This is a genomic window from Microbacterium lacticum (genome assembly GCF_006716815.1).
Classification (GTDB): Bacteria; Actinomycetota; Actinomycetes; order Actinomycetales; family Microbacteriaceae; genus Microbacterium; species Microbacterium lacticum.
In genome coordinates this window covers 1-111,630 of sequence record NZ_VFPS01000006.1, presented here as the reverse complement: position 1 = coordinate 111,630, position 111,630 = coordinate 1, and the positions used below count along the sequence as shown (strand labels likewise).

The 111,630-nt window shown below is 70.6% G+C and carries 115 protein-coding genes, 1 tRNA gene and 4 pseudogenes; 57 read left to right on the top strand and 63 right to left on the bottom strand.

What is annotated here, in order from left to right:
• Positions 1-207: 207 nt before the first annotated feature.
• The 4 genes from FHX68_RS13675 to FHX68_RS13660 form a co-directional block, all read right to left on the bottom strand.
• Positions 208-762: a hypothetical protein gene (locus tag FHX68_RS13675; RefSeq protein WP_141380421.1), complete on the bottom strand. Its 555-nt coding sequence runs from the start codon at positions 760-762 to the stop codon at positions 208-210.
• Between the two features lie 857 nt (positions 763-1,619).
• Complete coding sequence (locus FHX68_RS13670) at positions 1,620-2,126, bottom strand: hypothetical protein (protein WP_141380422.1); 507 nt, start codon at positions 2,124-2,126, stop codon at positions 1,620-1,622.
• A gap of 150 nt (positions 2,127-2,276) precedes the next feature.
• Complete coding sequence (locus FHX68_RS13665) at positions 2,277-2,483, bottom strand: hypothetical protein (protein WP_141380423.1); 207 nt, start codon at positions 2,481-2,483, stop codon at positions 2,277-2,279.
• A 1-nt stretch (position 2,484) separates the two neighbouring features.
• Positions 2,485-3,339 carry a hypothetical protein gene (locus tag FHX68_RS13660; RefSeq protein ID WP_141380424.1) on the bottom strand — a complete coding sequence of 285 codons (855 nt, stop codon included), beginning with the start codon at positions 3,337-3,339 and terminating at the stop codon, positions 2,485-2,487.
• A 907-nt stretch (positions 3,340-4,246) separates the two neighbouring features.
• On the opposite strand from FHX68_RS13660, the gene FHX68_RS13655 reads away from it, so the two are divergent.
• Positions 4,247-4,759, top strand: coding sequence for a hypothetical protein (locus tag FHX68_RS13655; RefSeq protein WP_141380425.1), 513 nt, complete (start codon positions 4,247-4,249; stop codon positions 4,757-4,759).
• A gap of 15 nt (positions 4,760-4,774) precedes the next feature.
• Here the strand turns inward: FHX68_RS13655 and FHX68_RS13650 are convergent, their stop codons facing one another.
• Complete coding sequence (locus FHX68_RS13650; RefSeq protein WP_141380426.1) at positions 4,775-4,984, bottom strand: hypothetical protein; 210 nt, start codon at positions 4,982-4,984, stop codon at positions 4,775-4,777.
• Positions 4,985-5,033: 49 nt separating this feature from the next.
• Here FHX68_RS13650 and FHX68_RS15335 point away from each other — a divergent pair, with 49 nt between their 5' ends.
• The 11 genes from FHX68_RS15335 to FHX68_RS13600 all read left to right on the top strand — a co-directional run bounded on the left by FHX68_RS15335 (position 5,034) and on the right by FHX68_RS13600 (position 11,351).
• A complete protein-coding gene (locus FHX68_RS15335) occupies positions 5,034-5,399 on the top strand; it encodes a hypothetical protein (protein WP_170214230.1) in 366 nt (121 codons plus the stop codon).
• Positions 5,400-5,524: 125 nt separating this feature from the next.
• A complete protein-coding gene (locus tag FHX68_RS13645; protein WP_141380427.1) occupies positions 5,525-5,881 on the top strand; it encodes a hypothetical protein in 357 nt (118 codons plus the stop codon).
• 22 nt (positions 5,882-5,903) lie between these two features.
• Positions 5,904-6,260 (top strand): DUF2958 domain-containing protein, encoded by a 357-nt coding sequence (locus tag FHX68_RS13640; protein WP_141380428.1) that lies wholly within the window; start codon positions 5,904-5,906, stop codon positions 6,258-6,260.
• 191 nt (positions 6,261-6,451) lie between these two features.
• A complete protein-coding gene (locus FHX68_RS15615) occupies positions 6,452-6,691 on the top strand; it encodes a hypothetical protein (RefSeq protein WP_141920302.1) in 240 nt (79 codons plus the stop codon).
• A gap of 9 nt (positions 6,692-6,700) precedes the next feature.
• Positions 6,701-7,027 carry a hypothetical protein gene (locus tag FHX68_RS13630; RefSeq protein WP_141380429.1) on the top strand — a complete coding sequence of 109 codons (327 nt, stop codon included), beginning with the start codon at positions 6,701-6,703 and terminating at the stop codon, positions 7,025-7,027.
• A 168-nt stretch (positions 7,028-7,195) separates the two neighbouring features.
• Positions 7,196-7,987 carry a hypothetical protein gene (locus FHX68_RS13625; protein ID WP_141380430.1) on the top strand — a complete coding sequence of 264 codons (792 nt, stop codon included), beginning with the start codon at positions 7,196-7,198 and terminating at the stop codon, positions 7,985-7,987.
• Positions 7,988-8,113: 126 nt separating this feature from the next.
• Positions 8,114-8,431, top strand: a complete 318-nt coding sequence (locus FHX68_RS13620) for a hypothetical protein (protein ID WP_141380431.1) — start codon at positions 8,114-8,116, stop codon at positions 8,429-8,431.
• Positions 8,432-8,492: 61 nt separating this feature from the next.
• Positions 8,493-8,867, top strand: coding sequence for a hypothetical protein (locus FHX68_RS13615; protein WP_141920299.1), 375 nt, complete (start codon positions 8,493-8,495; stop codon positions 8,865-8,867).
• Position 8,868: 1 nt separating this feature from the next.
• Positions 8,869-9,672 carry a DUF2637 domain-containing protein gene (locus tag FHX68_RS13610; RefSeq protein WP_141380433.1) on the top strand — a complete coding sequence of 268 codons (804 nt, stop codon included), beginning with the start codon at positions 8,869-8,871 and terminating at the stop codon, positions 9,670-9,672.
• A gap of 23 nt (positions 9,673-9,695) precedes the next feature.
• Positions 9,696-10,097, top strand: a complete 402-nt coding sequence (locus tag FHX68_RS13605) for a hypothetical protein (protein ID WP_141380434.1) — start codon at positions 9,696-9,698, stop codon at positions 10,095-10,097.
• Between the two features lie 306 nt (positions 10,098-10,403).
• Positions 10,404-11,351, top strand: a complete 948-nt coding sequence (locus tag FHX68_RS13600; RefSeq protein WP_141380435.1) for a hypothetical protein — start codon at positions 10,404-10,406, stop codon at positions 11,349-11,351.
• Positions 11,352-11,595: 244 nt separating this feature from the next.
• Here the strand turns inward: FHX68_RS13600 and FHX68_RS13595 are convergent.
• Both FHX68_RS13595 and FHX68_RS13590 read right to left on the bottom strand, forming a co-directional pair.
• Positions 11,596-11,669: transfer RNA gene (locus FHX68_RS13595), tRNA-Gly, on the bottom strand.
• Positions 11,670-11,718: 49 nt separating this feature from the next.
• Positions 11,719-11,967: a hypothetical protein gene (locus FHX68_RS13590; RefSeq protein WP_141380436.1), complete on the bottom strand. Its 249-nt coding sequence runs from the start codon at positions 11,965-11,967 to the stop codon at positions 11,719-11,721.
• 109 nt (positions 11,968-12,076) lie between these two features.
• On the opposite strand from FHX68_RS13590, the gene FHX68_RS13585 reads away from it, so the two are divergent.
• Together FHX68_RS13585 and dcd are read left to right on the top strand one after the other, a co-directional pair.
• Positions 12,077-12,661 (top strand): NADPH-dependent FMN reductase, encoded by a 585-nt coding sequence (locus FHX68_RS13585; protein WP_170214231.1) that lies wholly within the window; start codon positions 12,077-12,079, stop codon positions 12,659-12,661.
• Positions 12,662-12,729: 68 nt separating this feature from the next.
• Positions 12,730-13,335, top strand: coding sequence for a dCTP deaminase (gene dcd / locus FHX68_RS13580; RefSeq protein WP_141380438.1), 606 nt, complete (start codon positions 12,730-12,732; stop codon positions 13,333-13,335).
• A 15-nt stretch (positions 13,336-13,350) separates the two neighbouring features.
• Here dcd and FHX68_RS13575 read toward each other — a convergent pair whose 3' ends face one another.
• Together FHX68_RS13575 and FHX68_RS15330 are read right to left on the bottom strand one after the other, a co-directional pair.
• Entirely contained in the window at positions 13,351-13,554 is a 204-nt protein-coding gene (locus tag FHX68_RS13575) for a YciI family protein (protein ID WP_141380439.1), read from the bottom strand.
• 93 nt (positions 13,555-13,647) lie between these two features.
• Complete coding sequence (locus FHX68_RS15330; protein ID WP_170214232.1) at positions 13,648-13,800, bottom strand: hypothetical protein; 153 nt, start codon at positions 13,798-13,800, stop codon at positions 13,648-13,650.
• 301 nt (positions 13,801-14,101) lie between these two features.
• Here FHX68_RS15330 and FHX68_RS13570 point away from each other — a divergent pair, with 301 nt between their 5' ends.
• On the top strand, positions 14,102-15,817 hold the full coding sequence (locus tag FHX68_RS13570) for a BCCT family transporter (RefSeq protein ID WP_141380440.1): 1,716 nt from the start codon (positions 14,102-14,104) through the stop codon (positions 15,815-15,817).
• 13 nt (positions 15,818-15,830) lie between these two features.
• Here the strand turns inward: FHX68_RS13570 and FHX68_RS13565 are convergent, their stop codons facing one another.
• Positions 15,831-17,291 (bottom strand): MFS transporter, encoded by a 1,461-nt coding sequence (locus FHX68_RS13565; RefSeq protein WP_141380441.1) that lies wholly within the window; start codon positions 17,289-17,291, stop codon positions 15,831-15,833.
• A gap of 100 nt (positions 17,292-17,391) precedes the next feature.
• Between FHX68_RS13565 and FHX68_RS13560 the strand changes: the two genes are divergently transcribed.
• Positions 17,392-19,155 carry a DEAD/DEAH box helicase gene (locus tag FHX68_RS13560; protein WP_141380442.1) on the top strand — a complete coding sequence of 588 codons (1,764 nt, stop codon included), beginning with the start codon at positions 17,392-17,394 and terminating at the stop codon, positions 19,153-19,155.
• A 187-nt stretch (positions 19,156-19,342) separates the two neighbouring features.
• Here FHX68_RS13560 and FHX68_RS13555 read toward each other — a convergent pair whose 3' ends face one another.
• Positions 19,343-22,153: an FAD-binding and (Fe-S)-binding domain-containing protein gene (locus FHX68_RS13555; protein WP_141380463.1), complete on the bottom strand. Its 2,811-nt coding sequence runs from the start codon at positions 22,151-22,153 to the stop codon at positions 19,343-19,345.
• Between the two features lie 59 nt (positions 22,154-22,212).
• Positions 22,213-23,916: an L-lactate permease gene (locus FHX68_RS13550; RefSeq protein WP_141380443.1), complete on the bottom strand. Its 1,704-nt coding sequence runs from the start codon at positions 23,914-23,916 to the stop codon at positions 22,213-22,215.
• Between the two features lie 167 nt (positions 23,917-24,083).
• Between FHX68_RS13550 and FHX68_RS13545 the strand changes: the two genes are divergently transcribed.
• Entirely contained in the window at positions 24,084-24,767 is a 684-nt protein-coding gene (locus FHX68_RS13545; protein ID WP_141380444.1) for a GntR family transcriptional regulator, read from the top strand.
• Positions 24,768-24,794: 27 nt separating this feature from the next.
• A pseudogene (locus tag FHX68_RS13540) lies at positions 24,795-25,130 on the top strand (trehalose synthase); the annotation flags it as partial.
• Positions 25,131-25,350: 220 nt separating this feature from the next.
• On the opposite strand, the gene FHX68_RS13535 reads toward FHX68_RS13540, so the two are convergent.
• The 12 genes from FHX68_RS13535 to FHX68_RS13480 all read right to left on the bottom strand — a co-directional run bounded on the left by FHX68_RS13535 (position 25,351) and on the right by FHX68_RS13480 (position 37,283).
• Positions 25,351-26,271, bottom strand: coding sequence for an NAD(P)/FAD-dependent oxidoreductase (locus FHX68_RS13535; protein ID WP_141380445.1), 921 nt, complete (start codon positions 26,269-26,271; stop codon positions 25,351-25,353).
• Positions 26,264-26,593: a ferredoxin gene (fdxA, locus tag FHX68_RS13530; protein ID WP_141380446.1), complete on the bottom strand. Its 330-nt coding sequence runs from the start codon at positions 26,591-26,593 to the stop codon at positions 26,264-26,266. Before fdxA ends, FHX68_RS13535 begins: the two co-directional genes overlap by 8 nt.
• Positions 26,590-27,990, bottom strand: coding sequence for an FAD-dependent oxidoreductase (locus FHX68_RS13525; protein WP_141380447.1), 1,401 nt, complete (start codon positions 27,988-27,990; stop codon positions 26,590-26,592). Before FHX68_RS13525 ends, fdxA begins: the two co-directional genes overlap by 4 nt.
• Positions 27,987-28,934 carry a uroporphyrinogen-III C-methyltransferase gene (gene cobA, locus FHX68_RS13520; protein ID WP_141380448.1) on the bottom strand — a complete coding sequence of 316 codons (948 nt, stop codon included), beginning with the start codon at positions 28,932-28,934 and terminating at the stop codon, positions 27,987-27,989. Before cobA ends, FHX68_RS13525 begins: the two co-directional genes overlap by 4 nt.
• On the bottom strand, positions 28,931-29,845 hold the full coding sequence (locus FHX68_RS13515; protein WP_141380449.1) for an ABC transporter permease: 915 nt from the start codon (positions 29,843-29,845) through the stop codon (positions 28,931-28,933). Before FHX68_RS13515 ends, cobA begins: the two co-directional genes overlap by 4 nt.
• Positions 29,835-30,668, bottom strand: coding sequence for an ABC transporter ATP-binding protein (locus FHX68_RS13510; RefSeq protein WP_141380450.1), 834 nt, complete (start codon positions 30,666-30,668; stop codon positions 29,835-29,837). The genes FHX68_RS13515 and FHX68_RS13510 overlap by 11 nt, the downstream gene beginning before the upstream one ends.
• Entirely contained in the window at positions 30,665-31,687 is a 1,023-nt protein-coding gene (locus FHX68_RS13505; RefSeq protein WP_141380451.1) for an ABC transporter substrate-binding protein, read from the bottom strand. Before FHX68_RS13505 ends, FHX68_RS13510 begins: the two co-directional genes overlap by 4 nt.
• 100 nt (positions 31,688-31,787) lie before the next feature.
• Positions 31,788-33,086 carry a sulfate adenylyltransferase subunit 1 gene (locus FHX68_RS13500; protein ID WP_141380452.1) on the bottom strand — a complete coding sequence of 433 codons (1,299 nt, stop codon included), beginning with the start codon at positions 33,084-33,086 and terminating at the stop codon, positions 31,788-31,790.
• Positions 33,086-34,003 (bottom strand): sulfate adenylyltransferase subunit CysD, encoded by a 918-nt coding sequence (gene cysD / locus FHX68_RS13495; protein WP_229661543.1) that lies wholly within the window; start codon positions 34,001-34,003, stop codon positions 33,086-33,088. The genes FHX68_RS13500 and cysD overlap by 1 nt, the downstream gene beginning before the upstream one ends.
• Positions 34,000-34,740, bottom strand: coding sequence for a phosphoadenylyl-sulfate reductase (locus FHX68_RS13490; protein ID WP_141380454.1), 741 nt, complete (start codon positions 34,738-34,740; stop codon positions 34,000-34,002). The genes cysD and FHX68_RS13490 overlap by 4 nt, the downstream gene beginning before the upstream one ends.
• Positions 34,737-36,458 (bottom strand): nitrite/sulfite reductase, encoded by a 1,722-nt coding sequence (locus FHX68_RS13485; protein ID WP_141380455.1) that lies wholly within the window; start codon positions 36,456-36,458, stop codon positions 34,737-34,739. The genes FHX68_RS13490 and FHX68_RS13485 overlap by 4 nt, the downstream gene beginning before the upstream one ends.
• A gap of 138 nt (positions 36,459-36,596) precedes the next feature.
• On the bottom strand, positions 36,597-37,283 hold the full coding sequence (locus FHX68_RS13480; protein ID WP_141380456.1) for a sirohydrochlorin chelatase: 687 nt from the start codon (positions 37,281-37,283) through the stop codon (positions 36,597-36,599).
• A gap of 188 nt (positions 37,284-37,471) precedes the next feature.
• Between FHX68_RS13480 and dnaK the strand changes: the two genes are divergently transcribed.
• Genes dnaK through FHX68_RS13455 form a run of 5 tightly spaced genes read left to right on the top strand, consistent with a single transcriptional unit; the run spans position 37,472 to position 42,273 of the window.
• On the top strand, positions 37,472-39,343 hold the full coding sequence (dnaK, locus tag FHX68_RS13475) for a molecular chaperone DnaK (RefSeq protein ID WP_141380457.1): 1,872 nt from the start codon (positions 37,472-37,474) through the stop codon (positions 39,341-39,343).
• 8 nt (positions 39,344-39,351) lie between these two features.
• Positions 39,352-39,924, top strand: a complete 573-nt coding sequence (locus FHX68_RS13470; RefSeq protein ID WP_141380458.1) for a nucleotide exchange factor GrpE — start codon at positions 39,352-39,354, stop codon at positions 39,922-39,924.
• Between the two features lie 8 nt (positions 39,925-39,932).
• Positions 39,933-40,925 carry a DnaJ C-terminal domain-containing protein gene (locus tag FHX68_RS13465; RefSeq protein WP_141380459.1) on the top strand — a complete coding sequence of 331 codons (993 nt, stop codon included), beginning with the start codon at positions 39,933-39,935 and terminating at the stop codon, positions 40,923-40,925.
• A 2-nt stretch (positions 40,926-40,927) separates the two neighbouring features.
• Positions 40,928-41,368: a heat shock protein transcriptional repressor HspR gene (locus FHX68_RS13460; RefSeq protein WP_255314022.1), complete on the top strand. Its 441-nt coding sequence runs from the start codon at positions 40,928-40,930 to the stop codon at positions 41,366-41,368.
• On the top strand, positions 41,365-42,273 hold the full coding sequence (locus tag FHX68_RS13455) for a ribokinase (protein ID WP_141380460.1): 909 nt from the start codon (positions 41,365-41,367) through the stop codon (positions 42,271-42,273). Before FHX68_RS13460 ends, FHX68_RS13455 begins: the two co-directional genes overlap by 4 nt.
• 592 nt (positions 42,274-42,865) lie before the next feature.
• Here the strand turns inward: FHX68_RS13455 and FHX68_RS15325 are convergent.
• A complete protein-coding gene (locus tag FHX68_RS15325) occupies positions 42,866-43,015 on the bottom strand; it encodes a hypothetical protein (protein WP_170219071.1) in 150 nt (49 codons plus the stop codon).
• Between FHX68_RS15325 and FHX68_RS15320 the strand changes: the two genes are divergently transcribed.
• Together FHX68_RS15320 and FHX68_RS13445 are read left to right on the top strand one after the other, a co-directional pair.
• Complete coding sequence (locus tag FHX68_RS15320; protein ID WP_170219070.1) at positions 43,014-43,337, top strand: hypothetical protein; 324 nt, start codon at positions 43,014-43,016, stop codon at positions 43,335-43,337. The two genes, FHX68_RS15325 and FHX68_RS15320, sit on opposite strands and share 2 nt — an antisense overlap.
• A gap of 150 nt (positions 43,338-43,487) precedes the next feature.
• Complete coding sequence (locus tag FHX68_RS13445) at positions 43,488-44,909, top strand: HNH endonuclease signature motif containing protein (protein WP_141920294.1); 1,422 nt, start codon at positions 43,488-43,490, stop codon at positions 44,907-44,909.
• Between the two features lie 78 nt (positions 44,910-44,987).
• Here the strand turns inward: FHX68_RS13445 and FHX68_RS13440 are convergent, their stop codons facing one another.
• On the bottom strand, positions 44,988-45,596 hold the full coding sequence (locus FHX68_RS13440) for a hypothetical protein (RefSeq protein ID WP_141380614.1): 609 nt from the start codon (positions 45,594-45,596) through the stop codon (positions 44,988-44,990).
• Positions 45,597-45,690: 94 nt separating this feature from the next.
• Between FHX68_RS13440 and FHX68_RS15610 the strand changes: the two genes are divergently transcribed.
• The 6 genes from FHX68_RS15610 (at position 45,691) to FHX68_RS13410 (ending at position 53,065) form a co-directional block, all read left to right on the top strand.
• Positions 45,691-45,972 (top strand): hypothetical protein, encoded by a 282-nt coding sequence (locus tag FHX68_RS15610; protein WP_211345093.1) that lies wholly within the window; start codon positions 45,691-45,693, stop codon positions 45,970-45,972.
• Positions 45,973-46,106: 134 nt separating this feature from the next.
• A complete protein-coding gene (locus FHX68_RS13430; protein WP_141380613.1) occupies positions 46,107-47,330 on the top strand; it encodes a glycosyltransferase in 1,224 nt (407 codons plus the stop codon).
• A gap of 4 nt (positions 47,331-47,334) precedes the next feature.
• The gene (locus tag FHX68_RS13425) at positions 47,335-48,423 is read left to right on the top strand and encodes a glycosyltransferase family 4 protein (protein WP_141380612.1); all 1,089 of its coding nucleotides are present in this window, start codon (positions 47,335-47,337) and stop codon (positions 48,421-48,423) included.
• A gap of 237 nt (positions 48,424-48,660) precedes the next feature.
• Complete coding sequence (locus tag FHX68_RS13420; protein ID WP_141380611.1) at positions 48,661-49,632, top strand: GlxA family transcriptional regulator; 972 nt, start codon at positions 48,661-48,663, stop codon at positions 49,630-49,632.
• A gap of 211 nt (positions 49,633-49,843) precedes the next feature.
• A complete protein-coding gene (locus FHX68_RS13415; RefSeq protein WP_141380610.1) occupies positions 49,844-52,072 on the top strand; it encodes an ATP-dependent Clp protease ATP-binding subunit in 2,229 nt (742 codons plus the stop codon).
• Positions 52,073-52,177: 105 nt separating this feature from the next.
• Positions 52,178-53,065, top strand: coding sequence for a UbiA family prenyltransferase (locus FHX68_RS13410; RefSeq protein ID WP_141380609.1), 888 nt, complete (start codon positions 52,178-52,180; stop codon positions 53,063-53,065).
• Between the two features lie 30 nt (positions 53,066-53,095).
• On the opposite strand, the gene FHX68_RS13405 is transcribed toward FHX68_RS13410, so the two are convergent.
• The 4 genes from FHX68_RS13405 to FHX68_RS13390 all read right to left on the bottom strand — a co-directional run bounded on the left by FHX68_RS13405 (position 53,096) and on the right by FHX68_RS13390 (position 57,222).
• On the bottom strand, positions 53,096-54,316 hold the full coding sequence (locus FHX68_RS13405; RefSeq protein ID WP_229661550.1) for an FAD-dependent oxidoreductase: 1,221 nt from the start codon (positions 54,314-54,316) through the stop codon (positions 53,096-53,098).
• Positions 54,313-55,074 (bottom strand): methyltransferase domain-containing protein, encoded by a 762-nt coding sequence (locus tag FHX68_RS13400; RefSeq protein ID WP_141380608.1) that lies wholly within the window; start codon positions 55,072-55,074, stop codon positions 54,313-54,315. Before FHX68_RS13400 ends, FHX68_RS13405 begins: the two co-directional genes overlap by 4 nt.
• 23 nt (positions 55,075-55,097) lie before the next feature.
• Positions 55,098-56,519, bottom strand: a complete 1,422-nt coding sequence (locus FHX68_RS13395; protein ID WP_176583099.1) for a type III polyketide synthase — start codon at positions 56,517-56,519, stop codon at positions 55,098-55,100.
• Between the two features lie 136 nt (positions 56,520-56,655).
• Complete coding sequence (locus FHX68_RS13390) at positions 56,656-57,222, bottom strand: nitroreductase family protein (RefSeq protein ID WP_141380607.1); 567 nt, start codon at positions 57,220-57,222, stop codon at positions 56,656-56,658.
• Positions 57,223-57,399: 177 nt separating this feature from the next.
• Between FHX68_RS13390 and rraA the strand changes: the two genes are divergently transcribed.
• Both rraA and FHX68_RS13380 read left to right on the top strand, forming a co-directional pair.
• Complete coding sequence (rraA, locus tag FHX68_RS13385) at positions 57,400-57,870, top strand: ribonuclease E activity regulator RraA (protein ID WP_141380606.1); 471 nt, start codon at positions 57,400-57,402, stop codon at positions 57,868-57,870.
• A 240-nt stretch (positions 57,871-58,110) separates the two neighbouring features.
• Positions 58,111-58,950: a cation:proton antiporter domain-containing protein gene (locus tag FHX68_RS13380; RefSeq protein ID WP_229661549.1), complete on the top strand. Its 840-nt coding sequence runs from the start codon at positions 58,111-58,113 to the stop codon at positions 58,948-58,950.
• A gap of 4 nt (positions 58,951-58,954) precedes the next feature.
• Here the strand turns inward: FHX68_RS13380 and FHX68_RS13375 are convergent, their stop codons facing one another.
• From FHX68_RS13375 to FHX68_RS13360, 4 genes are all read right to left on the bottom strand, one after another.
• Positions 58,955-60,097, bottom strand: a complete 1,143-nt coding sequence (locus FHX68_RS13375; RefSeq protein WP_141380605.1) for an ABC transporter permease — start codon at positions 60,095-60,097, stop codon at positions 58,955-58,957.
• A complete protein-coding gene (locus FHX68_RS13370; RefSeq protein WP_141380604.1) occupies positions 60,094-60,978 on the bottom strand; it encodes an ABC transporter ATP-binding protein in 885 nt (294 codons plus the stop codon). Before FHX68_RS13370 ends, FHX68_RS13375 begins: the two co-directional genes overlap by 4 nt.
• 171 nt (positions 60,979-61,149) lie before the next feature.
• Complete coding sequence (locus tag FHX68_RS13365) at positions 61,150-61,923, bottom strand: response regulator (RefSeq protein WP_141380603.1); 774 nt, start codon at positions 61,921-61,923, stop codon at positions 61,150-61,152.
• A complete protein-coding gene (locus FHX68_RS13360; RefSeq protein WP_211345092.1) occupies positions 61,920-63,314 on the bottom strand; it encodes a sensor histidine kinase in 1,395 nt (464 codons plus the stop codon). Before FHX68_RS13360 ends, FHX68_RS13365 begins: the two co-directional genes overlap by 4 nt.
• A 152-nt stretch (positions 63,315-63,466) precedes the next feature.
• Here FHX68_RS13360 and FHX68_RS13355 point away from each other — a divergent pair, with 152 nt between their 5' ends.
• On the top strand, positions 63,467-64,858 hold the full coding sequence (locus FHX68_RS13355) for a class-II aminoacyl-tRNA synthetase family protein (protein ID WP_229661548.1): 1,392 nt from the start codon (positions 63,467-63,469) through the stop codon (positions 64,856-64,858).
• Between the two features lie 4 nt (positions 64,859-64,862).
• Complete coding sequence (locus tag FHX68_RS13350) at positions 64,863-65,417, top strand: NADPH-dependent FMN reductase (protein ID WP_141380602.1); 555 nt, start codon at positions 64,863-64,865, stop codon at positions 65,415-65,417.
• Between the two features lie 351 nt (positions 65,418-65,768).
• Here FHX68_RS13350 and FHX68_RS16195 read toward each other — a convergent pair.
• Positions 65,769-66,017: pseudogene (locus FHX68_RS16195) on the bottom strand (DUF5937 family protein); the annotation flags it as partial.
• A 94-nt stretch (positions 66,018-66,111) separates the two neighbouring features.
• Here FHX68_RS16195 and FHX68_RS13345 point away from each other — a divergent pair.
• Positions 66,112-66,720 (top strand): MFS transporter, encoded by a 609-nt coding sequence (locus tag FHX68_RS13345; protein ID WP_141380601.1) that lies wholly within the window; start codon positions 66,112-66,114, stop codon positions 66,718-66,720.
• On the opposite strand, the gene FHX68_RS13340 is transcribed toward FHX68_RS13345, so the two are convergent.
• Genes FHX68_RS13340 through FHX68_RS13330 form a run of 3 tightly spaced genes read right to left on the bottom strand, consistent with a single transcriptional unit; the run spans position 66,662 to position 70,565 of the window.
• Entirely contained in the window at positions 66,662-67,501 is an 840-nt protein-coding gene (locus FHX68_RS13340; RefSeq protein WP_141380600.1) for an exodeoxyribonuclease III, read from the bottom strand. The two genes, FHX68_RS13345 and FHX68_RS13340, sit on opposite strands and share 59 nt — an antisense overlap.
• Positions 67,502-67,560: 59 nt before the next feature.
• Positions 67,561-69,009 carry a Re/Si-specific NAD(P)(+) transhydrogenase subunit beta gene (gene pntB, locus FHX68_RS13335; protein WP_229661547.1) on the bottom strand — a complete coding sequence of 483 codons (1,449 nt, stop codon included), beginning with the start codon at positions 69,007-69,009 and terminating at the stop codon, positions 67,561-67,563.
• Positions 69,006-70,565: a Re/Si-specific NAD(P)(+) transhydrogenase subunit alpha gene (locus FHX68_RS13330; protein WP_141380599.1), complete on the bottom strand. Its 1,560-nt coding sequence runs from the start codon at positions 70,563-70,565 to the stop codon at positions 69,006-69,008. Before FHX68_RS13330 ends, pntB begins: the two co-directional genes overlap by 4 nt.
• A gap of 134 nt (positions 70,566-70,699) precedes the next feature.
• Between FHX68_RS13330 and pyrE the strand changes: the two genes are divergently transcribed.
• Positions 70,700-71,287 (top strand): orotate phosphoribosyltransferase, encoded by a 588-nt coding sequence (gene pyrE, locus FHX68_RS13325; RefSeq protein ID WP_141380598.1) that lies wholly within the window; start codon positions 70,700-70,702, stop codon positions 71,285-71,287.
• A gap of 151 nt (positions 71,288-71,438) precedes the next feature.
• Complete coding sequence (locus tag FHX68_RS13315) at positions 71,439-71,765, top strand: ArsR/SmtB family transcription factor (protein ID WP_174799137.1); 327 nt, start codon at positions 71,439-71,441, stop codon at positions 71,763-71,765.
• A gap of 15 nt (positions 71,766-71,780) precedes the next feature.
• On the opposite strand, the gene FHX68_RS13310 is transcribed toward FHX68_RS13315, so the two are convergent.
• From FHX68_RS13310 to FHX68_RS13300, 4 genes are all read right to left on the bottom strand, one after another.
• Positions 71,781-72,629, bottom strand: coding sequence for a universal stress protein (locus tag FHX68_RS13310; RefSeq protein WP_141380596.1), 849 nt, complete (start codon positions 72,627-72,629; stop codon positions 71,781-71,783).
• Positions 72,630-72,784: 155 nt separating this feature from the next.
• Positions 72,785-72,964, bottom strand: a complete 180-nt coding sequence (locus FHX68_RS13305; RefSeq protein WP_229661546.1) for a hypothetical protein — start codon at positions 72,962-72,964, stop codon at positions 72,785-72,787.
• Entirely contained in the window at positions 72,964-73,125 is a 162-nt protein-coding gene (locus FHX68_RS15315) for a hypothetical protein (protein ID WP_170214238.1), read from the bottom strand. The genes FHX68_RS13305 and FHX68_RS15315 overlap by 1 nt, the downstream gene beginning before the upstream one ends.
• On the bottom strand, positions 73,122-73,931 hold the full coding sequence (locus tag FHX68_RS13300) for an HAD-IIA family hydrolase (protein ID WP_141380594.1): 810 nt from the start codon (positions 73,929-73,931) through the stop codon (positions 73,122-73,124). The genes FHX68_RS15315 and FHX68_RS13300 overlap by 4 nt, the downstream gene beginning before the upstream one ends.
• Positions 73,932-73,972: 41 nt before the next feature.
• On the opposite strand from FHX68_RS13300, the gene FHX68_RS13295 reads away from it, so the two are divergent.
• Positions 73,973-74,929 (top strand): SDR family NAD(P)-dependent oxidoreductase, encoded by a 957-nt coding sequence (locus FHX68_RS13295; RefSeq protein WP_141380593.1) that lies wholly within the window; start codon positions 73,973-73,975, stop codon positions 74,927-74,929.
• Positions 74,926-75,408, top strand: coding sequence for a VIT1/CCC1 transporter family protein (locus FHX68_RS16020; RefSeq protein WP_229661545.1), 483 nt, complete (start codon positions 74,926-74,928; stop codon positions 75,406-75,408). Before FHX68_RS13295 ends, FHX68_RS16020 begins: the two co-directional genes overlap by 4 nt.
• A 40-nt stretch (positions 75,409-75,448) precedes the next feature.
• Here the strand turns inward: FHX68_RS16020 and FHX68_RS13285 are convergent, their stop codons facing one another.
• The gene (locus FHX68_RS13285) at positions 75,449-76,093 is read right to left on the bottom strand and encodes a metal-dependent transcriptional regulator (protein WP_141380592.1); all 645 of its coding nucleotides are present in this window, start codon (positions 76,091-76,093) and stop codon (positions 75,449-75,451) included.
• Positions 76,094-76,103: 10 nt separating this feature from the next.
• Positions 76,104-77,423, bottom strand: coding sequence for an Nramp family divalent metal transporter (locus FHX68_RS13280; RefSeq protein ID WP_141380591.1), 1,320 nt, complete (start codon positions 77,421-77,423; stop codon positions 76,104-76,106).
• Positions 77,424-77,587: 164 nt separating this feature from the next.
• On the opposite strand from FHX68_RS13280, the gene FHX68_RS13275 reads away from it, so the two are divergent.
• A complete protein-coding gene (locus tag FHX68_RS13275) occupies positions 77,588-78,229 on the top strand; it encodes a TrmH family RNA methyltransferase (protein ID WP_141380590.1) in 642 nt (213 codons plus the stop codon).
• Positions 78,230-78,250: 21 nt separating this feature from the next.
• Here FHX68_RS13275 and FHX68_RS13270 read toward each other — a convergent pair whose 3' ends face one another.
• From FHX68_RS13270 to FHX68_RS13260, 3 genes are read right to left on the bottom strand one after another with little or no spacing between them, the layout of a single operon-like run.
• Entirely contained in the window at positions 78,251-79,687 is a 1,437-nt protein-coding gene (locus tag FHX68_RS13270) for an AAA family ATPase (RefSeq protein ID WP_141380589.1), read from the bottom strand.
• A 54-nt stretch (positions 79,688-79,741) separates the two neighbouring features.
• Positions 79,742-81,061 carry an MATE family efflux transporter gene (locus FHX68_RS13265; RefSeq protein WP_141380588.1) on the bottom strand — a complete coding sequence of 440 codons (1,320 nt, stop codon included), beginning with the start codon at positions 81,059-81,061 and terminating at the stop codon, positions 79,742-79,744.
• Between the two features lie 10 nt (positions 81,062-81,071).
• A complete protein-coding gene (locus FHX68_RS13260; RefSeq protein ID WP_244926866.1) occupies positions 81,072-82,046 on the bottom strand; it encodes an IS481 family transposase in 975 nt (324 codons plus the stop codon).
• A gap of 196 nt (positions 82,047-82,242) precedes the next feature.
• On the opposite strand from FHX68_RS13260, the gene FHX68_RS13255 reads away from it, so the two are divergent.
• From FHX68_RS13255 to FHX68_RS13245, 3 genes are read left to right on the top strand one after another with little or no spacing between them, the layout of a single operon-like run.
• Positions 82,243-84,060: a lipase family protein gene (locus tag FHX68_RS13255; RefSeq protein WP_141381055.1), complete on the top strand. Its 1,818-nt coding sequence runs from the start codon at positions 82,243-82,245 to the stop codon at positions 84,058-84,060.
• A gap of 60 nt (positions 84,061-84,120) precedes the next feature.
• Complete coding sequence (locus tag FHX68_RS13250; protein WP_141381054.1) at positions 84,121-86,121, top strand: M13 family metallopeptidase; 2,001 nt, start codon at positions 84,121-84,123, stop codon at positions 86,119-86,121.
• Positions 86,118-87,260 (top strand): serine hydrolase, encoded by a 1,143-nt coding sequence (locus tag FHX68_RS13245; protein WP_229661591.1) that lies wholly within the window; start codon positions 86,118-86,120, stop codon positions 87,258-87,260. Before FHX68_RS13250 ends, FHX68_RS13245 begins: the two co-directional genes overlap by 4 nt.
• Before the next feature lie 125 nt (positions 87,261-87,385).
• Here the strand turns inward: FHX68_RS13245 and purU are convergent, their stop codons facing one another.
• The 3 genes from purU to FHX68_RS13230 all read right to left on the bottom strand — a co-directional run bounded on the left by purU (position 87,386) and on the right by FHX68_RS13230 (position 91,373).
• The gene (purU, locus tag FHX68_RS13240) at positions 87,386-88,267 is read right to left on the bottom strand and encodes a formyltetrahydrofolate deformylase (protein ID WP_141381053.1); all 882 of its coding nucleotides are present in this window, start codon (positions 88,265-88,267) and stop codon (positions 87,386-87,388) included.
• A 110-nt stretch (positions 88,268-88,377) separates the two neighbouring features.
• Positions 88,378-89,568 (bottom strand): cobalamin-independent methionine synthase II family protein, encoded by a 1,191-nt coding sequence (locus FHX68_RS13235; protein ID WP_141381052.1) that lies wholly within the window; start codon positions 89,566-89,568, stop codon positions 88,378-88,380.
• A gap of 323 nt (positions 89,569-89,891) precedes the next feature.
• Entirely contained in the window at positions 89,892-91,373 is a 1,482-nt protein-coding gene (locus FHX68_RS13230) for a peptide MFS transporter (RefSeq protein ID WP_141381051.1), read from the bottom strand.
• A gap of 240 nt (positions 91,374-91,613) precedes the next feature.
• On the opposite strand from FHX68_RS13230, the gene FHX68_RS13225 reads away from it, so the two are divergent.
• The 3 genes from FHX68_RS13225 (at position 91,614) to FHX68_RS13215 (ending at position 93,049) form a co-directional block, all read left to right on the top strand.
• Complete coding sequence (locus FHX68_RS13225) at positions 91,614-92,027, top strand: hypothetical protein (protein WP_141381050.1); 414 nt, start codon at positions 91,614-91,616, stop codon at positions 92,025-92,027.
• Positions 92,028-92,120: 93 nt separating this feature from the next.
• Positions 92,121-92,570, top strand: a complete 450-nt coding sequence (locus FHX68_RS13220; protein ID WP_141381049.1) for a MarR family winged helix-turn-helix transcriptional regulator — start codon at positions 92,121-92,123, stop codon at positions 92,568-92,570.
• A gap of 56 nt (positions 92,571-92,626) precedes the next feature.
• A complete protein-coding gene (locus FHX68_RS13215) occupies positions 92,627-93,049 on the top strand; it encodes an organic hydroperoxide resistance protein (RefSeq protein ID WP_141381048.1) in 423 nt (140 codons plus the stop codon).
• Positions 93,050-93,101: 52 nt separating this feature from the next.
• Here FHX68_RS13215 and FHX68_RS13210 read toward each other — a convergent pair whose 3' ends face one another.
• Complete coding sequence (locus FHX68_RS13210) at positions 93,102-94,613, bottom strand: SPFH domain-containing protein (protein WP_268239152.1); 1,512 nt, start codon at positions 94,611-94,613, stop codon at positions 93,102-93,104.
• Between the two features lie 120 nt (positions 94,614-94,733).
• Between FHX68_RS13210 and FHX68_RS13205 the strand changes: the two genes are divergently transcribed.
• Positions 94,734-95,114 (top strand): DUF4870 domain-containing protein, encoded by a 381-nt coding sequence (locus FHX68_RS13205; RefSeq protein WP_229661592.1) that lies wholly within the window; start codon positions 94,734-94,736, stop codon positions 95,112-95,114.
• On the opposite strand, the pseudogene FHX68_RS13200 reads toward FHX68_RS13205, so the two are convergent.
• Positions 95,107-95,933, bottom strand: a pseudogene (locus FHX68_RS13200) (DUF5996 family protein). The gene FHX68_RS13205 and the pseudogene FHX68_RS13200 sit on opposite strands and share 8 nt — an antisense overlap.
• Positions 95,934-96,016: 83 nt before the next feature.
• Here FHX68_RS13200 and FHX68_RS13195 point away from each other — a divergent pair.
• Positions 96,017-96,952: an aldo/keto reductase gene (locus tag FHX68_RS13195; protein ID WP_229661593.1), complete on the top strand. Its 936-nt coding sequence runs from the start codon at positions 96,017-96,019 to the stop codon at positions 96,950-96,952.
• Between the two features lie 114 nt (positions 96,953-97,066).
• Positions 97,067-98,455, top strand: a complete 1,389-nt coding sequence (locus FHX68_RS13190) for a glycine--tRNA ligase (protein ID WP_141381047.1) — start codon at positions 97,067-97,069, stop codon at positions 98,453-98,455.
• Between the two features lie 82 nt (positions 98,456-98,537).
• Here FHX68_RS13190 and FHX68_RS13185 read toward each other — a convergent pair whose 3' ends face one another.
• The 11 genes and pseudogenes from FHX68_RS13185 to FHX68_RS13140 all read right to left on the bottom strand — a co-directional run bounded on the left by FHX68_RS13185 (position 98,538) and on the right by FHX68_RS13140 (position 106,485).
• The gene (locus FHX68_RS13185) at positions 98,538-99,086 is read right to left on the bottom strand and encodes a GNAT family N-acetyltransferase (protein WP_229661594.1); all 549 of its coding nucleotides are present in this window, start codon (positions 99,084-99,086) and stop codon (positions 98,538-98,540) included.
• Positions 99,087-99,280: 194 nt separating this feature from the next.
• Positions 99,281-100,123 carry a hypothetical protein gene (locus FHX68_RS13180; RefSeq protein ID WP_141381046.1) on the bottom strand — a complete coding sequence of 281 codons (843 nt, stop codon included), beginning with the start codon at positions 100,121-100,123 and terminating at the stop codon, positions 99,281-99,283.
• 161 nt (positions 100,124-100,284) lie between these two features.
• Positions 100,285-100,854, bottom strand: coding sequence for an HhH-GPD-type base excision DNA repair protein (locus FHX68_RS13175; protein WP_141381045.1), 570 nt, complete (start codon positions 100,852-100,854; stop codon positions 100,285-100,287).
• A 4-nt stretch (positions 100,855-100,858) separates the two neighbouring features.
• Positions 100,859-101,605: a phosphotransferase gene (locus tag FHX68_RS13170; RefSeq protein WP_141381044.1), complete on the bottom strand. Its 747-nt coding sequence runs from the start codon at positions 101,603-101,605 to the stop codon at positions 100,859-100,861.
• Positions 101,606-101,633: 28 nt separating this feature from the next.
• On the bottom strand, positions 101,634-101,891 hold the full coding sequence (locus FHX68_RS13165; RefSeq protein WP_141381056.1) for a type II toxin-antitoxin system RelE family toxin: 258 nt from the start codon (positions 101,889-101,891) through the stop codon (positions 101,634-101,636).
• A gap of 30 nt (positions 101,892-101,921) precedes the next feature.
• Positions 101,922-103,439, bottom strand: a complete 1,518-nt coding sequence (locus FHX68_RS13160) for an IS1634 family transposase (protein WP_141920091.1) — start codon at positions 103,437-103,439, stop codon at positions 101,922-101,924.
• A gap of 115 nt (positions 103,440-103,554) precedes the next feature.
• Entirely contained in the window at positions 103,555-103,803 is a 249-nt protein-coding gene (locus FHX68_RS13155; protein ID WP_141381621.1) for a type II toxin-antitoxin system prevent-host-death family antitoxin, read from the bottom strand.
• A 66-nt stretch (positions 103,804-103,869) separates the two neighbouring features.
• Positions 103,870-103,965, bottom strand: a pseudogene (locus FHX68_RS13150) (HhH-GPD-type base excision DNA repair protein); the annotation flags it as partial.
• Positions 103,966-104,028: 63 nt separating this feature from the next.
• Positions 104,029-105,093, bottom strand: coding sequence for a hypothetical protein (locus FHX68_RS13145; protein ID WP_141381620.1), 1,065 nt, complete (start codon positions 105,091-105,093; stop codon positions 104,029-104,031).
• Between the two features lie 213 nt (positions 105,094-105,306).
• Entirely contained in the window at positions 105,307-105,465 is a 159-nt protein-coding gene (locus FHX68_RS15310; RefSeq protein WP_170214316.1) for a hypothetical protein, read from the bottom strand.
• 18 nt (positions 105,466-105,483) lie between these two features.
• Entirely contained in the window at positions 105,484-106,485 is a 1,002-nt protein-coding gene (locus FHX68_RS13140) for an IS481 family transposase (RefSeq protein ID WP_141920291.1), read from the bottom strand.
• Positions 106,486-106,846: 361 nt separating this feature from the next.
• Here FHX68_RS13140 and FHX68_RS13135 point away from each other — a divergent pair, with 361 nt between their 5' ends.
• The 7 genes from FHX68_RS13135 to FHX68_RS13105 form a co-directional block, all read left to right on the top strand.
• Positions 106,847-107,254 (top strand): GNAT family N-acetyltransferase, encoded by a 408-nt coding sequence (locus tag FHX68_RS13135; RefSeq protein ID WP_141380048.1) that lies wholly within the window; start codon positions 106,847-106,849, stop codon positions 107,252-107,254.
• Positions 107,255-107,430: 176 nt separating this feature from the next.
• A complete protein-coding gene (locus FHX68_RS13130; protein ID WP_141380049.1) occupies positions 107,431-109,068 on the top strand; it encodes a protoporphyrinogen/coproporphyrinogen oxidase in 1,638 nt (545 codons plus the stop codon).
• Between the two features lie 96 nt (positions 109,069-109,164).
• Positions 109,165-109,560, top strand: a complete 396-nt coding sequence (locus FHX68_RS13125; RefSeq protein WP_141380051.1) for a hypothetical protein — start codon at positions 109,165-109,167, stop codon at positions 109,558-109,560.
• Position 109,561: 1 nt separating this feature from the next.
• Positions 109,562-109,972 (top strand): phage holin family protein, encoded by a 411-nt coding sequence (locus FHX68_RS13120; protein WP_141380052.1) that lies wholly within the window; start codon positions 109,562-109,564, stop codon positions 109,970-109,972.
• Complete coding sequence (locus FHX68_RS13115; RefSeq protein WP_141380054.1) at positions 109,962-110,234, top strand: hypothetical protein; 273 nt, start codon at positions 109,962-109,964, stop codon at positions 110,232-110,234. The genes FHX68_RS13120 and FHX68_RS13115 overlap by 11 nt, the downstream gene beginning before the upstream one ends.
• A gap of 189 nt (positions 110,235-110,423) precedes the next feature.
• Entirely contained in the window at positions 110,424-111,227 is an 804-nt protein-coding gene (locus tag FHX68_RS13110; protein ID WP_141380056.1) for a uroporphyrinogen-III synthase, read from the top strand.
• 85 nt (positions 111,228-111,312) lie between these two features.
• Positions 111,313-111,630, top strand: a 318-nt coding sequence (locus FHX68_RS13105) for a hypothetical protein (protein ID WP_141920289.1), incomplete at its 3' end; no start/stop codon positions are given.

Below are 111,630 nucleotides of genomic sequence, written 5' to 3'. Positions count from 1 at the left end.
CAGGTCATTTTCCCGCGGAATTACGCGGATCTCGTGCAGGTGATGTGCGGGTAGTAGTGCGGGTAGTGCAGGTAGTAGCCACCTGCACAAGCGTGTCCGCTCCAGCGGGCATCTGTACAGAAGTCGACACAGGCATCACCTGCATCACCCGCGTGCAGGCAGTCATCGCCTGCACTACCCGCACGTACTACCTGCATCACCGGTGGCTCACCGGACTATCGGCTTACCGTTCGCGTCAGTGGCGATGACCTTCCGTCCGTCGAGCACAACCTGATCGACCTTGCCCTTCTCGATCCACTGGTAGAGCGTGGCGCGGGAGATACCAAGCGCGGCTGCCGCAGCCGACATCGGGAGCCCTCCCCGCACGTTAACCCGCGGCAGCTTTCCGTTGATCGGCGCGCCTGCTCGACGGCGCAAAACATCCTCATCAGCATCCACAAGGCGGGCAACACCTGCCCAATCGAAGTCCGCGTCCTCCCGAGCCCGTTCGAGCCAACCATCGGCGGCAGCCGCCGCTCGACGCTCGCTACGCAGAGCCTGCACGACCATGCGCTCTGTGTCCGCCTCAGGAATGCTTACGCGTGTTGCCTCACGCTCTCGGACCGCTAGGTACTCGTCGTACGAGGCAGGGATCTCAGCGAGCCGGTCGGCAATCCAGGAGGTCGTTAACGTGCTGTCGCCACGCTCGGTGGCGAGCACCAGCATCTTCACCTGCTCGTACCGTACGCCGGTGGGGAGGTCGGCGAAGTCTTCGTGAGTCATGTGACCATCATGGTCGATAACTCGACAGAAATCGACACTAGGGATGGTAGGCTAGGCATGTCCGCTCTGAGTGTTGTTGTCCGCTTCGCTCAGGGAGAAGCCCCCGGTTACCTGCCGGGGGCTTCTCTTGTTCCGGCGGCGCGCTCCGTGTGGCATCAAACGCGGCGGCACCCGCCCCCGCGCCCGTCCAGGCGCTCACGGGCGCACAGGGCGAGTCGGCTAAAGGAAGTCCTCGGGGTCTGCCGAGACGTGCCCTCGACCATCGCAGAACGGACAGGTGCCCCACACCAGATCGCCTTCGGGACCAGTGCGCAGTTCAGCCTGCCCATCACCGTTGCAGTCGGGACATACCGCGAAGTATTCGTCAGGGTCGCCGGTGTCGTATCGAGTGAAGCTCATGTCGCTCACCGTACTCACACTGCGCGGCTGGCTACATCGATCGCGCTCATTGCGGTGGATACTGTGACGGGTAGATGGCAAGGAGTCGTCAGAAAACTGAGCGAGCGAGGTCATACTTGTGCGCGGCTTGGTGCCCGACGCGCGGGTGTCGGAGGAGGAGCGCGAGCGAGTCATCCGCGCGGTACATAGGTTGTCCGGGCGACCGCTCGCACATCCCTAGGCTGGCAACGTGATCGTCCTCTTCCCCGACACGAACTCGCTGCACGGCGATCTCCTGATGCGTGGGCGTTCGAGCGGCGAGCTTCTTGCGCTACTGACGTGAAGGTCGACTACTTCGAGGAGACGCGGGCGGCAGCCGTTGCGGAACTGGCGGTCGTCTGGTCCGATGACGACCTGCGGCTCTGGCTAGAGGCGCGAGGCGACCGACACCCCTCGTCCTGAGATGATGCACCTGCGCATCATGACTCCAACGACTCAGCGGTAAGGGTTGCATTCTCCTGAGTGACTGGCTCATTCTTCTTCGCGGTACCTCCCCGCACGTTCTCGATGAGGAGCGCCAGAACGAGGACGAGGACGGCGGCGGACACGCCCACCGCGCACTGCCACAGGGCGTGCTCGAATTCCTCGGGAGGTTCATAACTGCGCAGGACGAAGAGAATCGCGAGCGTGGCTGAGCTGCCGATAGCGCCAAGCGGAAGTGCGACCCGCGCAAATCGGCGGTCTAGTTCGGCGGCATTTCGATCCGCTCGCGACAGCGCGACACCGTCGATACCGAGCAGCAGCAACATGACGAGGTGGTAGTCGAACAAGAACCCCGCCGCTTGGGAGATGTCGTCGGCGAGCGGGAGGAATAGTGTCGCGGCACCAACGACGACGGCGATGACGAACAGAGTGACAATTCCGAGCGCCGTGTTCTCGATGAGTCGCTGCTCAGTGGTTATGGGATTCGTCGGCGTTGCCGTCACGCCGTAAGGCTAGCGGTCCGCAACGACGATGCGGAGACGCACCCGCTGTCCGCCTCATATCCAAGGGGCGCCGACGATCCGCCCGTGCGGCGCTCTCGTGGGCAGTGTCATGCGCGCACCGATGACTGCCCTGCGCTGCGCTCCGACACCTCAGCGCATCGCCCGCACGCGGGTGATGATGAGCGCCGAGATCACCAAGACCGCGGCTCCAACCGTCACCGGCAAGCCGTCCGTTGTCAGCCACACGAGGAACTGCCCGAGGCTGACGAAGACGAAGGCGGAGATCAGCGCGAGCACGTACAACGCGAATGCGACCGCGACGAGTCCGAAGAACCCGAGGGTGAAGAGCGTACGCATGTCATGCCGCCTTCGGGAGGATGATCGCGATTCCCCGGGTGACCTCGTCGGTCGACCACCCCGCGCGCAAAAGCTTCTGCCGCAACGCGCCCCGCAGCACCGCGACGACCTCGCGCTTGCTCTCGTCGGCGACGACCCCCGCGCACGCGTCGCGCATCGCGCCCACCCATTCCCGGGTCGGCGTCTTCGGGACCGCACCGACGTGCGCGAGGAGCCCCGGGAGGACTCGCTCGTGCACGAGCTTCTTCTGCGCGCGTGAGCGCTCCGCGGACGCAGCGCGCTCCGCAGCCTCGATCACACGCGCCGCTTCGCGTTCGTCCCGGAGACGAGCCGGCTCTCCCTCGCTGAGGGTGCGTGCGGCGTCCGCGAACGCTCGCACGTCGTCCGGGTCGAGCCCCGCATCCCGGAGCGTGCGGCGCGCGCGGGTGCGACGACCTTGGGGGAGCGCATCCTCCGATCCGAGTGCGCGGAGAAGCGCGTACTGCCATGCGGCATCGCCGATTGCGCCGTACCCCACGCTCGGCTCGGTGACCGCGCGCAGAACGCGAGCAGCATCGGCGGCGCTACCGTTCGACTCGGAGGGTGCTTCGCTCCCGCCCGCCAGTAGATCGACGAGACCCACGGCAACCCCGTTCGATTCGAGTGTGCTGCTCACGCTCGCAGGCAGCTTGGCGAACCGCACGCGCCCGGGCACACCGCGACCTCGGCTGAGCAGCGTGAGCGTCCCGCTCTCGACGAGCTTCCGCACGCGCGCACTCACCGCAGTGTGCGTGACGCCGAGAACCACGCCGAGCTTCTTGCTCACGAGCGCCGAGTCCCACGCTTCGGGATCGTCGATCATCCCGAGTGCGAGCACGGCAACGAGTGCGGCGTGACCCGCAGGGTGAGGCTGAAGCAACGCAGCGACAGCGCGGCGCGCGATCCGCCGCCGCCTCTCAAAAGGGGATTCCGCGCCATGACGCTTCGCGGCAGCGGTCAGCGTCCTCCACGCCGCCGTCTCGGTGACGATCTGCGTAACCCCAGTGTCCCGGCAGCGCGACCGGAGCCAGACGCGACACCGTCCGGCGGGCACGTTCTCGGAGCGAGCACGAGCGAGAACGGCGAGCACGACGGCGGTCGCGGGACGACCGGCGCGCAGCGCTGAGGTGAGCACCGGACCGAGCGTAGCGTCGAGCGCGGGGAGGTCGAGCGAGTTTCGTGGCGTCATCAGTTCCGTATACCTCTATTAGGGATTCCCTACGGGTAATCCCTATGTTAGCAGATGTGATCGGATAGTGCATTACCATTCACGGGAGCGCAGCGCAAACCGACACGCGGGGCGAGACGCGGGCAGCGCGAGACGCGGGGCTCAAGCCGCAGGCGGCAGCGCAAGCAGAGGTCGACTCAGCGGCAAGCCGGAGGGAGCCCGCAGGGCTCCGCATCGAGGTCGGCGCAGCGAGGGGACGAGACCGCAACGGCGGGGGAGCGGAGTGGCTCAGGGGGAGCAGTAGCCCGGAGCAGCACCGGGGGAGCAGCGCGGGGCGGAGCCGGTACGGAGGGCGTTTCGAGGACGGGGGTCGGTGCAGGGATGAGGGTCAGAGGGAGTGTGATGAGACCTACCTTCTTCTTTCTTCTCCCTCTTCCTCTCTGAGTGCTGTCCTTCTGTGTGAGTGTCTTCCTTCTGAGTGCTTGGGGAGCCGGGAGTCTGCGTGGAGAGTGCGCATGCTTCAGCGCCGCCGTAGGGTGTGCGAACGGAGGGCGGCGCGGATCGCTAGAGTGCGGGCATGGCGATATTCCCCGAGCGTGCTCCCGGACCGAACGATGCGGACCTCAGCGATGAGGAGTACAACAAAACCGGCACGTTCCTCTACCCGCCCTTTCCGAGGAGTGCGCAGCAACTCATCGCGTTCTACGAGGGTTCGCACCCCACTGAGGAGCAGTTGACGAAGTTCGCCGATGCCTACGGCGACGCGCGACTGCGGTGGGCTTCGCCGCTGGTGGAGGAGGCAGATGGAAGGTTCAGACGCCTCTACGGTGCCGGTACCGAGAAGGCTTCCGCCGCGCACTGGGAGTACGTCGCGAAGCTGGAACAGAAACACCCCACGCACATGAACCCGCTCTTCGCGCGGGACATCGCGCGGGCAGTGCAGATGCACCGCTTCGCGGGGGCTCTGCCCGAGAGCGAGGCGAGGAAGGTCTACAGCCACCAGATCGCGATGCCCAACGGGATGAAGGCGGTCGTGTCCGAACTTGCGGAGCGCTACCTCGTGGGGGAGTACGAGGGCGAACTCATCTGATCCCCGAGTCCTGATTTATGCGGCGGGGACGGGCTCGACGCCCTCGAACGCTCGGATCGCGCTCTCTCGCACGCCCTCGACGGTCGTCTGTGCGGAGAGCGCGATGTGCTCCCACGAGACGCCGTCCAAGCGCTCCCTGACGAACTGCACCCCGCGCGAGAGTTCCGCGAGTACGATCCGAGAGTGCGATTCGAGCACTTCGTAGATGGTGGGTGTGGCATCCATTGTGTGCCTCTCCGGGAAGCGTGCCAGCGCGTAGGCTGACGCAGGGGCGATGCCCCGAGACGCGACCTCCGCCGCCGCCATCAAGGCGGTCGTGGACACCGCGAACGCCGTCAAGGCGGCGAACGACGCCGCTGTCGCGGCGGCACAGCAGGCTCAGCAAGATGCCGAGAACGCGAACTCCGGCGGCGGCGGCGGCTCGGGCTACTCCGGGGGCGGTAACGGCGGAGGTTCGTCCTCGGGGGGGCGGCTCCTCGGGTGGCGGTTCGTACTCCGGCGGTGGCGACTCCTCTGGCGGCGGTTCGTCATCCGGCGGTGGCTCCTCCTCGTCCGGCGGTGGCTCGTCGTCTCCTTCCAGCCTGACGGTTACGGGTGGTGCATCGGAGGGCAAGAGCGGTCACTGCGCTCGTGTCGGTAGCGCATCGTCCACGGGAGGCTCCATCTTCGCTCCCGGCGGCGTGACGAACTACACGAAGTCGTGGGACGGCTCGCAGTGGGTCGTGACGTGGTACGTCTGCGAGTGAGTCCGACCATGATCTCGTCGTGACCACGGACCCCATGCCGCCCCTCACGCGCGATCAGCGGGAGGGGGAGAGTCCGTCCGTGCTCTACGTTGCCTACCGGCACCTCGACCGATGGTTCGACGCGTCCCGCCGGGACCGCCACACAGCGACGCTCTCCCGCATCGACGTTGCCGTGCTCTCCCCGCGCGTGCGGTTCCTCGCGTGGCATCTTCTCGTTCTGTCGCGGCAGGCACGCCCCGTTCTCGACGCGTTTCCGAACCTGCGCCCGCTCGCGGAGGAACGGTGTACACCGACGCCGATTGAGCCGCCGCTCGTGCTCTCCGAGCGCCCCCGGCACGCGTGGTCGTACCTGCGCAGTGTCGGCATTCACCTCTGACCGTGCCGACCATGATGCGTGCATGACGTTCCCCGAGATCAACCGCGCCCTCCGTGGACACGACTTCTACCCGCCGGCCCTCGATGCGATCCCGGGGCTTTACGCAACAGAGAGCACCCCGCTCGACGACAAGATCGTGTTCGCGAAATACCACGTCCGGCACGGTGTCGGGGAGTGGTTCGTCATGGAACTCGACCACCGCGAAGACGACGTGCAGGCGCTCGCGTTCGGGTGGGCGAACCTCGGACAAGAAGAACTCGGCTACTTCGATCTCATCGCGCTGGAGAGCGTGCTGGTCGAGCGCCCGGGAGGTGCACCCGCTCTCGTCGTTCGTGACCTGTCGTGGATTCCTCGCCGATGGGGCGAGGTGCGCCGATGATTCTCCGCGCGCGCATCGAGACGCACTTCCCGGGTGTCAGTGCACGGACGCTGCATCGTGCGATGGAGCGGGCGAGCGACCGCCTCGAAAGCCTCGGCGAGTAGCGCGCAGTCGAGGTTGTCGCCGCACGCCTTGCCGAGCTTCGAGCTGAGGCGCGTGCGCACCCACCCCTCGACCTGTCCGGCGTTCCCTTGATCCCACGCTGCGCGCTCGACGGTGAGCCCGTAGCGGCAGCGAAGTTCGTCTCGTTCATACCCCCGGCAGCGCATGGCATCCCCGCCGTTGCGGCGCACGACCCGGAGCGCGTTGCGATCCTCGCCATCGAGCGATGGAAGTACCCGGGTGGTGGGCGTGGGGATGCGGTCTGGCGCGAGTACGGGGTCGAAGAGTTCGTGTCCGAGAACGGGTGGGTGCGCGACCCGGAGCGGTAGCGTCGGGGGATGGACGAACAGCGCTACCGAGTCACCCTCGACGGGGACGACCGCATCAATTTGCGGCTTGCGTTGCGGGGTCTTCTCGATGCGCAGACCCGAGGCAACATGAACCGTCGCGGTAACGGCTCAGGCAAGCGCAACCGTTCACTGCTCCGGCTGGAGATCGCTCTCGCCGTGCAGGAGATGATCCGCGAAGAGGTGCACGAGAGCGTCGCCGCCGCGAGGGAAAACGGAGCGACGTGGGAGCAGATCGCAGCGCTGACCGGACATGCTTCCCGAGGGTCAGCGGCGCGGTACTTCAGCGGCATCCGTGTTTCGCAAAACGAAACGTAGATGTTTCGCTGAACGAAACGTCTTAACGCCGCTTCCAGAACCGAGATCCCTTGAAAACACGGGGGTCTCGGTTCTTTTTCGCGCTTTAGAGCCCTATGTCTGCTCGCACCGACCATGACAGGGGCAAGCCCGGGATCACCGGGAGTGCCTAACAGATCGGACCCAAGAATGGACATCAAATTTGCTCGCGTCGGGGAGGGCATTGCCGCGCTCGTGGAAAACCTCGTGGGGGAGGAGGCTGCGCGTCAGGGCGTGTCCGCGCGCTCGTGCGCGGAGGCGACTCGCATCGTGAGGGGGGTCGCGCTCAAGCGGCTGTCGCGCATCATGGAGGACACGTCCGACCATTACATACTCGACACCCGTACAGAGGATGATTTCGTCCGGGACGCGCTGGCGACGAGCAGGGTGGGTCGGGGTGATGTGCTCGCCCGTGTCGTCGCCGGGTGCGAGCGCAGGCAGCGGATTCCCCTCAGCACGTTCGCGGAGATGAGTCTCTGCCTCGACCGGTTCGGTGACGAGTGGTGCGCCAATCCGAGCCTGCTGTACGCGCAGGCGACGCGTCTCTCCGTGGACGCGCGCGCCATCGCACTTGCGACCGTGTGGTCACAGTCGCAGTTCCGACGCCTCCCCATGCCGAAATGGCACTCGCTGTTCGTCAGCGTGGGTTTCATGCACGACGGTGCTCGGGTGAACCGCCCCGCGTCGATGCCGACGCTGTATCGTGCCGCAATCCCCGGGTGCGAGCGCAACTGGTCGTGGACCGACTCGCGCGCGGTTGCGGAATGGTTCCGTGAACGCGTTCCCGGTTCGGAGCTGTATGTGCTGGAGGGCATCGACCCGGACAGCGCGCTGGCGCGGATCGACGCTATCGCAGAGAACGAATGGGTCGTCGATGTTCGCGCCTCGGGCGCGACGCCGGTCCTCGTTGATCATTCTGACTGCGCTGTTCGTGCTATCTAGCGTAACGGGATGTTACCTGAGTGCGACCTGAGAATCGCTCCCTCGCTGGCGCGCTCAACGTAACACTATGTTACGCTAGTGATATCAATCAGGCGGGCATGCCCCCCATGTTGCAAGGAGAGAACAATGACCGACACCAACCGCGAGGCACGCCTCGAACGCCTCGTCGAAATCGTCATCGACGGGGATTGGGAGGGCGACATCGCAGCCGCTCTGGAGGCGATGGACGGACCCTCTCCCGACGTGGATTCCTACTTCGGCGTCGAGGGCGGTTTTGACCTCGACGCGTCCGCCGAGAACATCGCCGACGCGATCCGCGAGGGCTTGGAGGACGCGCTCGGCGATGACGACGGCGGCGACCTGACCGACGACGAGGTGATCTCTTACGCGTCCCTGCCGAACAGCGACGACTCCGGGTTCAGCTTTTGGGTCGAGTCCGACTGACCTCGATGCGGCGGGCGTGATTCGCTCCGCCCGCCGCATCGCGCAACGGAAAGGAGTGCTCGTGCTCAACCTGACGCCCGTCGCCGCGTCCGACACCGTTCGCGCCGATCCCCACCTCCCGACACCTCACTCTCCGAAAGGGCACCCCATGAGCACTCCGACCACCGACCACATCGTCTCCGTATACGGAATCGTCGGCGACACTGCGACGCCTGTCGTGCTCCTGCGCCAAAACACCCCCATTCACGCGCACGTCGGTGACTACGAGGTCGTCAACTCGGGGTACGGGCTCGACCCCGATGGCGACCTCGTGGTGATCGGTGGCAAGCCGGTCGGCTACCCCGCGAAGCTCATCGGAATCGACGGGCGCAGGCAGGCGCGGTTTGATATCGACTGGAGCCGACCGCATCAGTTCGAGCGTGTGGAGGTGTTCTGACATGGCGCGCGCAGGCTATGTCGCCGACCGCCGCGGCATCGCGAATGTGTCGGTGGTCCTCGCGATGCTCGTGGCGGTCGCGCTGTTCTTCGTCTCGTTCGAGGGGTTGTCGTATGTGGGCAGCCTCATCGGTCTCGGTGGCTGGTCATGGCTTGTTCCTGTCGCGCTGGACGCAGCAGTCGTCGTCGCCACGCTCCTCGCGATTGTGCGTCGCGCTCAGAAGCGGAGGGCGATGCTCGAATGGAGCATCGTCTACGCGGCGACTGCTGCGTCCAGCGCGGCGAACTTCGCGTCCCATGCTGAGCGCGCACAGGGCTACCTCCCGGCGCTCGTTGCGGCTGCGGCTCCCATCCTTCTGCTCCTTCTCTCCCACGCGGTCATCCGCACTCTCGTGGAAGCAGGCGATCCCGCTCCGCGCCCCGTGCGCACAAAGCCCGCGTCCGCGCTGCCGGTCGCGGCAGCGGCTGAGATCGTGCCCGCCAAGACCGCTTCGGCGTCTAAGTCCAAGCCCAAGGCTGCTCCTGCGGCACCCGCAACCTCGACGTTCCCGTTCGAGGAGGTCGAGGGGCTCGACGAGGCGGCGCTCCTCGGGCGGCTCGACGCACTCGCGAACGACCCTGCCTCCACTCAGCGCGGCACTGCCCAGGGGGCATCGTTCACGGTGACCTTGTGGGCGCTCACCAAGGTGGACTCCGGAGAGTGGACGCCGACCACCCTCGCGCGCAGGCTTGGACATGCTGATCGCAACCGCGTCCTGGACCGCGTGCGGCGTGCGGAGCGCGCCCGAGCCGCGCTCGTTGCGTAACGGTGTGATACGCTATCGGCAATATGACCAGCCTTGAAACTCTCGCTGCGCTGCGCAGGAAGCGTGATGCCATCCGTCGCCGCCAGGACGAACTCGACGATGCCCTCGCGGTGGCGATCCGTAGTGCTAATGCCGCCGGTGAGTCGTGGGTTGCGATCTCCGACGCTGCGGGACTCGGCGCGACCGGGCAGGCGGCTCAGATGTGGCTCTCGCGGTACGAGAAGCGCGGCGAGGGATCGGCGCCCGCTCCCCGGGATGGCACGCTCTCGCGGAAGGACGCCGCCGCGGCATTTGGGGTTACCGAGGCGACCTTTGCGAAGCGGCTCTCCGACCCGACCTCAGAGGTCTCCCGCCGCACGACGGTGATTCCGCCGGGGGAGTCCGGTCGAAAGGTGCCCCGCTACCGGGTAGCCGCCGCCGAGTGAAACGAGAGCCGCCTCCGGGCGGTTCTCTTTTGCGATACACCTATCGTAACGCATCGTTATCAGTCCGTGATATGCAATCGTGCGGCTCGGCTTGTCAGTAACGTAACGTAGAGTTACGATGGTGGTATCAAGTTCCACCACACGATGAGAGAGGGGAGGTGGATCACCGACCATGCGAAACACCACGACAATCACGCAGGCGTTCAGCGCCGCGACTCATCGCCACGGCATCGCAATCGGCGCGGTGGTCTTCCTCCTTGCTCTGATCCGTACCGTCGTCCGCTGAGCCAAAGGAGCGGGAATCCCATGCTCGCCCACCGAATCGCCGCACTCGCAGTCTCCGTCGCCATCCCGCTCGCGGGGGTCGCCGGGGGCATCGTCGGCAACGACCTCGCCCGTGCCGAGCGGACCGCGGCGCTCGACGCGTGCAACTCGGTCGCGACGTGGAACGCCGAACAGGCTGTCCACCGGTCCTACGCGGATGGGCAGGCAGCGCGCGCTGCCGACGAGGCGTTCCAGCCCATGCTCGACGCCGCATCCGCACTCGCGGACTCCTCCGCGGGGAAGGCGTCCGACGAGGCGCGTGCCGCGCTCTCCGGGGCTGTCGCGGGCTACGTGGCTGCCTACCGCTCCGCCAACTTCCAGGACGGCACAGAGGCGCAGAGCGCGCAGGCAGCGGCGCAGGATGCTGCGCAAACCGCCATCGACGCCGCAACCGCGACCGTGAACGAGCAGGTCGCCGCGTGGCAGACCGCCGAGGACGCTCGCGCCGCAGCCGAACAGGCTGCGGCGCAGGAAGCCGAAGTTCGCGCCTCGACCTCGGACTCGAACGAGGACAGCGATAGTGCTCGCCAGTCCTCGGCATCGTCGAGCAGCGACGGAGGCGACCCCGCACCGTCGTCGGGGCGCGCCTGGGCGGAGGGCATCGTCGCCTCAATCGCCCCGGGGGTGCCGGTCGTGTGGGGGTATACCCCGGCGGGCGGCAAGTACGGCGGGAAGTACAGCCCGGGATCGGGCGCGATCTCGCTCAGCGACAACGTCGCCGACCGCAGCGGATACGCGTACTCGATCCTCGTCCACGAGGCGACCCACGCCGGTCCGCAGCGCGGAAGCTGCTACTCCGTGTGGAAGGCGCACTTCGGCGGCGACGCGGAGCGATTCGCGCAGGCGTATACAGCGGTTCACTTCGGAACGACAGTCGGTGCGTACGCCGCCCCGAGTGACGACGACCTCGCAGCGGCAGGCTCGTGCTGAGCCGCCCTTCAAACCCCGCGGTTTCGGTGCCGCGGTTCCCGCCGGGGCGGTGAGGTTCCTCTCTCCGCCTCACCGCCCCGGCTCCTCCTAAGCGAAGACCCCCACGAGTGATCTGCTGTGGGGGGTCTCTTGCACGTCAAAGCACGCAGAAAGCACGCAGCATCGTGCATTTCGACGCCGGACGGTGCTCGCTTGCTCTCCGTGAGAAACAGAAAACCCCCGGTCTGACCGGGGGTTTCTCGTGTGGAGGGGCTGACGGGAATCGAACCCGCGCTGTCTGCTTGGGAAGCAGAAGTTCTGCCATTGAACTACAGCCCCAGAGCATCCCGCAGGATGCCTGAGAAAGCCTATCAGGCGGCTCTCGCGATCACGGCGCCGGCGGGCCCGAGTAGGGCGGCTGTGCCGGCGGACCCTGGTACGGCGACGCGGGCGGAAGGTAGCCGCCCGGGGCGAACTGCTGACCGCTCTGCTGCATGGCGAGGAGCATCCCGTTCTTCACTGCGGTGCGCATGATCAGGTAGTTGATCCACAGCGCCAGGGCGAGGATGCCGAGGTAGATGACGATCATGATGAGGAAGAATCCGATGCCGATCCCGGCTCCGTAGTCAGGGTTCATGGCCGCCACAGTAGCGCGACACGGCCGCACGCACGAGGAAATATTCGCGCGAATAGATACGTTGACCACCGTGCGTCCCCAGACCGGGCGCGCTTCGGAAGGAACGTCCATGACCGGCATCCGCCCCCGCATCGCGATCATCGTCGGCAGTGCGCGTCCCGTGCGCATCGGCGACCAGCTCGGCGCCGAGATCGCGCGGGTCGTCGAGGCATCCAGCGATGCCGGTGTCCGCACGCTCGACCTGCGCGAGATCGGGCTGCCGATGCTCGACGAGCCGCTCATGGCGGCGCTCGGCCAGTACGCGCACGCGCACGCCCGGGCGTGGGCCGCGCAGGTCGCCGATGCCGACGCGGTGATCTTTCTCACCCCGCAGTACAACGGCGGCTATCCCGCGTCGCTGAAGAACGCGATCGACTATCTGGGCGCCGAGTGGCGGGGGCTCCCCGGCGCGATCGTCAGCTACGGCGGTCGCGGCGGTCCGCTCGCCGCGGATCAGCTCGCCGGCGTGCTCCAGTTCATCGGCGTCGACCTCACCGAGACGCAGACGCAGCTCGTCATCGAGCGCACCGACTACACGCCGGAGTGGCGGCTCGGCGACGCGGAGGCCGTCGTGCAGCGCAACACCGCGCCGATCGAGGCGCTCGCGGCCGAACTCGTCGCGAAGGTCGAGGCCGCGGGGCGCCGCGCGGCCTGAGGGGCCCCCGCCGGAACCGAACCCCGGCCGCCGCGGCGCGGCTGCGCTCGCGCCGCTAGGCTGGCCGCGTGCTGCTCAGTGACCGCGACATCCGCGCCGAGATCGACAAGGGCCGGGTGGCCCTCGACCCGTGGGACCCGGCGATGGTGCAGCCGTCGAGCGTCGACGTGCGCCTCGACCGCTACTTCCGGCTGTTCGACAACCACAAGTATCCGTTCATCGATCCGGCGGAGGATCAGCCCGATCTCACGCACCTGATCGAGGTGCGGCCCGACGAGCCGTTCATCCTGCATCCGGGCGAGTTCGTGCTCGGCTCGACGTTCGAGCAGGTGACGCTGCCCGACGACATCGCCGCGAGGCTCGAGGGCAAGTCATCCCTCGGGCGCCTCGGCCTGCTGACGCACTCGACCGCGGGTTTCATCGACCCCGGGTTCTCCGGCCATGTGACGCTCGAGCTCTCGAACGTCGCGACGCTGCCGATCAAGCTGTGGCCGGGGATGAAGATCGGGCAGCTCTGCTACTTCCGGCTGTCGTCGCCGGCCGAGAACCCCTACGGCACCGGGCCGTACCTGAACCGGTATCACGGGCAGCGCGGGCCGACGGCATCCCGCTCGTTCCAGAACTTCCACCGCACCGACGTCGGGGCGACGGACGCCGGCGCGCGCGGCAACTGACCCGCTCCCGCGGCGTCAGCCCATCGTCGCGTCGAAGTCGTCCTGCGTCCGCACGCGGGTGACGCGGACGCCACCGCCGTCGACGGGCGCCTCGGGAAAGCGCGCGGCGATCTCGGCCGCGCGGGCCTGATCGGCGACGTCGACGAGGCAGCAGCCGGTGACGACGTCGGCTTCGCCCGCGGGCGTTCCGCCCCGGGGCCGCGGGCGCCGAGAACGCACAACAGCACCTCTCCGAGGTCGAAAGAGGTGCTGTTGTGCGTTTTCGATGGGGTGGTGGATGCCCCGGGAGGCTTGTGCCCGAGGGGGGACGGGTCAGTCGCGCGGGGCGGCGCCGCGCTGGAACCCGGCCTCGAAGCCGCGCTCGTACGCGCGCTCCGCGCCGTGGTGACGCGGTCCGTGGTGGTGACGCGCTCCGTGGCCGCAGTCGTGCCCGGCCTGCGGACCACGATCGAAGCCGTGCTCCACGTGGCCGAATCCACGGTCACGACCGAAGCCGTGCTCGCGACCGTGCTGCGCCGGGCCGAACCCGTGCTCGCGACCGAAGCCACGCTCGCGATCGAATCCGCCGTCGGGGCCGAAGCCGCGCTCCGGGCCGAAGCCGTGCTCACGGCCGAAGGCCCGCGCCGGGCCGAAGCCCTGCCCGCGCCCGAAGCCGCGACCGCCGCGAGCTCGCGCGACTGCTCACCAAGCTCGCCGCCGCCTGGCCGCAGCTCTGACCGGCCCGACCGTCTCCGACGAATCCCCCGTCAGCGGGTAAAGTGCCGGGGTGACCGCCGACACTCCCGACTCCTCCGCGCCCTTACCCTCCCCGTCCGCGGAGACCCCCGCGAGCGCATCCGCCGCCAAGACAACCGCCAGCGAGACCGCCGCCCCCACCCGCCGCACCGGCCCGGGGCTCTGGGTCGTCGGCCCCGCTGCGGCCGTCGCGCTGCTGTTCAGCGCGTTCGCGATCTTCTTCCCCGCGCAGGCCGAGCTCTTCTTCGGCACGATCCAGGCCGCGATCGTCGACGGGTTCAGCTGGTACTACGTCCTCATCACCTCGTTCTTCGTCGCGTTCTGCCTCTTCCTCGGGTTCAGCCGCTACGGCGACATCAAGCTCGGCCGCGACGACGACGAGCCCGAGTTCTCCAACACGGCGTGGTTCTCGCTGCTGTTCGCGGCGGGCATGGGCGTCGGCCTCGTCTTCTACGGTGTGAGCGAGCCGCTCAGCCACTTCGTCGCCCCGAAGCCGGGCGTCACCGGACCTCCCGCCGAGCTCGCCCAGTCGGCGCTCACCCAGACCTACCTGCACTGGGGCGTGCACGCGTGGGCGATCTACGTCGTCGTCGGGCTCGCACTCGCCTACGCGATCCACCGCCGTCGCCGTCCGCTGTCGATCCGCTGGGCGCTCGAGCCTGTGCTCGGCCGCCGGGTGCGCGGCGGCTGGGGCAACGCGATCGACTCGATCGCCCTCGTCGGCACGCTGTTCGGCGTCGCGACGAGCCTCGGCCTCGGCGTCATGCAGATCAGCTCGGGTCTCGACTCGGCCGGGATCATCGAGAACCCCGGCATCCTCGAGCAGATCGTCATCATCGTGGTCATCACGGGCGGCGTGCTGTTCTCGGTGCTCTCCGGCGTCACCCGCGGCATGAAGTGGCTCTCGACGACCAACCTCATCCTCGCCGCACTGCTCCTCCTCTACGTCCTCTTCGTCGGCGACACGGTGTACCTCCTGCGCGAATGGGTGCAGTCGATCGGCGCGTACCTGCAGAACTTCATCGGGCTCAGCTTCAGCGTCAGCGCGTTCCAGGGTCAGGCCGGTCAGGAGTGGCAGGCGGCGTGGACCGCGTTCTACTGGGGCTGGTGGATCTCGTGGGCGCCCTTCGTCGGCGTCTTCATCGCGCGGGTCAGCCGCGGCCGTACCGTGCGCCAGTTCGTCATGGGCGTGCTGATCGTGCCGACGCTCCTCGGCATCCTGTGGTTCGCCGTCCTCGGCGGATCGGCGCTTAAGCTCGAGATGGACACGCCCGGATCGATGACGGATGCCTCCGGCGGGGTCGATCTGCAGGGCGCGCTCTTCCAGCACCTCCCCGGCACGATGGTGCTCACGATCGGCGCGCTGATCCTCATCGCGATCTTCTTCGTGACCTCGGCCGACTCGGGCGCGCTCGTCATGGGCATGCTCGCCACCGGCGGCAACCCCGAGCCCTCGCGGCCCGTGAAGGCGCTGTTCACGTTCGTGACGGCGATCCTCGCGATCGCGCTCCTCATCGCCGGCGGGCTCGTCGCGCTGCAGACGGCGGCGATCATCATCGCGCTGCCGTTCAGCATCGTGATGCTGCTCATCTGCTGGTCGACGATCGTCGCCTTCCGCCGCGAGCGCGCCGCCTACGACCGCGCCCGCCGGGCCGAGTTCGTCGACGAGATCGGGGAGCGCTACGGGCTCGAAGTCGAAGAGCCCAACGAGCGAGGCATCCGCCTGCCGTGGATGCGGCGCCGCTGAGCATCCGCTCCCGTCAGCTGCGCACGTGCGGCGGCAGCTTCACGAACAGCAGCAGCACGAGACCGATGAGCAGCACGACCCCGATCCCGAGCACGCCGTAGACGATGCCGCCGAACCACGCGAGCGACAGCGACCAGGCGAGCGGTGACAGGAACGACGCGACGCGCCCCGTCGTGGCGTAGAGGCCGAAGATCTCGCCCTGCATGCTCGGCGGGGTGATGCGCGTGAGCATGCTGCGGCTGGCGGCCTGCGCCGGCCCCACGAAGGCGCACAGCAGCAGACCGCAGATCCAGAACACGATGCTCCCGAAATCGCGGAGCGCGAAGACGACGAAGGCCATCGTGACCAGGCCGACAAGGGCGATGATGATCAGCTTCCGCGCCCCGATCACGTCGTCGAGCCGGCCGGCGAGGATCGTGGAGATACCCGCGATGAGGTTCGCCGCGAGGCCGAAGGCGATGACCTCGAGGAACGAGAATCCGAAGCCCTGCGCCGCGAGCACCGCGCCGAAGGCGAAGACGCCGGCGAGGCCGTCGCGGTAGACGGCGGCGGCGAGGAGGAAGGAGAAGGTCGGCCGGTTCACGCGGAACAGATTCACCAGGTTCTTGCCGAGAGCGACGTACGAACCGAGCGGCCCGACCTTCTCGGGCCCGCCGTACGAGGGCGACTCGGGTACGTTCCGCAGCAGCGGGATCGAGAACACGAGGGTCCACACCGCGCACAGCACGGCGACGAGCTTGTACGCGAGCGGGTTGTTCTGCCCGACCCCGAACAGGATCGGGATGCACAGGATCAGCGCGACGACGCCACCGATGTAGCCGAGGCCCCAGCCGAGACCCGACACGCGACCGACGGTCTTCGGCGTCGAGACCTCCGAGAGCATCGCGTAATAGCTGACGTTCCCGATCTCCGAGATGACCGCGCCGAGCGCGACGGCGGAGGCGCCGAACCAGAAGTAGCGCGGATCGGCCTCGACGAAGAACAGCGCGAACTGCACGAGGGCGACCGCCACCGTCGCGCCGAGGACCCACTTCTTCTTGCTGCCGCGCGCGTCGGCCTGCTGGCCGAGCACCGGTGCGAGCAGGAGGATCAGGATGCCCGCGGCGAAGTTCGCCCAGCCCCACCATTCCGAGAGGTCGGTGAGGCCTTGGCAGTACGCCGTCGCGATGTTCTCCGAGGTGTTGCAGTTGAGGTACGAGCCGTCGGCGAGGCGGCCGGACTCCCGCACGGCGGGGTCGAGGAACTGGCGCGAGGTGAGATAGAGGGCAACCCAGACGAAGGTCAGGATGACCGTGTTGAAGGGCTGCATCGCCCAGTCCCACATCGCCCACGAGATCACCCGGCGCCGCGGGATGTCGCGGTCGGGGACGGAGTTCTGGAACGCCTCGCCGATCGCGCCGAACGCGCGTGTGTCGGCGGGCATGGGGGGCACGGCGCGGGGCGCGTCGGGGCTGGGCTGGTCGGGCAGCGGCATGCTCGTCACGCTAGGGCGCGCGGGTGAACGGGCGGTGGCGCCACACCGCCCACCAGGGCGGGCGCCCGCGCGGGTCAGGGCGGGCGACTAACGTAGGAGGATGACTTCCGACACCGCGCCTGACGAGGCCCCGGCGGCCCCCACGCTCACCTTCGCCGACCTCGGTCTCGACGACGCCGTTCTGAAGGCGGTGAAGGACGTCGGCTACGAGACGCCGTCGGCGATCCAGGCGGCGACGATCCCGCCGCTGCTCGCCGGCCGCGACGTGCTCGGCACGGCGCAGACCGGCACCGGAAAGACCGCCGCGTTCGCGCTGCCGATCCTGTCGCAGCTCGACCTGTCGCAGAAGACCCCGCAGGCGCTCGTGCTCGCCCCGACCCGCGAGCTGGCGCTGCAGGTGTGCGAGGCGTTCGAGTCGTACGCCGCGCGGCTGCGCGGAGTGCATGTGCTGCCGGTCTACGGCGGGCAGGGCTACGGCCAGCAGCTGTCGGCCCTCCGCCGCGGCGTGCACGTCGTCGTCGGCACGCCCGGGCGCATCATGGATCACCTCGACAAGGGCACGCTCGACCTCTCCGAGCTGCGCTTCCTCGTGCTCGACGAGGCCGACGAGATGCTCAAGATGGGCTTCGCGGAAGACGTCGAGACGATCCTCGCCGAGACGCCCGCCGGCAAGCAGGTCGCGCTCTTCTCGGCGACCATGCCGGCGCAGATCCGCCGCCTCGCGGGCACGTATCTGAAGGATCCCGACGAGATCAACGTCAAGGCGAAGACGACGACCTCCGCGAACACCACCCAGCGCTACCTCGTCGTCTCCTACCCGCAGAAGGTGGATGCCCTGACCCGCATCCTCGAGGTCGAGCCCTTCGAGGGCATGATCGTCTTCACGCGCACGAAGAACGAGACCGAGACGCTCGCCGAGAAGCTCCGCGCCCGCGGCTACACCGCCGCCGCGATCAACGGCGACATCGCGCAGGCCCAGCGCGAGCGCACCGTCAACCAGCTGAAGTCCGGCAAGCTCGACATCCTGGTGGCGACCGACGTCGCCGCCCGCGGCCTCGACGTCGACCGCATCAGTCACGTCGTGAACTTCGACCTGCCGATCGACACCGAGTCGTACGTCCACCGCATCGGCCGCACGGGCCGCGCCGGTCGCACCGGCGACGCGATCAGCTTCGTCACTCCGCGCGAGCGGCGGATGCTCGCATCCATCGAGAAGGCGACGCGTCAGCCGCTCACGGAGATGGCGCTGCCGAGCGCCGACGACGTCAACGCGACCCGCCTCACGCGGTTCGACGACGCGATCACGACGGCGCTGTCGGAGACCGAGCGGATCGACCGTTTCCGCGACATTATCAACCACTACGTGCGCCACCACGACGTGCCCGAGGCCGACGTCGCCGCGGCGCTCGCCGTCGTCGCGCAGGGCGAGACACCGCTGCTGCTGGATGCCGCGGACGACGCCCCCGTGCGCCGCGACCGCGAGCGGTTCGACCGCGACCGGGACCGGGAGGGCGGGCGTGACCGGTTCGACCGCGGCGACCGCTCGGACCGCGGCGACCGGCCGCGGCGCGGATCGTCGGGCCCGACCGCGACGTACCGCATCGAGGTCGGCCGACGGCACAAGGTCGAGCCGCGCCAGATCGTCGGCGCGCTCGCGAACGAGGGCGGCTTCCGCCGCGAAGACTTCGGCGCGATCCAGATCCGGCCCGACTTCTCGCTCGTCGAGCTTCCCGCCGACCTCCCCGCCGACACCCTGAAGCGGCTCGAGCAGACCCGCATCAGCGGCCGGCTGATCGAGATCAAGCCCGACCGCTTCCAGCGCTCGACGAAACGAACCGATCGTCCGTCGCGTCCGCGCGACTGACCGGATCGAGCCTGCCGGGCTTCGCACGGGCCGGTCACCTCGCGCTCGTGCGCGGTGCGCACAACTCCGGAGAATCGGCGCCGGAGGCTCCGCACGGTGCCGAAAGCCCCTCCGGCCGACGGGATGTCCGGAGTTGTGAACGGCGGAGCGTGAGGGAGGCGACCCGGCCGGGCGGCGGCCGGGACCGTCAGCTCGGCGGCCGGGTCGCCTCTTCGAGCAGTTCGAGGACGTGCCGGTACTCCGCGCCGGTCGCACGGGTCATCCCGATCTCGCACGTGCGGTTGCACGACGCGTGTGCGTCGGCACCGAGGCGGGCGACCTCGGCCGCCTCGGCCGCGGTCGCCGCGGCCGTCAGTTCGGGATGGAGCATCCCGCGGTCGCCGGCGAAGCCGCAGCAGTTCCACGCGTACGGGACGGTCACCTCGCGGGCGACGACCGCGCCCACCGCCTGCAGAGCGGGATCGAGCCCCATCTGCGTGGACGAGCAGGTCGGATGCAGGACGAGCGAGTCGACCAGCGGCGTGATCTCCCCGAGCGCCGGCAGCACCTCACGGGCGACGAAGTCGACGGCATCCTCGGTGCGGAAGGGCAGCTTCCGGTCCTCGAAGATGTGCGCGAACCCCTCCGTGCAGCTGGAGGCGTCGCTGATCACCGGCAGTGCGCCGTCGCGGGAGGCGACCCGCACCGCCTCGACGACCCGATCGGCCATCACGTCCCGCCCGCCGGCGTACCCCTTCGAGGTCCACGGCGTGCTGCAGCACAGGGCTTCGATGCCTTCGGGTACCACCACGCGCACGCCGGCGCGTTCGAGCAGCCGCGCGAACGCGGAGGTCGCGCCGATGCCCTCCCCCGCGGCTCCGAACATGGAGTTCACGCAGGCGGGCAGGTAGACGGCGACCGGATCGCCGGGGCCGGACCCGAGGCATCCGGTCAGCGGCCCCCGCGCCGAGCCGCCCGCCGGGAGGTCGGCGCTGTACTCCGGGACCGTGTCGGCCCCCAGGAGGGCCCGCCCCACCGTCGTCGCGGCCTTCACGAGTCCCTCGGGCACGTGATCGGCGACGGTCAGGGCCGCCGCTCCGCCGCGACTGACGGCGCCCCACCCGTGCGCGGCGGCCTTCCACCCGGCCGCCAGCACCGGATTCTGATCCTCTCGGCGCAGCCTCTTGACGAGCGCGCCGGTGTTGATGAGGACGGGGCATGCGGTGACGCACATGCCGTCGACGGCGCAGGTGTCCACGCCCGCGTAGTCGTAGTCCCGGTCGAGCTCACGAGCGAGGGCGTGATCGCCCGCCGCCTCGGCGCGCTTCATGCCGCGACGCACGACGATCCGCTGCCGGGGCGTGAGCGTGAGGTCCTTCGACGGACACACCGGCTCGCAGTACCCGCACTCCACGCACCGGTCGGCTTCGGCCTCGATCGGCTCGGCGAGCTTGATGTTGCGCAGGTGCGCCCGCGGATCGTCCTCGATGATCACGCCGGGGTTGAGCATGCCGGTCGGGTCGCACAGCCGTTTGAGCTCGCGCATCACCTGGTACAGCTCCTCGCCGTACTGCCGCCGGACGTAGGGCGCCATGACGCGACCGGTGCCGTGCTCGGCCTTGAGGTTGCCGCCGGCGCCCAGCACGAGGTCGACCATCTCCTCCGTGAACGAGGTGAAGCGCCCGAGGGCCGCGTCGCCCTCGAAGCGGTCGGTGAGCATGAAGTGGATGTTGCCGTCCTTGGCGTGCCCGAAGATCACGCTGTCGCGGTAGGAATAGGTGGCGAACAGGTCCTGCAGCGAGGCGCAGGTGGGCGCGAGCTGCGGTACGGGCACGACGATGTCCTCCAGGAGGGCGGTCGTCCCGGACGGACGCGCACCCGCGACGCTCGTGTACAGGCCCTTGCGCAGCTTCCACGCCAGGGCGCGCACGCCGGCGTCGCTGGACAGCGCAGCCGGCGTGATCAGCGGCAGCTCGCGCAGCAGAGCAGTACCCGCCGCGGCCAGCGCGGCGAGTCCGGCCTCGTCCATCGCCTGGTACTCGATCAGCAGCGCGGCCTGGTCGGTGACCTCGAAACCGCGGATCTGCGGCGGCGCATCGGCGAAGGACTGACCCACGCGCAGACTGGTCGCGTCCATGAGCTCGAGGGTCGCGGCACCGGTCGCCACGAGGGCGGGGAGCGCGCGGGTCGCCTCGACGATGTCCGGGAAGACCGCGAGCGCCGTGGTCACCCGGGGCTTGATCGGGACCGTGCGGTAGGTGGCCTCGGCGACGAAGGCGAGAGTGCCCTCGCTGCCGATCACGAGGCGGGTGAGCACCTGCACGGGGGACTCGTGGTCGAGGAACGCGTTCACCCCGTACCCGATGGTGTTCTTCATCGCGAACTGCCGCTCGATGAGGCGGACCGAGTCGGGATTCGAGCGGACGCGCGCCGTGAGGCGGCGCAGGCCTTCGAACAGCTCCGGCTCGGCGGCCTGCAGTGCGGCATCCGCGTCGAGCGCTGCGGAGTCGACGACCGTGCCCGAAGGCAGCACGAACACCATCGACTCGAGCGTGCGGTAGGTGTTCTCGACCGTCCCGCACGCCATGCCGCTGGAGTTGTTGGCGATCACCCCGCCGATCGTGCATGCCGCCTCGCTGGCCGGGTCGGGGCCCAGTCGATATCCGTGCCGGAGCAGACGGGCGTTGACCTGCCGGACGGTGGCACCCGGCTGCACCCGCACGCGGCGGCCTCCGTCGAGCACGTCGATCCGCCGGAAGGAGCGCCGCGTGTCCACGAGGATGTCCTCGCCGGACGACTGCCCCGACAGGCTCGTCCCGCCCGAGCGGAACGTGACCCTGGACCCGCTCGCGGTGGCGGCGCGCATGATCGCCCCGACCTCGGCGGCGTCGTCGGCGATCACCACGGCGCGCGGTGTGTGCAGGAAGTGCGAGGCGTCGCTGGCGTACGCGACCCGGTCGATCGCCCGCAGCCTGATGCGCTCCGCCTCGCCGACCGCAGCGGCGACGGCGGGGTCGATCCATCCCTGCCGCGGGATGTCGTGGTCGGCGTGCGGGAGGGGATGCCGGGCTGCAGCGGTCACGGCGTGGGGACCATCCAGCCCAGGATCGGGGTGGACTGCAGGTAGACCAGGCCCGTGAAGACGATCAGCAGGCCCAGGCTCCACCAGAGGAGCTTTCGGAACAGGTCGCCCTCCTTGCCGGCCATTCCGGCCGCCGCGGCGGCCACGGCGAGGTTCTGCGGTGAGAGCATCTTGCCGAGCACGCCGGCGGACGAGTTGGTGGCCGCCATGAGGACGGGGTCGAGCCCGACTTTCTGGGCCGTCGTTGCCTGCAGCAGGCCGAACAGCGCGTTCGAGGAGGTGTCCGATCCGGTGATCGTCACGCCCAGCCAGCCGATGGCCGGCGACAGCAGGGCGAAGAAGCCGCCGGTCGCGGCCAGCGCCGCGCCGAGGGTGTGCGTCTGACCGGACAGGTTCATGACGTAGGCGAGGGCGAGGACCGACACGACGGTGACGATGGTGAAGCGCAGCTGGTGGAGCGTCGCCCCGTACGCCTCCAGCGCCCGGCGCGTCGGCAGCCGGTACAGGAGGGCGACGATGATGCCCGACAGCAGCAGCAGCGTGCCGCCGGTTCCGATGTACCCGAGCTTGAAGACCGTGGCCACCGCCTCACCCGAGCTGTCGGAGACGTCCAGACCGGGCCAGGCGAAGGTCAGCGTCGCATGCTCGGCGAGGAAGGCCTTCACCGGCGGCAGCTGCGAGATCGAGAACACCGCGATGATCACGACGTAGGGCATGACCGCGTTCCAGGTCAGGTTCGCCGGCGTGCGCCCGCTGCGGTCGATCCTGGTCGCGTCGGCGACCTTGACGACCGTCGTGGCGGTCTTGCCGCCGGTCGTGGGGACGGTTACGCCGACGGCCGAGCCGGCGTTCGCGTCGGCGATCGCCGGCTCGAAGGCGACGGTGCTCCTGGGCGTCCAGAACTTCAGCGTGACCAGCACGGCGATCACGGTCACCACGGCGGCGACCACGTCGGTGATCTCGACCGCGATGAAGTTGGAGGTGATGAACTGCGACACGGCGAAAGCGACACCGGCGACGGTCGCGACCGGCCAGGTCTGCCGCACGCCGCGCCATCCGTCGACGATGAACACGAGGATGAGCGGAACGAAAACCGCCAGGAACGGCGTCTGGCGGCCCGCCATCTGCGAGAGCAGATGGATGTCGATGCCGGTCACCCCCGACAGCGCGATGATCGGCGCGGCCATCGCGCCGAACGCGACCGGTGCCGTGTTGGCCAGCAGTGACACCACGGCCGCTTTGACCGGCGCCATCCCCGCGGCGATGAGCATCGCGATGGAGATCGCGACCGGCGCGCCGAACCCGGCGAGGGACTCGAGCAGCGCACCGAAGCAGAAGGCGATGATGATGGCCAGGATCCGCTGGTCGTCGCTGATCGCGCGGATGCGGTCGCCCAGCACCTCGAACCAGCCGGTGACGACCGTCAGTCGGTAGACCCAGAGTGCGTTCACGAGGATCCACAGGATGGGCACGACTCCGTACAGGGCGCCTTCGAGACTGCCGCTGATGACCTGGGGCACCGGCATCCGCCACACCGCGACGGCGAGAAGCATCGACAGCACGAGACCGACGAGTGAGGCTTTCCACGCCTTCACGCGGAAGACCCCCAGCAGCACGAAGAGCGTGGCCAAGGGGATGACGGCGACGAGCGCCGAGAGGGCGAGCGACCCGAACAGCGGGTCGAGGATCTGCTGGAACATCCGGTGGTGACTCCTCATCGAGTGGGCGGTCGACGTCGACCGCCAGGGGTGTTTCGCTCGTGCGATTGTCTGACAAGAACACAAGCCTGTCAAGTATCCGGATGGGACGGTCAGCATTAGGATGGCTTCACCCGCTCCGCAGCGCGGGTCGCTCGAGGAGGAGCCGGATGCCGGCACACGTCAGAGCCGTCTCGATCATCGAGGCGGTCGCCGAGGACCTTCGCCGGCGCGTCCTGGGCGGGCAGCTCGAGCCGGGCACGGCCCTGGCCGAGACCGACGTGGCCGAGACCTACGACGTGGCGCGGCCCACGGCGAAGATGGCGATCGAGAACCTGGTGCGCGAGAACCTGCTGCAGCGCAGTGCGCACAAGACGGCCCGCGTCGTGCGCCTGTCGCCAGACGACGCGCGCGACATCTACCTGTCCCGCGAGGTGGTCGAAGCCGAGGTGCTCCGCCGGCTCGCGCGCAAACGCCTCGCGCCGGAGCGCGCCCGCAAGGCCAACGCCGAGATCGCGATGCTGATCGATGCGTCGCCGGGGGAGATCGTCGAACCGGACATGCGCTTCCACACGGCGCTGATCGACGCCATCGGCAGTCCCCGGCTGAGCCGCACCTACGGATCGCTCGCCTCGGAGGTCGTCTTCTGCATGTCGCAGGTGCAGGGGGCCTCGCTGCTGCCCACCGAGCTGATCGCGGCCGAGCACGAGCGCATCCTGGAACTGATCGAGGCGGGGGACGAGGACGGTGCGGCGGCTCTTCTCGCGATCCACATCGGTCGCGCCCGCGAGCGCCTCGCCGAACGGCTGGGCGGCGTGGCCGGGCCCGAGGCGTTCGTCCCGCCCACCGTGTGACCGCGCCGGCATCCTGAAAACTTGAACTACCCGGGCCGGGTGCTGCTCGCCGAGGCGAACCAGTGGCCGGCCGATGTCGTCGACTACTTCGGCGACCCCGAGGTGGGCGGCGACGAGTGCCACATGTGCTTCCACTTCCCGGTGATGCCGCGCATCTTCATGGCGGTGCGACGCGAATCGCGCTACCCCATCAGCGAGATCCTCGCCGATACGCCCTCGATCCCGGCCGGATGCCAGTGGGGCATCTTCCTGCGCAATCACGACGAGCTCACGCTCGAGATGGTGACCGACGAAGACCGCGACTACATGTGGAACGAGTACGCGCAGGATCCGCGGATGAAGGCGAACATCGGCATCCGCCGGACGCCGGGCCGGGCGCGGACGCCGATGCGGATGCCTCGGCCGAGCTGAGCCCGCCGCTGCGCACCCTCCTCGACGCCTACGAGGCCGACAAGGCGGTATACGAGGCGATCTACGAGAAGCGCAACCGGCCGTCATGGGTGGCGATCCCGCTGATCGCTCTGGAGCACATCGCCACGGGTTGAGCGTCGCCCGTGAGCCGCGTCGAGCGTGTCCCGACGGCTCAGTGGGTGGTGGCGACGCCGATCCGATCGTGCGTGATCACAGCCGCGACGCGTGCGCCGGCCCCCGCGGCGACGATCAGCTGCTGCGGGCCGGGGGCTGCGACGTCGCCCGCCGCGTACAGCCCGGGAATGCTCGTGCGCCCGGACCTGTCGGTCAGCAGGTGCCCGGCACCGTCGCGCTCGGGGAGCAGCCCGCTGAGGAACGACAGATCCGCGTCCCACTCGGGGCGCACGAATCCGCCGTCGATCGCGTGCTCGCCGCCGTCTGCGGTGCGCACCGCCTGGATGCGCCCACGATCTCCCACGAGCTCGACGATGGCAGAGCGCACCACGCTCACGCCGGCGGTCGCGAGCTCCGTCTCCTCGGCGGTGGTGACCGCATCCGAGCCGTTCGTGAACACCGTCAGCCGCGGCGTCCAGTGCGCGATCAGCCGGGCGCGGTCGGCGAGGTCGCTCGACTCGCCGATCAGTGCGAGGCTGCGCCCGCGCAGCTCCCACGCATCGCACGCCGCGCAGCTGAACAGACTCATGCCGTAGAAGCCGCGCAGGTTCGGCACGGCGGGCAGCGTCTCTCTGAGCCCGGTGGCGAGCAGCACTGAGCGCGCGCTCACCTGCTCGGAAGGCTCGCGGCGGCCGATGCCGGCCGCGTACCCGGCATCCGTCCGCGTCAGCGATCCCACCCGCACTCGCGACCTGATCTCGACGTCGGGGTACGCGGCGAGCTCTTCGCGGGCGATGCGGCGCAACTCGAACGGCGGCACCCCGTCGCGGGTGAGGAAGCCGTGCGAGTTCAGCGTCGCCGCGTTGCGCGGCCGGTCGGCGTCGACGACCAGCACCCGCGCGAGCGAGCGGCCGAGGTTCAGCGCGGCCGACAGCCCCGCGGGGCCGCCGCCGACGACGAGCACGTCGTAGTCAGTCATGCGTGGTCGCTCCGGCCGGCACCGCCGCCACCACCGGGTGGTCGACGTCGTAGGCGCCGACCTTCGATGCGCCGCCCGGCGAGCCGATCTCGTCGAAGAACTCGACGTTGGCCCGGTAGTAGTCGGCCCACTCCTCGGGCAGGTCGTCTTCGTAGTAGATCGCCTCGACTGGGCACACCGGCTCGCACGCCCCGCAGTCGACGCACTCCTCGGGGTGGATGTACAGCGAGCGCTCGCCTTCGTAGATGCAGTCGACCGGGCACTCATCTATGCACGCGCGGTCCTTCACGTCCACGCACGGCAGTGCGATCACGTAGGTCATCGGGTCAGCACCGCCGGCCGCGAGATCTCGACCTGCTCGTCGCGCGCGACGACCTTGACCCGCTCGCGCACGTGCTGGTGGCCCTCGCCGAGCGCGCGCTCGTGGGCATCCAGAGCCAGCCAGCCGTCCCACGTCGTGTAGGCCGTCTCGCGCTCGTCGAGCAGATCGAGCACGTCGGCGTCGATGACCGGGTCGGCGAGCACGCCGGCCTGCGCATCGGCGACGAGGTGCCCGACGGTCTCGAGAGCGTCGGACTTCGTGTGGCCGATCAGACCGACCGGTCCGCGCTTGATCCACCCGGTGGCATATAGACCCGTCTCGAACGCGCCGCTCTCGCCGAGCACGCGTCCCTCCTCGTTCGGGACGACGCCGCGGCGCTCGTCGAAGCCGGCTCCCGCGACGCGGGTGCCGTAGTACCCGATCGCGCGGTAGACCGCCTGCACGTCGTACTGGCGCACCTCGCCGGTCGGCGCGGGTGCGCCGGTGGCATCCGGCGCGGTGCGGGCGAAGCGGATGCCGTCGACGTGCTCCTCACCGGTGATCTCGATCGGCGCGTGCCAGAAGTGCAGGTGCAGCCGGCGCGACGCCCCGGTGGACGGCCGGTCGCGCCATGAGTTCAGGGTGCGCAGCATGACCTTCAGCTGGTTGTTCGCCGCGGAGGCGGCGTCGATGCCCTCGAAGTCCGCGTCGTCGAGCACGATGTCGACGTCGCGCACATCGCCCAGCTCGCGCAGCTCGATGGGGGTGAACTTGATGTCGGCGGGCCCGCGACGACCGAACACGTGCACATCGGTCACGGCCGACGACTCCAGCCCGGCGAGCACGTTGTCGGGCACCTCTGTGGTGCGCAGGTCGACCGCATGCTTGGCGAGCACGCGCGCGACGTCGAGTGCGACGTTGCCGTTGCCGATCACGGCGACCGACGACGCCTCGAGCGGCCAGGTGCGCGGCACGTCGGGGTGCCCGTCGTACCAGGCCACGAAGTCGGCCGCGCCGAACGAGCCGGGCAGGTCCACGCCGGGGATGTCGAGAGTCGCATCGCGCAGCGCGCCGGTGGCGAGGATCACCGCGTGGTACCGCTCGCGCAGCTCGTCGAGTGCGATGTCACGACCCACCTCCACGTTGCCGATGAACCGGATCGTGCGCCGTGCCGCGTCGGCCTCGGGCAACGCGTCGAGCATCTCGTGCAGCGAGGTGACGATGCCCTTGATGCGGGGGTGATCCGGCGCGACGCCGTAGCGGATCAGGCCGTAGGGGGCCGGCAGCGATTCGAACAGGTCGATCCCGACGGCGCCGATCGCCTCATGGGCCTTCACGGCCTGGGCGAGCAGGTTGCCCGCATAGATGCCGGCAGGGCCCGCGCCGACGATCGCGACGCGCAACGTGGAGAGGGTCATGACAGAGAGACCTTTCGAGACGGGGAGGGGGAGGAGCGGATGCTCGTGTCGATGGCCCGCACGAGGCCGGTGTCGACCGCGAGGCCGGCATCGAGTGCGGCGGCCAGGCGCGAGCGCGGCCGACGGCGTGCAGGAGGGGATGCGGGGCGGGGCCCGGCGTCACCGGCATCCGCCGACGCCGGGCCGAGCAAGGCGGCGTGCGGGCTGAGCCGCACCACCTCGCCGATCACGACGACGGCGGGCGAGCGCACTTGGCGCGACGCGGCCAGATGCGCGATCGTACCGAGCGTGCCGACCGTCACGCGTTCGCCGCCGCCGTAGCCGTCCTCGATGATCGCGACAGGGCAGTCGGAACCACGGGCGCCGGCAGCCAGCACGTGTGCTGAATGCGCCAGAGTGCTGACGCCCATCAGCAGCACGAGCGTGTGATCGGACCCCGAGGTGCTCACCGACCCGCCCGGCTCGATCTGATCGTGCGCGCTCACCACGCTGAACGACGCGGCGGCGCCGCGGTGAGTGAGCGGGATGCCGGCGACCGCCGGCACCGAGATGGCGCTGGTCACCCCCGGCACGACCTCGACGCGCACGCCGGCGGCCTCGCAGAACAGCTGCTCCTCGCGGCCGCGGCCGAAGACGAACGGGTCGCCGCCCTTGAGCCGCACGACCTCGCGGCCCGACTGCGCGAGCTCGACGAGCAGCTCGTTGATGGCATCCTGAGGCACCCGGTGGTGGCCGGGCAGCTTGCCGACGTCGATGACCTCGGCCGCGATGGTCGCGCCCTCGGCCTCGAGCTGGGCGAGCACGCTGCGGGCGCCGAGCCGGTCGGCGACGATCACGTCGGCCCTCTTGATCGCGCGCAGCCCTCGCAGGGTGAGCAGGCCGGCGTCTCCCGGGCCCGCACCCACCAGGGTCACCCGTCCGGCCGGTATCGGTGTGGCGGTCATCGGGTGCCTCCCAGCAGCAGTCCGCGATTGCGCAGCATGCGTCGCTCGATCGGCCCGAACAGCACGAGCTCGATCACGATGCCGATCGCGAGGATGAGAAGGATGGTCGCGAGCACGCCGGCCAGGTCTGCCAGCTCGCGCGACTGGTTGAGCATGGTGCCCAGGCCGAAGCCGATCGACCCGCCGCTCGTGATGATCTCGGCGGCCATGAGCGATCGCCACGAGAACGCCCAGCCCTGCTTGAGGCCGGCGAAGTAGCCGGGCAGCGCGGCGGGCAGCGTGACCGCGGTGGCGAGCTGCCAGCGGCTGGCGCCGAGCACGGTCCCCACCCGGCGCAGCTGCGGCGGAACCTGGTCGATGCCCGAGAGAAGTCCGTTCACGATCGAGGGAATCGCGCCCATCAGGATCACGAAGTAGGCGGTGGCGTCGCTCAGCGCGAACCAGATGATCGCGACGGGCACCCACGCGACCGACGGCAGCACGGTGAGACCCGAGATCAGGGGGCCTGCGGCCCGGCGCAGCAGCTTCCACTCGGCCAGCAGCATGCCGAGGGCCGTGCCGACTACGATCGCGATGAGGAAGCCGATGACCCCGCGTTCGAGGCTTGTGACGACAGCCTCCTGCAGGCGGCCCGACTCCCACGCCTCGCCGAAGGCTCCGGCGACCGCCGCCGGGCTCGGCGCCTTATCGGGGCGCGGGTTGGCGATGACGATGTACAGCTGCCACACGGCGAGCAGCACGACCAGAAGGGCGACAGGCGGCACGACCTTGCCCAGCAGGTCGCGCACGAGCGGCGGGCGCTCGCTCGCATCCGACTGAAGGCGGTCGAGTCCGGCGGAGAGCGTGTCGATGTCCTCGCCGGCCGGGGCAGGGTCGGGCGGGGCGAGGGCCGTGGTCGATTCACCGGGCATTGCGGGCGATCTCCTTCCGCAGCTCGGCGGTGATCTCGGCGGCGAGCGCGGCGACCTCGGGCGACTCGATGCGTCTGCCCGCGGTGGTCTTGATGCGCCATTCGCCGGCGATGCGGCCGGGGCGGCTGGAGAGCAGGATCACGCGTTGACCGAGCCGCGCGGCCTCGCGCACGTTGTGGGTGACGAAGACGATGGTGCGGCCGGTGGCGCGCCACACGCGCTCGAGCTCTTCGTGCAGCAGGTCGCGCGTGATCGCGTCGAGTGCGGCGAACGGCTCATCCATCAGCAGCACCGAGCGGTCCTGAGCGAGCGCACGGGCGAGCGCCACGCGCTGGCGCATCCCGCCCGACAGCTCGTGCGGGCGCTTGTCGGCCGCCTCCGCCAGATTGACCGTGCGAAGCAGCCTCTCGGCCTCCGCACGGCGCTCGGCGCGAGGCATACCCCGCAGCCGGAGCGCCAGTTCGACGTTTCTGCGGGCGGTGAGCCACGGCATCAGGGCGGACTCCTGGAACATCACCGCCGCACCGGTCGCCGGTGTCGTGAGCTCGCCCGAGGTGAGCGGTTCGAGCCCCGCGATGAGGTTCAGCAGGGTCGACTTACCGCAGCCGGATGCTCCGAGCAGGCACACGAACTCTCCGGGCGCGATGTCGAGCGACACATCGTCGAGGACCACCGGCCCCGAGCCGTAGCGCTTGGTGACGTGCGAGATGCGTACGGCGGGTTCGACGACGGGCGCTGGCGACGCCAGCGGTGCGACGCCGTCGAAGCTGGGGGAGAGGGGCGCTGTCGTCAGCGGGCGGGCCAGCGTGTCATCGCGGGTCATCGGTCGGCACCGAGCCCGGCGGCCGAGACGGTCTCGGCGCCGGCCTTCTCGAGCAGCACGTTCAGGGCACTCAGGTCGAACAGCCCGTCGATCGCTCCCTTCTTCTGCGTTCCTGCGGCCAGACCGTGATCCACCAGGGTCTCGAACGTGGCGGCTGCCGGATCGACGGTGAACGTGACGTTCTCGAGCGCGCGGGCGAGAACCTCGTCGTCGAGAGGCTTGCCGGTGGCGTCGTCGAGCGCCGCGTTGATCACCGACGGCGCCTCGTCTGCGTTCTCGTCGAGCCAGTCCACGGCTGCGATGTGGCCCTTCAGCAGCTCGGCGACGACCTCCGGATGCTGGTCGGCGAACTCGGCGCGCACCAGCAGCACGGTGGTGGGGAAGTCACCGTCCGGCCACAGGTCGGCCTCATCGACCAGCACGTGAGCGCCGGCCTCGACGACCAGCCGGGAGACCCAGGGCTCGGGAAGCCACGCGCCATCGATCTCGCCGTCCTGGAACAGCGTCTGCGTCTGGGCGTTCTCGGTGGGGGTGACGCTCACCTCTCCTTCGCCTGCGACCGACGTTGCGTAGCCCTGGTCGGCGAGCCAGCGGCGCAGCGCCACGTCCTGCGTGTTGCCGAGCTGCGGGGTCGCGATCGTGGTGCCGGCGAGGTCGTCGGGGGTGTCGATGCCGTCGCGCACGACGAGCGCCGCCCCACCCGAGGTCGCACCGGCGATGATGCGCGCCGAAGCGCCGCCCGACTGGATGAACGTGTTGATGGCCGGGTTGGGGCCGATGTAGGTCGCGTCGATCGCCCCGGCCGAGAGGGCTTCGATCGCGGCGGGACCGGCGTTGAACACCTCGGTCTGCAGAACGGCGTCGCCCAGGGCATCCTGGAACAGCCCCTCCGACAGCCCGACGAGAGCCGGGGCGTGGGTGACGTTGGCGAAGTAGCCGAGGCGCACCTCGGTCACCTCCTCGGCCTCGGAGCCGGATGCCGGGGCGCAGCCCGTGAGAACCAGAGCGCAGAGTCCCATGGCGAGGGCTCCCAGTGCGGTGAATGTCCTGTTCCTGTGGGTGAAGTTCACGGTTTCGCCTCCTTAGGCTCGTGCTGCGGTCCGGTGATGCGCGGTCGGGTCAGTCGATGACGGTGCCGGCGGCGAGCGTCGCGCCGTCGGCGGGATGGATGAGCAGCAGCGAGCCGCCTTCGCGGCTGCGGGCGTAGGGCTCGAGCGGCAGGTCGGATGCCAGGCGCAGCCGCACCCGGCCGATCTCGTTCTCGGCGAGCGACGCATCCGGCTGCGCAGCCAGATCGGCGTGGGCGAACGTCTCGAGGTCGCGGCGGGTGAGCACTTCGGCGACGAGGGCCTGCACCGTCGCGGTGCCGTGCTTCACGAGCACCCGGGCGCCCGCGGCGGTGGCGCGCGGGTCGAGCTGGAAGAGCTCGACCACGGCGTCCCGGCGCAGCTCGGGGGCTGAGCCCTCGGCGACGATCAGCGCGCCGCGGGAGGCGTCGATCTCATCGGCAAGGGTGAGCGTGACCGACTGGCGCACCGTGGCGGTTCCGGTGTCGGCGCCCGCGACGTGCACGCCGGTCACCTCGGTGGCGCGGCCCGAGGGCAGCACCTGCACCCGATCGCCGACCGAGACGGCGCCCGCGGCGATGCGACCGGCGAAGCCGCGGAAATCGCGCAGCCGTTCGACCTCGTCGGCGGGGGTCTCGGGCGAGAGGCCGCCCTGCGGGCGCAACACGAGCTGCACCGGCAGACGCAGCGGCTCATCGACGTCGGCGCGCACGGGCAGCGTCTCGAGCAGCTCGAAGAGTGTCTCGCCGGGATACCACGGAGTGCGCTCCGATCGGTCGATGATGTTGTCGCCCTCGAGGGCCGAGACGGGCAGCACGCGCACCGCGCTGATGCCCAGCTCGTCCGCCACGCGCAGCGCCTCGATCTCGATGTCGACATAGGCCTGCTCATCGAAGCCGGTGAGGTCGATCTTGTTCACCGCGACGATCACGTGCGGCACCCGCAGCAGCGACGCGACCGCCAGGTGACGCCGGGTCTGCTCGACGACGCCCTTGCGCGCATCGACCAGCACGACCACGGCGTCGGCCGTGGCGGCGCCCGTGACCATGTTGCGGGTGTACTGCACGTGCCCGGGGCAGTCGGCGAGGATGAAGCTGCGCCGGTCGGTGGCGAAGTAGCGGTACGCGACGTCGATCGTGATGCCCTGCTCGCGCTCGGCCCGCAACCCGTCGGTGAGCAGCGCGAAGTCGAACGCGCCGTGCGCGAAGCCGCGGGCGCGCGAGGTCGCGGCGACCTGGTCGAGCTGGTCGGCGAGGATCGCCTTCGCGTCGTGCAGCAGCCTGCCCACCAGGGTGGACTTGCCGTCGTCGACCGAGCCCGCGGTCGCGAAGCGGAACAGTGACGTGCTCATCAGAAGTATCCGTCCTTCTTGCGATCCTCCATGGCGGCCTCGCTGATGCGGTCGTCGGCCCTGGTCGCCCCGCGCTCGGTGAGGGTGGTGCGGGCGACCTCGTCGACGATGGCGGCCGTGTCGGCGGCATCCGACTCCACCGCGCCGGTGCAGCTCATGTCTCCGACGGTGCGGTAGCGCACGGTGCGGCGCACGACCCGCTCGTCGTCGCGCGGGTGCGAGAACTCGCCGACCGCCCACCACATGCCCGAGCGCCGGAACACCTCGCGCTCGTGGGCGTAGTACAGCGGCGGCAGCGCGATGCCCTCGCGCTCGATGTAGCGCCAGATGTCGAGCTCGGTCCAGTTCGAGATCGGGAAGGCACGCACGTGCTGCCGTGGCAGGTGGCGGCCGTTGTACAGGCTCCACAGCTCGGGACGCTGGTTGCGCGGGTCCCACTGGCCGAACTCGTCGCGCAGCGAGATGATGCGCTCCTTGGCGCGCGCCTTGTCCTCGTCGCGGCGGGCGCCGCCGAAGACGGCGTCGTGGCGGCCGGCGGCGATCGCGTCGAGCAGCGGCTGGGTCTGCAGCGGGTTGCGCGTGCCGTCGGGTCTCTCGGCGAGCCGGCCGTCGTCGATGTAGTCCTGCACATGTGCGACCTCGAGGTCGATGCCGAGGCGTGCGACCGTCTCATCGCGGAACCGGATGACCTCGGGGAAGTTGTGGCCGGTGTCGACGTGCAGCACGGGGAAGGGCACCCGTCCCGGCGCGAAGGCCTTCGCGGCGAGGTGCAGCACGACGACCGAGTCCTTGCCGCCCGAGAACAGCAGCACGGGGCGCTCGAACTCCGCGACGACCTCGCGGATGATGTGGATGCCCTCCGCCTCGAGCAGGTCGAGCGTGCTCAGGGTGGTGGTGGGGTCGACAACAGTGCTCATACGTGCAGCCCGCATTCCGTCTTCGTCAGGCCGGCCCAGCGTCCGGATCGGGGGTCTTCGCCGGGAGCGACCGGCCTGGTGCACGGAGCGCAGCCGATCGAGGGGTAGCCGTTGGCGATCAGGGGGTTCACCGGCACGTCGTGCTCGGTGGCGTAGTCGATGAGGTCGTCGAAGCTCCAGGCGGCGACCGGGTTGGCCTTCACGAGCCCGTTGCGCTCGTCCCACACGACCAGCTCGGTCGCGGCGCGGGTGGGCGCCTCGTCGCGGCGCACTCCGGTGAACCACACCTCGTACCCGCCCAGCGCCCGCTGAAGCGGCTCGACCTTGCGTCGTGCGCAGCACAGCCCGGGGTCCCGGGCGAACAGGTCGGCGCCGAACTCGGCATCCTGCTCCCGCACGCTCTGCTCCGGTTTCACGTCGACGACGGCCACATCGAGGCGCGACGCGACCTCGTCGCGCGTGAACGCCGTCTCGAGAAAGTGGTATCCGGTGTCGAGGAACAGCACGTCGACGCCGGGAAGGCCCTGCGCGACGAGGTGGGGGAGTGCGGCATCCGCCATCGAGCAGGCGACGGCGGCCTGCGAGACGGCGAAGTTCTCTGCCACCCACGCGACGACCTCAGCCGGACTCGCCTCATCGGGCTGACGGCTGCGCAGCTCGGCGTTGCCGCATGCAGCGAGCGCCGCGAGGTCGGCGCCGGAGCGGCGACCAGTGCCGATCGTGACGTGGATGCTCATTGCAGCGCCTCGTCGTCCGCTCGGTGCGCCCACTGCGCGAAGGTCTCGTCGGCGCCCGTGCGATCGACGAGGTAGCGGCGGATGACGCGCTCGGCGTAGTCGGCGATGCCGTCCGCAGGCACCTTCAGCCCGCGCACGGTACGACCGAGTCCGGCCTCCTCGCGGTCGACGTTCGCGAGTCCGCCGCCGAGGTGCACCTGGTAGCCGGGCACCTGCTCGCCGTCGATCAGCACGAGCTGCCCCTTCAACCCGATGTCGGCGGTCTGGATGCGGGCGCACGAATTCGGGCATCCGTTCACGTGCAGCGTGATCGGCCGACCGATCTCGGGTTCGAGAGCCCCCAGGCGCTCTTCGAGCTGTTCGATCGCGCGGGCCGCGTTGACCTTGGTCTCGACGATCGCCAGCTTGCAGAACTCGATGCCGGTGCACGCGATCGTGCCGCGGCGGAACAGGCTCGGCCGCGCCGACAGGCCGAGGGCGTCCAGGCCCGCGACGAGACTCTCGACGCGGCTCTCATCGATGTCGAGCACGAGCAGCTTCTGGTGTGGGGTGGTGCGGATGCGCTGCGAGCCGTGGGCCTCGGCGAGGTCGGCCAGTGCGGTGAGGGTGCTGCCCGAGACGCGGCCGACGAGCGGGGCGGCGCCTACGAAGAACCGGCCGTCCTTCTGCCGGTGGATGCCGACGTGGTCGCCCAGGCTGTTCGGCTTGGGGGCGGCGGCGCCGTCGGGCAGCGGGGACTCGAGGTACTCGTTCTCGAGCACCTCGCGGAACTTCTCCGTGCCCCAGTCGGCGAGCAGGAACTTCAGGCGCGCCTTGTTGCGCAGGCGCCGGTAGCCGTAGTCGCGGAAGATCCGGGTGACGCCGTGCCAGACCTCGGCCACGCGCTCGGGCGGCACGAACGCGCCGAGCCGCTCGCCGAGCCGGGGCACCACCGACAGGGCGCCACCCACCCACAGGTCGTAGCCGATGCCGAGTTCGGGATGCTCGACCGCGACGAACGCGCAGTCGTTGATCTCGTGCACCACATCCTGGCTGGGGTGCCCGGTGATCGCGGTCTTGTACTTGCGGGGCAGGTTCGACAGGGTCTCATCCCCGAGGAACCGGTCGGCGATCTCGCGGATCTGCGGGGTGGGGTCGATGAGCTCGTCGGCAGCGATGCCCGCGACCGGCGAGCCGAGGATCACGCGCGGGACATCGCCGCACGCCTCGGTGGTGCTGAGCCCGACCGCCTCGAGGCGGCGCCAGATCTCGGGCACGTCCTGCACCTCGACCCAGTGCAGCTGCACGTTCTGCCGGTCGGTGATGTCGGCGGTGTCGCGAGCGAACTCGGTGGAGATCTCACCGATCACCCGCAGCTGCTGGGTGGTGAGCTGACCACCGTCGATGCGCACGCGCATCATGAAGAACTCGTCTTCGAGCTCATGCGGCTCGACCTGGGCGGTGCGGCCGCCGTCGATGCCGGGCTTGCGCTGCGTGTACAGACCCCACCAGCGGAAGCGCCCGTGCAGGTCGGTCGGGTCGATGCTCCCGAAGCCGCCGTCGGCGTAGATCGTCTCGATGCGCTCGCGCACGTTGAGCCCGTTGTCGGCGAGCTTGAACTCCTCGTTGCCGTTCAGCGGCTCGGTGCCGTCGAGCGCCCACTGGCCGTGCGGCTTGGTCGGCGTGCGGCTGGTGCGCGTGCGAGCACCGCGGATCGCGGTCGGCTGCTGGATGGTCATCTCGCCCCCTCGGTTGGACTGGCTGGGGATCAAGGTACGTACTCAGATCCGGGCGGGGAACCTTCCGTGACACGGAAGGACCACGGGCGAAACATGGCGTCATGTGGCGTGAAACATGACGCCCGAGGGCTGGCGTGGTCAGCCAGAATGTGCTCTCTCGTAGCGCGCGACGACCAGGTCGACCAGGGCGTCCGGGATGCCCTGGTCAGCGAGCAGATCGTCGAGCAGCGGCGGGGTGATCGGGTGCTCGCCTGCCTGGCGAACAGCGAGATCGAAGAAGTAGCCGCGTCCGAGCAGGTAGGTGGCGACGACGGCATCCGGAGCGGCGGCCAGCGCCGTCGGCAGATCCGGATGGCGCGCCGCGAGGTACGCGAGGTCGATCCGGCGCCCGGTGCGGTCGCGCAGCAGGGTGGCCATGCCCTCGGCATCCGGCACCGAGCGCTCGTCGCGGGAGCCGGCGACGGCGAGCACGACGGGGTAGCCCGGATGCCCGATCCCGTCGAGCCGCGTCGCCAGAACCTCGGTGAGCAGCGCATCGGGGCCCAGCGGGTCGGTGACCACGGCGTCGGCGCGCTCGGCGACCATGCCGTGCAGGTCGTGATGCACGTGGAACCCGTGGGAGAGCAGCAGCGGCACGATCACCGCCCGCCCGTCGATGCCGGCCAGCGCGCTCGGGGCGTCGGGCTGCTGCACGTCGACGAAGGCCTCGCGGACCTCGACGTCGGGTAGCCGCTCGGCCACCCGCGCGACGAGCGCCGCGATCGACCGCGCGCCGTCGACGTCGGATGTGCCGTGCGAGACGGCGAGCAGGGAGGGTCGGGCCATGCGGGCGACTATAGGTCGGCTGCCCGCGGCGTGTCGGAGCGAGCGTCAAACAGAGTCATCCAGACTAACCTGAGTCGACTCATATCAACTTTGTTTGACAGCATCTGGACGCGGGTCTACGCTTGAGTCATCACGGCTCAGGTTCATCCCTGGTCGTCCAGGACTTCACCATTGCAAAGGAGAAAGACATGGCACGTGCTGTTGGAATCGACCTCGGAACCACGAACTCCGTCGTCAGCGTCCTCGAGGGTGGCGAGCCGAAGGTCATCGCCAACGCCGAAGGCTTCCGCACGACCCCTTCGGTGGTCGCATTCACCAAGGACGGCGAGGTGCTCGTCGGCGAGACCGCCAAGCGCCAGGCTGTGACCAACGTCGACCGCACGATCTCCTCCGTCAAGCGCCACATGGGCACCGACTGGAAGACGCAGCCGATCGACGGCAAGCAGTACACGCCGCAGGAGATCTCGGCGCGCATCCTCCAGAAGCTCAAGCGTGACGCCGAGGAGTACCTCGGTGACAGCGTCACGGATGCGGTCATCACGGTGCCGGCGTACTTCAACGACGCCGAGCGTCAGGCCACGAAGGATGCCGGGGAGATCGCCGGCCTCAACGTGCTGCGCATCATCAACGAGCCCACCGCGGCGGCCCTGGCCTACGGCCTCGACAAGGGCAAGGAGGACGAGCTCATCCTCGTCTTCGACCTCGGTGGTGGCACGTTCGACGTCTCTCTGCTCGAAGTGGGCAAGGACGACGACTTCTCCACCATCCAGGTGCGCGCCACCGCCGGTGACAACCGCCTCGGCGGTGACGACTGGGACCAGCGCCTCGTCGACTACCTGATCAAGCAGTTCAAGGACACGACCGGCGTCGACGTCTCAGGCGACAAGATCGCGCTGCAGCGCCTCAAGGAGGCCGCGGAGCAGGCGAAGAAGGAACTCTCATCCTCGACGAGCACCTCGATCAACCTGCCGTACCTGTCGCTCACCGACTCGGGCCCCGTGTCGCTGTCGGAGACGATCACGCGCGCGAAGTTCGAGGACCTCACGAAGGATCTGCTCGACCGCACGAAGAAGCCGTTCAACGACGTCGTCGCCGAGGCGGGCATCAAGGTCGCCGACATCGACCACGTGGTCCTCGTCGGCGGCTCGACCCGCATGCCGCAGGTCACCGAACTCGTCAAGCAGCTCACCGGCGGCAAGGAGCCCAACAAGGGCGTCAACCCCGATGAGGTCGTCGCCGTGGGTGCCGCCCTGCAGGCCGGTGTCCTCAAGGGCGAGCGCAAGGACGTGCTGCTGATCGACGTCACCCCCCTGAGCCTCGGTATCGAGACCAAGGGTGGCATCATGACGAAGCTCATCGAGCGCAACACCGCCATCCCGACCAAGCGCAGCGAGACGTTCACGACCGCCGACGACAACCAGCCGTCGGTCGCGATCCAGGTGTTCCAGGGTGAGCGCGAGTTCACGCGTGACAACAAGCCGCTCGGCACCTTCGAGCTGACCGGCATCGCGCCGGCTCCCCGGGGCATCCCGCAGGTCGAGGTCACGTTCGACATCGACGCGAACGGCATCGTGCACGTGTCCGCGAAGGACAAGGGCACCGGCAAGGAGCAGTCGATGACGATCACGGGCGGCTCGAGCCTCCCGAAGGAGGACATCGACCGCATGGTGCGCGAGGCTGAGGAGCACGCCGCCGAGGACAAGAAGCGTCGCGAGTCGGCAGAGGTGCGCAACCAGGCCGAGACGCTCTCGTACTCGATCGAGAAGCTCATCAAGGACAACGAGGACAAGCTGCCGGCCGAGGTCAAGGACTCCGTCCAGGCCGACGTCGACGCGCTGAAGTCCGCGCTGGCCGGTGAAGACGAGGATGCCGTGAAGACGGCCTTCGACAAGCTGAACCAGTCGCAGGGCAAGCTCGGCGAGGCGATCTACGCGTCGCAGCAGGCCGCCGGCGAGCAGGCCGACCCGAACGTCGGCCAGCCCGGCAACGGTGAGACGCCGAACCCCGAAGAAGACGTCATCGACGCCGAGGTCGTCGACGACGAGGACGAGAAGAAGTAAGAAAGCGGATCATGACCAAGGACTTCGAGAACGAGGTCCCCGGTGACGAGGGGTCGGATGCCACGGCATCCGGCCCCGACTCGCAGGAGGACTCCCTGACGGTCGACGACATCCTGGGCGCCGAGCAGACCGACGACGCTGCCATCGCCGAGGCATCCGATGAGGACAAGGATCTGCTGCTGGACCTCAAGCGGGTGCAGGCGGAGTACGCCAACTACCGCCGCCGCACCGAAGAGCAGCGCGAGGTGGAGATCGCCCGCGCCACGGGGTCGGTCGCGAAGGGGCTGCTGCCCGTGCTCGACGACCTCGACCGCGCCGAGAAGCACGGCGATCTCGCCGATGGGTCGCCCCTCGCGGCTATCGCCGAGAAGCTGCGCGCCGTCGTGTCGCGGCTCGGTGTCGAGACCTACGGCACCGCCGGTGAGGCGTTCGACCCGCAGCAGCACGAGGCGATCTTCCACGCGCCCAACCCGGGTGGCGTGGCTGACGGCACGATCCTCGACGTCGTCGAGGTCGGCTACCGCCTCGGCGACATCGAATTGCGACCGGCGAAGGTCGTCGTGGCCGGCTCGGCCGAGTAAGGGGAGCGATGGCCAGTCAGGACTGGTTCGACAAGGACTTCTACAAGGTCCTCGGCGTGTCAAAAGACATCTCCGCGGCCGATCTGAAGAAGACGTATCGCAAGCTGGCGCGCAAGTATCACCCCGACTCGACGCAGGGCGATGCCGCCGCCGAGGCGAAGTTCAAGGAGATCAGCGAGGCGTACTCGGTGCTCTCCGACAAGGATCAGCGCGAGGAGTACGACCAGATCCGGGCGATGGGGTCGGGCAGCGCCCGCTTCCAGGCGCCCGGTTCGGCCGGCGCGGGCGGATTCGAAGACGTCTTCAGTCGGTTCGGCCAGTCGCGCGGCGGGTCGTACCAGCAGGCCGACTTCGACGACCTGTTCTCGATGTTCGGGCAGCAGAGCGGCGGGTTCGGCTCGGGCCGGTTCGGCCAGTCGACCGGCGGGTTCCGCGGCTACGGCGGGCCGCAGCGCGGCGCGGACGTCACGGCGCGGACGACCCTCGACTTCCAGACCGCGGTCAAGGGCGAGACGATCAGCCTCGCCGGCGAAGACGGCAAGCCGTTCAAGGTGAAGATCCCGGCGGGCGTGTCGGACGGGCAGAAGATCCGTCTGCGCGGCCGTGGGCGGCCCTCTCCCGACGGCGGCGAGCCCGGCGACATCGTCGTGCAGGTGACGGTGCGGCCGCACCCCGTGTTCACCCGAGATGGGCTGAACCTGCGGGTGACGGTGCCGGTCACCTTCACCGAGGCAGCGCTCGGCGCCACCATCGAGGTGCCGACGCTCGGCGGTGACCCGGTCAAGCTGCGGGTCGCTCCGGGCACACCCTCGGGGCGCGTGCTCCGGGTGAAGGGGCGCGGCGTGCAGTCGTCGAAGGGCACCGGCGACCTGCTCGCCGAGGTGCAGGTCGCCGTGCCGGCACACCTGGATGACAAGGCGAAGGAAGCTCTCGAGCGCTTCCGCGAAGTGGAGCCGAAGGAGAACCCGCGCGCCGAGCTCATGGCGAAGGCCCGGGAGTAGCCGTGGCGACCGACGTGACCCCCGACGAGGAGGAGCCGATCTTCGCGATCGCCGTGGCCGCCGAGCTCGCGGGCATGCACCCGCAGACGCTGCGGCAGTACGACCGACTCGGCCTCGTCACGCCGGGGCGCACGCAGGGCGGCTCCCGCCGCTACTCGCTGCGCCACGTGACGCAGCTGCGCGAGGTGGCGGCGCTCTCGGCCGAGGGCATGAGCCTGCCCGCCATCTCGCGACTCGTCGAGCTCGAGAACACCGTGCGCTCGCTCCGGCGTAAGGTCTCCGAGCTCGAGGGACGGCTGCGGCGCGAGGTCGACCTCCGTTCGCGGGTGTTCGCGGCGGGGCCGACCGGCTCGGTCGTCACGCTCCGCCACGGCACGCGCGTGCGCGGGGCGACCGAGGTCGTCGTGTGGCGCCCGGACGGCGCGGAAGAACAGGTCGGATGACCCTCGCCGCCGCCACGACGCCCCGGATCGTGGTGCTCGGCAGCGCCAACGTCGACCTCGTCGTGCGGCAGCCGCGCCGCGCGGAGCCCGGCGAGACGGTGTTCGGCACGTCGTTCCAGACCGGCCCCGGCGGCAAAGGGCTCAACCAGGCGGTCGCGGCGGCCCGTGCCGGCGGCGGCGTCGCGTTTATCGGCGCGGTTGGCGACGACGCGTTAGGCGCGCAGCTGCGCGCGACGATCGAGGCGGAGGGCATCGACACGCGCGCCCTGCGCACGACCGCCGCACCCACCGGCATCGCCCAGATCACCGTGACCGACGACGGCGAGAACTCCATCACGGTGGTCGCCGGCGCGAACGGGCTCGCCGACCTGCGCGACGACGAACGAACCCTCATCGCCGAGGCATCCCATCTGGTCGTGCAGCTCGAACGCCCCGAGCCGCTCCTCATCGAGGCGCTGCGGCACGCCCGCGCGCACGGCGTGACGACCGTGCTCACGCCGGCGCCGGCCCGCGCGCCGCTGACCGAGCTGATCGGCCTCGCCGACGTGCTCGTGCCGAACGCCGGCGAAGCCGCGCTGCTCGCCGGCGTCCCGGATGTCGAGGCGGCGGCGGTCTCGCTGAGCCGCGCCGCGCACACCGTGGTCGTCACCCGCGGAGCCGACGGCGCCGTCGTCGCCCAGGAGGGCGAGATCGTCAGCCGCGTTCCGGCCCGGCGGGCGACCCCGATCGACACGACGGGCGCCGGCGACACATTCACCGGCGTGCTCGTCGCGGGGCTCTCACAGGGCGCACCGCTCGGCGAGGCGCTCGCCGCCGCGGCGGCCGCCGCGTCGATCACCGTCACCCGACCGGGGGCCGCCGACTCGATGCCCACCCGCGCCGAGATCGACGCCGCCCTGGCCTGACCCGTGCCCTGGCCTGACCCGCGCCCTGTCGTCGCGCACGCCGGGCCGCTGCTTTGTGTGCATGGAGACCCTGCCCGCGCACCGTGACCGCAGCGCTCTGAGCGTGGATGCCTCGAGCCGGCGCTCCCTCGAATCGCTCGCCCTCGGCGCCGGCACGGTGGCGTCCATCGCGAGCGCGTTCGTCGCCCTCCTCGTCTTCCAGCTGCGGAGCGTCCCGATCTCGGGGCCGGGATCGCTCGGCCAGTACGCCGCGATCGCTGGCGCGGTCGTCGCCTTCGTGGCGTTCGTCGCCGGCCACTACGTCGTGCGCACGCCCGGCCGGCCGATGACGGCGCTCGACATCCTCGGCGTGCTCGCCCTCGCCATCGCGCACGCGATCATCGCGCTCCTCACCTGGACGCTCCTGGCGGTCATCATGGAGCGCGGCTTCATCGACGCCGTCGTCTTCGGCGTGTCGACCGTGCTCCTCGCCGGCTCCACCGCGGCGATCACCGCCTACCTGGCCTTCTTCTCCGCCTCGCACATGGACCTGTCGCTGCTCGCCACGATGCTCGCGGTGTTCCTCGTCGAGGGCGTCGTCGCGGCTGGCGCGCTACGCCACGGCATCCATCCCCAGCACCACTCCGCACGGCGTCTCGCGGGCGCGCACGTGCCTGATCATCGTCGGCGTCTTCCTCGCGCTCGTCGGCGTCTTCCCGGTCGACCCGTTCTTCGTGCTGCACACGAGCGTCGCGTCGGGCATGGTCGTCGCCTACGGCGTCCTCGTGATCCGTCTGCACGCCGGGATCCCCGGGATGCCGAAGGCGTTCATCGCGCTCGGCTGGCTGTTCCTGGCGATCGTGCTGGTGCTTGCGGTGCTCTTCGCGGTCGGGTTCTACACGCTCACCGCGTTCGAGCTCGTCGCGGGCATCCTCGCGCTGACGCCCGCGGGGGTTGACGTGCTCGCCGACGCCGAGGTGCGGGTCGACCGCGTGCGGGCCCGGATGCTGTCGGGCCTGTCGGGTGACGAGCAGGATGCCTTGGCGGCGGGCCTCGCCGCCTGCGCCACCGCGCTGTCGGACTGATCGATCGGCTCTCGCTTCACGGGGCGGCGGCGCGTCGGGAGTGGGGCGGAGTCGCAGATCAGGGGTCACTTCTATGGACCCGGGTGACGGGTCGCCCGGTCCGGAGCAGGGGCCATTCCAATGTCCGACCCCCTCCATACACTCGAAGATATGGACGAGTACTCGGGGGCGATGGGCAGCGACGCAGACGTCGCCGCGCTGGCGTCGATCGTGGGTGAGGTCGAGGGGGCGGTGGTGTTGCTGACGGCGGCGCAGGTCGCCGAGGTGCGGGCGCTGGCCCGTGCGGGGCAACTCGCGGCACGGCAGGCGGCCGGGTCTCCGGCCGCGGTGCGGGCGCAGGACATGGCGTTGCGGTCGGTCGCGGCCGAGCTCGGTGGGGTGTTGCGGGTGACGGATCGGACCGTGCAGTCCCGGATCGATGAGGCCCGCGACCTCGTGGAGCATTACGCAGCGACTTTGGCGGCGTGGGAGTCGGGGCGGATCACGCGGGGGCATGTCCGGGTGATCACGGATGCGGGGTCGGTGCTGGTCGACGCGTCGCCGGAGCGGCGGGCGGAGTTCGAGGCGATCGCTATTGTCCGGTGTGAGCGGGATACGCCGAATCGGGTGCGTTCGGAGGTGGAGATCCTCGCGGAACGGTTCGCGGAGCGGTCGTTCACCGACCGGCATCGGGATGCGGCGGCGGAGCGGCGGGTGCGGGTCGTGCCGGGCAGCGCGGGGATGTCGGATCTGATCGCGACGCTGCCCACGGTGATCGCCGATGGGATCCTCGACCGGCTCACCCAGCAGGCGCAGACGATCGTCGATGCGCGCGAGCCCGGGAACGCGGGCAGTGCGTTCGGCGCAGATGGTACGGGTGACGCGGCTGGCGTGAGCGGCGCGAGTAGTGCGGGTGGCGCGAGCGGTGCGTTCGGCGAGAGCGGTATGGGCGATGCCGAGCCGGACAGGCGTCGGATCGATCAGGTCCGCGCCGACGTGTTCTCCGACCTCCTCCTTGCCGGGGCGCCGGCACTCGACCCCACTGCCACCGGTGACGGGCAGGGGTCGCTGGGCGCGATTCGTGCGCAGGTGCAGGTCATCGTCCCTGCCCTTACTCTTCTCGGTGTCGATGACGGTCCGGCGGACCTCGTCGGTCGGTCCCCGATCGATGCGGACACCGCCCGTTGCCTCGCGGGCAACACGCATTCGTGGGCTCGGGTGCTGACCGACCCGGTGGAGGGGACGGTGTTGGCGGTGGACCGGTATCGGACGCCGTGGCCGCAGCGCCGGTTCCTGCGGGCGCGGGATCAGCATTGCCGGTTCCCCGGATGCCGGCGTGCGGCGATCCGGTGCGAGATCGACCACACCATCGACGCCGCCAAGGGCGGACCCACCGCGCTGTGGAACCTCGCTCACTTGTGTCAGCGGCATCATTCGATGAAGCAGTTCACCCGCTGGAAGGTCAGGCAACTCCCCGGCGGGGTCCTCGAATGGACCTCACCCACCGGACGGATCTACCGCGAAGACGCCCCCGCCCCACCCGTGGCATTCGCCCCCGTCATCGTGCCCGACAGTGGGCCGCCACCCTTCTGACGCGTCACTTCGGCCGGCGCCCCCGCGCGTCGGAACCGACGTAGGGATCAGGCGTCGGAGCCCGGCCGGCGCCCCGGCTCAGGCCGGGTCGAGGCGCAGCACGTCGCCGCCGCCGGCGAGCGGAACATCGTCGACGAGGCGGAGCGACCGCGCGAGGTCATCGAGCGCGGCGTCGGCCGTGCCGAAGCTCTCACGATCACCGCCGATCGCCGTCAGGGTGACGAACGCCGTGCCGGTGTCCCACGTATAGGTGACCGTGGGCGGCGGAGGCGGGGCATCCGCGCGAGTGCGCTGCGGGAACGGCACGGCGAGCTTCTCGCCGGCGCCGAGATACGCGGAGCGGAAGTCTTCGGTGTCGTCGTACTCCATCGGCATCATCGCGCGGGCCGTGCGCAGCTGCGGTGTCGCCTGCTGCACCTGCGCGAGCGCGACGACCCGCTCCGGGTCGCCCTTCCACACCCACACGAGCACGCGGCCGTCGGCTTTGCGCAGCAGGGCGGGCGCCGCCTGGCTCATCGCCCACGCGGCGAAGCCGCCGCCCGGACGCGCCGCCGCGCCCATCGCGGCACTCGCCTGCGTCAGCAGCATCCCGATCGCGCGCTTGCGATGACGTCGGCCGCGCAGCCCGAACGAGCCGGTGACGGACACCCAGATCGCGGGATCGGCGCCGGCCTGCAGTCGCATCATCACTCCAGGGTAGGCGGCGCCACCGTGCGGTGCGCCGAGCCGAGGTGAACGAGGAGGCTGGAGAGAAACTGAGCGGAGTCTGACATCGAAGGTGGTGTTCGCCTCGACAGAAATGAACACACATGATCTCGTTGTCCGCTGCATGGTCATGGCCAACGTCGGGCTGGCAGCCGTGTTCCTCATCGTTCCCGGACTGTTCGTCACAACGCTGTTCTGCGCGGTCCTTCTGACCAACCTCCTGAATCCGAAGGTCGCAATCCTCTACCTCGCGCTCATCCCTCCCTTCATCGCCCGCGCGCTTTCTGCAGGGCCGGCCGACCCGGGTGCGGTGGCAGAAGTGGGTCACCGGCACGGTTCTCGGAGCGATCGGGGGTGAAGCTCGCGATCGACGCTCCTTCCCCCGCCGCGGCGTAGCGCTCAGCAGCCCTGCGGAGGCTCTCGGGTAGACTCGCTGAGGGCTCCGCGGTGCTTCGCAGCCCGCCGCCGCCGCACAGATTGGCCCCGCACTCCGTGACCGAATCCGCGACACCCCCCGCAGACCCTGCGGGAGAGTCCGTGCCCGCACGTCCGCTGACGATCGTGATCGCCGCCGACACCTTCGCGCCCGACGTCAACGGCGCCGCCCGCTTCGCGGAGCGCCTCGCCGCGGGCCTCGCCGGCCGCGGCCACGACGTGCACATCGTCACCCCGAGCGTCGGGCACCGCAACCACGGCGTGTTCACCGAGCACATCGAGGGCCAGGACCTCACCGTGCACCGGCTGCCCGGCGTGCGCTGGCCCCCGCACGACTGGCTGCGCTTCGTGTGGCCCTGGCGCAGCAAGCACTACGCGCGCAAGGTGCTCGACGCCGTCCAGCCCGACGTCGTGCACAGTCAGTCGCACATCGTGATCGGGCGCGGTCTCACCCGCATCGCGCATCAACGAGGCATCCCCGTGGTCGCCACCAACCACGTGATGGCCGAGAACATCATCGACTTCACGACCCTGCCGCCCGTGCTCGACAAGATCGTCGTCAAGCTCGCGTGGGACGACGCCAAGCGCACCTTCGACATGTCGCGCGCCGTGACGACGCCCACCCGCAAGGCGGCCGAGTTCCTCGAGCAGACGATCGACATCGAGGGCGTCATCCCGATCAGCTGCGGCATCGACAAGCGCAACTACGCGCCCGACCTCACCCCGCGCGAGCACCACCGAGTGCTGTTCGTCGGCCGGCTCACCACCGAGAAGCACGTCGAGGTCACCCTCGGCGCCGTCGCGAAGCTCGCCCCCGAACTCCCGAACATCACGTTCGACATCGTCGGAGGCGGCGACCAGCGCCGCAACCTCGAGCAGACCGCGCAGCGCCTCGGCGTCCAAGACCGGGTCACCTTCCACGGTCGGGTGGAAGAGGCGGAGCTGCGGGCCTCGTATGGCCGGGCGGATGTCTTCGCCATCGCCTCGATCGCCGAGCTGCAGTCGATCGCGACGATGGAGGCGATGGCCTCGGGCCTTCCCGTGGTCGCGGCGAACGCCGTGGCGCTGCCGCACCTCGTGCACGACGGCGAGAACGGCTACCTCTTCGAGCCGGGGAACGTCGACGACCTCGCCGACAAGCTTCGCCGCGTGCTGACGGCGAGCCCCGAGGAGTACCTGCGCATGCAGCAGGCATCCCTCGACGGCGTCGAGATCCATGACATCGAGAACACGCTCGACACGTTCGAGAAGCTCTACCGCGGCGAACCGCTCGGAGCCTGACGCCGTGCGGCTGCTGTTCGACGTGCGGTACATCCGCACCGACTTCCACGACGGCATCAGCCGCTACTCGGCCGAGCTCGCCCGCGCCGTGTTCGCCGCCGCGCCCGCACGGGGGGTCGACGTCGTCTTCCTCATCCACGACGAGGCGCAGCGCGCGCTCCTGCCCGCGGGGGCGCGCACCCTGCTCGTGCACGCGCCCACCTCGGCGCTCGAACCGTTCGCCGCGCTGCGGCTGAACCGCTACCGCCCCGACGCGGTGTTCTCGCCCATGCAGACGATCGGCTCGCTCGGCCGTCGCTTCGGGCTCATCCTGACCCTGCACGACACGATCTACTACCGGCACCGCACGCCACCGCGCGACCTGCCCTGGTACGTGCGCGTCGGCTGGCGCCTGTTCCACCTCTCCTACGTGCCACAGCGCCTGACCCTCAACGCCGCCGACGTCGTCGCCACCGTGAGCGAGACGAGCGCCGCCGAGTTCGCCCGCGTGAACCTCACGAAGCGCCCCGTCGTGGTCGTGCCCAACGCGCCGCAGCGGCTCGCCGAGCTCCTCCCCGAGGGGGCCGAGGTCGTGCCGGGCGCGCAGAACCTCGTCTACATGGGCTCGTTCATGCCCTACAAGAACGTCGAGACGCTCCTCGGCGCCGCGGCCCTCCTGCCTGGGCGCACGCTGCACCTGCTGTCGCGCATCTCACCCGCCCGCCGCGCCGAGCTCGAGGCGCTGATCGACCCCGCCGGCGCGCGCGTCGTCTTCCACGGCGGGGTGACGGATGCCGAGTACGCGGCCCTCCTCGCCGACCACGGCGTCCTGGTCTCCGCCTCGCTCGACGAGGGCTACGGCCTGCCCGTCGCCGAAGCGCTCGAACTCGGCGTCCCCGCCGTCGTCACCGACATGCCGATCTTCCGCGAGGTCGCCGGCGACGGTGCGCTGTACGCACCCGGGATGGATGCCGAGGCGTTCGCCCGAGGCATCCGCGCCCTCGACGACCCCGCTCGCCGCGCCGAGGTGATCGCCGCGGGCACCGCCCACATCGCGCGATTCGACTGGGGCCGGTCGGCGGACGTGCTGCTCGACGCGCTCGCCGGGATCTGAGCGGTCCGGCGGTCGCGGTCTCCCACACGCGCGCTTTCTCGAAGCAGGCGCGCGGCGCCCGGCGCCCGGGGAGTCCGCGTCAGAGGTACGAGGTGAGGGCGTAGAGGAGCCCGGTGAGCGCGATCGCGATCGTCGAGATCAGCGTGAGGTGAGTGAGAAGGATCATGGCAGGAACGGTACGCACGTATCCAAACCGCCACTAGTGGCAGAAAAGCCGCCCCTAGTAGTATTCCTGCCATGAAGACTGTCGCGTGCGTCGTCCTGCCCGGGTTCGCTCCGTTCGAGTTCGGCGTCGCCTGCGAGGCGTTCGGACTCGACCGCTCCGACGACGGCATCCCGAACTTCGACTTCCGCGTCGTGACACCCACACCGGGCGTCGTGCCTTCGAAGATCGGCTTCTCGATCAACGTCGACGCCGATCTCTCCTTCGCCTACGAGGCCGACCTCGTCGTGATCTCGCCGATCCCGCACGAGTACTGGGACGACGTGGACGAGCGCGTGCTCGACCTCGTCCGGGACGCCGTCGCGCGGGATGCCTGGGTGCTGAGCGTCTGCAGCGGGTCGTTCGTCCTCGCGGCGGCGGGCGTTCTCGACGGTCGCCGCGCCACGACGCACTGGATGTACGCCGAGAAGATGGCAAGCCTCTACCCCGAGATCGACGTCGACCCGAACGCGCTCTACGTGCAGGATGGCCGCATCATCACGAGCGCCGGCACCGCCGCGGGGCTCGACGCCTGTCTGCACCTCCTGCGCATCGAGCTCGGCGCGGAGATGACGAACACCATCGCCCGGCGCATGGTCGTGCCGCCGCAGCGCGACGGCGGCCAGGCGCAGTTCATCGCGGCGCCGCTGCCGGTGACCACCTCGCTCTCGCTCGCGCCCGTGACCGATTGGGTGCTCGAGAACCTCAGCCTCGACCTCTCCGTCGACCAACTGGCGGCCCGCGCCCACATGTCGCCCCGCACCTTCGCCCGGCGCTTCAAGGCCGACTTCGGCACCACTCCCGCCGCGTGGCTCGCGCGCCAGCGGATCATCCATGCGCAGCGCCTCCTCGAGCGCACCGATCTCGGCCTCGACCAGATCGCCTTCGAGAGCGGCTTCGGTTCGGCCGCGGTCCTGCGGCAGAACTTCACGCGGATGCTGGGGCTCAGTCCTACGGCCTACCGCGCGCGGTTCAGCTGCGCCGGCGAGGAGCCGGACGCCGCCTGACGCGCCGGCGCCCGCTCGGCCCGTCGGCCGCGTGCGCCGGGTACCGCGATCGGTCGTTTCGCGCGCGTTGGCGACAAAACGCGGCAACCCCGCAACAGTGTCGCCCGTGGCCACCCGTGAGGCGCCCCGGCCCCTTGCCGGGCACACCGGGCTTTGGTAAACTTGAGCCACTACGACTCAAGTTTAGTCGCACAGCTTTCAAGGAGATGGAATGAACGCACAACCCCAGCCCGGCCAAGAGGAGCAGCAGAGCGCCCTCGAGCAGTTCGGCATCAATCTCACCGAGCGGGCCCGGCAGGGAAAGCTCGACCCGGTCATCGGTCGCGACAGCGAGATCCGCCGCGTCAGCCAGGTGCTCACCCGCCGCACGAAGAACAATCCCGTGCTCATCGGCGAGCCCGGCGTCGGCAAGACGGCGGTCGTCGAGGGCCTCGCCCAGCGCATCGTCGCCGGCGATGTCGCCGAGTCGCTCAAGGACAAGGAGCTCGTCTCGCTCGACATCTCCGCCCTGGTAGCGGGCGCAATGTACCGCGGCCAGTTCGAGGAGCGCCTGAAGAGCGTGCTCAAGGAGATCACCGAGTCCGACGGGCGGATCATCACCTTCATCGACGAGCTACACGTGCTCATGGGCGCCGGCGGCGGCGAGGGGTCGGTCGCGGCATCCAACATGCTCAAGCCGATGCTCGCGCGCGGCGAGCTGCGCCTGATCGGCGCGACGACGCTCGACGAGTACCGCGAGTTCATCGAGAAGGATGCCGCGCTCGAGCGCCGCTTCCAGCCGGTGTACGTCGGCGAGCCGAGCGTCGAGGACACCATCGCGATCCTCCGCGGCCTCAAGGAACGCTACGAGGCGCACCACAAGGTCGCCATCGCCGACGGCGCGCTGGTGGCCGCGGCATCCCTCTCGAACCGCTACATCCCGAGCCGTCAGCTCCCCGACAAGGCGATCGACCTGATCGACGAGGCCGCCTCGCGCCTGCGCATGGAGATCGACTCGGCCCCGCTCGAGATCGATGAGCTGCGCCGCCACGTAGACCGGCTGAAGCTCGAAGAGCTCGCCCTCAAGAAGGAGAAGGACCCGGCGTCCAAGGAGCGGCTCGCGACCCTGCGCGAGACGCTCAAGACCGAGCAGGCGCGCCTCGACGAGCTGCAGGCGCGCTGGGAGCGCGAGCGGTCGTCGCTCAACGCCGTCGGCGAGCTGAAGACCCGTCTCGACCAGGCCCGCATCGAGGCCGAACGCGCCCAGCGCGAGGGCAACCTCGAGAAGGCGTCGCGCCTGTACTACGCCGAGATCCCCGCCCTCGAGCGCCAGGTCGCCCAGGCCGAGCACGCCGAGGCGGCGGACGGAGAGCGGATGGTCAACGATCAGGTCACCGATGAGGACATCGCCTCGGTGATCGCCGCGTGGACGGGCATCCCGGTCGGCAAGCTCCTGCAGGGCGAGAGCGAGAAGCTCGTGCACCTCGAGAGCGAGCTCGGCAAGCGGCTGATCGGGCAGAAGGATGCCGTGAAGGCGGTCTCCGACGCGGTCCGCCGCTCGCGGGCCGGCATCAGCGACCCGAACCGGCCGCTCGGCTCGTTCCTCTTCCTCGGCCCGACCGGCGTCGGCAAGACCGAGCTGGCGAAGGCGCTCGCCGAGTTCCTCTTCGACGACGAGCGCGCCATGGTCCGGATCGACATGTCGGAGTACGGCGAGAAGCACTCCGTCGCGCGCCTCGTCGGCGCCCCTCCCGGATACATCGGCTACGAGCAGGGCGGGCAGCTCACCGAGGCCGTGCGCCGGCGCCCCTACTCGGTGGTGCTCCTCGACGAGGTCGAGAAGGCCCACCCCGAGGTCTTCGACATCCTGCTGCAGGTGCTCGACGACGGGCGCCTCACCGACGGCCAGGGCCGCACCGTCGACTTCACCAATACGATCCTGATCCTGACGTCGAACCTCGGCTCGCCGATCCTCATCGACCCGACGCTCACGGTCGAGGAGAAGCACGAACAGGTGATGGCGCTCGTGCGCACGGCGTTCCGCCCCGAGTTCCTCAACCGGCTCGACGACATCGTCATGTTCACCGCGCTCTCCGAGGACGACCTCGCGCAGATCGTCGAACTGTCGGTCGACGCCCTCCAGCGCCGTCTCAAGGACCGCCGGCTCACGCTCGCCGTCACCCCCGACGCCCGCGCGTGGCTCGCCGAACGCGGCTACGACCCGATCTTCGGGGCCCGGCCGCTGCGCCGCCTCATCCAGTCGGAGATCCAGGACCGCCTCGCCATGGCGCTCCTGTCCGGCGGCGTGCGCGACGGCGACATCGTGCGGGTCGACGTGGGCGCCGACGGCTCGGGCCTCGTGCTGACCTCGGCCGGTGCCGCGCCGGAGGAGCGGATGGATGCCTCGGCATCCGAACCCGCCGACGACGACGTCATCGAGGCGGAGCTGCCCGACGACTGATCGTCCACGGTCGCACCGAAAGCGCCGCCGCGCCACGTGCCCGGCGGCGCTTTCGGTGGGCACGGCGGCGCTTTCGCTGTGCCAGGACGGGCTAGGGTGGCGCCCATGACCGCCACCGCCGCGCTGTGGCGGGCGAGTCACCCCGGGCCGACGCTCGTGGTGTCGGCGCTCGCCCTGATCCTCGGGCTGTCGGTGGGGTTGGATGCCCCGCGCCTCGCTCTCCTGGTCGGCGCCGTCTTCGCCGGTCAGCTCTCCGTCGGCTGGTCGAACGACGCGATCGACGCGCGCCGCGACCTCGCCGTCGGCCGCGCCGACAAACCCGTGGCGCGCGGGGAGATCACGGCGCGCGCCGTGGCCCTCGCTGCCGGAGTCGCGCTCGTCGTGGCGCTCGCGCTGTCGGCGCTGCTCGGGGCCGGGTTCCTCCTCGCGCACACCATCGCCCTCGCTTCGGCGTGGGCGTACAACGCGTGGCTCAAGCGCACCGCGGCATCCGTGCTGCCGTTCGTGGTGAGCTTCGGGCTGTTCCCCTCGCTCGCGACGCTCGCCGAGCCGGTGCCGGCTCTGGCGGCGGGCTGGGCGGGTATCGCGGGATCAGCGCTCGGGGTCGCCGTGCACTTCTCGAACGTGCTGCCCGACCTCGACGACGACGCGGCGACGGGGGTGCGCGGGCTGCCGCACCGGATCGGCGCCCGCGGCAGCGCCCTGGTCGCCTTCGGGGCGCTGCTCGTCGGTGCGCTTGCGGTGCTCCTCGGGCCGGTGCTCGACGGGGCGGCGCTGCAGCCCGTCGCGGTGATCGGCACGATCGCGGTCGTCGTGATCGGGGCGTTCGGGTTGCGGGGAGTGGTCGGGGGCGGGCGTTCCGGCGGAGACGGGCCGGAGGAGGCGGCGGCGGGGGGCAGCGGTCGCGGCGCGGGGCGCGGGGTGTTCCGCCTCGTCATGCTCGCCGCGCTCGTGCTCGCCCTGCAGCTGGCCGCGACCGGGCTGCGGATCTGACCGCGCGCGCCCCGGGGTCGCCGGGTGGGCTCAGCGCCGGAAGCGACGCGCGGCGGAATCGAAGCCCATCGCGTACGCGTGCGCCATCAGCCGCGCGGTCGGACCGGCCAGCGCGAGCCGCACGCCGAGGGCGGTCGCCGCGCCGTGCGGACGCCCGAGGGTCGTGTTCGCGGCGGCGAGGCGCCCGGAGAGGTCGGCGGCGCGGAGGCGCGCCCGCTCCCACGCGGCCAGCTCGGGCGGGGCGTCGCCGTACCGGATCCACCGTGCGAGGAGTGGCGCGAGCGTGACGGCGTCGATGAGCCCGAGGTTCATCCCCTGCCCGCCGATCGGGCTCACCTCGTGCGCCGCATCGCCGATCGCGAGCACGCGCCCGACGCGCAGCGCCGTCAGCCGAGACCGTGCGACGCCGAACGTGGTTGCGTGCGAGACAGTGGATGCCTCGGCATCCGATCCGGTCCGCTCCGCCACCGCGGTGCGCAGCCGCGCCGTCGCCGCGTCCGCCTCGGCCGAGTCGCCCGCCCGATCGAGCGCCCGGTCGCCCGTCGCCGCGCCGACCCACGCGACGTACCGGCGCCGCCCGCCGGGCAGCGGGAACGACTCGAGCACCCCGCGCGGATCGAGATGCACGACCGCGCGGTTGCCGTCGCCGCTCACGTCGGCGGTGTCGGTCATGAGGTAGCGATCCGGATAGGGCGCCCGCCGCACGCGGGTCTCGCCGCCGAGAGCGGGCAGCAACGCGCGCGAGCGCAGCCCGCCCGCGACGACGACGATGCGGGCGGCAAGCGACTCCCCGGCATCCAGCGTCACCTCGACCGCACCCGCTGCTCCGCCGTCCGCTCCGCCGCGCGATCGCACGGACGTCACGGCCGCGCCGCGCCGCGGCGGCGGTGCGTCCCACGCGGCGGCGGCTCCGGCGAGGGCGGCCTCGGTCGCCGACTGGGGGAGCGTCGCGACGAACGGATGCCGGGCGTGCAGCCGGTCGAACCGCACCTCGCCGAGGGTGCGGCCACGGCGACGCGCCTCGCCGACCCGCACCCGCAGCGCGTCGGCGAGGAGGCGATCGGTCGCCCCCGAGGCCTCCATCGCCGCGAGGGCCGTCGCGTGGATCCCGACGGCGCGTGACCCTCCGCCCGCCTCGGCGCGCTGCTCGATCACCGTCGCGGCGACGCCGAGCCGGGCGAGCTCGGCGGCCAGCAGCGTGCCCACGGGGCCCGCCCCGACGATCGCGACGTCGATCACGGCGCTGGTCACGATGCTCCCCGCGGCTCTGCGCTCGACGTCAGCAGCAGTCGGAACGGCGCGGGGCGCTCGACCCGCCAGCCCGCGTACGCCGGATCGGCGGCGAGGTGCCGCGTCAGCTCGCTCGGAGTCCAGCTGCGGCGGATCGATCGCAGCCCGTCGGTGCGGAGGAAGCTCCCCGGCGCGAGCGGCGTGATCGCAGCCGCGTAGGCCGCGAAAGCGGTGCGCGAGCGCGCGATGTCGGAGTGCAGCACGAGCCCGCGAGAGAGGGCCCGAGAGTCGCCGAGCACCGTGCGCAGCCCGTCGTCGCCCAGGTGGTGCAGCACGTGGTTCGAGATCACGACGTCGAACCGCCGGCCCTCGCCGATGAGCTCGGAACTGTACGCCTGCCGGTACTCCGCCTCGCCGGTGCTCGCGGCCCGGGCCACCTCGAGCGCACGCTCGTCGGGGTCGATGCCGACGGCGACGACCTCGACGCCGTCGGCGCGGGCGAGGCGGGCGAGGCGGCGCAGCACGTCGCCCCCACCGCATCCGATGTCGAGCACGCTGAGCGAGCCGTCGGCGCGGGCCGCCGTGCGCGTGAGCGGTCGGACATGCCGTCGGTACACGCTGCCCCAGCCCGAGATCAGCCGGTTCACGATCGCGAACCGCTCCAGCGTGCGCCGGAGGAGCGCCGGGTCGCAGGCGGGATCGTCCATCAGCTCGCGCAGGTCGGCGTCGCGCCTCGACAGCGAGCGGGCGGGGGCGTCGGTTGATCGGGGCTCCGTCATCGCCGTGCGTTCCGTCGCGCCGGTCAGCGGCGCGCGCTCAGCGCGGGCGCGGGTTCGGGCGTGGTGGTCCGGGTGGGCGCCGCCTCGGGGGTCGTTGCGGGCGTCTCGGCCGGCGCGGGAGTCGCAGTCGGCGCGGCGGCGGACGCGGGCGCGGATGCGCGGGTGGATGCCTCCGTCGCGGCCGCGTCCGTGGCATCCGCGTCTGTCCGCCGGGCGCCGGTGTGCACCGACATCCGCGCCGACTCGACGGTGAGGCCGGGCGCGAACGCGACCGCGATGAGCGGGGCGCCGTCGGGCGTCGCCGGGTCGTCGAGCAGCCGCCGCAGGACGAACAGGATCGTCGCCGACGACATGTTGCCGTGGTCGCGGAGCACGCCGCGCGAGTGCGCCAGCGCGTCCGGCGCGAGCCCCAGCGCATCCTCGACCCGGTCGAGGATGCTGCGTCCGCCCGGGTGCACCGCCCAGAGAGTGTCCGGGGCGGGTACGTCCGGCGCGCCGGCGTCGCCCTCCGCTCGCGCGCCGTCGACCCCGGCGTCGATCCCGGCCGCAAGCACCGGGGCCAGGGCGGCGCGCACCTCGCGGCCGACGATGCGGGGCACCTCCGCGGTGAGGGTCATCTCGAACCCGTGGTCGCCGATCGTCCAGCCCATCGCCGTCTCGCCGTCGTCGGTGATGGCGGTGGCGAACGTGCCGAGCTCGATCCGCCGCCGCGGCGGGGCACCTGCCGCCGAGCCGGCCGCGGTGACGACGGCCGCCGCGGCGCCGTCGGCGAAGACCGCCGATGAGACGATCTGGTCGGGATCGCTCGACGCGCGCAGATGGATCGTGCACAGCTCCGCGCAGGCGACGAGCACGATCGCCGACGGGTCGGCGGCACAGATGCGCGCGGCCGAACGCAGCGCCGGGAGCGCCGCCGCACACCCGAGAAAGCCGAGGTGCTCCCGCGACACGGTGGTGCGGAGCCCCAGGTCGCGCACGAGCCGGAAGTCGGGCCCCGGGGCGAAGAACCCCGTGCACGAGGCGGTCACGACATGGGTGACGTCCGAGGCATCCACCCCGGCTCGCGCGAGCGCGTCACGTGCCGCCGCGGCGAACAGCCCGGGCGCCTCGCGCACGTAGACGTCGTTGCGGGCGCCGGTCGGCGGATGCAGGATGCGCCCGTCGGCGTCGACGAACACCGGCGATGCGGATGCCTCGGCGGACGTCCTCGACGCCAGTTCGGGCAGCACGGTGCGGCGCTCCGCGATCGCCGACTGGCCGAACGCCGCGGCGATGAGGCGCCGCGTCAGGCGGTCGGCGCCCGGCTGCCCCGCGAACAGATCGCGCACCGCCGCCTGGGCGAGGCGGGTGGGCGGCACGGCGGTGCCGATCCCGATGATCGAGGCGGCCGCGGCGGAAGCCTCGGCGCCTGCCGGCGGGACGGAGCGTGCAGCGGAACCGGTCATCTGCGCAGGCTAACGCCCCGCAGCCCGCGAGGGGAGGCGGGTTGTCAGGGGCGAGACGCTGTGCTGTGCCGTTCGCGCGCCCGGCGATCCGGTGCCGGTGATCCGGGCGGCCCGGGCGGCGGCTCACCGCCGCGCGTCAGGCGTCGACGACGAGCGACTCCTCGATCGGACGGCGGGTGCGCGGCGCCTGCTCGCGCTCGCGCAGCGTCTCGGGTGCGGCGTCGATGTCGCCGAGGGCGCCGACGGCCATGACGGTGACGGCCGCGAGGTCGTCGCCGAAGCCGAACGCCTCACCGATCTGGTCGCGGTGGAACCCGCCCATCTGGTGCGTGTACAGGCCCGACGCGTGCGCCTGCACGGTGAAGTGGGCGGCGGCCTGGCCGGTGTCGTACGCGGCCCACGGCAGCGGCTTGCCGTCGAGCGAGGCCGACGCGGCGAAGACGATCAGCGCCGCGGCATCCGCCGCCCAGGCCTGGTTGAAGCCCATCAGCGCGTCGACGATCTGCGCGTGCTCGGCGGTGCCGCGGCGGGCCACGACGAAGCGCCACGGCTGGGTGTTGTTCGCCGACGGCGCCCAGCGGGCGGCCTCGAGGGCACTGGCGAGCGCCGCCTCGTCGATCGGCGTCGCGGCGTCGAAGATGCGGGTGCTCCAGCGCTCGGCGAGCACATCGAGGATGGGGGCGGAGGTGACGGCGGGGCTCATGGCGACTCCTGGCGTGACGGTGGGGGAGGGGACGTCGTCGGCCCGGATCATTCAAGGCTATAGAAGACCGATGTGTTCCCGCTGAAAGCCTTTCGTTTCACAGAATGACGGCGAGACTTCTCCTCCCGCCGCCCCGCCGCCCCGCCGCGTGCGACGCTCGCGGGCTAGCGTGGCGTCATGACCACCATCGCGACGGCCGACCTCTACGACGAACGCGGCGACGAGCTCGACTCGCTCGCCCTGCAGCTGCACGACATCGGCGGGCACGTCGCCTTCGACGGGCCGATGCGTACGATCCGCTGCCACCGCGACAACGCGCTCGTGAAGGAGCTGCTCGCGACGCCGGGCGAGGGCGCCGTGCTCGTGATCGACGGCGGCGGCTCGCTCGAATCCGCCCTCGTCGGCGACCTCATCGCCGCCTCGGCCGTCGAGAACGGCTGGGCGGGCATCATCGTGCACGGCGCGATCCGCGACCGCGTCGCCATCGGCGAGCTCCCCCTCGGAGTGAAGGCGCTCGGCTCGAACCCGCGCAAGAGCGCGAAGGCCGGCGTCGGCGAGGTCGACCTCCCGGTCGAGATCGCGGGGGTCGTCTTCCGCCCCGGCGCCCACGTGTGGGCCGACGCGGACGGCATCCTCGTCGAGCGCTGACCCCGCATCCGCCAGACTGAGCACAGCGCGCGGCGCAGCGCCGGATCGGGGAGGGGGAGTGGATACCGCTGATCTTCCTGTGCGGGTTCGTCGCGATCGCGCTCTGGTCGCTTGTCGAGCACCGGTTCGAGCGTTACGGCGTCGCCGGGCCGGCGGCGCTCACCCTCGCGGGCGCCGTGCTCGTCTTCATCGACGTGGACGGCTTCGCCGAGGCGGCCGCGCATCCGCCAGATCCTCAACGTGGAGAGCGGATACAACGACGGGCTCGTCTCGCCCGTGTTCGCGATGGCGCTCGCCGCCGCGGTCGCCCTGCCGACGCTCCTCGCCGCCGTCGACGCCGACACCCGCACTCCCGACGCCGAGACGCAGCTCGAAGAGAACCTCGGGGAGTTCGTGGCCGCGTTCCTTGGCGCCGTACCGGCTACCCTCGTCGCGATCGTGTTCGGCGGGCTGTTCGGCCTCCTCGCCCGGCTCGCCCTCACCCGTGGCTGGGCGGCGCCCGCAGGCATCCGCTACGTCATGCTGCTCGTGCCGCTGCTCGCCTTCGGCACCGCGACGGTGTCGACGATCGCGGCCAACGGCTTCGTCGCGGCGTTCGTCGCCGGCATCCTGTACCGCCTCATGCGCACCCGCGGCACGGTGGAGCACACGATCCCGCACACCGAGGTGATGCTCGTCGAAGAGGTCGGCACCCTCGCCGCGAACCTCGTGTGGTTCGTGCTCGGCGCGATGACGGTCGTCGTCGTCCTCGACGGGTTCGACCCGCGCCTGCTGCTGGTCGCCCTGCTCGCGCTGACCGTCTTCCGTGTCGTGCCGGTGTACGTCTCGATGCTCGGATCGTCGGTGTCGTGGCGCGACCGCACGGCGCTCGGATTCATCGGTCCACGCGGCACCGCGACGATCGTGTTCGGGCTGCTCGCCTTCGCAAAGCTGCCGGAGCCCGAGGCGTACGACGTGCTCGCCGTGATGGTGTTCACGGTCGTCGGCAGCATCGCGCTGCACGGGGTGCTCGCGCCCCAGATCGTGAGACGACGGATGCCGCGGACCGAATCGTCCGCGGCATCCACCGATCACCTCTGAGCCGTCAGCCCGCGAACGCCTCGCCGAGCTTCACGCGTCCGCCCATGCGGAGGATCGAGTTCTCGTAGATCCTCGCGCCGGCCCAGATCGCCAGCACGCACGTGACGAGCAGGATCGCGAGCGAGACGAGCGGCTCCCACCACTGCGCCTGTCCGAGGAAGAGCCGCACGGGCATGCCGACGGGGGCCGAGAACGGCACGTACGACATGATCGTGAGCACGGTCGGGTTGTTCCAGAAGAAGATCACCAGGAAGTACGGCCCGAGGATCAGAAACATCAGCGGCGTCGTCGTGGCGCCGATGTCCTCCTGCCGCGAGACCATCGCCGCCGCCGCGGCGAACAGCGCCGCCAGCAGCACGAAGCCGAACAGGAAGAACACCGCGAACGAGGCGATCGGTCCGCCGACGCCCTGCAGGAACTCGCTCTGACCCGTGACGGTGAGACCGATGACCGCGATGGCGGCGAGGATCACGACCTGACCCATCGCGAGGATCGTGTTGCCGACGACCTTTCCGGCCAGCAGCGCCCGCGCGGGGATCGCCGAGATGAGCAGCTCGACCACACGGGTCTGCTTCTCCTCGACGACGCTCTGCGCGATCGTCGCGCCGAAGGTCTGCGCGGCGAACAGGAACACGACGCCGAAGCCGATCGCGGCGATGTACCCGATCCAGTTGGTCGAGCTCGCCGGGTCGAGCACGACCACCGAGGGCGACTGCGACAGCGACATCAGCAGGTTCGAGGGCACGTCGGATTCGACCACGACCGAGTAGCCGAGCGGCGAGGCGGTGTCGCCGAGCACCGCGGCATCCACGGTGCCGTCCTTCACGAGCGCCTCGGCGGCGGCATCGTCGGCGACCTCGATGACCTCGAGTCCCGGCACGCCGTCGACGTACTGCGCCGACGCGCTCGTGACGGCGACGCGCGTCGTCGACGAGTCCTTGGCGCTGAAGCCCGCCCAGATGACCCCGGCGAGGGCCAGCACGAACAGGATGCCGAAGGAGATGAGGAACGACTTGCTGCGCAGCTTCGACCCGATCTCGCGCTCGGCGACGAGCCAGACGCTCTGCGCGAAGGTGGGCGCGGCGGCGGGCGGCGCGGCGCGGCGCGCGGCGGTCTGCGCAGTGGGGGAAGTGGTGGGCGCGGTCACTGGATGACCTCCTTGAAGATCTGGGCGAGAGAGGGATGGCGGGGCGCGAACGTCGTGACGGCGCCCTCGGCGACGGCGCGGCGGAGCACCCGCTGCGCGGTCTCGTCGGTGTCGGCGTCGAACAGGGCGTAGCCGCCGTCGAGCGAGACGACCTCGACGCCCGGCTCGTCGCGGAGCCAGCCGAGGTCGCCGGCCGAGATCAGCTCGAAGCGGCGCTGCGCGTGCTCGGCGCGCAGCTGCTCGAGCGACCCGGCGGCGCGGATCCGGCCGCCCGCGATGATGACGAGCTCGTCGCACAGCCGCTCGACGACGTCGAGCTGGTGCGAGGAGAACAGCACGGCGGCCCCGGCAGCGGCGCGGGCGTGCAGCACGCCGGCGACGACGTCGACCGCGATCGGGTCGAGACCCGAGAACGGCTCGTCGAGGATCAGCACCTCGGGGTCGTGCACGAGTGCGGCGGCGATCTGCGCGCGCTGCTGGTTGCCGAGCGACAGCGTCTCGATGTTGTCCTGCAGGCGCTCGCCCAGTCCGAGCTCGACGAGCAGCGCCTCCGCGCGCTCGGTGGCGTCGGCCTTGCTGAACCCGTGCAGCCGTGCCAGGTAGACGATGTGGTCGAGCACGCGCATCTTCGGGTAGAGGCCGCGCTCCTCCGGCATGTAGCCGAACCGGCGCCGGTCGGCCGCCGTGACCGCCTCGCCGTCGAGGGTGACCGTGCCCCCATCGGGGGCGAGCACGCCCAGGATGATCCGCATGGTCGTGGTCTTGCCGGCGCCGTTGCCGCCGACGAACCCGGTCAGCTTGCCCGGCGCGACCTGAAAGGTGACGTCGTCGAGCACCCGGGTGGTGCCGTAGCTCTTCATGATGCCGTTCAGTTCGAGCATCGTTCCTCCTCCTCGGCCGCGGCGACGATGGTCGCCGCCGCAGTGCCGTCTTCGACGCTACGGGGCCGCGGCGCCGCGCACCTCCGCCTGGCGGCGGAGTTCGGGGAGGGTGTCGGGGTGGAGGGTCGCGCGAGGTCCCCCGCACGGCGGACCCGGGTGGGGCGGGTCTGGTCAGGCGAGGCCGTGGCGGTGGGCGTAGACGACGGCGGCGACCCGGTCGCGCACGCCGAGCTTCTGCAGCACGTTCGACACGTGCGTCTTCACCGTGGCCTCGCCGATGTACAGCGCCGCGGCGATCTCGACGTTGCTGCGGGCGTCGGCGAGGAGCCGGAGCACCTCGCTCTCGCGCTCGGTGAGCTCGACCCGCACGCCGGGCCCGGGCACGGGGTCGGTGGATGCCAGGGCGCGGGATACCCGGGCATCCGGTGCCGGGCGGGGCGCACCCGCGGCGCCGGTGGTACCCGAGGCTTCGGCGGCACCCGATGCTCCGGCGGGCGGGGTGGGGGCGTCCGCGCCGCGGGCGAACCGCTCGATGACCCGTCGTGTGACGGCGGGTGCGAGCAGCGCGTCGCCGGCCGCCGCGACACGTACCGCCTCGACGAGCTGCTCCGGCCCGGCGTTCTTCAGCAGGAATCCGCTCGCGCCCGCCTCGAGCGCCTGGAACAGGTAGTCGTCGCGGTCGAACGTCGTCACGATCACGACGGCGGAGCGCACCGCCGGGTCGGCGACGATCCGGCGCGTGGCCTCGAGGCCGTCGAGGTCGGGCATCTGCACGTCCATGCAGATCACGTCGGGACGCAGTGTAGATGCCGCGGCCACCGCCTCGAGGCCCGTCGCCGCCTCCCCCACGATCGAGATGTCGGGTTCGGCGTCGAGGATCATGCGGAATCCCGCACGCATGACGGCGTGGTCGTCGACCAGCAGCACGCGGATCGGCGCGGTCACGCGCGGCTCCCGGCGTTCGAGGCACCCGTCGCTGAGCTGTCCGTGGCAGAGACACCCGTGACAGAGACGCCTGTGACAGAGGCATCCGTGACCCGGGCCACCGTCGCCGAAGCATCCGCTGTCGTCTTCGCGTCCGGCAGACGGAGGGGGAGGGGCACCCGCAGGCGCACGAGGAACCCGCCGCGGGAGCGCGGGCCGGCCTCGAGCGTGCCGCCCGATGCCGTCGCGCGCTCGCGCATGCCGACGAGGCCGAGCCCCGGCCGGCCGACGAGATGCCCGCGGCCGTCGTTCGAGACCTCGAGCTCGATCGCGTCGGTGCTGTAGCGCAGGCGCACGTCGGCGGTGGCGACGGGGCCGCCGTGGCGTCGGGCGTTGGTGAGCGCCTCCTGCGCCACGCGGTAGAGGTTCACCTGCACCAGCTCGGGGATCTCGACGGGCTCGCCGACTACCGCGAACGTCGTCGGCAGCCCGTTCTCGGTCGCGTGCGCGACGAGGTCGGGAAGCGCTGCCAGGTGCAGCGTCGACTCTCCCGGGGTGTCGGCGTCGGGCGTGCGCAGCGTCTCGAGCAGCTGGCGCAGCTCGACGAGGGCGTCGCGCGCCGACTGCTCGACCGTCACCAGCGCACCCCGCGCCGCCGCGGGATCGCGATCGAGCACGGCCCGGGCGGCCCCGGCCTGCACGCCCATCGCCGAGACGTGGTGGGCGACCACGTCGTGCAGTTCGCGGGCGATCCGCACGCGGTCGAGGGCGACCGCCTGTGCGGCGGTGAGCTCGCGCTCGCGTTGAAGCTCGCGGGTGCGCTCCTCGAGCACGGCACGCGAGCGCGCCTGCGCCCACGCGCGCTCGCCGAAGAGGTACGCGCCGCCGAAGAACGCGGCGTTCACGAGGAACTGCAGCAGCATGTACGCGGCGAACGGCGAGAACAGGCCAGCGCGCGGGAGCCCGCCGTCGCCGTCGTCGGTCGCCGCCTGGAAGGTCGTCACGAGCAGCCAGATGAACATGCCCACGATCACGATGAGCCGCACGGCGGTCGCGCGGCGCCGATCGGCGACCCACGCGCCGACGGTGTACATCGCGATGAACACCGCGACGTTCCCGACGTAGACCTCGGGGATGCGCAGCGACACACCGACGAAGAAAGCGAATGCCACGAACAGCAGCACCGCCTCGGGGTGGCGGCGTCGCACCGCGAGCGGCAGCGTGAGGGCGGCCGCGTAGACGAGCGCCCAGCCGAACGCGGGCGACTCGTCGCCGTACACCCCGGCGACCTGGCCGAGCCACGAACTGAGGATCGCGCCGACGAACAGCGCCAACGCCAGCCAGAGATCGGCGCGGCGCTCCGACGCGGACACGCGTCGCGCGGTCGGCCGCGCGGTCAGGGGAGCGCTCATGGCATCCACGCTAGGGCAGGGCGGAGACCCGGCGCCTCCCCGTGCGAGGGACCCGAGGCGTCCGCGCGCGGCTGCGCCCGCTCAGCAAACCCACAGGTGATCGACACATTCCGTCCACCATCCGCACATCGCCAGTCCCTAGACTCAGCCGAGTGACGAGCGCCCCCACGGCCCGCCGCGCCTCAGACGCGAGCGGCACCACCCCTGCCTGGCTGCCCTCGGCGTGGGGTAGGGTCACCCGCCGCGCGCAGGCGCTGCGCGTTCCGATCGGCCGGTTCGCGATGACCCCGCGGGGCCTGCTGGCCGGGTTCGCCGTCGTGCACGGGCTCTACCTGCTGGTGCTGCTGCCGACGATCCTCGCCGGCCAGACGCAGGGCGACCTCCCCCTCTACCGGCTCTGGGCCGAGCAGGCCAAGCTCGGCTACTGGCCGGTCATCGACATGCCGTGGGTGTACCCCGCCGGCGCGCTCGCGCCGATCATGGCGGCCATCGCCGCGGGTCCCTACAACTACCAGCTCGGCTGGTTCGTGCTGATGGTCGCGGCGAACCTCTTCGCCATCCTCGCCCTCACCGGCGGTCTGCGCCGCCGCTCCGGCTACCGCGCCGCCTGGTACTGGCTCGCGGTGCAGGTGCTCCTCGCGCCGGTGTCGATGCTCCGCCTCGAGGGCTTCGCCGCGCCGCTCGCCATCGCCGGCCTCGTCCTGCTCCTCCGTCGCCCCGTGATCGCGGGGGCGCTGATCGCCGCCGCGACGTGGATCAAGGTGTGGCCGGCCGCGATCGCCGCCGCGGCCGTCACCGTGGCATCCCAGCGCCTGCGCATCATCGTCGGCGGCGTCGCGGTCAGCGTCGTCATCGCCCTGACGGTCGTCGTCTTCGGCGGCGGCTCGAACCTGTTCAGCTTCGCGACGATCCAGGGCGACCGGTCGCTGCAGCTCGAAGCGCCCGTCGCGACCCCGTGGGTCTGGGCGACGGTGCTGGGGCTGCCCGGCTCGGAGATCCGGCAGAACTACGTGCTCGCCACGCGCGAGGTCGCCGGCCCCGGCGCTCACCTCGCGGGCGACGTCGTGGGTCTGCTCATGCCGATCTCGTTCGCGATCATCGTGCTGCTGCTGTGGCGCGCGCGTCGCCTGGCGGTGCGTCAGGGCCGGCTCACCTCGGCGCTCGAGCAGCGCCTCATCCTCGTGGCGAGCTTCGCGCTCACGGCGGCGCTCATCGTCTTCAACAAGGTCGGGTCGCCGCAGTACATTCTGTGGCTCGCCCCGATCGTCGCCGTCGGGCTCGTCGTCGATCCGCGCGCCTGGCGCCGGGCGGCGGGCTGGCTCGCGGGCGTCTGCTTCGCGACGACGCTCGTCTTCCCTGTGCTTTACATGCCGCTGATCGACGGCGATCCGTTCGCTGCGGGGGTGCTGCTCGCGCGGAACGTCATGGTCGTCGGGCTGTTCGTGTGGAGCGTCGTCGTGCTGTGGCGCGCGGGCTCCGAGACCGTACGCGAGCGGGATGCCGCGCTGCTGCCCGCGCCCGCCGTCGCGATCGCCGGGGTCTGAGGCCGTGGCCGACTACACCGTGGGCCTCATCGTCGGGTCGGTCTCCGAGCCGTCGCTCAATCGGCGCTTCGCCGAGGCGCTGGTGCGTCTCGCGCCCGGCGCGGGGCTCACGATCCGCGACATCCCGATCGCCGAGCTGCCGTTTTACGGCGCGCAGTACGACGCCGACTTCCCGGCCGTGGGCCGGGAGTTCAAGGACGCGATCGAGAGCGTCGACGGGCTTCTCATCGTCACGCCGGAGTACAACCGGTCGATCCCCGGCGTGCTCAAGAACGCGATCGACTGGGCCAGCCGTCCGTCGGGTCAGAGCTCGCTGACGGGCAAGCCGACCGGCGTGACGGGCGCGAGCAGGGGACTCATCTCGAGCGCCCTCGCGCAGAACCACCTGAAGACGATCCTCGTCGACCAGGGTGCGCCGCTCGTCGGAGCGCCCGAGGTATACATCCGCATCACCGACGACTTCTTCACCGACGACGGCGCGATCGCGAACGAGGGCACGCGCGAGTTCCTCACCGCGTTCCTCGGCCGGCTGCACGAGCTCATCCGCCGCTGGCAGTGAGCGCGCGCGGCGACGGCTCATCGTCGGCACGAGGGTGACGCCCTGGCCGCCGGCGGCCTGCACCCGCTCGGCCGGGTCGCGGAGCGCGACCTCGATCACTCCGCCGTCGAAGCGGACGGTGGACGTCAGCCCGTTCAGCATGGCGCCGAGGCCCGATTGCGCGATCTGGCGGCCGCGGTAGACGATGTCGGCCTCGAGCACGGCGCGCATGCGCGGCCAGTAGGGGGCGAACGCGGCGTCCCAGAGTCCGCGCAGCGCCGCGACGACGCGGCGTACGGCGGCGCGCGGGTCGCCCGCGAACACGGCGGGGATGCGGCCGTGCACCGCCTCGAGGTCGCCCAGGAAGGTCGTGGTGCGGATGCGGGAGAGCGTCGCGAGCTCGTCGTCGAGGCGGGTGAGAGGGGAGGCGGGGCGCGGGTTCAAGAAGTCGGGCGTCCACAACCGGTCGTCGTTCAGGGCGTCGAGCGCGGCGTGGTCGAGTGCGGTGCGTGCGGCTTGCGTCTGCCGCAGCCACGGCAGCTGCCGCGGGTAGCGGGCCGGGTTGCGCACGGCCCGCAGTGACAGGCCGAGCTCGCACAGGGGGGACAGGCCGAAGCGCACGTCGCCGACATTCGACCCGCCCAGCACCTAGCGCAGCATGAAGCATAACGCTACATCTGCTTCTCGACGGATGCGGCACCGCCATGCTCATGAGGTGACCACTGCACCCACCGCCCCGCCCCGATCACTCCGCGCGCGTCTGAGCGGCGCCGTGGCCGACCCGGTGCTGCGGATCCTGGTCGTCTCGACGGCGATCGGGCGCATCGGGCGAGGGGTGTTCCTCGCCGTCACGGTGCTCTACTTCACGCGGATCATCGGGCTGAGCGCCGCCGAGATCGCGATCGTGCTCGCCGTCTCGAGCGGGCTCGGCGTCGCGGCATCCGCCGTCGGCGGTCACCTCGCCGGCCGCATCAGCGCGCGTGGCATCCTCATCGTCTGCATGACGCTCGACGGACTGGCGCTCATCGGCTACGCCTTCGCGGACGGCTTCGTCTCGGCGCTCCTGATCGCCGCGGTCGTCGGCATCTTCGAAGCGGCGGGCGCCGCGGCGCGCATGGCGATCATCGCGCGCGCCTTCGACGGGCCGCGGCGCGTGTCGGCGCGCGCGATCCTGCGCACGGTGACCAACGTCGCACCGGGCGCCTACCAGGGCGTCTTCTCGATGGGCTTCAATCTCGGCGCGATGCTCGCGCAGCGGATCGCGGTCAGAAGATCATCGGGCGATCGTCGTCGTCGGGGCCGCCGAGCTCGAGATCGACGGTGACCGGCACGTGGTCGCTCGGGATCTCGCCCTTGCGCTCATCGCGATGGATGGATGCCGCGACGACGGCGTCGGCGAAGGCGTGCGAGCCGAGGATGAAGTCGATGCGCATGCCTTCGTTCCGCGGGAAGCGCAGCTGCTTGTAGTCCCAGTAGGTGTAGCCGGTCGGCACGAGCGGGCGCACGGTGTCGTGCAGTCCCACGCCGAGCAGCGCCTGGAACGCCTCGCGCTCGGGGGGAGACACGTGCGTCGAGACGCCCTCGACGACGGTCGGGTCGCCGTTGTCGGCGTCGGTCGGGGCGATGTTGAAGTCGCCCGTGAAGGCGAGCGCGAGGTCGGGGTTCTGCCGCAGCGTGTCGGCGGTGTACCCGCGCAGCGCCTCGAGCCAGGCGAGCTTGTAGGTGTAGTGCGGGTCGTCGAGCGAGCGGCCGTTCGGCACGTACAGGCTCCACAGCTGCACCCCGTCGACGGTGCCGCCGATGGCGCGGGCCTCCTGCGGGGCATCCGGGCCGTCGTGCCCCTTCGCGAAGCCGGGCATGCCGGGGAAGCCGATCTGCAGGTCTTCGATCGGCTCGCGGCTCGCGATCGCGACGCCGTTCCACTGGTTCAGCCCGTGCGCCTCGACCGTGTACCCGGCCTCCTCGAACTGCGCGTAGGGGAACTGCTCGGGCTTGCACTTGATCTCCTGCATGAGCAGCACGTCGACGTCTTCGCGCACGCAGAAGTCCACCGTGCGGACGACGCGGGCGCGGATCGAGTTGACGTTCCAGGTGGCGATGCGCATGGCATCCACCCTACGGTCGCCCGCCGACGTCGCGCGCTCGCGGCCCCCGCCGCGCGCGGCTACAGCGCGCCGAGGATGTCGGCGACGCGCTCCTTCGCATCGCCGAAGAGCATCTGCGTGTTGTCGCGGAAGAACAGCGGGTTCTGCACGCCCGCGTATCCCGACGCCATCGAGCGCTTGAACACGACGACGTCCTTGGCGTTCCAGACGTGCAGAACCGGCATGCCGGCGATGGGCGAGCCGGGGTCTTCGGCCGCCGCGGGGTTGACGGTGTCGTTGGCGCCGATGACGAGCACGACGTCGGTCATGTCGAAGTCGGCGTTGATCTCGTCGAGCTCGAGCACGATGTCGTAGGGCACCTTCGCCTCGGCCAGCAGCACGTTCATGTGCCCGGGCAGGCGCCCGGCGACCGGATGGATGCCGAAGCGCACGTCGACCCCGCGCTCGCGCAGCCGCTGGGTGAGGTCGGCGACCGGGTACTGCGCCTGCGCGACGGCCATGCCGTATCCGGGCGTGATGATCACCGTGCGGGCGTCGCGGAGCAGGTCGGCGACCGACCCGGCATCCGTCTCGTGATACTCGCCCTCGTCGTCGGCGTCGTCCCCGCGGGGAGCCTCGATGCCGAATCCGCCGGCGATCACGGAGAGGAAGGAGCGGTTCATCGCCTTGCACATGATGTAGCTGAGGTAGGCGCCCGACGAGCCGACGAGCGCGCCGGTGACGATGAGCAGGTCGTTGTTGAGCAGGAACCCGGCCGCCGCGGCCGCCCAACCCGAGTAGCTGTTGAGCATGGATACCACGACGGGCATATCTCCGCCGCCGATGGATGCCACGAGATGCCAGCCGAGCGCGAGCGCGAGAGCGGTCACCGCGACGAGCAGCCAGATCGACGGGGTGATGACGTACCAGACCGTGAGCACGACGAACAGCACCAGTGCGCCGACGTTGAGCAGATTCTTCCCGGGGAGCATCAGCGGCTTCGACGACATCCGGCCGGAGAGCTTCAGGAACGCGACGATCGACCCGGTGAAGGTCACCGCGCCGATGAACACCCCGATGAAGACCTCGGCGTGGTGGATGCCGACGAGCTCCGGCGCGATGCCCTCGGCGTAGAGGTGTCCGTTCCAGCCGACGAGCACGGCGGCGAGGCCGACGAACGAGTGCAGCAGCGCGATGAGCTCGGGCATACCGGTCATCTCGACGACGCGCGCGCGCCACAGGCCGATTACGGCACCGATGGCGACCGCGACCACGAGGAGACCCACGCCGAGATAGAGCGTCACGTCGTCGGGGACGAGCGAGCCGTTCGCGAGCACGAGGATGAACGTCGCGACGAGCGCGATCGTCATGCCGGTGATGCCGTAGGCGACGCCTCGGCGGGCGGAGTCCTGCTTGCTGAGCCCCGCGAGGGCGAGGATGAACAGGAGTGCCGCAACGATGTATGCCGCGGTGGCTATGGACTGCGCGAGGATCAGACCGCTGACGTCGGCGGTCGTGACGATGGTCACTTCTGGTCGCCCTTCTGGAACATCGCGAGCATCCGTCGCGTCACGGCGAACCCGCCGAAGATGTTGATGGATGCCAGGAGCACCGCGATTGCGGCGAGCCCCTGCACGAGCGGGCTCGGCACCACGATCTGGCTCATCGCGCCGACGATGATGATGCCGCTGATGGCATTCGTGATGCTCATGAGCGGGGTGTGCAGCGAATGCGCGACCTTGCCGATGACGTAGAACCCGATGACGACCGACAGCGTGAGCACGAGGAAGTGCTGCGGCAGGGGCGGCGGCGAGACGGCGCAGACGAGGAACAGCGCCGCGATGCCCGCCGCGATGAGCCCCGACTTCGCGCCCCGGGACAGCGTCCTCTTCTCGGTGACGACGGTGCCCGTGGCTGCGGCCGCGGTCGAGGCGGCGGGCGCCGGCGCGGCCGACACCTGCACGGGCGGCGGCGGCCAGGTGACGGCGCCCTCGCGGGTCACGGTCACCGCCCGCTGCACGACGTCGTTCTCGTCGTAGACGAGGATGCCGTCGCTCGCGGGGGTGAGGAGCGCGAGGAGGTTCACCAGGTTGGTGCCGTAGAGCTGGGATGACTGCTGCGGCAGGCGCCCCGCGAGGTCGGTGTACCCGAGGATCACGACACCGCCGTCCGTGACGACCCGCTCGCCGGCGACCGAGCCCTCGACGTTGCCGCCCTGGCCCGCGGCCATGTCGACGACGACGCTCCCGGGCTTCATCAGGGCGACGTCGGCCGCGGTCAGCAGGCGCGGCGCCGCCCGCCCCGGGATGAGGGCCGTCGTGATCACGATGTCGACGTCGGCGGCCTGTTCGGTGTAGAGCTTCGCGGCGGCCGTGTTGTACGCGGCGCTCGTCGCCTTGGCGTAACCGTCGGTCGACACCTCGGCGGCCTCGTCGGGCACGACCACGGGCAGGTAGGTGCCGCCGATGGATGCCACCTGGTCGGCGACCTCGGGGCGCGGATCGGTGGCGCGCACGATCGCGCCGAGGCTCGAGGCGGCGCCGATCGCAGCGAGGCCTGCGACGCCCGCCCCCGCGACGAGCACCTTCGCCGGGGGAACCTTGCCGGCCGCCGTCACCTGTCCGGTGAAGAACCGGCCGAACTCGTTCGCCGCCTCGACGACCGCGCGATATCCGGCGATGTTCGCCATCGAGCTGAGCACGTCCATCGACTGCGCGCGCGAGATGCGCGGCACGGCATCCATCGCGAGCGCCGTCACACCACGCTCCGCGAGCGCACTGAGGAGGTCGGGCGAGAGCGCCGGCGCGAGCACGCCGATGAGCACGGCGCCCGGCTGCAGCAGCGCGATCTCCGCGCCGGTCGGGGCGGAGACCTTCAGCACGATGTCGGCGCTCCAGGCGGTGTCGCGGTCGACGATCGATGCGCCGGATGCCTCGTACGAGGCATCCGGGAACGACGACCCGTGCCCCGCGCCCGTCTCGACGGTGATGTCGTAGCCGAGTGCGCGGAGCTTTCCGGCGGTCTGCGGCGTCGCGGCGACGCGTGTCTCGCCGGGCTGCTCGGTCACGATCCCGATGCGGGTCATGGCTCTCCCTCTGTCGTGCGCCCGGTGCGGGCGCCGTTCCCGACTCTAGGGTGCGCGCCCCGACCGGAGGCAGGATCCGCGCGGGAAAAAAGGCGACAAGAATCGCGGTTGTTTGCATCCGTAGACTTCTCGACATGACCTCGACCACGCACGAGCCCTCTTCTTCCGACTTGGCGGCCGACCGCCAGGCGCTCATCGCCCTCATCGGCGACGAGGCCGTCTTCCACGGCGACTTCACCCTGTCGAGCGGCAAGAAGGCCACGTATTACGTCGACATGCGCAAGCTCACGCTCGACCATCGTGCGGCGCCGGCGATCGGTCGGCTCGTGCTCGACGCGATCGCCGACCTCGATGTCGACGCGGTCGGCGGTCTCACCCTCGGCGCCGACCCGATCGCGAACGCGGTGCTGCACGCCTCGGTCGCCGCCGGCACCCCGGTCGATGCCTTCGTCGTGCGCAAGGAGCCCAAGGACCACGGCCGTGGTCGCCAGATCGAGGGTGCCGAGGTTGCCGGCAAGCGCGTGGTCATCGTCGAGGACACCTCGACCACCGGCCAGTCGCCGCTGAAGGCCGCCGAGGTCGCGGCCGCCGCGGGCGCCGACGTGGTCGCCGTCGTTACCGTCGTCGACCGCAAGACCGGCGCCCAGGCCGCCGTCGAGGCGGCCGGTTACCGCTGGCGTTCGGTGATCGACCTCGACGACCTGGGCCTCTCCCCGCAGTAGCCGGCATCCTCGCGATCGTGAAGTAGCGGGAGAGCTGTTGTGGGTCGGCGACCGCCTCGTAAACCTCGGCGGGCGAGGGTGCGATGTAACCCGACACGTGAAGGACAGCTCATCCAGTTCGTTCATGTTGTAGTTTTACAACATGAATGTGATGGAGCACAAGGGGCTCGGCGATGACGATCTCGTCTTCAAGGCCCTCGCCTCCCCGTTGCGGCGGCGCATGCTCGACGCCCTGAAGCACGAGTCCCTCACCACGGGACGGCTGTGTGGGTTGTTCCCCGAACTCGACCGCACCACCGTGCTGCAGCACCTGCGTGTTCTCGAACGTGCGGAACTGGTCACGGGGCGACGAGTCGGCAAGGAGCGGCAGCTCGCGCTCGCCCCACTGCCCATCAAACGCATTCATGACCGATGGATCAGCGGCTACGCCGAGGCCGCCGTCGAACTCATCGAGCGGTTGAGCGAGGAGGAGGTCTGACGCTCGGCGGGGCGCTCAGCGCACGACGGCGGTGACGGTGGGGAGCCGGCCGAGGATCTCCTGGCTGATCGAGCCGAGCAGGAATCGAGCCAGCGCCCCGCGCCCGTGCGTGCCGACGACGGCGAGGCGGGCGTCGTGCGCGATGTCGCCGATGACCTGTGACGGGTATCCGCGCTCGACGCGACGCTCGACTACGAGGTCGGGGTAGTCGGTCGCGATGCCCGCGAGCGCCAGCGCGAGGGTCTCCTCCGTCGCCGCCTGCATGTTCGTCAGGTACAGCTCCGGATAGACGGCGAGCGTGTTGCGCGGCGCGGTCAGCGGCGTCCAGACACTCACCGCCACGAGGGGCTCGCCGAGCCGGTCGGCCTCGGCGGCGGCGAAGCGCAGCGCGTGCTCCGAGGCATCCGACCCGTCGATCCCCACGACGACGCCGCTCCGTCCGGAGGTGTCGAAGTCGGGCACGACGACCACGGGGCACGCCGCGCCCGCCGCGATGCGCACGCCGTGCGCCCCGCGCGCCGGCCCGTCGCCCGGGCCGCGGTAGTCGCTGCCGATGACGAGGAGCGCCGACCGCGTGGATGCCTCGATCAGCACGTGCACCGGGTTGCCCGCCTCGGCGCGCACCGAGACGGGCACCGACGGCGCCTCGGCGCGGATGCGCTCGGCGTGGGCGTCGAGCATGGCGCGGGTCGCGGCGAGCGCGTCGTCGACGACGGCGTCTTCTCCGATCGTGCCGAGTGCTCCGCCGACGACGCCGACGAGTTCGAGCCGCTGCGAGCGGGCGGCGGCGCGGGCGAGCGCCCAGTCGACCGCGCGGTCCGCGGCGGGCGCGCCGGTCACGCCGACGGTGATCGTGTCGTTCATGGGGTCCATCCCTTCGTTGGGAGCGTCCTGTTCCCCACGCTACCGGTCGACGCGCGTGGGTGTCTCGGCTTCGCGCCGTGACAACTCCCGCCGCTGCAGGCGCCCTGCCGGATGGCGCCGCTCACCGGTGCCCGCCGGCTACGACGGCCCGCCGGTCACTGGAAGATCGGCAGTTGCGACGCGAGGGAGAGGATCAGGCCCGCGAAGGTCAGCAGCATGATGCCGCGGCCGTTCGGCAGCGGGGTGCCCTGCGGGGCATCCTTCCGCCCGCGGAGGAAGAGCACGAGCGCGAGGATCAGCAGCGCGAGGCCCGACAGCACGAGGAAGATCGCCATCAGCGGTCGCCCCGATCGCCCCGGCCGTCGCCGCCGGGACCTCCGTCGCCCGGGCCGCCCCGCCGGCGCCCGCGCACGAACTGCACGACGAACACGGTGAGCGTGCCGAGCAGGATGACGATGCTCGTGAGGTAGAGCAGCGTCTGCTCGAGCGGGGTCACAGGATCTCCGGGTCCTCGGACTCGACCGGCTCGTCGGCCAGCAGGTCGGCGACCGAGTCGACGACCTCGTCGGGCCGGAACGGGTAGCGCTCGATCTCGGCGTCGTCGGAGATGCCGGTGCGCACGAGGATCGTGTGCAGACCCGCCTCGATGCCCGCGACGACGTCGGTGTCCATCCGGTCGCCGATCATGCCGGTGTTCTCGGAGTGCGCGCCGATCCGGTTCATCGCCGAGCGGAACATCATCGGGTTCGGCTTGCCGACGACATACGGCGCCTTGCCCGTCGCGTGCGTGATCAGCGCGGCGAACGACCCCGTTGCCGGAACGACGCCGGTCGGGGTCGGTCCCGTGGCATCCGGGTTCGTGATGATGAACCGGGCTCCGGCGTTGATGAAGCGGATCGCCTGCGTGATGCGGTCGAACGAGTAGTTGCGGGTCTCGCCGACGACGACGTAGTCGGGCTGGGTCTCGGTCATGACGTAACCGGCCTCGTGCAGCGCCGTCGTCAGCCCCGCCTCGCCGATGACGAAGGCGGTGCCGCCCGGATGCTGCGACCGCAGGAACTCCGCCGTCGCGAGAGCCGACGTCCAGATGCGCTCCTCGGGCACCTCGAGCCCCGAGATGCGCAGCCGCGCGGAGAGATCGCGCGGCGTGTAGGACGGGTTGTTCGTCAGCACGAGGAACGGCGTCCCCGCGTCGCGCCACTGCGCGAGCAGCTCGGCCGCGCCCGGGATCGGCTTGTTCTCGTGGACGAGAACGCCGTCCATGTCGGTGAGCCAGCATTCGATATCGGCACGTGTCCGCATGGGGCCCAGTCTAGCGGGGCCATCGGGCCTAGTCTCGACCCGTGGCACGCGATGACTGGGACCCCCACCGACTCCCCGATCTGACGGGGCGGCGGTACCTCGTCACCGGGTCGACGGCCGGTCTCGGCTTCTTCTCGACGCTGCAGCTCGCCGCCGCGGGCGGCCACGTGATCATGACCGGGCGGAACCCGAACCGTCTGGCCTCGGCGCGCGCCGCGGTGCTGCGCAACGCTCCGGATGCCTCGGTCGAGACGCTGCTGCTCGACACGAGCAATCTGGGGTCGGTGCGCGCGGCGGCCGCGACGGTGCGCGGACGGGCGGGACTGCACGGGCTGCTGCTGAACGCCGGCATCGTGCATCCGCCCCGGCACCGGGAGACCACCCCCGACGGGCACGAGGTCGTGTTCGCGACCAACGCGCTCGGACACTACGCTCTCGTCGGCGAGCTGCTGCTGCCCCTCGCCGCCGGGCGCGGACGCATGGTGTGGGTCGGGTCGATGTCGACCTCGATGTGGCCGTACGATCCCATCGACCCCGAGCTCGAGAACGGGTACACCCCGTGGCGCGCCTACGTGCAGTCGAAGGTCGCGACGAGCGCCCTGGGGTTCGAGGCCGACCGGCGCCTGCGCGCGGCGAGCGTGCCGATCGCGAGCCTCGTCGCCCACCCGGGCTTCTCGATCGGCGGCCGCACGCGCGGCATCGTCGGCGTCAACGAGCCCTCGCGTGGCCGGCGCTTCGCCGGCAACCTGCAGGCGCCGATCACCCAGTCGAAGGAGCACGGGGCGTGGCCGCTCGTGCGGGCGCTCGTCGATCCCGAGGCCGAGGGCGGTCAGTTCTGGGGCCCCGCCCGGGTCGTCGCCGGCGCCGCCCGCCGCGCCACCCCCGCCCGGATCACCCGCGATCGCGACATCGCGGCGCGACTCTGGCACTACTGCGAGCACGCCACGGGCGTGCCGTGGCCCTACCTCAAGGCCAGCCGCGCGAGGCGCCGGCGGTGACCAGCACGCCGCAGGGGCCGGGGGCGCCGGGTCCGGGGGTTCCGGGTCCGGGGGCGGGGGCGCCGGGGGCGGGGGCGCCGGGGGAGCCGGTGGCGCCGGCTCGGCCCGGGATCGCGGCGACGGCGGTGCTGCGCTGGCGCCGACTGCGCGCCGCGCTCACCGATGCGGGCAGTTTCCGCGGCTGGATGATCGACGCCAACGACGGCATCATCGCGACGGCGAGCCTCCTCCAGGGCTTCGCCGGCGCCGGGGCGAGCGACCGTCTGCTGCTCTTCGCGGCGACCGCGGCGACGATCGCGGGCGGGCTCTCCGCCGGCGGCGCGAAATGGGCGGAGGTCGCGGCAGAGCGCGAGGCCGAGCAGCGCCTCGTGCGTGAAGAGTCGGCCGAGCTCGACGCCGACCTGCACGGCGAGATCGACGAGCTCGCCGCGCACTGGCAGGGCAAGGGACTCACGCCCGCCGGTCTCGTCCTGTTCTGAGCCCGGCGGGTCGCGCCCGCGGCGGCTTTCCGACCCGGCCTCAGGCGGTGATCCAGACGGCGGATGCCGCGCCGGCGGGAAGCTCGACCGTGGCTCCGCCGTCCACCCGCACCGTGCCGTCGCCGGCGGCGGTGACGTGGTGCCCCACGTCGATGCCCGCGCCCTCCAGGGCGCGCAGCAGCGCCGGGTCGCGGTCGCTGACCCGCAGCACCCGGCCGCTGTGACCGGGCTGCGCCTGCGCCAGCAGCACGAACGGTTCGCGGACGACCGCGCCCGAGGCATCCGGGATCGCGTCGCCGTGCGGATCGTGCATTGGGTGGCCGAGCCGCGCCGAGATGCCTTCGAGCAGCCGGTCGCTGATCGCGTGCTCGAGCACCTCGGCCTCGTCGTGCACCTCGTCCCACGCGTAGCCGAACTCGCGCACGAGCCACGTCTCGATCAGGCGGTGCCGGCGGATGATCGCGGCGGCCCGCGCCCGGCCGGCGTCGGTCAGCGAGACGGGGCCGTACGGGCGGTGCGTCACGAGCTGCTGCGCGGCGAGCTTCTGCACCATCTCGGTGACCGTCGAGGGGGCGAGCGCCAGCTCGGCGGCCAGCTGCGACGGCGTGATGGGATCGTCTTGCCACTCGGTGTGGTGGTAGATCGTCTTCAGGTAGTCGTCGATCGCGGCGGAGTTCGCGGGCACGCGCTCCAGGCTATCCGCCCGGCCCACCGCCGAGCACGAGCCACAGCAGCACGCTGTTCAGCACGATGAGGAAGATCGCGGCCAGAACACCGGCGGCGGTCGTCCACCACCGGTTGCGGTAGCGGCCGAGCACGTCGGCGCGCGCCGTGAGGGCGACCAGCGGCACGAGAGCGAACGGGATGCCGAAGCTCAAGACCACCTGGCTGAGCACGAGCGCCCAGGTCGGGTCGACGCCCGCGGCGAGGATCGCGATGGCCGGCACGAGCGTCACGAGTCGGCGCGCGAGCATCGGCACCCGCACCCGAAGGAGCCCCTGCATGATCTCGGCGCCGGCGTAGGCGCCCACGGCTGTGCTCGCCAGGCCGCTCGCGAGCAGGCCGACCGCGAAGAGGGTCGCGACGGCCGCCCCGAGGCCGGCGTGCAGCGCCGCGTAGGCGCCCTCGAGGCTGTCGGTGCCGGGCACGCCGGCGAGGTTCGCCGCGGCCAGCAGCAGGATCGCGAGGTTGACGGTGCCCGCGATCGCCAGGGCGATCGCGACATCCCACCGCGTCGCGCGCAGAAGGCGCGGGATGCCGGCGGGACGGGCGGCTGTCAGAGCGTCGCCGGCGAACCGGTCGCGCGCGAGCGCGCTGTGCGCGTAGATCGCGTGCGGCATGATCGTCGCGCCGAGGATCGACGCGGCCAGCAGCACCGACTCGGTGCCCTCGAAGCGGGGGACGAGTCCCGAGACCACTCCCGCGGGAACGGGTGGCGCGACGAACACGCCGTAGGTGAATCCGAGCGCGATGATCGCGAGGAGCGCGATCACGACGAACTCGAACGTGCGCGCGCCGCGTCGCTGCTGCACGACGAGCAGCGCGAGCGAGACCGCGCCGGTCAGCAGGCCGCCCACCGGCAGCGGCACGCCGAACAGCAGCCACAGGGCCACCGCCCCGCCGATCACCTCCGCGATGTCGGTCGCCATCGCGACGAGCTCGGCCTGCAGCCAGTACGCGCGGCGCGCGGTGTCGCTCCGAAAACGGCGGCCGAGGGTCTCGGCGAGGCTCTGCCCGGTGACGACCCCGAGCTTGGCCGAGAGGTACTGGATGAGCCACGCCATCGCGTTGCCGAGGACCACCACCCACACGAGCAGGTAGCCGAACCGCGCGCCCGCGGTCATGTTGCTCGCCACGTTGCCCGGGTCGAGGTAGGCGACGCCCGCCACGAACGCCGGTCCCAGCAGCCACGCGGCTCGCAGGCGCCGCGGTCGCCGCGCGCGCGGTGCCTGCGGCGGTGCCGGAGCGGCGGCTCGGGGCGGGGGGAGCCGGTGCGGTCCCCGAGTTTTCGGCATGCCGAAAACTGTAGCAGGGGGGTTTTCGGCATGCCGAAAACCCCTCAACCCGTGACGATTGCAGGAGATTCGGCGGGCGCCGGGCAGTCCGCCCGCCTGTTTCCGCCGGTCGGGTGCGCGCAGCGCGACGGATCTCCTGCATTCGTCACGGCTAACCTGGTGCGATGCCGTCACCCGAGCACGCCGACCCCGCCGAACCGGAGTTGCCGGTCGGCGTCGGGCCATGGCCGGGCGGTGTCGACGAGTGGCCGGACGACCCGCGCTACGACCGCGAGCTGCTCGCCGCCGGCGACCGGCGGAACGTCATCGACCGGTACCGGTATTGGACCATGGATGCCATCGTCGCCGACCTCGACGCGCACCGGCACCCGTTCCACGTCGCCATCGAGAACTGGCAGCACGACATGAACATCGGTTCGATCGTGCGCAGCGCCAACGCCTTCGGCGCCGCCGAGGTGCACATCGTCGGCCGGCGCCGCTGGAACCGCCGCGGAGCGATGGTCACCGATCGCTACCAGCACGTGCGTCACCACGAAGACGTCGCCGCGCTCGCCGCCTGGGCGGAGGATGCCGGTGTGCCGATCGTCGCCGTCGACAACGTGCCCGGGTCGGTGCCCGTCGACCGGGCGGACCTGCCCGAGCGCTGTGTGCTGCTGTTCGGGCAGGAAGGTCCGGGGCTGTCGGACGAGGCGATCGCCGCGGCATCCGCTGTCGTGGAGATCACCCAGTACGGCTCGACCCGTTCGATCAACGCGAGCGCCGCCGCGGCGGTCGTGATGTACGAGTGGTGCCGCCGCTGGGCGTGAGCGCAGGGAGAGGGCGGGCGGTCAGCCGAACCCGCCGGCGATGAAGGCCGCACCGCCGCCCGCGCCGCCCGGGTGAGCGGGGCCGCCGTGCTCGCCGCCGAAGAGGATCCGTGACACGCCTTCCGTGCTCTCGCGCAGTTCGGTGAGGGCGGCGGCGAGATCGTCGTCGGTCACCTCTCGCCCGGCGAGGGTCGCCCGCAGCACGGCGCGGCGGATGACCTCCTTCGCGAACGACGCCGTCACGCCCTCGGCCTCGTCGGCGGCGGCCTCGAGCGCGGCGGTGCGAAGCGGCAGTCCGGCGGCATAAAGGGCGAACAGCTCGCGGCGGGCGGCGGCATCGGGCAGCGGGATCTCGACGGCGAGGTCGATCCGGCCCGGCCGCGCGGCGAGGGCCGGTTCGAGCACATCGGCGCGGTTCGTGGTCAGCACGAAGGCGACGTCGGCGTCCCCGTCGATCCCGTCGAGGGCATCGAGAACCTCGAACAGCATCGGCTGCAGCCCGAAGGTGCCGCGCTCGGCGGCGACGAGGTCGACGTCTTCGAGCACGACGATCGCCGGGGCGAGCGCGCGGGCGAGCCGCGCCACCTCGGCGACGAGCCCCAGCGATCCGCCCTGCAGCAGCACGGTGGTCGCCTCCGGCAGTTCATGCAGGAGGTATCGCACCGTCAGCGTCTTGCCGGTGCCGGGAGGTCCGTAGAGCAGCACGCCCCGCTTCAGGTGCTGCCCCCGCGCACGCAGCGCGTCGGCGTTCTCCGTCACGCCCACGACGTGGTCGCGTACCCGTTCGAGCACGCCGGTGGGCAGGATGACCGCGTCGGCCGAGACGTCGGGGCGGTCGAGGAAGGTCATCGGTCCGATGCCCTGCCCGTACTCATCGCGCCCGAAGGTCACGACCTGCCCGCGGACGACACTGAGCGCGTTCATCCGCCGGCGCAGCTCGTCGATGAACGCGGTCGTCGTGTCGACGTCGGATGCCAGGATCTCGAGCTCCGCCGTGGACCGTCCGTATCGCGGGTTGGCGGCGCGCTGGAGCGCGACGAGCGGCTTCCCGCGCCAGCGCAGCAGTCGGAGCCCCATCGCGACGACCTGCCGGGTGCTGCGCGGCCCGTCGGCGACCGTCGCGTACTCGACCGCCGCGTCGGCCGCGAAGCGGGTGTAGGGATTCTGGATCAGCGAAGCGAGATCTTCGTGGTGGCGCGCCTGGCCGCCCGTGACGCCGAGCGTCTTCGACGGCGTGCCCGCGGAGACGTCCTCGAGCGCGAGGTCGAGGTCGATGAGCCGGTGCGGCGGTACCTGCTCGACGACGACGGGAAGGTGCCGGGGATCTGCGCCGAGGTGCTCCTGCAGGCGTTCGCCGAGCGGCGTGAGGGTGCCCGGCCGGTCGTCGGGGCGCTCGTTCAGGCGGCGCAGCAGCTGCTGGAACTGAGAGAGGAACGCGTCATCGTCATCGGAGGCCACCACCCCACCCTAGGGTCGCGCGCCGACACCCGACCAGAGCGCCCCCCCGCCGCGCTACGCGCCGGCCGTCAGCCAGGCGGCGGAGCGGACGCGCCAGCCGAGCGTGCCGAGCCGCGCGAGCATGTAGACCCCGAAGAAGCACACCGCGAGCCAGGCGAGGCCGGTCGCCCCGGTGGGGTGGACCATCCAGACGGCGGCGAGCGCGGGGAAGTAGGGGATGAGGTTGATGCCGCCCGCGATCGCGAGGAACCGCGCATCGCCCGCCCCCATCAGCACCCCGTCGAGCACGAACACCACGCCGCAGACGGGCTGCGCGACCGCCAGCACGAGCAGCGCCGGCTGCACGAGCGCGGCGACGTCCGCCGAACCGGTGAACACGAGCCCGATGACGCCCGACAGGGCGGCGATCACACCGCCGACGAGCACGCCGAACCACGCGCCCCAGGCGACGGTGCGCCCGAGCACGCGCCGCACGAACGGCTCGTCGCCCGCGCCGAGACCCCGGCCGACGAGCGCCTGGGCGGCGATCGCCAAGGCATCCAGGGCGAACGCCGCGGTCGAGAAGATCGTGAACGCCACCTGCCAGCCGGCCAGCTCGTCGGTGCCGAGCGCGGTCGCCACCCACACGGTCGCGAGAAACGCGATGCGCAGCGACACGGTGCGCAGGAACAGCCAGCCGCCCGCGCGCGCCGAGCCGCGCAGTCCGTCGCGCTGCGGGCGCAGGGATGCCTCGTGCCGCCGTGCCAGCCGCCCCACCACGAAGGCGTACGCACCGACCATCGACCACTGCGCGACGACGGTGCCCGCGGCCGATCCGGCGATGCCCCAGCCGAACCCGTAGATGAACAGCCAGTTGAGGAGGGCGTTGAGCGCGAAGCCGAGCCCGGCGATCCACAGGGGCGTGACGGTGTCCTGCATGCCGCGGAGGAGTCCGGTCGCGGCGAAGACGATGAGCATCGCCGGCAGCCCCCACATCGACAGCTGCAGGTAGATGACGGCCTGCTCGGAGACGGCGGCGTCGGCGCCGAACAGCGACACGAGCCACGGCGTCGCGAGCGATCCGACGACGGCGAGCACCACCCCGAGGGCGAGCGCGAGCCACAGGCCGTCGATGCCCGCCCGCACGGCGCCGGTGTGCTCGCCGGCGCCGAACCGGCGCGCCACCGCGGGCGTGGTCGAGTAGGCGAGGAACACCATCAGCCCGACGATCGTCTGCAGCACGGCCGACGCGATGCCGAGGCCCGCCAGCGGCACGACGCCGAGGTGCCCGACGAGCGCCGAATCGACGATCAGGAACATCGGCTCGGCGATCAGCGACCCGAGGGCGGGGAGCGCCAACCGCAGGATGTCGCGGTTGAGCGTCGGCACGGCCATGGGTCCGAGCCTAGGTGTTCTTCCCACTGACGTTGTGGACGCGGTCGATGGGTGCTCGGCCTCCGATGCCGGTGTGGGGTCGATGGTGATTGTAGTGGTGCAGCCAGGCGTCGTAGCTGGCGGCTCGCTGCTGGTCTGAGTCGTAGTGGCGGGCGTAGGCCCATTCGTCGGCGAGGGTGCGGTGGAATCGCTCGATCTTCCCGTTGGTCTGCGGCCGATAGGGCCGCGTGTATTTGTGCTTCACGTTCTCGCCGAGCGCCTCGTTGAACACCTTGGACCGGTAGCAGGAGCCGTTATCGGTCATCACCCGCTGCACGGTGATGCCGTGCCCGGCGAAGAACGCGCTGGCGCGCTGCCAGAACCCGCCGGCGGTGTCCTTGCGTTCGTCGGGGAGGATCTCGGAGTAGACCAGTCGGGCGTGGTCGTCGATCGCGGAATGCAGATACGAGTAGCCGACCCCGGAGCGGCGTTTGCGGCCCGTGGCACGTCCCAGCGTGCGCCAGCCGCCACCGTCAGGGATCCGGCCGAGCTTCTTCACGTCCACGTGCACCAGCTCGCCCGGCGCCTGTCGCTCGTACCGGACCGGCTTCGGCTTGCGCACCCGAACACCGGTGTTCTTGTCGACCTGCCCCAGCAGCGGCACCCGGTACCGCTTCAGCACCTTCGAGACCGTGGATTGCGGCAGCAGCAGGTGGTACGCGATCCGATGCGGGCCCCAACGTCGGGTCACCCGCAACCCGATGATCCGCCGCTCCATACGCTGCGGCGTCCGCGATGGCGAGCTCGCCGGCCGTGAGGAGCGATCCTGCATCGCCGCGCGTCCGCCGGCACGATACCGGGCGACCCACTTGGAGACCGTGCCACGGGCGACCTGGAACCGCTCCGCGACACGAGCCTGCGTCCAGCCGTCCTCGATCACCAGCCGAGCGATCTTGATCCGCCCATCGACGGTGAGCGCGGCGCGAGCGTGGGTAACGTATGACACGAGGACCTCCGTGGATCGAGTGAGTGTGGTAACCCACATCGATACCGGAGGTCCTCACCTCATCCCGTCACGCCACGCTGCTCACAACCACCGTGGGAAGAACACCTAGGGCTGACCGCCGACGCCGGCCGTCGCCGACGCCCGCCGCCCGGCCGCCGTGAACGGACCCCGCCGCGCGCGCCCGTAGCCTGGAGGGATGGCGCGCACGGGGATCTGGGGGAAGCTGGCGCTCGTGCGCCTGCTCGAGCGCATGCCGGCCTGGGTGCGGATCGCGCTGTCGATCGCCTCGATCGTCTTGGGCGCGGTCATCGTCATCCGCCCCACCACAGCCCTCGACGTGCTGGCGCTCCTCCTCGGCGGCGGCATGGTGCTCACCGGCATCCTCTCGGCGACCGGGCGGGTCGACGAGGGCGAGGGCCGGTGGCGCGGCGTGCTGTCGATCGGCTGGATCGTGCTCGGCGTGTTCGTGCTCGCGTGGCCCGGCCTGACGGTGCGCGCCGTCGCGATCATCACGGGCGTGCTGCTGCTCGTCAACGGCGCCGCCGGCGTCGGCACGGCGCTGCTGAAGGACCGCGGCTGGGACGATCGCATCGCGGATGCCGCGTTCGGCGTGACCGGCCTCATCTTCGGGGTGCTCGCGCTCGTCTGGCCCGACATCACGCTCCTGGTGGTCGCCGTCGTCTTCGGAGGCTCCCTCATCATCCGCGGCATCGTGGATCTGTGGGGCGCGTGGGCGCGGACCCGCCGCCGGCGGCGGGAGGAGAAGGGGGCGCCCGAGGCATCCGTGCCGAAGCGGCGCTGGGGTCGCGCGGCGATCGCGATCGTCTCGGTGACCGCGACGGTCGCCTTCGCCCTCGTCACCGCGCCCCTTCGCGAGGGATCCACCGTCGTCGACGACTTCTACGCGGCGCCGCGCTCGATTCCGCACGAGCCGGGCCGGCTGATCCGCGCCGAGCCGTTCACGCGCGACGTGCCGGACAAGGCCGTCGCCTGGCGCATCCTCTACACGACCACCGGCGTCGACGGCCGGGTGCGGGCGGCGAGCGGGCTCGTCGTCGTGCCCGAGGGCGCGAAGCCGGGCGAGCGGTGGCCGGTGATCGACTGGAACCACTCGACCACCGGCTTCGCCGAGCACTGCGCGCCGTCGCTGCAGGCGCGGCCGTTCTGGTCGGCCGGGCTCTACCCGATCAAGAAGGTGCTCAAAGAGGGCTGGGCGATCGTGATGACCGACTACATCGGTCTCGGCACCGCCGGCCCGCACCCGTACCTGTTCGGGGAGGCGAGCGCCTACGCCTCGCTCGATGCGGTGCGCGCCGCGCGCGAGATCGGCGAGGCGCAGCTGAGCTCGAGCACCGTGATCTGGGGGCACTCGCAGGGTGGCGCGGCGGCCCTGTGGGCGGGAGCGCTCGCGCGCTCGTACGCCCCCGAGGTGTGGGTGCGCGCAGTGGCGGCGTTCGCGCCGGCGAGCGACCCGACGGCGCTCGTCGACCACGTCGGCGACGTGCAGGGCGGGCTCGTCTTCGCGTCGTACGCCTTCGCCGCGTTCAGCAACATCTACCCCGACATCACCTACCCGCGCTACATCCGCCCGGGCATGCAGCCGGTGCTGAAGGCCATGTCGGAGCGCTGCCTCACCGACCCGTCGATGGCGCTCTCGGTGCTCGACGTGCTCGGCACGAGCGCCGACCCCGACCTGTTCTCGACGAACCCCGCGTACGGTCCGCTCGGCACGAGGCTGCGCGAGAACTCCTCGCCGACGAGCCTCGGCCCGCCGCTCTTCCTCGGGCAGGGCGGGTCGGACTCGATCGTGCCGCAGACGATGCAGGACGGATACGTCAAACGCGTCTGCGCCGACGCGCAGCGCCTGGAGTACCGGCGCTACGCGGGGTACGAGCACGCCCAGGTGATGGATACGTACTCCCCGATGGTCGCCGATGCGATCGCCTGGACGCACGCGCGCTTCGAGGGCGAGTCGGCCAACGCGGAGTGCTCGATCACCGACGTGCCGCGCTGACGCGAGGCATCCTGTGACGGTCACAGGGCGAGCGTCAGACAGGGCGCCTATTGTGGAGCCATGACCGAGAACCCCCTCCGCTCGGGTATCGAGCTGTCCGAACTCAGCCCCGGCGTCCGCCCCCAGGACGACCTCTTCCGGCACGTGAACGGGGCGTGGCTGGAGCGCACCGAGATCCCCGAGGACAAGGCGCGGTGGGGCTCGTTCCACCTCATCGCCGAGCAGGCCGAGCACGACGTCCGCACGATCATCGAAGAGTCGGCGGATGCCGAGGCGGGCACCGAGGCCCGCAAGATCGGCGACCTCTACACGAGCTTCATGGACACCGCGCGCATCGAGGCGCTCGGCGCCACGCCGCTGCGCGAGCAGCTCGCGCGGATCGACGCGATCGACTCGGTGCCGGCGCTGCTGCGCACCGTCGGCGAGCTCGAGCGCGAAGGCGTCGGAGGCCTCTTCGGCACCTACATCGAGCCCGATCCCGGCAACCCCGAGCGCTATGTCGTCTTCATCGTGCAGAGCGGCCTGTCGCTGCCCGACGAGAGCTATTACCGGCTCGAGAACTTCGCGCACACCCGCACCGCGTTCCGCGAGTACGCGTCGACCATGCTCGGCCTCGCGGGGCTGACGGATGCCTCGGACGCCGACCGCATCCTCGCGCTCGAGACCGAGATCGCGAGCCACCACTGGGACAACGTGCGCTCGCGCGACGCCGTCGCGACCTACAACCTCATGTCGTGGGACGAGGTGCGCGAGCTCGTCGGTGTCGACCTCGACCCGTGGCGCGACGCCGTCGCCCCCGGCCACGAAGACGGCTTCGCCGAGATCGACGTCAACCAGCCGAGCGCGCTCGCCGGGCTCGGCACCCTCCTCACCGAGGAGCGCCTCGACGACTGGAAGGCGTGGCTGCGGCTGCACGTCATCCGGGCATCCGCCGCGTTCCTCTCGAGCGACTTCGTCGACGCGAACTTCGCGTTCTACGGCACGGAGCTCACCGGCGTGCCGGTCAACCGCGAGCGCTGGAAGCGCGGCGTGAGCTTCGTCGAAGCGGCGATGGGCGAGGCCGTCGGCAAGGTCTACGTCGAGCGACACTTCCCGCCGGCGGCGAAGGAGGCGATGGACGAGCTCGTCGCGAACCTCATCGAGGCGTACCGGCAGTCGATCGAGGCGCTCGACTGGATGACTCCCGCCACCCGCGAGCGGGCGCTGGAGAAGCTCGCGGCCTTCACGCCGAAGGTCGGCTTCCCCGCGAAGTGGAAGGACTACTCGGCGCTCGAGGTCGACCCCGTCGACCTCATCGGCAACGTGCTGCGCACGAACGCGTGGGAGCACGACCGTCAGCTCGCGAAGCTCGGCCGGCCGATCGACCGCGACGAGTGGTACATGACCCCGCAGACGGTCAACGCGTACTACAACCCGCTGATGAACGAGATCGTCTTCCCCGCGGCGATCCTGCAGTACCCGTTCTTCGACCTCGAGCGCGATGCCGCGGCCAACTACGGCGGCATCGGCGCGGTCATCGGGCACGAGATCGGTCACGGCTTCGACGACCAGGGGTCGGCGTTCGACGGCACGGGAGCGCTCAACGACTGGTGGACCGACGACGACCGCGCGGCGTTCGAGCAGCGCACCGGCGCCCTGATCGCGCAGTACGACGCGCTCGTGCCCCGCGGTCTCGACGGGGAGCGGCTGTCGGACGATCACCATGTCAACGGCGCGCTCACTATCGGCGAGAACATCGGCGACCTCGGCGGGCTCGGCATCGCGCTGAAGGCGTATCGGCTGCATCTGGCGTCCGAGTCGGCCGGCGCGGACGAGGGCGACGGCCCCGTGATCGACGGGTACACCGGCATCCAGCGCCTGCTGCTCAGCTGGGCGCAGATCTGGCAGCAGAAGGGGCGCGACGCCGAGACGATCCGGCTGCTCACGATCGACCCGCACTCGCCGAACGAGTTCCGCTGCAACCAGATCGTGCGCAACGTCGACGACTTCTACCGCGCGTTCGAGGTCGGCGACGGCGATGAGCTGTGGCTCGACGCCGACCAGCGCGTCACGATCTGGTGAGCGAGCGTCAGGCGACCCGGCGCGGCGGGGCCGACGATCCGCGTGAGGCTCGGGGCGGGCGCGGTGGTCGCGCCGGCCACGGCGGTGGTGGTGCCGGGGGCTCGGGTGCTTCCGGGCCTGTCGGCGAGCGCGCGTCGGCACGGGCCGCGGGCGCGGCCGAGAGCGCGTCGCGGCGTTCGCGGGCGTCCGGGCCCGGCGGCGTCTACGGGCATCCGGATGCCTCGGCCGCGCCGCTGACCCGGCGCGGCGGTCGGGGCGCGGGCGGTGCGGGCGGCGGCGACACCTTCGCGCCGCGGCGGGCGTCGCTGCGGCAGCGATCGTTCATCGGAACGCTGAAGGCGCTGGATGCGCTCTCGACCTCGGGCGCTCAGGTGTCGGTGCGGGTGTCGGATCTCGACGGCGGCGACGAGGTGCTCTCGGGTGACGACCACCTGACGCTGCCGGTCGTGGGCCTCGGGGTCGTGCCGCTGCTCATCGAGGTCGCCGCGCAGATCGAGTTCGGTCAGCTCGACCCGCTCGAGATCATCGAGCGGCGGTCGGTCGACGAGGTCGCGCTCGCCGGGGTCTGGCAGCACCTCGCGGCCCCGGCGCTGCCGGTGCGCGACCTCGCGGTGCTGGCGGCGGCGGCCTCCGACGCCGCGGCGGCGAACGTGCTTCTCGCGCGGGTGGGGATCGGCGCCGTGCGCTCGCGCATGGAGGACATCGGTCTCGAGAAGACGGCGCTGCTCGACGGGTTCCGCGACGTGCGCGGCCCCGACGATGCGCCGCAGGTGGCGCTGTCGTCGGCGGGGGAGCTGGCCGGGCTGTTCGCGGCGATCGTGAACGCGCGGGTCGTGTCTCCGGCCGTGAGCGCGCAGGTCGGCGAGTGGCTGAACCTCAACCAGGACCTCGCCCTCGTGGGCGCGGCGACCGCGCTCGACCCGTTCGCCCATGAGGACGACCGGTACGGGATGCTGTTCGTCAACAAGACCGGCCGCGCCGATGGCATCCGTGCCGATGCGGGCGTGCTCGCCGGCCCGCGCGGCGGAGTCTCCTACGCGCTGGTGGTCTGCTTCGACGACCTGTCGATCGCGCACCGCCTGCGCGCGCACGAGGCCTTCCGCGCCCTGGGCGCCGACCTCATGGAGTACGTGTTCTGACCCGCGCCGCGGCGCGCGTGGCCGGGCTGGCATCCGCGACTTGTGGGCAGTTGTGGATGCCTCGCCCCGTGTGACCCCGCAACGACTGTCAACGAGTTGCCCGGCGCCAAGGCATCCACCCCGCGTCAGAAGATGATGGTGTGGTTTCCGTGGCGGATGACCCGGTCCTGCGCGTGCCACAGCACGGCGCGGGAGAGCACCTGGCGCTCCACGTCGGCGCCGCGGCGGGCGAGTTCGGCGGACGACTCGGCGTGGGTGACCCGCACGGTGTCCTGCTCGATGATCGGGCCCTCGTCGAGGTCGCCGGTGACGTAGTGCGAGGTCGCGCCGATAAGCTTGACGCCGCGCTCCTTGGCCTTCTTGTACGGCTCGGCGCCGATGAACGCCGGCAGGAACGAGTGGTGGATGTTGATCACCGGAACCCCGAGCTGCTCGAGGAACTCCGGCGAGAGGATCTGCATGTAACGCGCGAGCACCACGAAGTCGACGTTGCCGACGAGGAGCTTCAGGGTCTCCTCCTCCGACGCCGACTTGTCGGGTCCCGCGACCGACGGCACGTGGAAGAACGGCACGCCGAAGCTCCGCACGTCCTCGGCGGTCGTCGTGTGATTGGAGATCACCATCGGGATGCTGACGGGCAGGTCGCCGCGGCGGTGCCGCCACAGCAGGTCGAGCAGGCAGTGGTCCTGCTTCGAGGCGAGGATCGCCATGCGCTTGGGGACGGACTGGTCGGTCAGCGACCACTCGAGCTCGAACGGGTCGAGGGTCATCGCGATGTCGGCCTCGATCGCAGGACGATCGGCCGCGAAGTCGGGCCGGTGGAAGACGACGCGCTGGAAGTACGCGCCCCCGCGGTGGTCGTCGCTGAACTGGTCGAACGCGACGATGTTCCCGCCGATCCGCGTGATCATCGCCGAGACGGCGGCGACGATGCCCGGCTTGTCGCTGCCGTGCACGATCAGACACGCGTAGTCGGCGGGGAGCTGGGGATCGTGCACGGGAGCCATGGATCGATTCTGCCGTAGTCGGTGAACACTGGATGCCGCGGCCCCGGTGCCGCGCCGCGCACCCCGGTGGTGCCGGACGGGACGCCGCACCGGGTGGCATCCAGCCTCGGTCAGGCGCGGCGCGCGCCCTCGCCGAGGGATTCGAGCTTCGCCCAGGCGATGTCGGGGTGGATGCGGCCGCCGAGGCCGCAGTCGGTCGAGGCGATCACCCGGTCGGGCCCGACGACGTCGGTGAACCGGCGGATCCGCTGCGCGACGAGGTCCGGGTGCTCGACGACGTTCGTCGCGTGGCTGACGACGCCGGGCACGAGGACGAGATCGTTCGGCAGAGCGCCCGCGTCCGAGGCGTCCGCCCACGCCGTGAACTCGTGCTCGTGACGCACATTCCCGGCCTCGAACGAGATCGAGCCGACGTTCGCCCGCAGGACGACCGGCAGGATGTCCGTCAGCGCGACGTCGGTCGTGTGCGGCCCGTGCCACGACCCCCAGCACAGGTGCAGGCGCACCTGCTCCTTCGGCAGGCCCGCGATCGCGTGGTTGATCGCGTCGATGCGGATCTGCGTGAAGGCCTGGTAGTCGGCGATCGAGGGCTCGGGGGTGATCTGGTCGAAGTTCTCGGCGAGCGACGGGTCGTCGAGCTGCACGATGAGCCCCGCCTCGACGATCGCGCGGTACTCCTCGCGGAGGGCGTCGGCCCACGCGAAGATGTGCTCCTCGTCGCTCGCGTAGTACTCGTTGCGCACGCGCGCGGCCGATCCCGGCGCGATCGCCGTGAGGAAGCCCTGCTCGCCGGGGCGCAGCGCGGCGGTGAGGTTCCGGATGTCGGATGCCACGTCATCCTGTCCGCGGTAGACGAGCGGCCCGGTCGTGCTCGGGAAGGCGGTCGCGCCCGCGCCCGTCTCCACCGCCTCGGCGTAGACCGCGGGGAAGCGCTGCCGGTCGCGGCGGTTCAGAAAGCTCGTGAGGCGCACGTCGCCGGGCGACGACTCGACCGGCGGCTCGTTGAACGCGTTCACCTCGGTGAGCGAGAGGCCGCCGACGCGCTGGAACGAGTATCCCCACCACGCCCCGTAATCGACCGCACCGGTCATCGCCTTGCCGAACTCGCCATCGCCGACGAGGGTGATGCCGGCGGGGCGCTGGCGCTCGACGACGTCGGCGACCGCCTGGGCGGTGAGGGCGTCGACCTCGGGCGTCGAGCGCAGGGTGAACCCGTCGTCCTCGAACGTGCGCGCTCTGTTGGCGTCGATGAGCGCCTGCGTGCGCGGCAGGCTGCCGGAGGTGGTGGTCTGAACGGGCATGGGTCTCCTCCTGAGGGCGAGGCCCGCGGCGGGATGCGGGTCGAGGTGTCGGAAGGCTCTTGCCGCGGCGATCGTCGCGCGCGGCTCAAGGCGGAGGCTTCCGGTTTTCGAGCCGGCTCCAGCGTAGGCCCGTGCGGCCGGCGCCGCCGGCGTATGACGACGCATGACGCCCGCGAGGGCTTGGGGGTGCTTGCGTCCTGGGGTCTGTGGGGGCGCTCGCCGCTACAGAAACCGGCGTCCGCGCCTGGATAAACCTGCGGCGGATGCCGGTGTGTGTGGCGCGAGCGCAGCAGCGCCGCGCCCGCGCCCCCGTCCGCCCCGCCTCAGCGCACGCCGCGCATGAGGCGCAGCACCGGCTTCACCGAGACGAGCAGCAGCACGCCGATCGCGATCGCGATGAGGCCGAGGGTCGTGAAGTAGGGCACCTCGTCGTCGGGGTTGTAGAGCGAGGCGAGCTGGCCGGCGATCGCGGTGCCGAGCGACACCGACAGGAAGAACAGCGCCACCATCTGGGTGGGGAACGCGTCGGGCGCGAGCTTGGTGGTCACCGAGAGGCCGACCGGCGAGAGCAGCAGCTCCGCGACCGTGAAGACGAACAGGATGCCGACGATCGCGAGCAGCGGCGTCGAGTTCGGCCCGCCCCCCGCGAAGGGCAGGAACATCAGGAACGCGGCGCCCATCACCATCGTCGCGAGCCCGAACTTCACCGGCGTCGACGGCTGGCGGGAGCCGAGCTTCGCCCAGATCGCCGCGAACACCCCCGACAGGATGATGATCAAGATCGGGTTGATGGAGTTGACCCACGAGACCGGCATCTCCCAGCCGAACAGGTTCCGGTCCAGGCGCTGGTCGGAGTAGACCGTGAGCACCGTGAACTGCTGCTGGTAGAGCGACCAGAACGCGACCGAGGTGATGAACAGCGGCAGAAAGCCCCACACGCGGCTGCGCTCGTCGGAGGTGACGCGCTTGCTCGTGAGGATGACCGCGAAGTAGGCGACCGCCGCCACGATCACGGCGATGATGACCATGACGGCGAGGTTGTCGGCGCGGATCACGCCGGTGAGCACGAGCACGACGATCGCGGCGATCCCGACGAGGGCCACGCCGATGACCATCGGGTAGCGCTCCTTCGGCAGCGGGTTCGGCACCTCGCGCGCGGCGTCGGGCAGGTTCTTGCGTCCGAAGGAGTACTGCACGAGACCGAGCGCCATGCCGACCGCGGCGAGCCCGAAGCCCCAGTGGAAGCCGAGCGTCGACTGCAGGAGGCCGGTCAGCAGCGGGCCGGCGAACGCCCCGAGGTTGATCCCGAGGTAGAAGAGCGCGAAACCGGCATCCCGCCGCGGATCGTCGGCCGAGTACAGCGTGCCGACGACGCTCGTGGCGGTCGCCTTGAGGCCGCCCGACCCGATCGCGACGAGCACGAGGCCGACGCCGACGCCCCAGAATCCGGGCAGCAGCGCGAGCGCGATGTGGCCGCACATGATGACGATCGCGCTGACGAACAGCACGCGCTCCGCCCCGAGGATCCGGTCGGCGACCCACGCGCCGAGGATCGTCGACAGGTAGACCGCCCCGCCGTACGCGCCCACGATCGACAGCGCGGTGCCTTGATCGAGGCCGAGGCCGCCCTGGGTCGCCGAGTAGTAGAGGTAGATCGCGAGGATGCCCTGCATCCCGTAGAAGCTGAACCGCTCCCACATCTCCACGCCGAAGACGTTCGCGAGCGCCTTGGGTTGCCCGAAGAAGCGGGTGTCCTGGTCGTCGTCCGATGCGGTGCTGGATGCCACGGCCTTGCGTGCCCTCATCCCCCGAGGGTACCGGCGCGGCGCGGCGCGCGGGGGTCGCGGCGCCGTGGATTCGGTGGTTCCCGGGCATCCGGTGCGCTGTTCGTGGCGGGCCCGCGCGCGGCGCGGAGCCCCTTTGGTGCCCTACGGTGCTGCGGAGATCTGCGCAACTGCGGAGGAATTCTGCCGATTCGATCCGCAGCAGTGCAGATCCCCGCGACACGGATGCCTCGTGTCCGCGCCGGATCCTATGCTGGCGCGGTGACCGACTCGCGTGCGACCCCCACCGGCCCCGACCAGACGACCGCGCATCGCCGAGACGACGGTGAACTCGTCGGGTGGATCCGGCCCGACGGCGACCACTGGGCGGCGATCGACCTGCTGGGACGCGAGGTGGCGGCATCCGTCGACTGGCTCGACGCCGAGGCGGCGCTCGAGGAGCGCGGGCTCGGCTACCTCGCCGACGTCTGGATGCTCGAGCGCGGCGGCGGGGCCGTGCGTGTGCGGATGGTCGAGGTCACGCCCGCGCGCATCGTCGTGAAAGTCGACGACTTCGGCGACGTCAGCCACGCGACCGAGCGGATCGTGCTGCCGTGGCCGATCCCCGCGCAGCTGCGGGCGCCGCGGCCCGGCGACCCCGACGGGTTCACGGTCGGGCGACCGGCGGTCGGCTGAGACGGCCTCGCTTCGAGGCATCCACCGCGCGAGCGCTGCCGCGTGCCCGCAAAAACGGTTGTGCACAACTTGATTGCGTGCAATGCTTGCACCATGACGCCGCAGACCCTCGACGACTTCGTGTGCTTCGCGATGTACACCGCCTCGCACGCGACGACGCAGGCCTACCGCGAGGTGCTGAAGCCGTGGAAGCTGACGTATCCGCAGTACCTCGCGATGGTGGTGCTCGCCACGGGCGAGCGCTCGGTCGGCGAGCTCGGCGACGAGCTGAACCTCGACTCGGGCACGCTCTCACCGCTGCTGCGCCGGCTCGACGAGCGCGGACTCGTCGTCCGTCGCCGCGACAAGAGCGACGACCGCGTGGTGCGGGTCTCGCTCACCGAGGAGGGGCGCGCGGTGCATGACGAGGTGATCGCGGCGGCGGGATGCCTCGTGCCCGCCTTCGTCGACAGCGGCCGGAGCCTCACCGACCTCCTCGCCCAGCTCAGCGCGATCACCGCGAACATGCGCGCGCTCGCCGCCGACCTCCGCACCGCCGCCTGACCCGCGCGGCGCGCCCGGACCATCCACCCAGGAAGACCCCACGAAAGGACGACCCCATGGACATTCTCTACACCGCCGAGGCCCTCGCCACCGGAGACGGCCGCAACGGACACGTGCGCACGGCCGACGGACTCGTCGACACCGACGTGCGCGTGCCGAAGGAGATGGGCGGCGCCGGCGGCGCCCCGAACCCCGAACTGCTGTTCGCCGCCGGCTACGCCGCGTGCTTCCACAGCGCGCTGCAGGCCGTCGCCCGCGCGCAGAAGGTCGCCATCGACGGGTCGTCGGTCGGTTCGCGCGTCGGCATCGGCTCCAACGGTCAGGGCGGATTCGGCCTCGCGGTCGAGCTCGAGGTCAACATCCCGGGCGTCGACCCCGCGGTCGCCCAGCAGCTCGCCGACGCCGCGCACCAGGTCTGCCCCTACTCGAACGCGACCCGCGGCAACATCGAGGTGACCGTCACCGTCGTCGACGACTGATCGCCGCCGCGCGGGGCCCGGCGGTGAGCACGCCGGGCCCCGCGCCGGAGGCTCAAACGGTGGATGCCTCGTCGGCGGGAGCGCCGGTCGCGGTGGCATCCACCGTGGCGCCCTCCGCCGAAACCGCCCGCACGTCCCGCGCACCGGAGTCGCCGCGCCCGCCGGAGCCGCCGCGCCCGCCGGAGCCGTCGCGCCCGCCGGAGCCGCCCCGCACGCCCGTGTCGCCCTGCAGCCCCTGCGCCATGCCGCGGCCGGTCGCCTGGCCCTGGATCACCTGGCGCAGGTCGATGCCCGTCGCCGCCTCGATCGCGTCGAAGCTGGCCCGCATGCTCGAGGCCGACTCGGCCGCCATGTGCGACGACGCGCCCTCGCCGCCGAGCACCGTGATCTGGCCGACCTTGTCGAAGCCGCGGGCGAACTCGGTCATCATCGGCACAAGCGCCTCGAGCGCCCGCTGGGCGAGCAGCGCCTCCTGGTTCTTGGACAGCGCCTCGGCCTCGGCCTCGATCGCCGCGGCGCGCGCCTCGCCGACCAGGCGCACCGATTCGGCCTCGGCCTGGGCGCGCAGGCGTGTCGCCTCGGCCTCCTGCGCGGCGATCTGGGCGCGGGCCTCGGCGGCCTTCACCTCGCCGTAGGCGGCGGCGTCGGCCGCACGCTGACGCTCGTAGAGCGAGGCATCCGCGACCTTCTTGATGTCGGCGTCGAGCTGCGCCTGCTTGTTCTCGGCGCCCTGCAGCAGCACCGCCTGCTCGCGCTCGGCGCGGGCGAGGGCCTCGGCCTGATCGGCCTCGGCGCGGGCGCGTCCGACCTCGGCCGCCGCGGCGGCGGAGTTCTTGTCGAACGCGGTCTGCTCGACGAGGTTCGCCTCGTCGGTCGCGATCTGCCGGGCGCGCACCTCGCGGGCCGCGTTGATGCGGGCGACCTCGGCCTCGCGACGCACGCGCTCGACCTCGGTCGCGCCGAGCGCGTCGATGTAGCCGTTCTTGTCGGTGACGCCCTGGATCTGGAACGAGTCGAGGATGAGCCCCTGCGCGAGCAGGTCGCTCTTGATGCCCTCGGCGATCTGGTCCGACAGCTTCTGCCGGTCCTTCATGAGCTGCTCGACCGTCAGCGTCGCGACGACGCCGCGCAGCGCGCCCTCGAGCTGCTCGGTCGTGAACTGCTCGATCGCGCCGTCCTGGCTGAGGAAGCGCTCCGCGGCGCGGCGGACGAACTCCGGGTCGGAGCCGATCTTCACGAGCGCGACGCCCGACACGTTGACCGTGACGCCGTTGGATGCCTGTGCCGTCGGCTCCATCTTGATCTGGCGGGCGCGCAGCGAGATCATCTCTGCCCGCTGCGTGAGCGGGTTCACGAGCGCACCGCCCCCGGTGATCACCGAGATGCGCGAGGACTCCCCGGAGGCGTTCTTCTGGCTCTTGCCGACCACGACGAGCGCCTGGTCGGCCTTCGCGACCTTGTACCAGGCCCGCACCATGACGAGCAGGAAGATCAGGAGGATGATGGCGGCGACCGCGGCGATCGAGACGATCACGAGCGTCCCACCGGCGGCGAAGATGTCCACGGAGCGAACCCACTTCCTTGTCGATGTCCTTCGACCGTATCGGGTGCCCCGGCCCAGCCCGCCCCGAAGTGTCGGGATAACCCCCGCGGACATGTCCGCATCGCCCCCTAGGCTGAGAGCATGACCACTCCGCCGAACCAGCCCCCGCAGTACTCCGGCTACGCCCCCGTGCAGCCGATGAGCCCCGCCGACGAACGGCTGTGGGCGACGCTCGTGCACATCGGTGGCATCTTCTTCAACTTCATCCCTGCCCTGATCGGCTACCTCGTGCTGAAGGATCGCGGTCCGTTCGTGCGCGCGCACACGGCGACCGCGCTGAACTTCCAGCTGACCCTGCTGATCGCGAGTGTCGTCGCCGGAGTGCTCACGATCGTGCTCATCGGCTTCGTGCTGCTCGCCGTGATCTGGGTCGCGAACATCGTCTTCTCGATCATCGCCGCGATCAAGGCCAACCGGGGCGAGTGGTACACCTACCCCGCCACGATCCGCTTCGTCAGCTGAGCACCTCGGGGTCGGCGGCCGCGACCCGGCCGTCGCCGCCCGCCGCGACCTGCGGCCAGTCGCCGGTCTCGGCCCCCGCGGCGAACGTCGCGCGCAGGAACGCGAGCAGCAGCCCGTCGGGGTCGCTCGACTCCCGCACGGCGCGGTACGGCAGCACGAACTCGCCGAGCTCCGCGTCGAACGCGGCGCCGGGCACCCCGAGATCGCGCTCCCGGAAGCCGGGCGGCTCGGGATAGGTGTACGAGTAGAACGCGCCCTCGTCGGCGCCGCCGGGCCAATACCCGGCGCTCGAGACCTCGGCGTCGTACGCCTCGTGCATCACCCAGTCGGGGCAGTTGGGCACGCCGCCCGGATGCTCGGGCGCGGGTCGTCCGCGGCATCGTAGGCGGCGTGGACCGTGTCATCCGGGAACGGGATGACCGCGGGAAGCTCCACCGGCACCGGGTAGATCCGCGCCGGCACGTCGAGCTCGTCGAGCACCCGCTCGATCTCGGCATAGAAGTCGGCGACCGTGCACGGGCGGAGTTCGATCGCCCGGCGCGCACCGTCGGTGCGCTCGAAGACGAGCTCGTGGTGCACGAAATCGAAGCGCACCTCGAGCCCGTGCGCGCCGCACGGCATGAGCGAGGTGCTGAGCCCCCGGGCATCCACATACAGCGCCACGTTCCACCAGTGGTTCAGCTTCGGCGTGAGCGCCATGCGCAGCTTTCCCACCATCTGCGTCCACAGCTGCAGCGTGTCGCGGGTGTCGGCCCAGTCGGCCACGGCCAGCGCGGACCAGCGGATTTCGCGGTCATCCCCCTCGTCGAGCACAGTCATACGGCCACTCTGACAGGCCGCTCCGAGCCGCGGCAGGGGTCGACCCGTGAGACCGACGCGGTTAGCATCGACGGATCCCTGCTGTGAAGACCGTGCCCCTCGGACCCACCACGCTCACCGTCCCGAACGTCGTTCTCGGGCTCATGCGCATCGCCGAATCGTCGGACGACGAGGTGCGCACCCTGGTCGGGGCGGCGCGCGACGCCGGCATCGACTTCTTCGACCACGCCGACATCTACGGTCCGGAGCTCCACGCGTGCGAGCGCCGCTTCGCCGAGGCGCTGCGCCTGAGCCCGTCCGAGCTCGCCGAGATCACGATCCAGACGAAGGCCGGCATCGTCAAAGACGGTCCGTACTACGACTTCTCCTACGACCACATCGTCACCTCGGTCGAGGGATCGCTCACCGCGCTCGACACCGACTACATCGACATCCTGCTGCTGCACCGCCCCGACCCGCTCGTCGACCCCGACGAGGTCGCCCGCGCTTTCGACCACCTCGAGCAGAGCGGGAAGGTGCGTGCCTTCGGCGTCTCGAACCACACGCCGCGCCAGATCGACCTGCTGCGCGCGTCGGTGCGCCAGCCGATCGTCGCCGACCAGCTGCAGCTGTCGTTCCCGCACTCGCCGATCATCGCGCAGGGCGTCGCGGCGAACATGTCGGGGGTCGCCCAGGCGGCCACCGAGGACGGCGGCGGCATCGTCGACTACTGCCGCCTCCACCAGATCACGATCCAGGCGTGGTCGCCGCTGCAGTCGGGGACGGATGCCGGGGTGTTCCTCGGTTCGCCCGCCTACGCCGAGCTCAACGCGGTGATCGACCGGCTCGCCGCCCAGTACGACGTGCCGCCGCTCGCGATCGCGACCGCCTGGATCACCCGCCACCCCGCGCAGATGCAGGTCGTGCTCGGAACCACCACGCCGTGCCGCGTCACCGACGCGGCGCAGGGCTCCGACATCGCCCTGACGCGCCCCGAGTGGTACGAGCTGCTCCGCGCCGCGGGGCACCGCATCCCCTGATCGCGCGCCGCGCGCGTCGATGACCGACACGGTGGCGCGGATAGAATCGAGGGATGCCGCGTCGCGGCATCCCTCTTCTTCGCGCCCTCCGCGCACGCGACCATTGGAGCCACCGTGGCCGAGCAGTCCCGCCTCGACAAAGTCATCGCCCTCGCCCGTCACCGCGGGTTCGTGTTCCAGGCGGGTGAGATCTACGGCGGCTCCCGGTCGGCGTGGGACTACGGCCCCCTCGGCACCGAACTCAAGGAGAACATCCGGCGGCAGTGGTGGCAGACGTTCGTGCGCGGCCGTGCCGACATGGTGGGCCTCGACTCGTCGATCATCCTGCCCAAGCGCGTGTGGGAGGCATCCGGTCACGTCGCGACGTTCACCGACCCGCTCGTGGAGTGCCTGCACTGCCACAAGCGCTTCCGCGCCGACAACCTGATCGAGGACTTCGAGGCGCGCAAGGGCCGGAAGGCCGAGAACGGCCTCGCCGACATCCCGTGCCCGAACTGCGGCACGAAGGGCCAGTACACCGAGCCGAAGGCGTTCTCGGGTCTCGTGAAGACCTACCTCGGCGTCGTCGACGACGAGTCGGGGCTGTACTTCCTGCGCCCCGAGACCGCGCAGGGCATCTTCGTGAACTTCTCCAACGTGCTCACCGCCTCGCGCAAGAAGCCGCCGTTCGGCATCGGCCAGGTGGGCAAGGCGTTCCGCAACGAGATCACGCCCGGCAACTTCATCTTCCGTACCCGCGAGTTCGAGCAGATGGAGATCGAGTTCTTCACCCCGCCCGCCGAGGCGCAGGAGTGGTTCGAGCACTGGGTCGCCGCGTGTTGGAACTGGTTCGTCGACCTCGGGATCGACCCCGAGAACATGCGCCAGTTCGACGTGCCCGAAGACGATCGCGCGCACTACTCGGCCGGCACGATCGACGTCGAGTACCGCTTCGGGTTCCCGGGCAAGGAGTGGGGCGAGCTCATGGGCGTCGCCAACCGCACCGACTACGACCTCAACTCGCACACCGAGGCGTCGGGTCAGTCGCTGACGTACTTCGACCAGGCATCCGGCGAGAAGTACGTGCCGTACGTGATCGAGCCGTCGTTCGGTCTCACGCGCTCGATGATGGCGTTCCTCGTCGACAGCTACCGCGAGGAGGAGGTGCCGAACGCGAAGGGCGGCACCGACACCCGCACCGTGCTGCGCCTCGACCCGCGTCTCGCGCCGGTGAAGGTCGCCGTGCTGCCGCTCTCGCGCAACGAGCGGCTCTCGCCGCTGGCCCGTTCGGTAGCCGACACGCTGCGCGCGCAGGGCTGGAACGTCGACTTCGACGACGCCGGCGCGATCGGCCGCCGCTACCGCCGTCAGGACGAGATCGGCACGCCGTTCTGCGTCACGGTCGACTTCGACTCGCTCGACGACGACGCTGTGACCGTGCGCGACCGCGACACGATGGCGCAGGAGCGGCTGCCGCTCGACGGGCTCGTCGCCTTCTTGAGCGAGCGGCTGCGCGGGGCCTGAGGGTCGGGCGCGCGTCACGGCGGGCGGGCGCGGTCGGCGCGGACGGGCGCGGTCGGCGCGGACGTCACGGACGCAGGAGAAATCACGCAGGCAGGATGGATGCCCCGGTAACCGTCCTGCCTCGGTGATTTCTCCTGCCTCGGTGATGCGCCGCGGCGGAGCCTGGGGCTAGTCGTGCAGGACGACCTGGTAGAGGCTGTTGAGAAGCGGTGTTGTGCACCAGCGTGCTGGCCTCGATGCGGTGCAGGCGAAGGGTGTCGCGGGCTTCCGCCACGATCGCACCGACCGCCGCGGAGGCGAGGCCTCTGCCCAGGTGGTTCCGGTCGACCCAATAGCCGAGGCCGGCGCTCTGAAACGGGCCGCGGCTGATCCCGGCGAGGTTGAACCGGCCGATGATCTCCGTGCCGTCGACGAGGGCGAGGGGATATCCCTCGCCGGCCGCCGTGGCGATGAGTCTGCGTTCGATGTCCTCCCGTTGGAAGCGCTCGCTGAAGAACCCCTCGTCGCGGAGCGGCTCCCACGGAGCGAGGTGCTCCCTGTTGCGCCGATAGGCCTCGGCGAGCACGGCGGCGTCGCCCGGCTGGACGATCCGCACGGTCACATCCGGCGCGATGCTTCGGGTCTCGAACACTCGTCGATGCTAGCCGCCGCCCGTCCCGGTGCAGGGAAAGAGCGCCTGAGGCATCCCGCGCCGTGCCTCACCAGGCCTGACCGGGCATCACCGACGCAGGAGATATCACGCACGCAGGACGGAAACCCCGGCAACCGTCCTGCCTCGGTGATTTTTCCTGCCTCGGTGACGCCGCCCGCGGCGCGGGTCGGCGCTCAATCGAGCGCGAGAAGACTGGGGTGACGCGCCAGCCCGTCGCGCCCGTGCGTGGCGAAAGTCGTCATGATGGCGGCGAGGGGAGAATGAGATCCCTGCAAGAGCAGCGGGGAGCTGTCGGGGAACTGGCAGACCAGCGTGAGCTCGCGGACCTCCGGAAAGACCGCGGTGATCGCGCCGTAATCGAAGCTCAACCACCGACCTGACGCGTTGACGACCAGGCGCCGGTTGCTCACGAGTACGTGCGCCGTCTGCCAGTCTCGCCATTGCTCGGCTGCCTGAGCGCGGGCGTTCGAGCGGGCGATCCCGTTCGCGATTCCGCTCACCGCCATCGCGCCGATGACGAAGGCCGGATGCCCGTAAGCGAAGCCGCCGCCGCTCGAGTAGTGCACGTCTTGGCCGTAGTAGCGGGCATACGTCATCGGGACGGCGGCGAAGAACCGTTCTCCGGCATACGGCGGCACATTCCACTGGTCGACGGACGCCGGGACGTTGCCGGAAAGAAGCGTTCGACGAAACGCGCGCGCGTTCTCCCACGCTTGAGCGTGCGCTTGCTTTTCGCCCATCTGTGAGAGCTCCGCTCGAGTGAAATGGCCTTTCCGCCGCCGCGCGCGGCGGTGCACAGAGACGCCTTGCCCGAGCGCGATCACCAAGAGGATGAGGGGCACGGCGGCCCCCAAAACAAGGAGACCCAGTCCGCCGAGTGCCGCGCCCGGTGGGATCGTGCCGGCGGAAGACGCGTCCCTCGCAGGCGCGGTGATCACCTGCGCACCCCACACGCACAGCACGTACACGAGCGGCGCGAGCGCGAGCGGGATGAGCCATCTCAGGTGAGTGCGCATGCCCCGACTCTAGCCGTGGCATCGCGCCAGGCATTACGGACGCAGGAGATATCACGGAGGCAGGACCGAACCCCAGGCATCCGTCCTGCCTCGGTGATTTCTCCTGCCTCGGTGAGGCGGCTGGCGGCCCGCGGCGCGGGCAGGGCCGAAGCCGCCGGGGCTCAGCCCTTGGCGGCCGCCTTCGCGGCGCGCTTGAACTCGCGCACCTTCGTCAGCGACTCCGGCGAGGTGATGTCGGCGACCGACCGGAACGACCCGTCTTCGCCATACGGGGCGGATGCCTCGCGCCAGCCTTCCCCGGTGAAGCCGTACTGCTTGCCCAGCAGCGCGAGGAAGATCTTCGCCTTCTGCTCGCCGAAACCGGGCAGCGCCTTGAGCCGCTTCAGCACCGTCGCCCCATCCGGGTCGCCCTCCGTCCACAGCGCCGCGGCGTCGCCACCCCAGTCGTCGACGAGCGCCTGGCACAGCGACTGAACCCGCGCGGCCATCGACCCGGGAAAGCGGTGCACGGCCGGCGTCTCCTTGAAGACGGATGCCAGGGCATCCGGATCGTACGCGGCGATCGCCGCGGCATCCATCGACCCGGTGCGCTGCTCGATCTTCAGCGGCCCGGTGAACGCCGTCTCCATCGCGACCTGCTGGTCGAGGAGCATGCCGATCAGGAGTGCGAGGGGGTTCTCGGTGAGGAGGGTGTCGGCGGCGGCGTCGCCGGTGATGTGCAGGTCGGGCATGTGTTCAGTCTGCCAGTGCGTTCAGCCAGATGTCCTGGTGTGCCTCGACGTAGCGTGTTGCTGCCGACCAATGCGCGCCGTGACCATTGACGTACATGGATGCCCACGGCTCCCGGCCAGCGGGGGCTGCATCCTTCAACAATGTGTGCATCGCAGCAGCCCTTCGACCCATCTCCGCTGGTAGCGCTGTGCGAGTCGCCTCGTCCGCACCGTAGCCATCGACGAATGCGGCGAGGTTGCGGGCTGCGGCGTGCGGCGACTGGCTCGGATCATTCAGTGTGAAGGCCTGCGTTGCGTATGCCAGGTCCCACAGGCGTGTGCTCGGCGCTGCGGCATCCCAGTCGATGAAGACCCATCGCTCGCCGATGATGAGGTTCCACGGTGCGAGGTCGTTGTGGCACACAAGCTCACACCCCGGCGCAGGTATGGCACTCTCCCACGTCGCGTTCTCCGGCGGTATGAACTCCGCGCTTGCATCGTGGATGGCGCGCACAATCGACCCGACCCGCGTCAGATCGTCGAGAGCCATGGGCGCCAGATCCATGGCTCTCGTCCCGTGAACGAACTCTTGAACTGAGCGCCCATCCTCGTCTTTCCCGAGAGGCTGGGGAACATCCACACCAGCCGTAAGGACCGCCCGGACGAACGCCGTCACACTGGGTGTGGCGGCGGTCCACGGCTTGCGCACTGTTTCTCCGACGTGCAGGACGCGGTCAGTGGCGTTCCCGCCCGAGAGCGTGTGTTCTTGCATCGGTCAGATGTCCATTCGTGGTGGAGGCTCAGCGGTAGACCTCGCGGCGGTGACCGATCGCCAACACGAGGATCACCACCTCGCCATCGTTGACGTCGTAGATGACGCGGTAGTCGCCGACGCGGATGCGCATCTCGCCGCTGCCGCCCGTGAGCTGCTTGCAGCCGTGAGGTCTGGGGTCAAGCGCGAGTGCGTCGATGGCGGAGAGGATGCGTCGTGCGATCCCACGGTCGAGCTTGCGCAGCGACTTCAATGCTGATTGCGCATACCTGATCTCATACCGCACGAGCGGTGATCAGACCTGGATCGTGTCAGATTAGTGCCCCACGCCCGGCCGGAGTGCGGCGATGATGTCGGCGGCTTCCCCCGTTGGCGGGGTGGTCGCGGTGAGTTCGTGTCCGTCGATGGTGATCGTGACGTCACGCAGCGGGCGCAGCGCGCGGACGATACGGCGGACCGTCACGCCGGTGGTCTTGTAGAGGTGCCGGCTGATCGCGAGAGCGCAGAACACGACGGTGAGGTGCGCGTGGATCGAGTCCGCGGTCGACGCGAACATCGGCCTCGCCCGCAGGTCGGTCTTCGCCATCCGGAACGTCGCCTCGACCTGGAACAGGTCATGGTAGGCCGCCACGATCTCTGCAGCGGAAGCCGTCGCGGTGCTGAGGTTGGTGACGTACCCCTTGAGGCCGATGTATTCGCGGGCCTTCTCGACTCTTGCCCAGTTCACGCCGGGCCCCGTGCCGAGGGTGACGAACCGGTCCTTCTTCGCCGGGCGGGTGCCGGCAGCGATCTGCTCGGCGCGTTCGATCTGCTTGTTCAACGTGATGTTGTCGCGGATCTTCCGCTTGTGGGAGTACTGCCACACCACTCGCCGCTCCCGCGCGTTCACACCCGCACCCATGGTTCGGGTGGTCTCGACCGTCTCCCCATCGGTGACGATGTTCCCGACGGTCGCGTAGTGCTCGGCGAGATCGTATGGCGCGGAGGAGGTGCGGGAGCCGACGATGAAACCGAACCCGGCGTCCTCCAGCCGGTTCAGGTTCGCTGCGGACAGCATGCCGGCGTCCGCGACGACCACGACCTCAGTCGCGGAGTGACGTTCGCGGAACTGGTCGAGGACGGGCAGCAGGGTGAGGGTCTCGCCCCTGTTGCCCGCGAACTCGTGGACTTCGAGGGGGAACCCGCCCTGGTCCACGAGGAGGCCGACGAGGATCTGCGGGTCGACGCGGCGCTCTTTGCTCATCCCGACCTTGCGGAGCTTGTCTTCACGCTCCGCCTCGAAGTAGAGGGTGGTGACGTCGTAGAGCACGACGGTGAGCGGGCCAGATCGGGTCGCATGCGCGTAGGCTGCGGCGGCGATCTTCGACCGCCAGTCCTGCTCAACGCTGCGGGCGAGGGTCCGCCACACGGTCGACAGCGACGGCGCACCCGGGACACCAAGCTCGTCCCACACCCGCAGCGTGTCCGCCTTGCTGGTCGGCTCGACGACGCGGGCCAGGACCAGCTTCTTGAATGTGTCGTTGCCGACCGCGTCGAACCCGAGACGGGCGTAGGCGTCCTCGAGGACATCCCACAACAACCTGGACCTCGACCCGGTCACCGTCGGCGCGGTCGTGGCCGGCGGCGTCGCGCCCAGCCCGTCCAGATCGAACGGGACATGCCCGGCCAGCTCCGCGATCCGCTCCCGCGCGATCGCGACCAGCACCGCGAGCTGCTCATCGTCGTGCGCGGAGCCGAGGTGCTCCACGATCGTCCGCACACCACGGGTCTTCGACGCGATCTGCACCGCCGTCGCACCCGACGCGGTGCGCACCTTCCGCACGAACCACCCCACCGAGCGAGTCTAGATCGACGCCGTTAGTGCCCCGCACGAGGCACCAACACCCCCGGAAAATCAAGCCTCAACGATCCTCAACCCGCGAAATCACCCGACGGTGACACGATCCAGGTCAGAGGCCGAACTCGGCCATCACATCCGCGTGAGCTACACGGGGATCGCTTTCATTGCGGGCGGCTGCGGCGGCACGGATATCCGCCTGATCCTCCAGCGCTTCCAGCGCCCGGTCGAAGAAGTCCGCTGATACGACGACCGCTCGACGCCCTACGCCTCGGGACGTGATTTCGACGGGCTCACGTTGCGCTGCGGCGATGTAGTCGCTCTGGCGTGCGCGGAACTCGGAGAGGGTGATCGATGTCATGCACTAATGGTACAACTTGTACAAGATGCTCACAAGCCCTCGGGTGTGCGCACTACGTGGTCAGCGCACCTGCTGGTCGAGCAGCATGCCGATCAGCAGCGCCAGCGGGTTGGCGGTGAGCAGCGCGTCGGCAGCCGCGTCGTCGGTGATGTGCAGGGACATGGGGTCTAGTGTCCCCTATGCATTGAATCGGCGGGTGACCCGGGCTCTCCGGGATCGATCAGGTCAACTCAAATGGGTGGTGTTGTCTGCCGCGACCAGGGCTGAATGTGCGAAGTAGCGCGGATTCTTCACGAAGGCGGAGCCGCGGCCGGACTTCTCATGAATGATCGGTCCCTGGCGTTTCGTTGTTGAGGAGGCCTTCTTTGGCGACAGGAGGAAGACCTGTACTTGCGCACCTGGTTCCCATCCGTTCTTGAGGCAGTACCCCATAACCTTCGCGAGATCCCTATCGGCAGGCGCATCGGATAGCGAAAGGCGCTTCACCTCCTCTAGATTCCAACGTGCTGGAACGATTCGTTCTTCGACTCGCGGAAAGTATGGCTCGATCTGCTTGTTCAGATAGAAGCCGACGTGAGTGACCTGTGCAATTGAGCGGTCGTTGCCGCAGACATAGGCGGCGACGCGCTCATACATATCGATCGTCTCCGTGGTTGCCGCGATGACCACGACATCTCGCACGGGTGGGACGGGACGTGCGAGGGCGATGGCCGACACGCTCTGGATGCCTTCGATCCACTCTCTTGCATGGGGATCGATCCACTCGACAAGGGAGAGAAGCTTCTTGAGTTCGATGCCGGGATCAAAATCGAGAAGTGAATCCTGGTGTGCGCATCGGTTTCGCAGGTTGCGCATGTCTGTGACTGCCTTGTGGACAGCTTCCCTGGTGCCAGGTGATCCAGGGAAGACGTGACGGAGATGCTTCCGCCAGAGTTCTTCATTGGCCGGGCGTTGCTCCAGGAGGTTGGTCCAAAAACCCAGGGTCAGCTCAGAGATGATCGCATCAGGCGTTGCCACTTTCGTGGTTGCGTCCATCCGCCGCTCCGTTGCCTTCACCACGCTTTCGAGTGCCTGCTGCCAGGGGTAATCGAGCGGGTGGATGGTGGAGAGACGAGTCATCATCGAGTTTCGGAGCAACACTTCCGTGTGGTGGAAGCACTCAAAGAGCGCCGACGCGACCCGGGCGTTCCACTCGTACAAGTCCCACGCCAGTTGCTCATCGTCGTCGCACGCTGTCAAGAATGGGGCGAACCTCGCAGGAGAGACCCAATCCACCCGTCGCACAGTCATCCGTGTTAGTCTCCCTCTATCCCGCCTCTGTCATCTTAGATGGCACGCGGTCAGAGGGTTCGTCGTTGCCTATGCTCTTCGGGAGTACGCATGGCGAACCCTCCACTTTTCGTGGCCTCCGCTGTTGTACGGGTGTCCGCCTCTGGTCGCGCGGACGTGCGTGAGACAGGCGGAGTGTCTTCAGTCGACGTTTTGCTTCCTCTCGGCCTGATGCTAATCGGTTGAAATCGCTGGATCTTCTTTGGCTATCACGGATGGCCGGAGGTCACTACGTTGCATCGCGATGTGGCGGTCGAGCAGCATGCCGAACGCAAGCGCGAGCGGGTTGTCCCTGAGCAGTTCGTCGGCAGCGGCGTCGCCGGTGAAGTGCACGGCAATGAGGCAGGTCTGCTAGGTGTACTTCCCCGTGAGGTTGTGAACGCGGGCTGAGGGGGTCTGGCCGCCGATCCCGGTGTGGGGTCTGTGGTGATTGTAGTGATGCAGCCAGGTCTCGTAGGCCGCGGCTCGCTCTGCTTCGCTGGCGTAGGGCTTGGCGTAGGCCCATTCGGCGGCGAGGGTGCGGTTGAAGCGATCGACCTTTCCGTTGGTCTGTGGCCGATACGGCTTTGTCCACTTGTGCTTCACGCCGTCGCCGAGCGCGTCCGCGAACGCGTGTGACCGGTAGCACGCGCCGTTGTCTGTCATCACGGCGGTGACCGTGACTCCGAGGCTCGCGAAGAACGCGTTCGCGCGGGTCCAGAACCCTGCCGCGGTCTCCTTGCGTTCGTCGTCGAGGATCTCCGAGTACGCGACTCTCGAGTTGTCGTCGACGGCGTGGTGCAGATACCGGTAGCCGCGGGAGCCGGCCGCTCCTGCCCGTGCGGCCTTGTCACGGACGGATCCCGCGGCACGGTCCTGCGCCGATCCGCGGCCGAAGGCGCGCCAGCCGCCGCCATCAGGGATCCGGCCCTGCTTCTTGATGTCGACGTGGATCAGCTGGCCCGGTCTTGCAACCTCGTACCGCTTCGGCGTCGGCTTGCGGAATGGCAGCCCGGTGGCCTGATCGATGTTCACGAGCTTCGGCATCCCATACCTGGCCAGCACCCGGCCGACCGTCGAGCGGGCAAGGCCCAGGTGATACGCGATCCGGTGCGGACCCCACCGGCGGGTGAACCGCAACGACACGATCCTCCGCTCCGTCTTCCGCGGGAGCCGGTTCGGCGAGGTCTGCGGCCTCGAGCTGCGGTCCGTCAACGGCAGCCCGGCCCGATACCGGTCGACCCACCGTTTCGCCGTCGCGGGCGAGCACTGGAACCGTTCCGCTGCCCGCCGCAACGACCAGCCCCGATCCACGACGAGGACAGCAAGACGACGACGCCCTTCCGGCGTCAAAGGCGCGTTAGCGTGAGACACGAAGACCTCCGTGGTCAGGATGCGAGTGTGGTAACCCACATCCTGCCCGGAGGTCTTCGCCTACCTCACCCGTTCACAACCTCCCGAGGAAGTACAGCTAGGAGGTGGGCGGGCCCGTGTGGGCGACTCTCGACATCGATCTTCCGCGCGTGCGTGCAGCGGTCATCTCCGCCCTCGCCGGCACAGTCGGTGATTGACGCCAGCTCCGGATCGCCGCGCCGACGTCGTCGGTGGTGTGCAGCTGGGGTAGGGGCCCCATCTCGCAGTGCGTCGTCTCGTCGCGCCATCACGCTGTGGGCGCGGTCCACGCGACCGGCATTGGCACGGGAGGCCGCCGTCGCCGGTGGGCGAGACTTGGCGGATGGACTACGACCTCGACGACGACCCGTCTCGCATCCAGCCCGACGTCGTGTGGGGGTGGCTCTCGACGGAGGCCTACTGGGGACGTCAGCGCAGTCGCGCCGACGTCGAGACCCGGATCTCCGGCGCGTGGCGCGTCGCCGGGGCCTACCGGCGTGACACCGGCGAACAGGTCGGCTTCGCGCGGGCCGTGTCCGACGGGGTGAACTTCGCCTACCTTGCCGATGTCTTCGTGATCGACGCTCACCGCGGCCACGGGCTCGGCAAGCGGCTGGTGAAGCTCATGGTCGACGACGGCCCCGGATCGAGCTTCCGCTGGGTGCTATTCACCAGCGATGCGCACGGCCTGTATCGACTGTTCGGCTTCGCGGCGCCGGATGACACCGCCCTGGTCCGGCCCGCGCGCTGAGCTCGCGACGCTCCTGCGGTCCGACGGCGGTCAGGCGTCGGTCTTCGGCCACGACGTCGTGCGCCGTCCGCGCACGGGAAGGGCACCGGCCTCCCGCGCCGGCCCGCCGAAGTAGGTCAGCCGCACCCGACAACTCTAGGACGCGACGGCCCGCGCCGTCCTGCGAGGATGGAGGCATGGCCGATTCGACCGAACCCGCGCGGGGAGCCGACGCCCTGTTGCGCGCGCGGCGCACCCGCGTCGTCGTGGTCGGCGGGGGCGTGGCGGGGCTCGTCTCGGCCCTCGAGTGGGCGAAGATCGGCGCACAGGTCACCGTGCTCGACGCCGCGGGACGCCTCGGCGGGTCTCTCGAGACCGCGCTGCTCGACGGCATCCCGGTCGATCTCGTCGCCGATGCCTTCCCCGCGCAGGCACCCGCGCTCGCCGGTGTCATCGACGAGCTGCGCCTGCGCGCCGACGTCGACGAGGCCGCGCCGCTTCCCGTCTGGATCGCCGGCCCGGCAGTCGCCGGGCGCGCCTCGAACGCCGCACCGCTCCCCGAGGCGACGGTGCTCGGCATCCCATCGAACGCCTGGGCCGACGACGTGCGCCGGGTGATCGGCTGGCGCGGAGCGTGGCGCGCCTATCTCGATCGCCTGCGACCGCCGCTCACGGTCGGGCACGAGCGCAGCCTCGGCCGGCTCGTGCGACAGCGCATGGGCGACCGCGTCGTCGACCGCCTCGTCGCCCCCGTCACGCGCGGCCTCTACGGCCTCGATCCCGACGAGGTCGACGTCGAAGCCGCCGCGCCCGGCCTCAGCACCGCGCTCACCCGCACCGGCTCGCTCGCCGGAGCCGTGTTCGACCTGCTGGCGCCGGACGGGGACGGCGACGGCTCGGCGACGGCCCCCGCGACCCGTGCGACGCTCCGCGGCGGCTTCGGCCGGCTCGCGACCGCGCTCACCGAGCGGCTGCTCGACCTCGGCGCCGACCTGCGCGTCGATCACCGCGTGACCTCCCTCGCCGCCGCGCCAGACGGCACGTGGACGGTCCGCGCGCCGGCGCCGGATCAGGCGAGGGATCAGGCGCCGGATCAGGCGACGGATGCCGCGGCCGCCGTCCCGAGCGCGGCCAGCCCTACGGGCGAGGTCGTCGTCGAGGCGGACGTCGTCGTGATCGCGACCGGCGCGCGGGTCGCGGCGGCGCTGCTGGACGGTGCGGGCATCCCGGTCGGCGCCGATGCGCCCGCGGCTCCCGTGCGCGACGTCGTCGACCTGGTGGTCGTCACGCCGGCTCTCGACGGCGCGCCGCGCGGACGCGCCGTCTATCCGGTCGTCGCGCCGGGCCGTGCCGCCCCGGGCGCGGCGGGGGCTGACACAACGCCCGACGTGGCGTCCGCCGCGCTGTCGGTCACTCTGCCCTCCGCCGAGTGGCCCTCGCTCGCCGCTGCGGCCGGCCCCGGCCGGCACGTGCTGCGCGTCACGCTCGACGCCGACGCCGCCCGCTCGGATGAGGCGACGATCGACCTCGCCCGCGGCGGGGCCGCCGCCCTCCTCGGCGTCGACCTGCCCGAACCGCACGCCGCCGGCCGGCGAACGGTCGTGCTCGAGCCTCCGGCATCCCGCCTCGGCCACGCCGAACACGTGACCGCGGTTCGCGGGCTGACGTCCGCCCACCCGGGCCTCGCGGTGGTCGGTTCGTGGGTCGCCGGCTCCGGCGTCGCCGCGATCGTCGCCGACGCGCTGGCGGAGAACGACCGCATCCGCAGCGCCGTGCTGTGGCCGGGCGAGGGCGCCCCGACGTCCGATGCGGGGGACGAGAGCGCCGGGCGCTAGCAGTGCCACCACCTGAGCGCAACCGCGGATGCCGGAATCGGCATACGGGGCTAGTCTGAGACGACATCACCATCGCTTTCGACCGTGAGGGGCACCATGAAGGGCAAGATCGGGATCGTCGCGGGGCTCGCCGCGGGGTACGTTCTCGGCGCACGCGCCGGCCGGGAACGCTACGAGCAGATCAAGACGGGGTTTCTGAAGGTCTCGAACACCGACCCCGTGCAGAAGCAGGTCGCCAAGGCGAAGGAGCTCGGCAAGTCCGCCGCGTTCGCCCTGCCGAGCGCGCTGTGGGACGGCGCCGTCAAGGTGACCAAGGCCGCCTCGAAGACGGGCACACCCGGGCAGAAGCTCGACTCGGCCATCAAGGCCGGGAAGGACTCGTCCGACGAGGTCGCCCGCGGCGCCGAGACGACCGCCGCCGAAGTGAAGAAGACGGCCGACAAGGCCGTCGCCGACGCGAAGCGCGAAGCGAAGAAGGCGACGGACAGCTGAGATGACCACGCCCCGCGGATTCCGTGACCGCTCCGACGACAGCCTGTTCACGCTGATCGGAGAGGTCCCCGAGCTCGTTCGCAACCTGATCGTCGCCGAGATCGACTCGGCGAAGAAGTGGGTGAAGTTCGCCGGCAAGCAGGCGGGGCTGGGCGGCATGTGGTTCATCGTCGCGCTCTTCTTCCTGTTCTGGCTGATCCCCGCGCTCGGCGCCTTCACGATCATCGGGCTGTCGTCGTGGATGCCGGCGTGGGTGGCATCCCTCATCGTCGTCGGCGTCTTCGTGGTCGTCATCGTCGTCGCGGCCCTCCTCGGCCTGCAGCGGTTCAAGAAGCTCTCCAAGAGCGAGAGCCCCGCCAAGTCGATCACCGTCGACGCCCGCATCGTGAAGGACGTGGCAGATGAGTATTGAGTCCCCCGTGCCCCGCACCGCCGTGCCGCTCGGCATCACCGATCCCGTCGAGAGCGCGCGGGCGGAGTTGAAGGCGGCGCTGTCGGCGATCGAAGAGAAGATCAACGTGCCCAAGCGCGTCGCCCGCAAGACCGACGAGGCGGTGACGGCGGTGCGCAGCTTCGCCCGCACGAACCCGACGGGCGCCAAGGCCGCCGCCGTGGGGCTCGCCGCAGCGGTGGGGCTCGTCGTCTGGGGGATCGTGCGGCTGTACACCCGGTGACGGCCGCCGCCGTGATACCCCTGGCAGGCCGGGGGTATGCTCGTGTACCAGGCAGTGGCGATGACGCGCAGCTGCCGGCCCGCCGACCCGATCAGCACGGCGCCGTCCTGCACCGCAGACGGCCCGCGGCTACGGCAGGGCCGGACGCGCGAATCCCGTGCGCCCGACGGAGCACCACGAGAGTCGAGCATGAACACAGATCTGCAGGCCGCGACGGCCGCGAAGCCCCTCAAGGGCTGGCGCGTGCTCGTGCCGCGGGGCGGTCCGTGGGGTGACTCGGTGGCGGCGACGCTGCGGGCGCAGGGCGCCGTTCCAGTGATCGCTCCGCTCATCAACTTCGCTCCGTCGACCGATCAGGCCACGCTCGAGGCGGCGCTGGCCGATCTCGCGGCGGGCGCATTCGACTGGGTCACGCTCACGAGCGCGACCACTGTCGACGTGCTCTACGCGTACCGCGCCGAGATCCCGGCGACGACCCGCGTCGCCGCCGTCGGCGAGACGACCGCAGCCGCCCTGTCGGCCGTCGGCTACCGCGTCGACCTCGTGCCCGACGACGACAACTCCGCCGCCGGCATGGCCGACCAGCTGCTCACCCTCGAACCCGAGCCGCGGCGCATCCTGACCCTCCGCAGCGAGATCGCTAAGCCCGTGCTCACCCGCCGGCTGAGCGAAGCCGGCCACGACGTGCGCAGCGTCGTCGCCTACCGCACCGTCGGAGTGCCCGTCACCGAACGCATCGCGCACGACGTCGAAAGCGGTCGTATCAACGCGATCCTCGTCACGAGCGGGTCGGTCGCCGAGCAGGTGCGCCTGCAGTTCCCCGACATCCCGGCATCCACGATCATCGCCGCCATCGGGCCGCGCACCGCGAAGGATGCCCGCAAGGCGGGTCTCGGCGTCAACGCCGTCGCGCGCGAGCAGACCGTCGACGGGCTCATCGCCGCGGTGCAGAAGTTCCCCCTGCCGCACGCCACGGACGAGTTCGCCGTCTGAGGCCGTCTCGCGCCGGATCTTCGCGCGCCGGATCGTTGCGGGTCTGTGAGCTTCGCGGCATACGGACGCTGGCAGACTGAAACGCATGGTGACGCTGCTGTTGGATGCCACGCGGCTGGAGGTCGTGCTCTCACCGATCGAGCGTGCGCTCGCGAGGCGCAGCGACCCGGTGCACGTCGACCGGTTGCACATCACCAAGGTGCAGCTCACCGACGACGCGTGGACGTGGCTGCGCGGGGTGCCGAACCCGGGCACGCACATCCGCGGCACGGTCGCGATGGGCACGTGGCGCTCGGCCGGCGCCGCCGATTTCGTCGTGGTGCGCCGGAAGCTGCCCGCCGTCGTCATCGACCTCGAGGGCGATGACGAGTTCACGCGCCTGGTGCTCACCACCGGGCACGGA

Excerpts from the sequence above, each read along its gene's own strand:
- FHX68_RS13675 (WP_141380421.1), bottom strand. The coding sequence starts at position 762 with ATGACTCACGAAGACTTCGCCGACCTCCCCACCGGCGTACGGTACGAG.
- FHX68_RS13665 (WP_141380423.1), bottom strand. The coding sequence starts at position 2,483 with ATGCGTACGCTCTTCACCCTCGGGTTCTTCGGACTCGTCGCGGTCGCA.
- FHX68_RS13655 (WP_141380425.1), top strand. The coding sequence starts at position 4,247 with ATGGCGATATTCCCCGAGCGTGCTCCCGGACCGAACGATGCGGACCTC.
- FHX68_RS13650 (WP_141380426.1), bottom strand. The coding sequence starts at position 4,984 with ATGGATGCCACACCCACCATCTACGAAGTGCTCGAATCGCACTCTCGG.
- FHX68_RS15335 (WP_170214230.1), top strand. The coding sequence starts at position 5,034 with ATGCCCCGAGACGCGACCTCCGCCGCCGCCATCAAGGCGGTCGTGGAC.
- FHX68_RS13640 (WP_141380428.1), top strand. The coding sequence starts at position 5,904 with ATGACGTTCCCCGAGATCAACCGCGCCCTCCGTGGACACGACTTCTAC.
- FHX68_RS13630 (WP_141380429.1), top strand. The coding sequence starts at position 6,701 with ATGGACGAACAGCGCTACCGAGTCACCCTCGACGGGGACGACCGCATC.
- FHX68_RS13625 (WP_141380430.1), top strand. The coding sequence starts at position 7,196 with ATGGACATCAAATTTGCTCGCGTCGGGGAGGGCATTGCCGCGCTCGTG.
- FHX68_RS13620 (WP_141380431.1), top strand. The coding sequence starts at position 8,114 with ATGACCGACACCAACCGCGAGGCACGCCTCGAACGCCTCGTCGAAATC.
- FHX68_RS13610 (WP_141380433.1), top strand. The coding sequence starts at position 8,869 with ATGGCGCGCGCAGGCTATGTCGCCGACCGCCGCGGCATCGCGAATGTG.
- FHX68_RS13605 (WP_141380434.1), top strand. The coding sequence starts at position 9,696 with ATGACCAGCCTTGAAACTCTCGCTGCGCTGCGCAGGAAGCGTGATGCC.
- FHX68_RS13600 (WP_141380435.1), top strand. The coding sequence starts at position 10,404 with ATGCTCGCCCACCGAATCGCCGCACTCGCAGTCTCCGTCGCCATCCCG.
- FHX68_RS13590 (WP_141380436.1), bottom strand. The coding sequence starts at position 11,967 with ATGAACCCTGACTACGGAGCCGGGATCGGCATCGGATTCTTCCTCATC.
- FHX68_RS13585 (WP_170214231.1), top strand. The coding sequence starts at position 12,077 with ATGACCGGCATCCGCCCCCGCATCGCGATCATCGTCGGCAGTGCGCGT.
- FHX68_RS13565 (WP_141380441.1), bottom strand. The coding sequence starts at position 17,291 with ATGCCGCTGCCCGACCAGCCCAGCCCCGACGCGCCCCGCGCCGTGCCC.
- FHX68_RS13560 (WP_141380442.1), top strand. The coding sequence starts at position 17,392 with ATGACTTCCGACACCGCGCCTGACGAGGCCCCGGCGGCCCCCACGCTC.
- FHX68_RS13550 (WP_141380443.1), bottom strand. The coding sequence starts at position 23,916 with ATGTTCCAGCAGATCCTCGACCCGCTGTTCGGGTCGCTCGCCCTCTCG.
- FHX68_RS13545 (WP_141380444.1), top strand. The coding sequence starts at position 24,084 with ATGCCGGCACACGTCAGAGCCGTCTCGATCATCGAGGCGGTCGCCGAG.
- FHX68_RS13535 (WP_141380445.1), bottom strand. The coding sequence starts at position 26,271 with ATGACTGACTACGACGTGCTCGTCGTCGGCGGCGGCCCCGCGGGGCTG.
- fdxA (WP_141380446.1), bottom strand. The coding sequence starts at position 26,593 with ATGACCTACGTGATCGCACTGCCGTGCGTGGACGTGAAGGACCGCGCG.
- FHX68_RS13525 (WP_141380447.1), bottom strand. The coding sequence starts at position 27,990 with ATGACCCTCTCCACGTTGCGCGTCGCGATCGTCGGCGCGGGCCCTGCC.
- cobA (WP_141380448.1), bottom strand. The coding sequence starts at position 28,934 with ATGACCGCCACACCGATACCGGCCGGACGGGTGACCCTGGTGGGTGCG.
- FHX68_RS13515 (WP_141380449.1), bottom strand. The coding sequence starts at position 29,845 with ATGCCCGGTGAATCGACCACGGCCCTCGCCCCGCCCGACCCTGCCCCG.
- FHX68_RS13510 (WP_141380450.1), bottom strand. The coding sequence starts at position 30,668 with ATGACCCGCGATGACACGCTGGCCCGCCCGCTGACGACAGCGCCCCTC.
- FHX68_RS13505 (WP_141380451.1), bottom strand. The coding sequence starts at position 31,687 with ATGGGACTCTGCGCTCTGGTTCTCACGGGCTGCGCCCCGGCATCCGGC.
- FHX68_RS13500 (WP_141380452.1), bottom strand. The coding sequence starts at position 33,086 with ATGAGCACGTCACTGTTCCGCTTCGCGACCGCGGGCTCGGTCGACGAC.
- cysD (WP_229661543.1), bottom strand. The coding sequence starts at position 34,003 with ATGAGCACTGTTGTCGACCCCACCACCACCCTGAGCACGCTCGACCTG.
- FHX68_RS13490 (WP_141380454.1), bottom strand. The coding sequence starts at position 34,740 with ATGAGCATCCACGTCACGATCGGCACTGGTCGCCGCTCCGGCGCCGAC.
- FHX68_RS13485 (WP_141380455.1), bottom strand. The coding sequence starts at position 36,458 with ATGACCATCCAGCAGCCGACCGCGATCCGCGGTGCTCGCACGCGCACC.
- FHX68_RS13480 (WP_141380456.1), bottom strand. The coding sequence starts at position 37,283 with ATGGCCCGACCCTCCCTGCTCGCCGTCTCGCACGGCACATCCGACGTC.
- dnaK (WP_141380457.1), top strand. The coding sequence starts at position 37,472 with ATGGCACGTGCTGTTGGAATCGACCTCGGAACCACGAACTCCGTCGTC.
- FHX68_RS13465 (WP_141380459.1), top strand. The coding sequence starts at position 39,933 with ATGGCCAGTCAGGACTGGTTCGACAAGGACTTCTACAAGGTCCTCGGC.
- FHX68_RS13455 (WP_141380460.1), top strand. The coding sequence starts at position 41,365 with ATGACCCTCGCCGCCGCCACGACGCCCCGGATCGTGGTGCTCGGCAGC.
- FHX68_RS15320 (WP_170219070.1), top strand. The coding sequence starts at position 43,014 with ATGGTCGTCGCCTACGGCGTCCTCGTGATCCGTCTGCACGCCGGGATC.
- FHX68_RS15325 (WP_170219071.1), bottom strand. The coding sequence starts at position 43,015 with ATGCCCGACGCGACGCTCGTGTGCAGCACGAAGAACGGGTCGACCGGG.
- FHX68_RS13445 (WP_141920294.1), top strand. The coding sequence starts at position 43,488 with ATGGACGAGTACTCGGGGGCGATGGGCAGCGACGCAGACGTCGCCGCG.
- FHX68_RS13440 (WP_141380614.1), bottom strand. The coding sequence starts at position 45,596 with ATGATGCGACTGCAGGCCGGCGCCGATCCCGCGATCTGGGTGTCCGTC.
- FHX68_RS13420 (WP_141380611.1), top strand. The coding sequence starts at position 48,661 with ATGAAGACTGTCGCGTGCGTCGTCCTGCCCGGGTTCGCTCCGTTCGAG.
- FHX68_RS13415 (WP_141380610.1), top strand. The coding sequence starts at position 49,844 with ATGAACGCACAACCCCAGCCCGGCCAAGAGGAGCAGCAGAGCGCCCTC.
- FHX68_RS13410 (WP_141380609.1), top strand. The coding sequence starts at position 52,178 with ATGACCGCCACCGCCGCGCTGTGGCGGGCGAGTCACCCCGGGCCGACG.
- FHX68_RS13400 (WP_141380608.1), bottom strand. The coding sequence starts at position 55,074 with ATGACGGAGCCCCGATCAACCGACGCCCCCGCCCGCTCGCTGTCGAGG.
- FHX68_RS13395 (WP_176583099.1), bottom strand. The coding sequence starts at position 56,519 with ATGACCGGTTCCGCTGCACGCTCCGTCCCGCCGGCAGGCGCCGAGGCT.
- FHX68_RS13390 (WP_141380607.1), bottom strand. The coding sequence starts at position 57,222 with ATGAGCCCCGCCGTCACCTCCGCCCCCATCCTCGATGTGCTCGCCGAG.
- rraA (WP_141380606.1), top strand. The coding sequence starts at position 57,400 with ATGACCACCATCGCGACGGCCGACCTCTACGACGAACGCGGCGACGAG.
- FHX68_RS13370 (WP_141380604.1), bottom strand. The coding sequence starts at position 60,978 with ATGCTCGAACTGAACGGCATCATGAAGAGCTACGGCACCACCCGGGTG.
- FHX68_RS13360 (WP_211345092.1), bottom strand. The coding sequence starts at position 63,314 with ATGAGCGCTCCCCTGACCGCGCGGCCGACCGCGCGACGCGTGTCCGCG.
- FHX68_RS13340 (WP_141380600.1), bottom strand. The coding sequence starts at position 67,501 with ATGCGCATCGCCACCTGGAACGTCAACTCGATCCGCGCCCGCGTCGTC.
- FHX68_RS13330 (WP_141380599.1), bottom strand. The coding sequence starts at position 70,565 with ATGACCCGCATCGGGATCGTGACCGAGCAGCCCGGCGAGACACGCGTC.
- pyrE (WP_141380598.1), top strand. The coding sequence starts at position 70,700 with ATGACCTCGACCACGCACGAGCCCTCTTCTTCCGACTTGGCGGCCGAC.
- FHX68_RS13315 (WP_174799137.1), top strand. The coding sequence starts at position 71,439 with ATGGAGCACAAGGGGCTCGGCGATGACGATCTCGTCTTCAAGGCCCTC.
- FHX68_RS13310 (WP_141380596.1), bottom strand. The coding sequence starts at position 72,629 with ATGAACGACACGATCACCGTCGGCGTGACCGGCGCGCCCGCCGCGGAC.
- FHX68_RS13305 (WP_229661546.1), bottom strand. The coding sequence starts at position 72,964 with ATGGCGATCTTCCTCGTGCTGTCGGGCCTCGCGCTGCTGATCCTCGCG.
- FHX68_RS13300 (WP_141380594.1), bottom strand. The coding sequence starts at position 73,931 with ATGCGGACACGTGCCGATATCGAATGCTGGCTCACCGACATGGACGGC.
- FHX68_RS13280 (WP_141380591.1), bottom strand. The coding sequence starts at position 77,423 with ATGCCGAAAACTCGGGGACCGCACCGGCTCCCCCCGCCCCGAGCCGCC.
- FHX68_RS13275 (WP_141380590.1), top strand. The coding sequence starts at position 77,588 with ATGCCGTCACCCGAGCACGCCGACCCCGCCGAACCGGAGTTGCCGGTC.
- FHX68_RS13265 (WP_141380588.1), bottom strand. The coding sequence starts at position 81,061 with ATGGCCGTGCCGACGCTCAACCGCGACATCCTGCGGTTGGCGCTCCCC.
- FHX68_RS13255 (WP_141381055.1), top strand. The coding sequence starts at position 82,243 with ATGGCGCGCACGGGGATCTGGGGGAAGCTGGCGCTCGTGCGCCTGCTC.
- FHX68_RS13250 (WP_141381054.1), top strand. The coding sequence starts at position 84,121 with ATGACCGAGAACCCCCTCCGCTCGGGTATCGAGCTGTCCGAACTCAGC.
- purU (WP_141381053.1), bottom strand. The coding sequence starts at position 88,267 with ATGGCTCCCGTGCACGATCCCCAGCTCCCCGCCGACTACGCGTGTCTG.
- FHX68_RS13235 (WP_141381052.1), bottom strand. The coding sequence starts at position 89,568 with ATGCCCGTTCAGACCACCACCTCCGGCAGCCTGCCGCGCACGCAGGCG.
- FHX68_RS13230 (WP_141381051.1), bottom strand. The coding sequence starts at position 91,373 with ATGAGGGCACGCAAGGCCGTGGCATCCAGCACCGCATCGGACGACGAC.
- FHX68_RS13220 (WP_141381049.1), top strand. The coding sequence starts at position 92,121 with ATGACGCCGCAGACCCTCGACGACTTCGTGTGCTTCGCGATGTACACC.
- FHX68_RS13215 (WP_141381048.1), top strand. The coding sequence starts at position 92,627 with ATGGACATTCTCTACACCGCCGAGGCCCTCGCCACCGGAGACGGCCGC.
- FHX68_RS13205 (WP_229661592.1), top strand. The coding sequence starts at position 94,734 with ATGACCACTCCGCCGAACCAGCCCCCGCAGTACTCCGGCTACGCCCCC.
- FHX68_RS13180 (WP_141381046.1), bottom strand. The coding sequence starts at position 100,123 with ATGCGCACTCACCTGAGATGGCTCATCCCGCTCGCGCTCGCGCCGCTC.
- FHX68_RS13175 (WP_141381045.1), bottom strand. The coding sequence starts at position 100,854 with ATGCCCGACCTGCACATCACCGGCGACGCCGCCGCCGACACCCTCCTC.
- FHX68_RS13170 (WP_141381044.1), bottom strand. The coding sequence starts at position 101,605 with ATGCAAGAACACACGCTCTCGGGCGGGAACGCCACTGACCGCGTCCTG.
- FHX68_RS13155 (WP_141381621.1), bottom strand. The coding sequence starts at position 103,803 with ATGACATCGATCACCCTCTCCGAGTTCCGCGCACGCCAGAGCGACTAC.
- FHX68_RS13145 (WP_141381620.1), bottom strand. The coding sequence starts at position 105,093 with ATGACTGTGCGACGGGTGGATTGGGTCTCTCCTGCGAGGTTCGCCCCA.
- FHX68_RS13135 (WP_141380048.1), top strand. The coding sequence starts at position 106,847 with ATGGACTACGACCTCGACGACGACCCGTCTCGCATCCAGCCCGACGTC.
- FHX68_RS13130 (WP_141380049.1), top strand. The coding sequence starts at position 107,431 with ATGGCCGATTCGACCGAACCCGCGCGGGGAGCCGACGCCCTGTTGCGC.
- FHX68_RS13125 (WP_141380051.1), top strand. The coding sequence starts at position 109,165 with ATGAAGGGCAAGATCGGGATCGTCGCGGGGCTCGCCGCGGGGTACGTT.
- FHX68_RS13120 (WP_141380052.1), top strand. The coding sequence starts at position 109,562 with ATGACCACGCCCCGCGGATTCCGTGACCGCTCCGACGACAGCCTGTTC.
- FHX68_RS13115 (WP_141380054.1), top strand. The coding sequence starts at position 109,962 with ATGAGTATTGAGTCCCCCGTGCCCCGCACCGCCGTGCCGCTCGGCATC.
- FHX68_RS13110 (WP_141380056.1), top strand. The coding sequence starts at position 110,424 with ATGAACACAGATCTGCAGGCCGCGACGGCCGCGAAGCCCCTCAAGGGC.